The organism is Thermoflexus hugenholtzii JAD2 (assembly GCF_900187885.1).
Lineage (GTDB): Bacteria > Chloroflexota > Anaerolineae > Thermoflexales > Thermoflexaceae > Thermoflexus > Thermoflexus hugenholtzii.
In genome coordinates this window covers 111,618-226,960 of the sequence record NZ_FYEK01000003.1, presented here as the reverse complement: position 1 = coordinate 226,960, position 115,343 = coordinate 111,618, and the positions used below count along the sequence as shown (strand labels likewise).

Here is a 115,343-nt window from a genome sequence, read left to right as displayed (position 1 = left end):
TTCGTCGGGTGGATGACCACCCCGCAGGTCCCTCGAACCATCCCCCCGGCTGGGGCGCGCGAAGTGCCTCCGGATATCGTCATCGTGGTGGAGCTCGGTCCTCCGCGGGGCGGGCGGATCCGGGAGCTCCTCTTCGGATCCGGAGGCGGAGGTGGGATCTCCGTTCGATATGCGGATACCGGGGAAGCGATCCCGGGCATCACGCACTGGCAGGACATGGGGCTCTCTTTCGATCCGGAGTTTCCTCTGCGCCCTCAGGCCCCGGTGGAGGTGCGGATCTTCCGATGGGGCGAGCGCCCTTACCGGTTCCGCTTCACGACGGGAGGTCCGGGGTCTTCGCCTGCTCCTCCCTTGCCCTGACCCATCGGCTTTTCGGTTGCCGGTCCCCTCGGCATCCGCCGCTTCCCGGAGCGGTTCGGAAAGCGGGCTTCTTCCCCACTCACCGAGGGGAGAGGAGCTCCGACGCGGCCGCGGCGTCCACCAGCCACAGCACGCGGCCCGGCCCCGGGCGGACCCCCTGGGCGGGCCGGCGGAGGGGATCGGGGGGTTCCTGAAGCACCTCCCGCAGGATCCCGGCCTTGCGGGCCCCGGTCACCAGGAAGACCACTCGGCGGGCCTGGTTCAGGATCGGCAGCGTCAGGGTCACCCGCGGTGGATCCGCTTCTGGCACGGCTGCCACCCAGCGTCTCTGCTCCGTCACCGCCGGATGAAAAGGGAACAGGGAGGCCGTGTGGCCGTCCTCCCCCAGGCCCAGGAGGATCAGATCGAAGCGCGGGGGCGCTTCTACGAAGAACGAACGCAAAAGCGCCTCATAGCGGGCGGCGGCTGTCTCCGGGTCCCCCTCGCACCGAATCGGATGGATCTGATGGGCAGGGATGGGGACATAGCGCAAGAGGGCCTCGTGGGCCATCCGGGCGTTGCTCCGGGGATCCTCGAAGGGCACGCAGCGCTCATCCCCCCAGAAGATGTGCACGGCCTCCCAGGGGACCGCGTCGCGGCATTCCGGGCAGGCCAGCCGTTCGTAAGTCCGGCGTGGTGTCTGCCCGCCGGAGAGGGCGACGATGAACCGTCCGCTGTTTCGGACAGTGCGTCGCGCGGCGCGGGCGAAAAGGGCCGCCGCGGCCCGGCTCAGCGCTTCCGCATCGGGGAAGACGCGGATCATCCGGGCGTCGCTCCCACAGGATCCAGGATGGTGGGGAGATCCCAGGATCGACCGTCGCGGGCGATGAGGGCCTCCGCCGCCGACGGGCCCCACGTGCCGGCCGGATAGTTCGGGAAGTCCGTGGGGGGCTGGGCGGACCAGGCCTCCAGGATGGGCTGGATCACCTCCCACGCGGCCTCCACCCAGGCGGCGTCCAGGGATTGGGTGGTGTCTCCACGGATGAGATCCAGGAGCAGGGTCTCATAGGCCTCCGGTGGCCGGCTCCCGAACATCTCCTCGTAGAGAAAGTGCATGTCCACCGGCTGGAGGCGCATCACCGGGCCCGGGACTTTGGCCTGGAAGCGGAAGAGGACGCCTTCTGCGGGCTGCAGGCGCAGGATCAGGCGGTTGGGCTGCCAGGAGCGGACGGCGGACTCCGGGAACGCCCGGTGGGGCACCGGCCGGAAGGTGATGGAGACCTCGGAAGCCCGGACCGGGAGGCGCTTGCCGGTGCGCAGGTAGAAGGGCACTCCCTGCCAGCGCCAGTTGTCGATGAAGAGCTTCAAGGCCACGTAGGTTTCGGTGTTCGACTGCGGATCCACACCAGGCTCCTCCCGATAGGCGGGGATCTTCTCACCGGCCGGGCGGCCCTGACCATATTGGCCGCGCACGGCGTAAAGGTGGACCTGATCCGGAGGGATGGGGCGGATGGCCCGCAGCACCTCGAGCTTCTTGTGGTGGATCTCCTCCGGTGTGAGGGAGACGGGGGGCTCCATGGCGATCAGGCAGAGGATCTGCAGCAGGTGGCTCTGGACCATGTCGCGGAGGGCGCCGGTCTGGTCGTAGTAGCCGCCCCGGTGTTCGACCCCCACCGTCTCGGCGACGGTGATCTGCACATGGTCGATATACTGGCGGTTCCACACCGGCTCGAAGAAGGCGTTGGCGAAGCGCAGGGCCAGGATGTTCTGCACCGTGTCCTTGCCCAGGTAGTGGTCCAGGCGGTAGATCTGATCCTCTTCCAGGAACTGGCGCAGGCGGGCGTTGAGCCGGCGGGCGGAAGGCAGGTCGTGGCCGAAGGGCTTCTCGATCACCACGCGGTGGTGCGAGGGGTCCTTCACCAGGCCGGCCGCGCTGAGGTGGTCCACAATGGTCTCGGTGACGCCGGGGGGCACCGCCAGATAAAAGACGTGCTGGGCCGTCTCATCGCCCAGGGCCTCGAGCCGCTGGCGCAGCGATGCGTAGAGAGTGGGATCATCGTAATCCCCCTGGAGGTAGAAGAGCCGGCCGGCGAAGTCGCTCCAGAGGGACTCGTCGGGGCGGCGGCGGGCGAAGCGGCGGATGCCGTCCAGGAGGCGAGCGCGGAAGGACTCGTCGTTCAGCGGGCTCCGCCCGACCCCCAGCACCGTCCAGCCCTCCGGCAGCCAGCCGTCTCCGTAGAGATCGAAGAGGGCGGGGGCCAGCTTGCGCCAGACCAGATCGCCGCTGGCGCCGAAGAGAACGAGGGCGATGGGCGGGTAAGAAACCGGTCGTTCCATCCTGAGCCACCGGGATTCAGGCTTTGCGGGACATGATACCAGAGGGGAGCGGCTGGGGCGCATGGCGTTCCGACTGAGCGCCCTTTTGGAGAAGGGATCGTGGACGTAGGCGATGTGCTCTGGGTGTGCACCCCCGAAGTTGGAGAATGAGGCTTCCCCTCGACTTTCTGGTCCAGGCCTCCCCGCGGACCCTTTCTTCGGGTTTTCCCCTTTCGCAGCGCTTGGATCCCAAGGGGTGTGCGGCGCTCCAGAAGAGCAAGCCCCGGTGGTTTCCACAGGTGGGCCCCTAAGGAAAAACACAGGGGGGAGCCTGTGGAAAATACGGTTGTGAAACCGAGGTGCAAAGGCTAAGATGAGGGTGACTTTCACAACCTCTAGATGGGAGGAATCCGATGAAGGTCCGCGACGCTATAAAGGGAGTTGTGGGGTTGATTCTACTAGGGATTTGGGTCACCGATCTCACAGGTCCGTTTGCTCTGGCGGACAGCCCTCTGCCTCCTTCACCTGCTCCGGTTGCGGAGGATCCTGGCGGTGGAGGTGGATGGCTGTGGGCTCAGATGATCGAGAAAGCGGATGGAAGCATAAACAAAACTTATCCAAGTTATTATTATCAAGGACAATATTATTGCGATAATGATCCTGATATTGATTATACGTTAGTATATAACATGAATTATGGGCAAAATCCCGATAGCTTGAGGTATTATTCAACAGATCAATTTATCATATGGTTTGGACCATCAGCTCTTAAAGGATATTCGTATACTTGGGACAAGGTTCATGTTTGTGTTGGAACATTGATTGATTTATCTCCACTTTCTTCTTTGATGAATGCGGTCTACCTCCACCAATAAGGAGGAGCTTTACATGCTCGTTCTTTTATTTGGTATATTTTGGTGGTTATGGAGCGGTATTGTTTGGAATATTATATCTGTTTTGCAGCTTGATCGATCGTTGTTTGGAATAATCTACTGGGCTGGCATAGGTGGAGTGTGGACTTTGCTTAAAGGACGACATTGGTTTCGCTATCCTCTTCGGTGGGGATCGCTTTTGGGTATTGGAGCCGGGATATGTAGCGGGGCACTGTGGATGAGACTGGAGTGGCTCTTGCAGGATATTCTTAATACTGACTTATTAGCATTACTGCAATTTGTATTGTTTGGGTCGATTCTAGGCATTTTTCAAGGATCTCTATTTTCTTCAAAAATCCTTTCTTGGAAAACAATAGCATGGGCTGCAACTACCGCGTTGAGCTGGACCATCGGTGGCCTTATTTTGTGGATGATCGCTTCTCAGATTGGGCATCTGTGTCCAGGATTTGATTGTTTTTCAGGATTTCACGAATCTATTCGTAAGATCTTGTGGTGGATAATTGTGGCGATGACATTCATTGTAACAAGCAGTGTAATCTTTTGGGTTCAGGATATGATGATTATGATGATGCGGCGTTGGTCTGGATAGGGAAGCCATGTGTGAAAACTCCATGCCTCCATATCCGTGCTCGGATCTCCCTTGCTTACAAACAAATTGCCCTTAATCAATCTAATTTATTATAGTTTTTTCTGGGGGTCGCTTGTTCGCAGAATAGGGAAAAACAGGGTCTCAAGCAGTCTGAAGGATCCGCTCTTCTTCACGACCCGGTAGTGAGCAGAGCCTCGAACTCGGCGGCGGCGTCGCGCAGACGCCCTTTCCCCCGCCACAGGCTGAAGTCAGTCCACTGAGGATCCTCATCCAGGAACCAGCAGAAGGCCTGCACCTGCGGCTCGCTTGCGATAACAGACCAAGCCGCGGTCAACCAGCCTCGGGGGTAGTTGTGCGCCGGCGGGACCCCCTCGTCAGGTATGTAGGTGTTCGAGGAGGTGATGAAGACGGGGAGGCCCCGCGTGGTGGGATACGCGTTGATGATGTCCAGCCAGTCATACAGCGCGCGGAACCCCAGGCGCGCCCCGGCCGCATCCCGAAGGTCCAGGCGCGGTTCCTCCGCTTCGGGATACCCCGCCGCCCGGGCGGCTTCCGGCCATCCCGGCACGTGGAGCGCGAAGCCGTCCGGGCCAGGGTTCCACTGCCCCATCGCCGCCCTCGCCCGTGCGGCCTCATCGATGAAGGCCACCATGGTGTTGAAATAGTTCAGCCAGGGGACGTTCACCCGACTCGGTCGCTCGCCATCCTGATCCCGGACGAAGGGCCGCACCGGCCCTATGAGCAGGCGCGCTCGGGGATTTGCTGCCCGGAGGACCGCTACCGCGTTGTCGGTGCGGATCGGCGATTCGCCGTAGCCGTTGAAGATTCGGGCATACCAGGCCGGGGAGATCGGGCGCTCCGGGCTCAGGCGGTTGCTGGCCGCCTCGTTCGGACCACTCCCCAGGAAGTAGGCGTATACCCCTTGGAGCCGTTCGTCCCGCGCCAGGCGTTCCAGATAGCGCAGATAGCGCCTCAGCCCCTCCAGATCCCCGGGGGGTGGAAGGGTTTGTCCCCGGTCGTAATCCACGCGCACCAGAACCCGCAGGCCGCGCCCCTGATCCCGCGCCACCCGGGCGGCCAGGGCATCGATCCCCCAATCGGGATCCTCCGCTTGTCGCGCATAGGTCAGCTCCACGGCCCATCCGGCGCGCCCTTTCCAGTCTCGCTCGGGGTGGGGGAAGACCAGACCCAGTTTGGTGGGCAGGGGAGGAGGCTTCGGGATAGGCTCGGGATCGCCGAGCGCCAGACGCCCTCGCAGTCGGCATCCTTCGTGGCAGTCTCGATAAAAGGCGAGCTCCACCGCTTCCGCCGGCATCTGGAACCGCCAGCGCCAGCGCCAGATCCCGGATGCCGGCATGGCCTCGATCTGCTCCAGGGCCGCCGGCTCGCCGTTCACAGTGAGCAGGATGTAACCCCACGGGATGCGATCGATCACCTCCACCCGGACCACATCCCCGGGGCGCGGGGAGGGAGGGTGAACGGCGAAGCGAGGCCAGGGCGCGTCGGAAACGGGTCCCAGGCGGAGGATCACCTGGCCGGAAGGGGCCACGATCCCCAGGGCCAGCAGCAGGCCGAGCAGGAGCGCTGCTTCCCCCAAGCGGCGAAGAGGAAGTGCCCACTTCGTTCTCAGGCCTCTTTCGCCGCGGGCAGGACGAAGCGCACGCATGTCCCCGTCTCTCCCTCTGTCCGGCTCTCGAGCTCCAGATGGGCGTGATGGTGACGAAGGATCTCGGCCACGATGGCCAGCCCCAGCCCGGCCCCTGTAGCCTCCGGGGCTTCCCCGCGATAGAACGGCTCGGTGATGTAGGGAAGATGCTCCGGGGGGATCCCGGGGCCGGTGTCGATCACCTCGCACTGCACTCCTTCCGGGACGGGTCGGAGGATCACTGCGATGCGATCTCCGGGGCGGCTGTAACGGATGGCGTTGTCCAGCAAGTTCAGGAAAGCCTGCTTCAAGCGATCCGCGTCTCCCCATACTGGGGGTAGCTCTTTCTCGATCTCGAGGCTCAGAGATTGCTGGCGGGCCTGGGCCTCGGGGAGCTTCTCCGCCACGGCGGCTTCGGCCACCACAGCGATGGAGAGGGGGCGGAGGGCCAAAGGTTCCCCGCTGCTCAGCTGACCCAGGTCCAGCACGGCGTGGACCATGCGGATCATCCGGCGGGTCTCTTCCTCGAGAATGCGAAGGGATTGAGCGCGGATTTCCGGGGTGACGGTCGGGAGCTGGAGGACCTGCAGGTGGGTGAGCAAGGTGGCCAGAGGCGTGCGGAGCTCATGGGCCAGCCCGGCCACGAGCCGCCGCAGCGACTGAAATCCCGAATAAGCTGCTCGGTCTTCTATTACAAACAGCAACGCGCCGGACGGTTCCGGCACCACCCACCAGCGCAGGGCGCGCTCCCCGGTCAAGGGGACCAAACGAGATCGGCCAACCCCCGTGGTCCGCACGGCTTGGAGATCCTCCTCCAGCCAAGCATGCCAGCTGGCCTCGGGGAGCCTCCCCTGTGGAGCGTTCAGCCCCAGGATCTGCTGCGCGGCCGGATTGGCCTCCATATAGCGGAGATCCGGGCTCAACCGGAGGAAACCCAGAGGGGCAGGATCCATGGGGAAACGAAAGCCGGAGCGGCGAGCGTGCCATCGGCCGATGAGGAAGACTGCAGCGGTGTAGAGGACCAGGAGCACAACCACCCAGCGGAGCTCGATGGCCCACATCGTTCCTCCGGACTAATAGTTAAGGCCATCCGGTCAGGATTGCCGGGAGCGGGTTCATAACCAGCCGGAGCGGGGCGATGGCGTAGGTCTTGAACAGCATCGCCAGGGTGGGCAGTGTTATGGAAGCCTCGAAGTCCGCCCGCAGGGCGGCGGCGATCGGGGCCAGCCGCCAGGTCCAGGGCACTGTCAGGCTGTAGAAGATCATCGTCAGGACTGCCCCCACGAAGACCAGCCACCAGATGATCCCCAGCAGCCCTCCCAGGGCGGGGTCCAGGAATCCAAGGAAGAGGATCCGCGTCGCCCGGTAGGAGATGAAGCTCACGATCTCCAGGAGGATGTAGGAGACCAGGAAGAGGACAATGTAGAAGAAGATAGCGGTCTCGATGGTGATGACTCCCACTGCGCGCGTGAAGGCGCCCACCAGCGTGTCCTGAAGGCTCAGGGCGAATAGCAGTGAGAAATAGACGAAAACCAGGCTGAGGGCCTGTTTGATCAGCCCTCTACTTCCTCCGATATAACCGCTGGCCAATGCACCCAGCACCAGCACCGCATCGAACGTCATGGGCCGCCTCCTATCGAAAGCAGGGCAAGCATCATTCAGATTGCGTATCCCGTGGGTTCGTGATGTCAAACGATCGCCTCTATTATAGAACGTCGAAGGAGATCCTTCAGGAGGAGGGTGGCCATGGGACGGCGGGCGCTTGGGGGGCTTTCCCTCATCCTGATCCTGAGCCTGATGGGCTGGGGCAGCGTTCGGTTGGCGTTGTTTTCCTGGAACAGCGTGGTGGCGTATCGAAGCCCCTACCTCGCAGCGGATCTTCCCGCGCCGCCCTCCACGCCCCCCTTAACCGATCGGGTGGTCCTGGTGGTCATCGACGGCCTGCGCCGGGACACGGCGGCTGCGGCCATGCCGACCCTGAACCGGCTGGCCGCCCAGGGGGCTCGCTACATCGTCCGGGTCGGTGAGCCCTCTCTCTCATATCCGGGGTGGACGGTCATCGGCAGCGGCGCATGGCAAGGCCTCAGCGGGGTCACCACGAACTGGTTCCAGGGCCCCGTCCCGGTGGACTCGATCTTCCGGGAGGCGCGCGGGGCGGGCCTTCGGGTGGTGGGAACCGGCACAGGGGGGTGGAAGGAGCTCTTCGGTCCCTGGTTCGATCGTCCGGAGGTGCCTGATGTGCCCCTGGATCGCCCCGAGGAGGTCGATCGCCTGGATGAGGCGATCCTGGCCCGCGGGCTGGACCTGCTGAAGGACCCCCAGGCCCGTCTGGTCCTTATCTACTTCGCTGGGCCGGACGAATACGGCCACGCCTTCGGAGGCGCTTCCCCCGCCTATCGGGAGATCGTCCGGCGGACGGATGCGCGGCTGGCCCGGGTGGCGACGGCGATGGACCTGAGCCGCGAGACCCTGATCGTGACCACCGATCACGGCCACATCGACCCAGGCGGCCACGGCGGCTGGGAGCCCATCGTCAAGGAGGTGCCCCTGGTGATGGTCGGGAAAGGGATCCGGGCGGGCGTGGAAGGGCAGGGGGCCCAGGCGGACATCGCGCCCACCGTGGCGGCCCTGCTGGGCGTTCCGATCCCGACGCACGCGATGGGGCGCCCGCTGCTGGAAGCGCTGGAAGGGCCTTCAGAAGCCCTGGACGCCATCGCCCGGGCCTCGGCGGGGCAGCGGGCCGCCTTGATCCATCGGGTGGAGGCGGTCCTGGGACGGCCGCCGACGTCCTTCCCGGAGGTGGTCACAGCGGCGGATCTTTCCGCTTTCAATGAAGCGGCGGCTCGGGCGCTGGATCGGGCGTATGGGGAGCGGCTGGTGCGGGATCGCCTGAGGCGGACCCCTGTGGCCCTGCTCGGCCTGGCGCTGATCGCCATCGGGGCGGCCCTTCTGTTCCGACCGCCCCATCGCGCCGGGGTCCTGGCGGGGGCGCTGCTCTTCCTGGGGATCGTGTGGGGGCTTTACTTCGGGCGCGGATACCGATGGTCCCTCTCGGTGTTCAACACCGAGGCCCAAATCGAGGCCTTCTTTATGGCCCGGGTGCTGGATGCCCTGCTGGGTCTGATGGCCGTGGCGCTGCTTCTTGGGATCTGGAAGGGACGCCGCTGGGGGGAGGCTCTGGAAGGGATCCTGCGGGCGTATGGGGGGATCGCGCTGCTCTTCGCCTTCCAGGTGTTGCTCTTCTACTGGGCGTATGGGGTTTCCTTCCCCTGGGGCCTTCCGGACCTGGGGTGGGGGTTCAAGTATTACCTGGATCTGCTGACCCTGAGCGCCTTCTACCCGAGCCTGCCCGGCCTCCCGGATCCGGCGGGTGTGCCGATGGCCCTGGTGGGCCCGGCCCTGGGGGCCAGCATCGGCCGCGCCGGGCGCTGGATCCCTCAAGCCCTCACCCGGCGAGGATCCCGCGGAGCAGACCGCTGAGGATCCGAACCGGAATCGTCGCTGACGCGGGGCAGCCACTTGGCTGCCCCGCGGTTTTCTTCATCGGATCGAGGGGGTAGGTCGGCGCTGCAGGAGGGGAATCCATGAAGCATTCGCTGGTTAAAATAATCTTACAAAAATTCGGTTAAAATTTCTGATATTGATGATTATCCTAATTTTGGACTAAAATTAGAGTCGGAGCTCACCTTCCGGGATCGGAAAGGAGGGGATGATGGGGCGTATACGGTGGCTGGGGATCCTGATGCTCCTTGGGCTCCTGGGGATGGCTCCGGTTCCTTCCTCACGGGCGATGGCCTCTGGGGGACGGGAGGCTTTCCCGGGGAATTTCGTCGCCGTCCTCTCGGGGAGCGAGGAAGTCCCGCCGGTGCCGACCCGGGCGCGGGGCGTGGCCCTGTTTGAGGTCGCGCCGGATGGATCGGCGATTCACTACAAGCTGATCGTTGCCAACATCCACAACGTGTTCATGGCCCACATCCACCTGGGCGCGCGCGGGGTCAACGGCCCGGTGGTGGTCTTTCTCTTCGGGCCGGTGCCGCCGGGCGGGGGCCGTTTCGACGGCGTGCTGGCGGAAGGGACGATCACCGCAGCTCACCTGACGGGCCCGCTGGCCGGGAAATCCCTTCATGACTTGCTCGAGGCGATGGCCAGCGGCAACGCCTATGTGAACGTGCACACTAACGATGGAAAAGATCCCCCCAACACCGGCCCCTGCGACATGCTTTCCGGGGAGATCCGAGGGCAGATCGATCACCGAGCCTTTCCAGCGTTCAAATCTTAATCTTAATCCTCTCGGTCGGGCGGGCCCGCTGGATGGTCGCGCTCTCAACCTCTATCTCCGCGTGTGAAAGCACCTCCCCTAAGAGGATCCTCAACCGGGTGGGGCGGACCTTCGGGGTCCGCCCCACCTTTAACTCCCGAGCGATGCATCCCTTCGGTTTGCTTGAATCCCGCACAAAGTCTCGCCAGTAAGGTTAAAATAAATTAACCATTTTGACTATTTTCAAACCCATGAATTTCGAGATCGCGATATAATTGGGCTGTGAAGAGTGCGATGGCAGGATCCCCGAATCCTGTGAGGGAGGGGAGCATGATCCTCCGTCGCTGGGTGAGTGCGGGCCAGATGGTTTTGAGTTTCAGCCCTCGCTCAAGTGCTGTGCCCGTTGTGCCTCCCCGAAAACGACCGCCACTTTTGAGTCCCTTCTTCTTGAGGCGGTGAGCGATGGCCTTCTATGCCATTCTCACGCGGCTCTCGCCGGAAGCCCTGGCTCGCCCGGGGGCGATCCAGGAGCTGGGCGCGAAGGTGAGCGAGGCCCTCCAGGCCCAGGTCCCGGAGGCCCGCTGGGTGGCCAGCTACGCCGTCCTCGGGCCGTGCGATTACCTGGACATCATCGAGGCGCCCAACGAGGAGGTGGCGGCCCGGGCCAGCGCGGTGATCCGCACTCTGGGTCACGCCACCACGGAGACCTGGGTGCTGATCCCCTGGGAGCGCTTCAAGGCCATCGCCCCATAGACGGCCCGGGGAGGACTGCGGCGGAGCCTGCCGCGGAAGACCGTCCGGTTTTTCGGTCGATGCCTGCTGTTTCCAAACCCTGTAGGAGGAGGTTCCCATGCGGTTCCGGATCCTGTTGATCCTGGCGCTGGTCCTGGGGATGGTGGGGCTGCTCCGCGCGGCCCCCGCTGCGGCCGTGCAATACGGCCAGCCAGATGGATACGGTCACCCCTACGTGGGCCTCGTGGTCTTCTATGATGAGGTCAAAGTCCCCCTTTGGCGCTGCACCGGGGCCCTGGTCTCGCCCACGGTGCTGCTGACGGCCGGCCACTGCACCGGCTTCGACCCCGAGCTCGGCTTCGCCCCCGCCTATGCCCAGGTCTGGTTCGATCCGGGGCCAATCGAACGGGATCCTGCCTGGGATCCTGGGGAGTCCTGCGAGGGCTCTTTCACCGGCTATCCCTGCGCTGGGGGATACTGGGGGACGCCCTATGCGCACCCCGAGTGGACCGGTTACCTCATCATCCCGAACACCCATGACATCGGGGTGGTGAGGTTCGAGGAGCCCCTCCCGGCGGACGCGACGCAGGGACAATATGGCCACATCGCCCCGGAGGGCTACCTGGACCGCCTGGCCACCCGGCGGGGGCTGCAGGACGTGCAGTTCACCGTGGTGGGCTACGGCCTGCAGCTGGTGAGGCCGTGGCTCCTCGCCGAGCGCACCCGCTATGTGGGGACGGTGAGCCTGGTCAACCTCCGCAGCGCCCTCACCGACGGCTACAACCTGCATTACTCCAATAGCCCCGGGAAGGGCGTGGGGCCGGGCGGCACCTGCTTCGGGGACTCCGGCGGGCCGGTGCTCCACCGCACAGAGGATGGGACGGAGGTGATCGTCGGGGTCAACTCCTTCGTCCTCAACGCCAACTGCAAGGGCGCCGCCTTCGCCTACCGGACGGATATCTCGGATTCGCTCGAGTTTCTGCTCGAGTTTCTGGAGGGATTCGGGATCGCGCCGTGAAGGCGATCCCCTCGGAGGCCCTTGGGGTGGCGGCCGCACGGCCGCCACCCTGTCCCCTCTTCCGAAAGGGGGTTGAGATGTTTGCCCATTCCGCACGCTGGATGCGCCGGGCGATGGCGCTGGCGGCGGCCGCGATGATCTGGGTCGGGGCGGTCCCGGCAGGGCCGGCGGCCTCGACCCCGCCGACCAAGCCCACGGTGGACCGCATCATCATCTTCGCCGCGGACGGGATGCGACCGGACCTGATGGAGCGTTACGCTCGGGAAAGGTTCATGCCGACCTTCGCCGAGCTCCTGCACCGGGGCGCGGTGGGGGAGAACGGCCTGATCCAGGCCTTCCCGCCCAACACCGGCGTGGGCTGGTATACCCTGGCCACGGGCACCGGCCCCGGCGAGCACGGCTCCACCAACAACACCTTCCACCGCACCGGGGATGCGTTCACCAGCAGGACCTCCTTCGCGACCTTCGGGATCCTCCAGGCGGACACCTTGCTCCAGGCAGCGGAGCGGGCCGGCAAGAAGGTCGCCTCCGTGGAGTGGGTGGGTGCCCGCAACCTGAATCCGCCTCTCCAGGGGCCGGTGGTGGATTACCGCAGCTTCTTCTCCATGCGGGGAGTCCTGGTGAACTACGACCTTCCCGGGCAGCCTGCCGGGGCTCAGGCCTTCGGTCTGGCTTACGAGCGGGTGGACCTCCAGCCGGCGGCGGGCTGGACGAACCTTCCCCCGTCCTTCAGCCCGCCGATGGAGACGGTGCTGGTGATCACCTCCACGGTGACCGCTGTGAACCCCCATCGGACGTATCACGTGCTGATCTACGACAGCACCGATGATGGGCGGATCACTTACGATCGGGTGATCCTGGACACCGATAAGGATGCGAGCGTGGTGGCCGCGAACCTTCGGCAGGGGGAGTGGGCGGATATCAAAGTCTCCCTCACCGGCCCCCGCGCAGGCCAGACCGCCGGCTTCTACGTCAAGGTGATCGATCTGACGTCGGACCTCTCCCGCTTCCGCCTTTACTTCACCTCGGTGACCCGGATCAACGCCTCCTTCAATGCTCGGGGCGCGGAGGGCTCCCGGGCCTTCGAGGAGACCCTCGCGCGGGACTTCCCGACGGCCACAGCGGCGGACTATGCGCCGCTGGAAGCCGGTCTGGTGGATGAGGAAACTTATGTGGAGCAGGGGCTGCTCTGGGAGGAAGCCCATCACCGCATCCTGGAATACATCCTCACCGTCGCCCAGCCGGACACGGAGGTCCTCTTCCTGGGCTATCCTGTCACCGATGAGTTCTCCCATCAGTTCATGGCCCTGGTGACCCCCATGGCGCCTGACGGGACGCCGAACCCGGTCTACGATGATGCGGACCGGGATGGGGTGCCCGATGGCCGGGTGGCGGTCCGGGAGGGCTTCATCCGCCGGGCCTATCAGGGGGCTGACGCCACCCTGGCCCTGGCCCGACGCCGGATGCCCGGCGCCGCCGTCTTCGTCTCCTCCGACCACGGCTTCGCCCCCCAGTGGAAGGCGGTCAACGCCCGCCGCGTGCTGTATGAGGCCAGCGTGAAGGGCGTCTCCCTGCACGCCAGCGGCGCCATGGCCACCAGCAACTGCGGCGCGGCGACCACAGACCTGGCCAAGGCCTGCTGGGCCGGTGGGACGGTGCAGATCTACGTGAACCCCTCATTGCCGCCCGGGATCACCTACGAGGAAGTGCGCAACGCGGCCATCGAGGCCTTCATGAACCTCCGGGATCCAGAAAACCCCTCGGCGAAGGTGGTGGATCGCATCTTCAAGAAAGAGGAGCTCCGGAACCTCCCCGGCGGGGATTCCCTGCATCCGAACCGCAGCGGGGACGTGGTGGTGGTGCTCTTCCCGCCCTACCAGTTCGACGCCCCCACGCCGGGCGTGAAGATCGCCGACGCCCCCTTCTTCGGGCAACACGGTTACATGCCGGACCTGGTGGACCTGGAGCACAACATCAATATGCACGCTGTCTTCGTCGCCGCCGGTCCGGGCATCCGCCCCATGCGGATCTCCGGCGTGCGGGCCATCGACTTCGCGCCCACCATCGCCTTCTACCTGGGGATCCCCGGGCCGCGCAACGCCAGCGGGCGCATCCTGTATGAGCTCTTCGAGGGGCAGGGCCGCACCCATCACGATGTGAAATGGAAAGAGATCACCATCCTGACCGTCAACGACTTCCACGGCAACCTGCTGCCGCGGAGCGAGCGGGCGGACACGGTGGGGCCTTTCTTCCCCATCGGCGGCGCGGCCTTCCTGAAGGCGTGGTTCGACCGGTTCCGGGCGGAGGCGCGCGGGGAGACCCTCCTCCTGGCCGCAGGGGACTCGGTGGGGGCCACCCCGCCCATCTCCAATTTCTTCGGGGACCGGCCGACCATTGAGATCTGGAACATGATGGGGCTCCATGCGGACGTCCTGGGGAACCATGAGTTCGACCGTGGGGCCACCTATCTGCGCACGGTCCTGATCCCGCTGGCGCGGTATCCCTATCTCTCCGCGAACGTGGTGGATCAGAGCACGTTGCGCACCCCGGCGGAGTGGAAGCCGTCCTGGGTCTTTGAGGTCGATGGGGTGCCCATCGGCGTGATCGGCTTCACCACCCCGGATACTCCTCAGTTGGTCTTCCCCGGCCGGATGGAGAACTTCATCGTCACCGATCCCCTGCCAGCCATCCAGCGGGAGGCGGACCGGCTGCGCGCCCGTGGGGTCCGGGTGATCGTCGGGGTCGGGCATCTGGGCGCGATGGGCCCGCTGGATGCGCCGACCGGGCCGCTGATTGATCTGGCGGATCAGGTGCGGGGGTTCGACCTGCTGATCGGCGGCCACACCCATGCGCTGGTGAACACCTTGCGGCCCAACGGGGTCCTCGTTGTCGAGAGCCTGGAATACGGGCGCCGCTTCACCCGGGTCCGGCTGGTGGTGGATGCGGACACGCGGCGCGTGGTCTACAAGACCGCCGATTATCATCTCCCATGGAACATCGGCATGGCTCCTGATCCGGCCATCCAGGCCCGTCTGGACGAACTGCAGGCGGAGCTCGCGCCCATCCTCAACCAGGTCGTCGGCCTCTCAAGGGTCGCCATCCCGCGGGCGGACGCCTGTGGCAACCCGCTGGGTCGCACCTGCGAGTCGAGGATCGGGAACCTGGTGACGGACGCCATGCGGTTCACGTATGGGGTGGATTTCGCCGTCACCAACTCTGGGGGCCTGCGGGCGGATCTCACCCGGATGGGCGATGTGGATGCGGCGACCGGGTTCTTCAACATCCGACGGGGATACATCCTGGAGGTGCTGCCCTTCGGCAACGTGGTGGTGACCCTTCAGGTCAACGGTGCGGAGCTCAAGGCCATCCTGGAGAACGGCGTCTCCCGCATGCCCGCCGCGGACGGCCGGTTCCCTCAGGTCTCGGGTCTGTGCTTCACCTATAACATCGGCGCGCCGGCCGGCAGCCGAGTGGTGAGCGCCGTGCGCCAGGCGGCGGATGGCTCCTGCACCGGCCCCGCCGTGGACTTCTCCACCGCGGCGACCTACACCATCGCTATGAACGACTTCATGGCCTCAGGCGGGGATGGCTATCCGGTGCTGATCGGCCGGGCTTACACCCGCGAGCTGATGGACCAGGTCCTGGAGGCTTACGTTCAGGCCACCAGCCCAGTGGCCCCGGCCATCCAGGGTCGCATCGTCTGCACCGGGACCGGATGCCCGACCGTGACACCGTAGCGGATGCAAACAAGCTGGGGGGGAGTCGGCAGGCTCCCCCCCCAGCCCATTGACGAGGTCTGGATTAAGGAGCCTCCCGCACCCGAACCCAGGCCGTGCGGAGGATCCAGGCTAAGACGCCGAGCCCCAGAAGGAGGGTGACCAGGAAGAGGGCCACGCTTCCCCATTCCCCACGCACGGGAACTTGCCCCAAATCCACCCACTGACCGATCTCCGCAGCTTGGACAACTTGCCGAGCGATGGCGTTGCTCAGGAGCACGCCGAGCTGCGCGAGAATGAGCGCCCCCGCCGCCCCACGACCCGGACGGACCCCATAGAGCCCGGCGAGCAGGGTCGCGAGGGGCATGCTGAAGGCTGCCGCCCCCTGCAGCGCCGCCGGCAGCCGATCCGCCACCGTCGGCGCGTAAAGGCTCCCGGCCAGGCCGAAGAGCCCCAGGCCGATGACATATAGCAGAGGGACCAGCGGCCGGACCTGGGCAGCAAATTCCGAATCCCGGCGCCCGAAACCGGCGAGCCCGGCCAGGAAGGCCGCCACCGTGCCGAAGGCCATCCCCGCCATCAGCCCCAGCCGGAGGAGCGCCTCCCGATCCAGGGCGAGGGCGAATCCGTGGACGGCGCCCCCTGTCGCCGTGGCGCGGAAGATCCCCATCCATCCCTCGGGCTGGGCGGTCAGCGTCATGGCCGCGGCGAACTGGGCGCCGATCCACGTCAGCAGGAGCGCGGCGATCAGGCTGGCGAGGACCCGCCAGCGCCCGAAGGCCGCCAGGTAAACCGCGGTGTAGGCGATGAGGAGCAGCGGGATGATCAGGAACCAGAACCAGGCCTGCAGGATGGTGGCCGGGTAGAAGAACTGGGGATAGAGGGTCTGCAGGAAGAGCAGCGGGACGATGCCGGCGTTGATCCCGAAGGCCATGGCGAAGGGCATGGCGGCGATCAGGCGCTCGGCGACATGGGGACGGAACCGCCAGAGGACCACTGCGACCGGCAGCCCGGCGAGCCAGAGCTGCATGAAGGCCATGTGCAGGAAGAAGCCGAAGACCTTAAGGGCGAACAGGTAACCGGCCGGGATCGGCATCCCCAGGGGATCGGGCTTCGGGATGGGAGGCATCACGGCCCTCCTTTCTGCAACGTGACGAGATAGGCGATCAGGGCCTCCCGCTCCGCCTCGTTCCCCAGCCACGGCGGCATGGCCGGGTTGGTCCGATGCAGATGCCGGACGGCATCAGCGATGATCTCCGAGGTCCAGGGCTGGATCAGCGGGCGCATCCCGTTGTAGCCATCCAGGGCGTGACACGCGGCGCAATGATAGTTGTAAAGGGCTTCCCCGACCTGAACCTTCAGGGGCTCCGGCAGGCGGGCCGGATCCCGCAGGGCTTCCTCCGGCAACCCCAGATTCTCCTGCAGATATCGTTGCAACCAGGGGGAATGAGCGATGAGGCCGTCCCGTTGCAGCGTGGGGACCTCCGCGACGCGGACGCCTGGGGAGAAAATGTAGCCCTCAATGCGATACGGTTTGCGCGCTCCTTCCCGGAGGAACTCCCCGCTGGTGATGGCCACTGCGCCGATGAGGAGCATCAGCAGCGCCTCCGGCGGGTTGATCCAGCGGCCGCCCCGCAGGTGACCCAGGCCGAAGGCCGTCAAGGCGATCAGCGTGGCCCCGAAATTCAAAGCGGTCATGATCAGCAGCAGCGGCGCCCGGATCATGTTCAGCCGCGCGTGATCCGGCAGCACGGCGAAGTAGCCGAGCCCGCCCACCAGGATCAGCGCCATGCCCGCCATGGCCCAGCGGGAGAGGCGAGGGACCATCTCCTCGCGCAAGGGCTCCGGGGCCCGGAAGGAGAGGTGCACCCCGATCCACAAGGCGGCGATGGCCAGCGACCCGCTGGTCCGGATCAGCACCTGGGGCAGGAAGGAGGGGTTGAAGAAGGCGGTGAAGAAATCCCGCTCCGGGGTCCAGCGGCCTGTCGTGAGCATGAAGGAGGTGATCCCGGTGATGAGCACGAGGCTGAGCCAGGCCGAGGCGGCGTAGATCCAGCCCATCGCCATGTGCTCCCGGGGCCGCAGCCGATCCCAGAGGTAATAAAAGGCGAAGGCAGAGACGATCTCCAGGACGAAGACCACCCACTCGGTCGCCCAGCCGAAGACGAAGACGTGGATGAGGGCGCTGGTGCTCTCCGGCGCGGTGAGCCCGATGGTCCACCAGATGCCCACCCCGGTGACGGCCCCGAAGACAATCGTGAGCAGCACGAAGAAGCGGGCGAGATCCCGCAGGTAAGCCAGGATGTCTGCCCGACGATGCCGATAGGCCCACGTCACGCCGTCCGCCAGGAGGAAGCCGCCCCCGACGGCGAACTGGGCGACGATCACATGGGGAATTGCCACCAGGGGGATCAGCATGGGGGCCGTGAGGAAGGGAACCACCCAGACCGGATATTCCATCGAGAATCTGCCTCCGTGGCCATGGGATCCGCCGTCCCGCCCGATCCCTGGCGCGTTGCGATGGCCCCCCTGCTGGTTTCCACCGGTGAATTCCTCTTAAGGCATATCGCGAAATTGGGCGCGCGACCACCGAGCGACTACGGAGCCGAAGCGCTCATAGAGGGTGCACCGCTCCGGGATCATCCGGCCAGCTGCACTCGCTTCTGCATCTGGAACATGGAGAGGATCTCCTTCACCGTGGTCGCGTCCTCCGGGCCTTTGTCCTCCCGGATCCACCCCACCACCCGTGGGAAGCGCAGGGCGTAGCCGGGCTCCTCGTCGGTCCGGCCACAGGTGTGGACCGGCGAGCGGGTGATCTCGTCGGCCAGCACCGTCAGCACATAGCGAGGCTCCACCCACACATCGGCATCCAGGAGGGACTCCACCCGGGCCGGCCGGTGCTCCACGCGGATGGCATCCAGCATCTCCCGGAGCCGCACCCATTCCTCCTCGGTGAGGCCGCTGCCGATCTTGGCCACCGTCTTGAAGGTGTCCGAATCGGGATCGTAAACCGCACCCAGCAGGGCCCCGATGCCGAGCTTCGCTCGCATCCCCCGACCCCGGAAGTAACCTACCACCACGACGTCGATGGTATCCGTCAGCTCGCCTTTGTAGGAGCGCTTGAGCTTGATCCAGTGGAACCCGCGGGCCCCCGCCTGATAGGGGGCGTCCAGGCGCTTGGCCACGATCCCCTCCATGCCCCGGGCGATGGCCTCGTCGAAAAACCGCTGGATCGCCCGCGGGTCGTCCGTGACGATGCGATCCACCAGGCGGATGCGGCCGTCGGGACGGATCCGCCGGGAGAGGGCCTCGAAGCGCGCGGAGTAGGACTCCGGGGTGTAATCGTGGCCGTCGGCGTAGAGGAGATCGAAGGCGAACAGGACCAGCGGGTATTCCCGCATCATCTCCTCCACACCATGCTTGCGCTTGCGCTGGACGGTCACCTGGAAAGGATAGATCTCGCCGGTCTCCTCGTTGACGGCCACCGCCTCGCCCTCCAGGATGGCCTCCCGGGCGTCGATCTGCTGGCGGACCGCTTCGATGAGCTCGGGGAACATGGGGGTGGTGCGCTCCAGGTTTCGGGAGAAGATCTCCACCCGGTCCCCGTCCTTGTGGATCTGACAGCGGAACCCATCCAGCTTCACCTCGACGGCGCACCGGCCCAGCTTCCCGACGATTTCCTCGGCGCTGGGGAGCCGCTCGGCCAGGGCAGGGCGGATCGGATGCCCGACGCGGATGCGGAAGGCGCGGATCCCCTCGATGCCCTGCTCGAAGAGGGTGCGGGCCACCAGGCCCAGGTCGGAGCACAGGTTATACGCCCGCTCCAGCTCCGGGCGCAGGCTGCGGTCGCCGGCCACCGCCTTCGACAGAGCGTCCAGGATGGTAGGGTCGCCCACGCCCAGACGCAAGCGCCCCAGGACGAAGCGGGCGATGTAGCGGGCCTCCTTGGGGGAGGAGGCCTGGAGGAGCTCCGCCAGCATCCCCACCTTGCGCTCCACGCTGCCCTCCCCGGTGGTCTCCGCAATGCGCAGGAGGGTCTCATAGACCTCCGAGACACGGAGGCCGGCGGAGCGGGCGTTCCGCTGTCGGAGCAGCTCCTCGACCACCAGCCCCGGATCCCCGCGCTCCTTGTTCAGCCGGCTGACCTGCGCCTCCGTTGCCTCGGTGGCCCGGGCGATGGCCCGCAGGATCAGCTTCTCGGCCATGCCGATCTCAACCCCGCGGAAGGGCGGCAGCAGCTGCTCCTGGCAGAAGTAGACCACTTTGTCGATCTCCTCCCGGTCGCACGCCCGGAAGAGCTCGCTGAGGATATCGAACATCTCCAGGCGCTTGGTCGTGGCCTCCAATCGCTCGAAATACTCCACCAGCTCCGCGAACCGCATCGGCCGGTCTCCTGATGCTTGAGGGTGAGAGCTCGTCACTCTCATGATAATCCAAACGGGCGAGCGGGCACTCCGCCATCCTCTCGGGCCGGACAGCCCTATGTTCCCTTTCTTGGAGATGGAGGGAGCAAACGTGAAGCTGTGGACAGATCCGAAGATAAGCGCCTGGCTTGAGGGTTTGTCTATAATGTCTACAGTTGGAGGGCATGATCCTGCACTCATCATCTGGAACGGTGGGTCCCATGAGAGCGTTGAAGCAATCAGCCAAACGTTGGGTCCTTGCCTTGTCTCTGGTGGGCTTCGTGCGTTTCCCTTCCCTTTCGATCCCGACGAGTCCCCTTCAGGAGGGTTCGCCGGCGGCATGGGAGATCTCCCTCCGGGAGCTGGGGGTTTCGGAGCCTCTGGTGCTGAGCGCGCCTTCCGGGGAGCAGTGGGTGACGATCCCGGTGCCGCAGGGCCTGCGGCCGGTCGAGCTGATCGGTCGCCTGCGCAGCACGCCCGGCCTGAACGGCGGGCGGCTGGAGATCGGGGATGGCGTGCGCACGTTGACCTGGGTCCCGCTGGGGCTGGCCGAGCGGACGTTGACGGTCTCCTTGCGGGGGGCGCCGGTGACCCGGGGGCGGTTGACGCTGGTGTGGCGGCTGATCCCCCCGCCGCGGCTGGACATCTGCGCGGCGGGCTCCAGCGAGCGGGTGGAGCTGGAGGACCTGCGGGTGCGTCTGGAAGGATCCCCGGAGCCGCCCCGGACGATCGCCGGATTCTGGCCGCCGGATCTGCGCGTGCTGGAGATCAACCTTCCCGCGGATCCCGGGCCGGAAGAGGCGACGGCGGCCTTGCGCTTGGTCGCCCTCGGCGCGCGTTTGGCCGGCCGGCATCCCCTGACGGTCTCCATTCAGTTGGGGGAGGGGGCCTTTGCAGGCGCAGCGGATCCCTGGCGTCGTCGGATCGAGATCCGCCGGGGGGAGGCTCGCCTTCGTCTGCGTTTCGATGCGGAGGACGCGTTCCCGGCTCTGGAGATCCAGGCCCCACCGGAGCGGGTGGTGGAGCTGGCGGAGGGGGTGATCCGGTATGGGGAGGTGATGGCGTTTCCGGAGGTGATCCCGCAACGGATCGCTCCCGCTGAGGAGGGCATATCCGGGCCGGTGACCCTGGCCGAGCTCGGCTGGCCTCAGATTCAGATGCGGGGTTCGGGGCCGATGGAGGCCCGGCTGTTCCTCTCCCAGGCGGATCTCGGCGGCCCGGTTCGAGGAGTGCGCCTGCGCCTCGTCGGCCGCGCCACCCCGGTTCCGGAGGGTGGGACGGCGAGCCTGTTGGTCTTCCTGAACGGGGGGCTGGTGGCGGCGGAGCCGCTGCCGGTCGGCGCCTTCGATCGGCGGATCGCGTTTCCGGATGGGTTGTGGCGGCGGGACAACACAGTGAGCGTCCGGGTGGATTACACGCCGCCGGGAGGGGAGTGTCGGGTGGGGGCGCATCCGATCATGGTGTTCATCGATGGGCGCTCGAGCCTGGAGTTTCAGCGGGGGCAGAATCTGCCGCCGGGCTTCGAGCGCTTCCCCCAGAGCTTGATGCCGGGGTTTGGGGTGGGCCTGCGTCCGCTGAACGCGTCGACCCTTCAGGCGGCGGCGGATCTGGTGGTGATGTTGCAGCAGGCGACGCGTCGTCCCCTGCGTCCGGAGGTGCGTCCATGGGAGGAGGCGGTGCGGACCTCCGGGGGGCTGGCGCTGATCACGGAGGAGGCGGAGGGGCTGGCGGGCCTGGATCTGCCGCTGGATCCTCGTCCGTTTCGGTTGGTGGATGTGGACGGGCGGGAGGGGTTCCGGGTGGATCCGGGGCGTGCGTTTCTGGTTCTGGAGGCCTTCGAGGATCGGGGGAGGGAGGTGCTGGTGCTGACGCGATGGGGGCGGGAGGTGGATCTCGGCCGATGGGTGGAGGGGATGGACCGGGAGCTGGGGTGGTTTGGGTTACAGGGGGATGTGTGGCTGTGGCCGGTGGGGAGCGAGCCGGTGGCGTGGCGGGTGCGGGGGAGTGGGTGGCGAGTGGAGCCGTTGCCGCCGGTGGGGGGAGGGGTGTGGGAGCGACTCTGGCCGTGGGCACTGGGGGTGGTGCTGGTGGGGGTGCTGGGGTTTTTGATCTGGGCGTATCCGCGGGTCGTGCGGAGGCGGCCGGCGGGTTTAGAGGGGTCCGGGCGCCCCGCGGATTCGCATAGTCATAAACCGGGATCTGGATAAAGAGGGCCGAAGGGCCAGCCCAGAACGGGTTCGCATAGCCATACAGAATCCATCGATGGCCTTCGATTCCAGCATCCCAAACCCTCGCAATCCCGGGCCAACGATCTCCAGCCATGGAAGGCATTCTGGAACAGACTTCTCATCGTCCGCTTCGACTGGGGGAGGCGCTGGTCGCCCGCGGCCTGCTCCGCCCGGAAGATCTGGAATGGGCGCTGGAGATCCAGGCCCGCACCCGGGAGCCGCTCGGACAGATCCTCCTGTCCCGCGGCCTGGTGCGCCGCTACGACCTCTACCGCACGCTGGCCGAGCTCTGGGGAATCCCCTTTGTGGACCTCCTCCAGGAGCCTCCCGACATGGAACTGCTCCACCAGTTCCCACCGGAGCAGATGCTGGCCCACCAGTTGATCCCCCTCCGCCAGCTAGAAGAAGGCCTGGAGATCGCCACTGCTCGCCGGCCGGACCCCATCGTCCTGGAAGAAGCCCAACGCTTGTTCGGACAACCCATCGCCCGGATCCGAGCCACCACTGAATGGGATATCCGGCAGATCCTGCTTCGAGCCTTCCGAACGGAGATCCTCACCACCGCCACCTATGGCCTTTGCTACCGCCGGCCAGAGGAGTCCGCCCACACGGTTTTCACCCGCGGTCAGTTCTTAGTCATGACGCTGCTTCTCGTCGGAACTCTCCTCGCCCTGGGCATCGCCCCCCGAGCAACCCTGATCGCCATCAATGCTGCGATCAATATCTTTTTCCTCGCAAGCATTCTCTTCAAATTCGCCGTCTCAATGGTAGGCGCCCGCTACGAGCGGGAGATCGCAATCCGGGAAGAAGACATCCGGACCTTGAAAGATGACGAGCTTCCTCGCTACACGATCCTGGTTCCGGTATATCGGGAGGCCGAGATCATCCAGACGTTGCTGACCAATCTGGCCCGCCTGGATTACCCGAGGGAAAAGCTGGAGATCCTCCTCCTGCTGGAGGAAGATGACCAAGAAACCCTGGAGGCAGCCAAAGCCGCGCGCCCTCCCGGGAACGTCTACTTCATCCGGATCCCGAACGCAATTCCCCGGACGAAACCCAAAGCCTGCAACGTCGGCCTGTTCTTTGCCACGGGGGATTACCTAGTGATCTACGACGCAGAGGATCAGCCAGAACCTGACCAGCTGAAGAAAGCCGTGCTAGCCTTCCGGAAAGGCGGAGAACGGCTCGCATGCGTCCAGGCCGCCTTGAACTATTTCAACGCAAGAGAGAACTTCCTGACCCGCATGTTCACCCTGGAATACTCATACTGGTTCGACTACATGCTTCCCGGTCTACACCGACTGGGGCTACCGATTCCTCTTGGCGGGACCAGCAATCATTTCCCCACCGAACGGCTGCGCATGCTCGGCGGCTGGGATCCTTTCAACGTCACCGAGGACGCTGACCTGGGGATCCGGGCCGCCGTAGAGGGCTGGGAGGTTGGGGTCATCCCCAGCACCACCTACGAAGAGGCCAACACTCAGGTCAGAAACTGGATCCGCCAGCGCTCCCGCTGGATCAAAGGCTACATGCAAACCACCCTAGTTCACACGCGAAACCCATGGCAGCTGATCCGACGCGTGGGGCTCCGGAAAGCTGCCGGCTTCCTCCTGCTGGTGGGCGGAACCCCACTGACCTTTCTGTCCGCGCCCTGGATGTGGGCCATGTTCCTATGGTGGATCATCACACAAACCCGCACCCTGGATCCCTTCTTCCCACCCCCGGTTCTTTACATCAGTCTCTTGAATCTACTGTTTGGCAACGCCATCGCAATTTACCTGAACATGCTGGCCGGCTTCAAACGAGGGAATTATGACCTGATCCCATGGGCCTTGCTGACGCCTGTATACTGGGTTCTGCACAGTATCGCCGCCTACAAGGCGCTCTGGCAGCTCTTCACCCGGCCCTTCTACTGGGAGAAAACCCGCCATGGGATCAGCCACTGGCTACGGCGGTAGAACCCTGAGCATGAACAGCCGCGCACATCCCTGGATGGAGAGACTCCGAGAGGGGCTCACCATCGGGATCCTGAGCACGCCCTTTCTCATCACCGGGCTGGCAACACTCCAGGTCGGGTTCCTGAGCAACGAACACGCCCATCTCATCGAGAAGGCCCTGCTGATCCGGGATCGAGGACGGGTGGAATGGATCGGATTCGCCTACCCGCCATTACCCGCCCTGATGCTTCTCATCCATCCCTCCCCGACAACCGCCACCGCCCTGGCCAGCCTCCTCGGAGGCCTGCTGGCCTGGAGCGTGTGGAAACGCCTCGAAATCCTCTCCTTTCCCGCCTGGATCCGAGCCGGACTCCTGCTGAGCGCCATCGCCACCCCCACCAGCCTGTTCCTGGCCACCCAGCGTCTGGGGATGATCTGCGCCCTGCTTCTCTTCTTCTGGTCCTGGCGCTTGTATTTGGCATTCACCCGGCATGGGCGGACCGACGCCGCCTTCCTCTCCGCTTTACTGATCGGATTCAGCTTTTATGCCAGCTTCTATGCCCCCGCCTTCGCCATCGCCTTCGCCCTCTCCACCCCCCTCTTCACACGCCTGCACGGGATCCGACATGGGATCGCCATCCTGCTGGTCATGCTCTTCCCCTCCGCCTTATCCGTCGGCGCATGGATGTATCTGGCATGGCTGTTCACCGGCGCGCCACTGGGATTCCTCTATGAGCCAGGCTCCAGCCTGCTGGCCGCCCTGCGCCCGGAGGAAGCGTTCCTTTCTCCCGCTCCCATGGGTCGAGAGATCCTGGAAAGACTGATCAGCACCCCCCTATATATCGGGACCGGCCTGCTGATCGCGCGGCGACAGCCCCGACGCCTGCCCGCCTACCTGATCCCCCTGGCCCTGAACCTGATCGCCTGGAACCTGGGCTGGGCCTTCCCCCGCGAACTGAGCCTGAGCCTCTGGATCCTCTTTGCCCTCTCCGGGATCCCCGCCCGAACCCCTCGGCGCTGGGGACTCCCCCTGCTCCTCCTGGCATTGCTCCAGATCCCCGCCGGATGGTTCGCAACCCGCCAGGGGGAGATGGAACGCTGGTGGACCGTCGTGTTTGAGAAACACTCGCCTGAGATGGAAACCGTGGAGCGAGAGATCGCAACCTATCTACGATCGCAGACCTGCAGCAGCGTGCTCACAGATGATCGACATGCCTATCGGATCATCGCCATGGCCGGCACCGCATGCCCCTTCATCCTTCCCCCTGATCCGATCTTCGACCTGGCCGTGAGCCAGCCCGCCCGGTTCGCCGCTTACGTTCTCGTCCCGGACACGGAGGATGGATTCCCCACACCTCTGGAGACCCGCTACCGCCAGCGCCCTCCCACCGGATTCCGGCTGGAGATCACCTGGCCGGGGTGGAAGCTTTACCGCAGGGTGAGCCCTGACGAGTAAGGCCTACGGACGGATTGAAAGGCCCAGCTGGGTAAAAAGAGACCGAAGGCCCGGCTGCTCCACCGCGGGGGCACGGCGCCAGGCCTGATCCGCCGCCTCCTCTGCCTCCGCCTTCCGGCCCAGCATCGCCAGCGTCACTGCCAGCTCCCGATAGAACAGCCAGACATCCGGATGCTCCCCCGCGATCTGCAGCGCCTGGCGGAACACTCCCACCGCTCCCTCCAGATCCCCCGCTCCCCGCAACGCATACCCTCGCCGCAAGGCCGCTGTGAGGGCGCCGGGGTTGGCCGTTAGAGCCCGCCCGTAAGCCTCCGCCGCCTCCCGGTAAAGCGGCTGCGCCCGCGAGCGCTCCAGCGCACAATCCGCATGGCTCAGGAAAAAGTCTCCGATAGACTGCCATCCATCCGACCGGGTCTGGAGCAACGTCGCCAAACGGGCCCGCGCCGCCTGGGCCTCCGCTGCCCTCCCCAGCTGATCCCGCAGGTAAGCCAGAGCCGCCCAGCCCGTTGCATGGTCCGGCTGCAGCTCCACCAGACGACGATAGAAACCCTCCGCCCGCTCCATGGACATCCGCTGGACCTGGGGATCCGCCACCACCTCACTGCGCACCATCAGAAGATCCCCATAGAGCTGATAGGTCTGATCGAAACGATCGTCCAGCTGCAGAGAGCGCTGCAGCTTGCGCTCGGCGGAATCCAGATCATTTCGCTGATACAGGTCCACGCTGGCCCATTCGTTCCACAGAACCGCATTGTTCGGGCTGAGCCGGGTCGCCTCCTCGTAATACCGGCTGGCCTGCTCCACATGCCGGACGAACTCCGGCGGCATCTCCGGAAGATGGATGCGCGTCCGACAATAGCGGGGATCCAGCAGAAGATCGGCCCATCGCCGATGCATCCGCGCCAGGTTGGCGGTGTGATCCGTGTTCAGTGGATTCAGATCGCGCGCCCGCTCCAGGACCGCCCGGGTGATCTCCAGAAGATCCCCTCGGGACAAGCGCACCAGCTGATCCAGGGTGAGCGCTTGAAAAGCTCGCTCGAAAGAGACGCCCTCTGGAATCTGCCGGGAGGCCGATTCCGGCGCTCGGGAAGCCTTCTCCAGCAAAGCCCGTCCCAGCCAGAGGTGGTAAAAATCCTCCCGAGGCGCATACTCGATGGCCCGTCGATAAAGCAGGATGGCCACCTCCCACTGTCCCTGCTTATCCCAAGGATCGCCCTGCTTGTAGATCGCATCGGCCCGGATCGGGTTCAGGTTGACCGTCCAGACCAGGAGAGCCACCGCGATCCATGCCGGAGGGGCCATCAGCAACCCCAATCCGGTCGATGGCTCCCCCGCCTCCGGCTCCTCCCGGGAGATCAGGAAAACCAGCAGGACCAGCACCACGAAGAGAAAGAGAACCAGCCCGTCGAACAGGCCCGCCACGCCCTCCGCCAGGCGCAGGACATCCTCCACAGTCTGGGGCGCGCGGGCGATCAGGGCTGCCAACGCGCCGGCGTGGATGAGGGTGTATCCCAGCCAACCTCCCAAGGCCACCAGCCCATACAGCCCCAGGGCCACCGGCCACTTCGCTGCCGGAAGCCACTCGCGCCGGATCCCTTCGGCCAGCACCAGCGCTGCGCCCAGGCCGGCGGTCAACAGGAACATCACCAGAATGAACGGAGAGAATCGATTCCCTTGTAGAGGAAGACGAGTCAAGCTGGTGATGATCAGGGGGAGAACATCCAGCCGCTGGCCCTGGTTGGTGATGAACTCATAGGAAAGCAAACTCAGCATCAGGGCCATCAACAGGCCAAGGGCCGCCACCATCGGCCACCACGGACGGGACAGGGAGGGGAGAGGCTCCTCGCGGCGAGGCCGGCGCGCAGCACCCTTCCCTTTGCGCGCCGGGATTGCCGGTTGCGCGGAGGAAGCGCGCACCAGGGCAGGTTCCATCAGCCAGCTCTCCCCGAGGACGACGATCATCGCCGCGAAAGCCCAGAACCAGGTGCGGGTGGAGGCGATGGCGATGCCAAAGTTGATCTCGATGTAATGGGCCAGGACCGCCCCGAGCAGGGCGATCAGCATGAAGCGATGGGGATGCTGGATAGGAGGCTCCCCGGAAGCCCGCAGGGTGGCAAACACCAGGTAGACCAGAAGCCCCAGCACCGTCCCCGCGGGGATCGCCACCCCGATGAAGTGCCAGCCGAATCGAAAGGCGAAGAAAAGCCCTGTCACCGCAGCCCCGAGCACCCAGAGGCCCAGAAGCAGGATCCGATCCCGGCCCCCGTGGATCAGGTTCAGGCTGCGCAACCCATAGGCGAACAGCGAGAAGAACAGCCACTGATAAACCAGGAAGCCCAGAAGGCCCGTATGGACCAGCGCATCGAAGGTCTCATTGTGAGAACGATCCGGGGAGGCATTACGGGCCTCGTAATGCGCCAGCTCCGGCGGATAGAACCGGTTGTAGGCCACATACATGGACTCGGCCCCATAGCCGATAAGGGGACGGAGGAGGTTAAAGGGATCCGGGCGGCCTTGGGGATCCTGGATCGGCTCGTGGGGAAGCACCAGCCGGAGCGCGCCCTGCCAGATCAGCACACGGACCTTGCCCGTGCCGGTCTCGGTCTCAAAGATATGGCCCAGCCGGCCGATATAGGGGGATCCGCGGAGGGGCTCCAGCGGCCCGTTCGGGATATTAAGGAGAATGAGAAAAAGAAACCCGAGCGCGGAGAGGCCGAGGACGGCGAACAGCCCTTTCCGCTGGCGCCGGATCACCAGCCAGAGCACCAGGAAGAGGAACAAACCACCCATCAGCCCCAGCCAGGGGCCCCGGCTGAAGCTGAAGTAGATGGTAGCGGCCTGGGCCGTGGCGATGAAGACATAGATCGCTCCCCGAGCCACATCGCTGTTGCGAGGAGGCTCAGCGGTCAGAATGGAATGGAAAGTCTCGGCCAGCCGTCCCAGGGTGAACATGAAGGCCATGATGAGATACGCAGCCACAAAGATGGCGTTTCCCATATGGGAGGCCACCCGGCTGGTGACATCACCGCCCCAGGGCAGGGGATCCAGCCGGTAACGCTGGATCAGGCCGTAGACCGCCACGGGCAAGCTGACGAGCACCATCGTGAGGGCCAGCCGCTCGAACTGGGCCCGGGTGCGCAAGGCCCCCAGAAGGCTGAAGAAGATGACCAGGTAAGCGAGCCAGCTGTAAGCCCCCTGCAGCCGCTGGTAAGAACCGAAGAAGCTGGTGTAAGGGACCAGGGAGAAGAGGCTGGCCAGCAGGTAAACGACCGCTGAGGCCAGGGCCGGAAGAACCAGAGGGGTTCGCACGGAGAAGCCAAGGGCCCGGGTGAGCGGAATCCGCTGCCCCCAGGCCTCGACCAGCTTGACCAGCCAGGCAGCCGCCATCACCAGGGCGATGGAGCGCACCAGGGTGAGCTTGTCCGGCTCGAAGACCCGACTGGTGTAGATGTTGAAGAACAGGGGGGCGATGACCACCGCCATCAGCCACCCGGCTTCCAGAACCCGATCGCACCACCGGCTCAACCGCGTCGGCATACTCGCCACCATTCCCAGGTTCGTCGCAGACCTTCATCCAGGGTAACACGGGCCTCGAAGCCCAGCAAAGCCCGCGCCCGCGAGACCTCCGGAACGCGCCGAGGGGTCTCCTCAAAACCGGGACCGTAGGCTTCCGAGAACGACACAAACCGGACCGGCACCGAGCGCCCTGTGATGGCACGCACTTTCTCCGCCAGCTCCCGGATGGAGATCTCCTCCGCACGCCCGATGTTGAAAATCCACCCGAACGCCTCCGGAAGGAACCCCGCCCGCAGGGTCCCCTCCACCGCGTCCTCCACGTAAATGAAGGAGCGGGTCTGGCGTCCGTCCCCATAAACCGTGAGGGGCTCCCCTCGCAGGGCCTGATCCATGAAACGGGCGATCACATAGCCATAGCCATCCGGGTCCGCCCGCGGGCCGTAGACGTTGAAATAGCGGACCACGCTGACTCGCAGGCCCTGACGAGCCCAGGCCAGCGCCAGATGCTCGTCCAGCAGCTTGCTCGCAGCATACGCCCACCGGGCCACCGTCGGCGAGCCCAGCCGCAGGTCATCCTCCTCCGCTGCTGGCCAGCGGATGCCTTTCCCGTAGACCTCCGAGGAAGAAGCGAGACAGACCGGGAGATCTCGCTCAGCGCAAGCCTCGAGGACCATCTCCGTCCCCCGGACGTTCACCCGGATCGTTCGCAGGGGATCCGCCAGCACCCGCGGCACCCCCACCACCGCCGCCAGATGGAACACCCGCTCCACGCCTTCGAGGGCCCGCCGAAGGGTGACAGGGTCCGTGACGTCTCCGATGAGGATGCGAAGGCGGGGATGATCCCGAACCGCTCCCAGATTCTCCAGGCGCCCCCCGCTCAGATCGTCCAGGACGGTGACGGCATAACCCTCCTGAAGGAGACGCTCCACGAGATGGGAGCCGATGAAGCCCGCGCCGCCGGTCACCAGGATCCGCATATCATTCCACCCGGATGGGATTGGTCAGGATCCAGAGGCGGCCGCGGCGATAGACCTCCATCCGGTAGATCCCGGGCTCGGCGATGAGATGCTGAAAACGTCGCCCGCGCCCGCGGGCCACCACCCCGCTCCCGAAGCGGATCAGGCGGAACTCCCCCGGCAGCGGGGCGCTGGCCTCGAACCGGACCGCCCCCGCTCGCCGCAAGGCCTCCCCCATGGTGGCCTGGCGATGGCCGCTGCGGGCCTCGAAGCGAAAACCCCGGGAGGACCCCAGAAGATCGTTGGCCACCCAGGCCCGGCCGGCCTGCAGGGCCGCCCGGATCACCGCCCAGTCCGCCTCCGGCTCGCGCGGGAGGGGCTGATCCAGCAACAGATGGGTGTTGACCGCCCGGAACAGCCATTCGTAAGGGAAGAGCACGCGGCGCAGGGGACCCAACTTATAGGCATGGCCGTGGGCGTCCGCCCCGCCGATGGCCACCGCTGGGATCCCCTGGAGCCAGAGCTGCTCCCACCAGCGCAGGGCCTCGGGGAACGGCCCCCGCAGGAAACGGGCGGGGAAGAAGGCGTAGTAGAGCGCATGCAGGGGGGTGCGGAGACGCGCCTTGAATTCGCTCATGGTGTTCCATACTTCCAGGCCTGTGAACCCCGAGACCTCCCGATCCACCCATGGGAGAGGAGGCTCTCCCATCCGACGCTGGAGCCATCCAGGGGAATGCTCCACCGGGTGGGCGAGAAAGACCAGGGCGCCCTGCTCCCGGGCGGCGTCGATGAGGGCCTGAGGAGAAGCGGCCAAGGGAGCCAACTCTCGTCCAAGGCCCAGGATCAGGGCGTGATTGACCTGGGGCTGGCGGCAAGGATCGTGGACCTCCTCGCCGACCAGGAGCAGGACTTCCCCATAGTATCCCTGGAGCCCCTTCACCCAGACGTTGTGATCCGTCACCGCCACCCCGTCCAGGCCGGCTTGCGCCGCCGCCTCCGCGATCCGGAGATGGGTGGCCGTCCCATCGGAGAACCGCGTATGGCTATGGAAGTTGCCGACCCACTCGATCAACATCTTCCCCCATCCCCCGAGATCACCGGGGGGAAGCGTAACCCGGGTTGCTTCAGGCCGCAAAGTCGCCGGGCTGGAGGCCGGACCTCTGGGGATGAGCCTCCCAATGTGTTACAATGAGATTGGGATCCGCACGACAGGGGAATTCGAACATCAGCTCCTGCGGAAAGGAGGTCCTTCAATGGAATGGATCACCATCGGCGTCCCCATCCTGGTCGCCGCCCTGACCCTACTGGCCTCCGCCGTTCGCATCCTGCCTGAATGGGAACGGGGCGTGATCCTCCGGTTGGGGCGCTATCACGCGACCAAAGGTCCGGGCTTGTTCTTCATCATCCCGATCATCGATCGGGTGATCCGGGTGAACTTGCGTCTGATGACTTTCGACGTGCCGCCCCAGGAGGCCATTACCCGGGACAACGTCACGGTGAAGGTGAACGCAGTGGTCTTCTACCGGGTCATCGATCCGGCGAAGGCCATCACCCAGGTGGAGGACTTCAAGGCGGCCACCTGGAACCTGGCCCAGACCACGCTGCGCAGCGTCCTGGGCCAATCGGAGCTGGACGAACTGCTTGCCCATCGGGACAAGGTGAACGCGCACCTGCGACAGATCCTCGATGAGGCGACGGACTCGTGGGGGATCAAGGTGGTGATGGTGGAGGTGAAGGACGTGGAGCTCCCGCAGGGGATGCAGCGGGCGATGGCCCGCCAGGCGGAGGCGGAGCGGGAGAAGCGGGCAAAAATCATTCACGCGGAGGGGGAGTATCAGGCGGCCCAAACCCTCGTGGAGGCCGCCCGCATGATCGCCTCCGAACCCGCCGCCCTCCAGCTCCGCTACCTGCAAACCCTTATGGAGATCTCCGTGGAGAAGAACTCCACCATCATCTTCCCGGTCCCAGTGGACACGCTCCAGCTCTTCCTGGGCAACCTCCACCGGCCGGCATCGGGGTAGCCTCCACGAACGCCTCACCCCCGAGGGCTCAGGAAGGATCCGGGATGTATCAGCGGCAGGTGCAGCGGGTGCTGTGGATCGTCCTGGCCGCGAACTTGCTGGTGGCCGCGGCGAAGCTGTTCATCGGGCTGCGGGCGGGGGCGCTGAGCGCCCTGGCCGATGCCTTCCACAGCGGCCTGGACGCCTCGGCGAACATCATCGGGCTGGTGGGGATCGCCATCGCCTCCCGCCCGCCGGACCGTAATCATCCCTACGGCCATCGGAAATACGAGGCCATCGCGGCGATGATCCTGGGCCTCTTCCTGCTCCTCGCCTCGCTGGAGGTAATCCAGGGGGTGATCGAGCGGCTGTTGACCGGCGGACAGCCGGAGGTCAGCGGGCCGCTGTTCATGCTCATGCTGGCCACCCTGCCGGTGAACCTGGCCATCTCCCGCTATGAATCCCGCCAGGGGGAACGGCTGCGCAGCAGCATCCTGATGGCCGACGCGCTGCACACCCGCACCGACGTCTTCGTCACCCTCTCCGTCCTGGCCAGCCTGGCCGCCGCCCGCCTGGGGGTCCCATGGCTGGATCCGGTGGTGGCGTTGGGAGTGGTGGGGGTGATCCTGATCGCCGGGCTTCGGATCCTCCGGTCCACCGCCCTGGTGCTGACCGACAGCGCGGCCGTCGATCCCGAGGAGGTCGAGCGGATAGCCCGCTCCGTTCCGGGTGTGCGGGCGATCCATAAGGTGCGCAGCCGGGGGACCCCCGACGCGACGTATGTGGATCTGCACCTGAAGGTGGATCCGGCGATGAGCACGGAGCAGGCCCACGCCATTGCCACGGAGGTGGAGGAGCGCCTGAAAGCGGAGATCCCCGGCGTGGTTGACGCGGTCGTGCACGTCGAGCCGGGGCGCCTGCCTCCGGCCTCGGAGTGGGAGGCCCTGAGCGTGAGGATCCGGAGCCTGGCGGATGGGCTGGGCCTGGGCGTGCATGAGCTTCACGGCGTGGAAACACCCGAGGGCTATCACATCGGCCTCCACGTGGAGGTGGATGAGGACCTGTCCGTGGAGGAGGCGCACGCGCGGGTCACGGAGCTGGAGCGGCGGGCCCGGGAAGGGTTCCCCCGGCTGCTTTCGGTGACCACCCACATCGAACCGCGATCCCGTCCGCCGCGGCAGGCCGGCCGGGAGATCCCGGCGGAGCTGGAGGCGGCCGCCCGGGAGGCCATCGAACGGGTCTTCGGGGTCGGAGCGTGCCGGGAGGTGTATCTTTACGCCCATGAGGGCGGTTACGATCTGGCCCTCACCTGCCAGACCGGCGCAGAGATGTCCGTGGTGGAGGCCCATCGACGGGCCGAGGAGGTGGAAAGCCTCCTGCGCGGACGCTTCCCGGAGCTCCAGCACGTGATCATCCATGTGGAACCCGCCGGATCGCCTCCGGAGGGCGCCCGCGGAGAACCCTCAGGGGGAGAAGGATGATCTTCAGGGCCTCGATCCCGGAGATCCGCGAGCTCTTGCAGAAACCCTTCCAGGTCTACCCGGTCGCCCGGCTGGGTGGCGTCCAGGTTTACGTCTACCGCTCCCACGGGGAGGTCCAGAAGCATCGCCACCCGGAGTTCGACGAAGTCTTCATGGTCTATGAAGGGCTGGTGACCTTCGGGATCGGGGGGGAGGAGTTCACCCTGAGGCCCGATGAGCTGCTTTGGATCCCTCGGGGGATGGCGCACTGGTCCGGCTCCCGCCTGCCCTCCATGGTCCTCCTGTTCCGACGGGATGAGGAGCCGCTGCGCTGGAATGGGGACTTTCGGATCCGGGAGGGGCCCGGGGAGCGGCCCGTCATCGTGCGCATCCACGAAGCCCTCCAGGACGCCCCGCCCGGTTCCTCGCGGTTCCTGCTGGAGGCCAGCGGGGTGCGGTATCTGGCGGTTCGGACCCGGGAGGGCTCCACGGAGTGGGAGGCTCGGGGCCCGGCGCTCCTGCTGCTGTTGCGCGGCGAGCTGGCCCTGGAAGGCGAGGGGCCCGGCTTCCCGGAGCCGGCCCGGGGCATCCTGGCGCCCGGGGAACTCGCGGTCCTCCCTCCCGGCACGCGCGGGCGCTGGGAGAGCGAGCGCCCGGCGGTGTTGCTCTGGGTCGAGAACGTAGAGCACATATAGGCAAGGGGGGACGGGTTTCGCGCGATGGACTTTCGCCGATGGATTCGGGTGCTCGGACGGATCTCCGGGGCGCTGATCTTCACCGTCCTGATCGTGGCGCTGGTCGCCTGGCCGGTGGAGACCCAGGCGGCGCAGGCATGGCAGGTCGGGCAAGCAGCCCCCCAGACCCTCTTCGCCCCATATGAGCTGAGCTACCCCAGTGCCATCCTCACCGAGCGAGCCCGCGAGGAGGCGGCCGCGCGCATCGCCCCGATCTACACCGGCCCAGATCCGCGGATCGCCCGCCGGCAGGTGGAGGCCCTTCGGCAAACCCTGGAGGCCATCCGCCGGATCCGGGAGGAGGAACAGCCCCCGGAGGAGCGGGCCCGCCGGCTGGAGGAGGCCCTTCGGGGCCATGGGCTCTCGCCGACCCAGCGCCAGCGCCTGTTGACCCTGGAGGCCACCCGCTGGGAGATGATCGCCGGGGAGGCCCTGGCGCTGCTGGACCAGGTGATGCGGGAGCCCATTCGGGAGGACGAAGTGGCCGGAGTGATCCGGCAGCTGCCCCGTCGTATCAGCGCGCGCCTGAACGAGGAGGAGGCGGAACTGGTGGCCGCCCTGGTCGCTCCGCTCATCGTGCCCAACAGCACACTGGATGTCGAGGCCACGGAGGCCGCGCGCCGCCAGGCCCGGGAGGCCATCCCCCCTCAAATCCGGCGGATCCGCGCCGGGGAGGCCATCGTGCGGCAGGGGGATATCCTGGATGCGCTGACCATGGAGGCCCTCCGGCAGTACGGGCTGATCCCCAGCCCTGCGCCATGGCCGCTGCCCCTCGCCCGAGGGATCCTCGCGGCCCTGGGGGCCGGCGGGTTGTGGCTGACCCTGGGACGGGTCACGCCGGAGATCGCCGAGCGCCCCCGGCGCCTGCTGGGTCTGGCGGGGCTCTTCCTTCTGTTCCTCGGCGGGGCCCGGCTGCTGCGGGCCTCCGCCCCGGACTGGATCTGGGCCTTCCCCACCGCCACGCTGGGGATGCTGCTGGCCGCCGGCGTGGGGACGGTGCCGGCCATGATGTTCAGCGCCATCGGCTCGATATGGTTCGGCCTGATCGCCGACCGGACGCCGGCCTTCCTGATCGCCTCGCTGCTGGCCAACTGGACGACGATCCTGATCCTCCACCGCCTGGAGCGCTTCCAGACCCTGCTGGCCGCCGGGCTGAGCGCGGGGGTGATCACCGGGCTGATCGGGATCGCCGCCATGGCGGAGGACGGCATCGTCCCACCGCTCGACGCGTTGCGGGTAGGGGGGATGGGGTTGCTGGCGGGAGCGCTCTCCACCACCCTGGCCCTGCTGGGGTTCATCATCCTGGGGGTTCTCTTCGACGTCACCACCCCGCTCCATCTGCTGGAGCTGGCCCGCCCCACCCATCCGCTGCTCCACCAGCTGATGATCCGCGCCCCCGGCACCTATCATCACACCCTGATGGTTGCCAACCTGGCGGAGCAGGCCGCTTTGCGCATCGGGGCGGACCCGTTGCTGGCGCGCGTGGGCGCCCTGTATCACGACATCGGGAAGATGGTTCGCCCCTACCTCTTTGTCGAAAACCAGGTGGATGGGGACAACCCCCATGAGCGGATGGACCCCCACGAGAGCGCCCGGGCGATCATGCGTCACGTGGAGGACGGCCTGGCCCTGGCCCGACGACACCGGCTTCCCCGGCGGATCCGGGCCTTCATCCAGGAGCATCACGGCACCCTCTGCGTGACCATCCCGTATCACCGGGCGGTTCAAGAGGCGGGGGATCCGGAGAAGGTGGATCGAGCGGCCTTCTGCTACCGCGGACCGCGCCCGCAGAGCAAGGAGACCGCCATCGTGATGCTGGCCGACGGCTGCGAGGCCGCCGTCCGGGCCGCGCGGCCGAAGGATCCCCAGGAGCTGGCGCGCATCCTGGACCGGGTGTTCCAGGAGCGCATCCAGTCGGGCCAGCTGGATGACGCTCCCCTGACCATGCAGGAGCTGCAGGGGATCCGGGAGGCCTTCCTGCAGGTTTTCCAGGGGATGTTCCATCCTCGCCTGATCTATCCGGAGGTCCCGGGACGGCGTGAGGAGGGATCGGCATCGTGAAGCGCCTTCGATCCGCCGGGATGGGATCCACGCGCGCGGAGATCGTAGTCCGGGCTCCGCGGGCCTATCAGGCCCCGGGACGTCTGGCCGGGATCCGGCGGGCCGCCCGGGCGGTCCTTCAGGACCATGGCCTGGAGGGGAAGGCGACGCTGACCGTGGTCCTCACCGATGAGGAGAGCATCCGGGCGCTCAACCGGCGTTACCGGGGTGTGGATGCGCCCACGGATGTGCTGGCCTTCCCGATGGATTTGGAGCTCCGGCCCGGAGTCCGGCACCTGGGCGACATCGTGATCGCGTTCCCGTATGCGGCCCGCCAGGCAGAGCGGGAGGGGCATCCCCTGGAAGGGGAGCTGGCGCTGCTGGTGGTGCACGGCGCCCTGCATCTTCTGGGCTATGACCACGATACGCCCGCTGCTCAGCGCCGGATGTGGGCCCGCCAGCGGGCGATCCTGGAACGCCTGGGCTTCCCGGACGTTGCCCCTTGAAAGGCGGTTGCTGGGCCCGCCGGGCAAACCTATAATTCAGCCCGGCCGCCCGGAGCAGCCGGGGGTTCCGGGAAACATTCCAAACGAGGGAGCGAACGATCCGTGTGGAATCCGATCGATGCGCTGTTGGGGTTGTTCTCTCTGGACATCGGCATCGATCTGGGGACGGCGACAACCCTGGTATGCGTGCGGGGGAAGGGAATTGTCATCCATGAGCCGTCGTGGGTGGCGATCGATCGACGGACCCGTCGGGTGCTGGCGGTGGGGAAAGCAGCCAAGGAGATGGTGGGCCGCACCCCGGCGCACATCGTGGCCATCCGCCCCCTGCGGGATGGAGTGATCTCCGAATTCGAGGTCACCCGGGAGATGATCGGGGAGTTCATCCGCAAGGCCCACCAGCAGGTGCCCGTCCCGGTTCCCCGCCCCCGGGTGGTCGTCGGGATCCCCAGCGGGGTCACGGAGGTGGAGCGCCGGGCGGTCCACGACGCCTGTCTGGCCGCCGGAGCCCGGGCGGCCTTCCTGATCGAGGAGCCCCTGGCGGCGGCCATCGGGATCGGCCTTCCCGTCGCCGAGGCCCGGGGCAGCATGGTGGTGGACATCGGCGGGGGCACCACGGAGGTAGCCGTCTTCGCCCTGGGCGGGATCGTGGTCGGCCGGTCGATCCGGGTGGCTGGGGATGAGATGGACGAGGCGATCATCAACTATATGCGTCAGCGCTACAACCTGCTCATCGGGGAGCGGATGGCGGAGCGGGTGAAGATCGAGATCGGCTCCGCTTACCCGCTGCCTGAGGAGCGGACGATGGTGGTGCGCGGACGGAACCTGGTGACCGGCCTCCCCGATGCCTTCGAGGTCTCCAGCATCGAGATCCGGGAGGCCCTGCGGGATGTGGTTTCCATCATCGTGGACACGGTGAAGTCCGTCCTGGACGAGACCCCTCCGGAGTTGGTGGCGGACATCATGGAGACCGGCATCGCGGTGGTCGGCGGCGGCGCCCAGCTGAAGGGGCTCGCCCAACGGCTGACCGAGGAGACCCGCATCCGGTGCTGGGTGCCTCCGGATCCGGTCAGCGCGGTGGCCATGGGGGCCGCCCGCGTGCTGGAGGACCTGGATACCTGGCATCAGGTGCTGACCTCGCTGGATCGGGGCCGGCCGGCCCGATCGCCGGTGCGCATCGGCCAGCCGATCGCCCGATAAGCGAGCGGCGGCCTCGAGATGAGCGGCACACCGTTGCAGCGACCTTCATCCCACTCCCTTCTCGGCCACACGAGGTGAGGGCATGCGTCCCGGCAGCCGACGGCCATGGAACGCCGGGCTGGCGATCGGGCTCTCCCTCGTCCTTCTTTTCCTCCACGGCCTGGGATGGCTCCAGCCGGTGGAGGAGATCGTGATGATCCCCCTCACGCCGTTGCAGCAGCTCCTCTCCGGGATCGGGCGAGGGGCCGTGGAAGCCTTTGCCTTCCTGCGGGAGATCCGCGACCTCCGCCAGGAGGCCCAGCGCCTGAGGGATCTGGTGGAGGAGCTCCGGACGGAGAACCTGCGGCTGCAGGAACTGGCGACGGAGAACGCTGAGCTCCGGGCGCTGTTGGGGATCGTCCGGGAGAACCCACAGACCACCTTTGTGGCCGCGACGGTGATCGGATATGAGACCGATCCCTATCTGCGCTATCTGATCCTGGATGTGGGGACCCGTCAGGGAGTTCGAGAGGGGATGCCGGTGATCACCCGGGGATCCGCCCTGATCGGCCGGATCGCGGAGGCCGGGCTGAACCGCTCCCGGGTGCGCCTGCTGACCGACGCGGGCAGCCAGGTGAGCGCGCTGTTGCAAACCAGCCGGGCCACCGGCATCGTGATCGGCCAGCCGGATGGAAGCCTGTTGCTGGATTTCGTGAACCCCGATGAGGAGATTCCCCCGGGGGACACCGTGCTGACCTCCGGCATCGGAGGGCAGATCCCCCGGGCGCTGGTGATTGGCCAGGTGACGGAGCGGCTGAGCGCCGGAGGCGGCGAGCCCTTTCAGCGCGCCCGGGTCCGCCCGGCCGTCGATCCCCGACGCATCACCTATGTGTTGGTGATCACCAGCTTCCCGGGCATGGAACCGGCTCCGTGAGGATGAGGGACGGCAACCGATGCGGAACCGAATCGGATGGGCCGCGATGGTCCTGGGGCTGGCCGCGCTTCTTCAGGCCACGTGGATCCCTCTCGGGATCCCCGAGCCGGGGCGGCCGAACCTGGTCTTCCTGGTGGTGGCCACGGTGGCCTTCCTGGGCTCCCTGGAGGAGGGGCTCGCATGGGCGGTCGGCGGGGGTCTCTGGCTAGACCTGTTCTCGGGAGGGCCTCTGGGCGTGAGCGCCCTGGCGCTGCTCGCCGTGGTCCCGCTGGCCCACGGATTGAGCCGCCCGGTCTTCCGGGGCCGTCTGGTGATGCCGGCGGCGGTGGCCGCCGGAGGCACCTTGCTGATGGAAGGGGTTCGAGGGATCCTGCTTGCGGTTTTACAATATCCGGTGGATCCGGGCTACGCCCTCCGCCAGGTGATCGGCCCGGAGATCCTCTGGAACACCCTGGGGATGCTGGCGCTTTATCCGGCCCTGCGCCGGCTCCGGCCGCGCCCGGAGCGGCCGGAGCTGGGCGGATGAAGAGGGCTTTCGAATCCCGAAGGGTTTCGCCATGTCCGAGCCCTATCCATCCCGGCTGGAACCGGAAGCGCTGGACAGCGTGGCGGTGTTCCGACCGCCTCCGCCGCCTCGTCCATCCCCCACCCTCCGTCTTCTCCTGTGGGGCTTCTTCCTCTTTCTGGCCTTCCTGGGGCTGGGGTATCGCCTGTATCAGCTCCAGATCCGGGAGGCCCCTCGCTATCAGGCGTTGGGGGAGCGCAGTCGCCTGCGGGTGATCCCCCTGGAGGCCCCGCGGGGGATCCTGCGGGATCGCCAGGGCCGTCTGCTGGTGCGTAACGAGCCTGCCTTCCGGATCCTGGTGGTCCCCGGCGATCTCCCGGAGGAGCCGGAGGAGCGGGAGGCCATCCTCCGCCGGCTGAGCGCCTGGCTGGGCATGCCGCTGGAACGCGAGGAGGCCTCCGCCCGCGGACAGCGCCGCGAAGGGCTCCGGGAGCGGATCGAGGCCGCCGCCCGGGAGGCGCCCTTCCGCCCGTTGGTTCTGAAGGAGCCGGTGGACCGGGAGCTCGCCTTCCGGCTGATGGAGGAATCCGTCCGAATGCCCGGCGTCCGGGTGGAACCCTTCCTCGAGCGCCGCTATCCCAGCGGGGCGCTGACCGCCCATGTCGTGGGCTTCATCGGTCGGATCCCGGCGGAGCAAGCCGGGCGCTATCAGGCGGAAGGGTATGATCTGGCCACGGACCGGGTGGGCCTCAGCGGCCTGGAGTATGCGCTGGAGCGCTGGTTGCGGGGCGTGAAGGGCGCCCGCTATGTCGAGGAGGACGCCCGAGGGCGTCCGGTGCGAGTGCGGGCGGAGATCCCGCCGCAGCCGGGCGCTCAGGTCACGCTGACCCTGGATCTCGACCTGCAGGCGGCGGCCCGGGCTGCGTTGCAGGCCAAGCTGGACGAGCTGAACCGCATCGCCGGACGAGAGATCACGCGGCGGGGGGTGGCCCTGGTGATGCGGCCGGCCACCGGGGAGATCCTGGCCATGGTCAGCCTCCCGGACTACGACAACAACGTGTTCGTCAGCCCGGATCTGCCCCAGGCCTATCCTCGCTTGCTGGAGGATCCCTTCGGGCCGTTGCTCAACCACGCCGTCGCCTCCCAGTTCGCGCCGGGATCCTCCTTTAAGCCCATTGTGGCGGCCGCCGCCCTCCAGGAGGGGGTGATCACCCCGCGGACCCGCCTGTTCGATCCCGGGGAGATCCTCATCCCCAACCGGTATTACCCCAACGATCCCGGGATGGCCCAGCGCTTCTTCTGTTGGCTGCGCTCCGGACACGGCTGGCAGGATGTGGTGGATGCCCTGGCCGATTCCTGCAACGTCTTCTTCTACAAAGTGGCGGGGGGCTATGACGTGCCTGGGGAGCCGGTCTTCGAGGGGCTGGGGATCGAGCGCCTGGTGCGCTATATGCGGGCCTTCGGCCTGGGGAAACCCACCGGCGTGGAGCTGCCCGGGGAGGCGGCTGGGCAGGTGCCGGACCCGGAATGGAAACGCCGCACCTTCGGGGAGACCTGGTCCACCGGTGACACGTATAACCTGGGGATCGGGCAGGGGTATCTGCTGGTGACCCCGTTGCAGTTGCTGAACGCCATCAACGCCATCGCCAACGGGGGGACCCTCTACCGGCCCCTCCTGGTCCGGGAGATCGCCGACATCCAGGGGAACATCATCCGATCCTTCCAGCCGGAGGTCATCGGCCGCCTCCCCATCGCCCCGGAGCACCTCGCCGTGGTCCGGGAGGGCATGGTGGCGGCGGTGGAACGGGGGACCGCCGTTCGGGCCCAGATCCCCGGGATCCGTGTCGCCGGCAAGACCGGGACGGCGGAGTTCTGCGACGACCTGGCGCTCCGGATGGGGCTTTGCGCCGGGCGGCGGTTGCCCAGCCACGCCTGGTTCGTCGCCTTCGCGCCGGCCGAGGCGCCCGAGATATCGGTGCTGGTCTTCATCTGGAACGGAGGGGAAGGTTCCCAGAACGCAGCGCCGGTGGCCCGTCAGATCCTGGAGGCCTACTTCCGGCGGTGAGCGGCGATGGCCCCGTGATCCCTGAGGACAGAGGGACTTCCCATGTGGCGCGCGGTGTTTGTCTCCCTGTCTCGAAACCGGACCCTGAAGCATCGGGTCATGCGCTGGGGGTTTGTATGGCGGGCAGCCGCTCGCTTCGTGGCGGGCGAGACCCTCGAGGACGGCATTCGAGCCCTCCGGGAGCTGGAAGCCCAGGGGATCCGGGGCATCCTGGACCATCTGGGGGAGAACGTGGAGTCCCCGGCGGATGCCGAGCGGGCGACCGAGGATTACCTGCTGGCCCTGGACCGGCTGGCGGCGCTGGGGCTGCGTCCCCATCTGGCCGTCAAGCTGACCCATCTGGGGCTGGACATCGGGGAGGCGCTCTGCGAACGGAACCTCCGGCGCGTGGTGGAGCGGGCGGCCGAGGCCGGGACGGTGGTGGAGATCGATATGGAGAGCAGCGCGTATACCGAACGGACCCTCGCGCTGTATCGGCGGCTGGCCCCGGTTTATCCCAACACCCGGGTGGCCATCCAGGCCTATCTCTATCGCAGCGCCCAGGACGTGGAGCGTCTGATCGAGGAGGGGATCGCCCGGATCCGCCTGTGCAAGGGCGCCTATCAGGAGCCGCCCCACATCGCGTATCCGCGGAAGCGGGATGTGGACGCCAGCTACATCCGGCTGATGGAACGCCTGCTTTCGGCAGAAGCCCGGGCGCGGGGCGCCTTCATCGCCATCGCCACCCATGATGAGCGGATCATCCGGCATGCGCTCCGGCGGATCGAGGAGTGGACGGTGCCGCGGGAGGCCTTTGAGTTCCAGATGCTCTACGGGATCCGCCGAGACCTCCAGGTGATGCTGGCGCGCCAGGGGTTCGTCATCCGGGTATATGTGCCCTACGGGACCGAATGGTATCCCTACTTCATGCGCCGCCTGGGCGAGCGTCCGGCCAACCTCTGGTTTGTGGCGCGCCATCTCATCCGCCCATAGCCGCGCGTTGGGATCGCCGGATCGTCCGGGGCGGGGAGCGCGGCCGGCGATCCTTGCCCCTTCGCGGATCGATGGCTGTGACTCTTGCGTCATCGAAGACCAGGATTCTTCCGGAAGATCGATGAGGTTTCCAGGGCAAGGCATGATGCGGCCGGTCGTGCGGATGGGGATCGGATGGTTGTGCCTCAGCCTGGGGCTCCTCAGCCTGGGGCTGACAGGAGGGATCCTGCGCGCCCGCTGGCGGGGGACCATCGCCGGGTTCCCCCCGCCGATCCCCTGGTCGGGCGAACCCCGCGTGGGCCTCAACCTCTACCTCTTCGGACAGAACCCCGAAGATCGCCATCGGGATCTGCAGCAGGTCCGCGGGTTGGGCATCTCCCGCATCCGCGTCTTCTTCCCCTGGTCGGCGATCCAGCCGACGCGGGATCGCTGGGACTGGTCCGAGGCAGACCAGGTGATGGCCGACATTCGGGCCGCTGGCCTGGAGCCGGTGGTGGTGCTGGGGGGCAGCCCCGCATGGGCGGCGCGACGGATCGGGCCGATGGCCCCGCCGCTGGATCCGGAGGATTTCGCCCGGTTCGCCGGGGCCTTCGCCGCGCGCTATGGCTCGTGGGTGCGGTTCTATCAGATCTGGGACGAGCCCAACCTGACCATCGGATGGGGCGGGGGCGCTCCGGATCCCGCTGCCTATGCCACCTTGTTGCGAGCGGCAGCGGCCGCGATCCGCGCCGCGGACCCGGACGCGGTGATCCTCCTGGCGGGCCTGGCCCCCACAGTGGAGCAGGGCCCGTGGAACCTGGCGGACTGGCTGTTCCTGGAGCGGCTGTATCAGCTGGGCGCCCGGGAGTCCTTCGACATCGTCGCTGCCAAGCCCTACGGCTTCGACACCGGACCGGAGGACCGCCGGGTGGACCCGGAGGTACTGAATTTCTCCCGGGCGATCCTGCTGCGCGAGGTCATGGTGCGATACGGCGATGAGGGGAAACCCCTCTGGGCCAGCCACTGGGGCTGGAACGCCCTGCCGCCGGGCTGGAGCGGTCGCCCTTCCATCTGGGGGCAGGTGGACGAGGCCACCCAGGCCCGTTACATCCGGGAGGCCGTCGAGCGGGTCCGGCGGGAATGGCCCTGGATGGGGACGATGTTCTTAGAGAGCTGGCGCCCGAATGTGCCCCCCGACGATCCCTACTGGGGGTTTGCGATGGTCGATCCCCGCGGGCGGCTCCGGCCGGCGGCGGAGGCGCTGCGGGCCGTCGCAGACGAAGCGGTCTTCACCCCCGGATACTACCCGGCGGCCATCCTGCAAGCGGACGGATCCGGCTATGGGCCGCCGCCGGGCGCGCAGTATGAGGGCGCGTGGCGCTTCTCCGCCCTGGGAGCGGATATCGGCCGGGAGGAGGGGGATCGCCTGCGCTTCACCTTTGAGGGGACCGGGCTGGCCCTTCGCGTCCGGCGGGGAGGGTATCGCGCCCATCTTTACGTGTCGGTGGATGGGCAGCCGGCGAACCGGCTTCCCCGCGACGCCCGCGGCGCGTATTTGATCCTCACCTCCCCCGATTACGCGACCCCGGAGGTGGTCACGGTTCCGGTGGCCGAGGGTCTGCCCTACGGGCTTCACACCGTTCGGATCGAGGCCGAGCGGGGCTGGGGGCAGTGGGCATTGGTGGGCTGGAGCATCGCGGGGGTCGGGCCGGATCCACTCCGGTATCGCCTCGCCCTGGCCCTGAGCCTGCTCGGGGTGGGGATGGGGGGATGGCTGCTCGTCACCGGACTGGTTCGGGCCCGTCGGCCTCCCCTGCAGGAGATCCTGCAGGCCATCGCCCACCGGCTGGGCCTGTGGGGCGCGTGGGGGCTCTCCGGGCTGGTTTACGCCGGGATGTGGTGGATCTCGCTGGAGCCATGGGGGCTCCGGCGCGCGGGGGAGGTGGGGTGGCTGGGACTGGGGCTGGCCCTGAGCGGGCTTTTCTATCTGGCCCCCCGGGTGGCCCTCACCGCCCTGGCGGCGTGCCTGCTCCTGATGGTGCTGATCCGACGCCCGTCCCTCGGCCTGGCGCTCACCGCCTTCTGGGCCCCCTTCTATTTGTATCCGAAGCCCTTCTTCCAGAAGGCGTTCCCGATGAACGAGCTCATGCTACTGCTCACCGCGGCCGCCTGGATCCTGCATCGCGGGATCCGCTGGGGGAGGGGGGAAAGGGGGCGCTGGGCCTGGGAGCCGGCCGATCGCTGGATGCTGATCTTCTTCGGCGCGGCCACCCTGAGCACTGCCCTGGCGGCCTTCCAGCGGGTGGCCTGGCGGGAGTGGCGCCTGGTGATCCTGGAGCCGTTGCTCTTCTACTTCCTGGCCCGGGCGATGCGGCCTTCGCGGGCGGAATGGGAGGCCGTGCTTCAGGCCTTCCTGCTGGGAGGGATCGGGGTCGCCGGCGTGGGCCTGCTCCAGTGGATCACGGGGACGGGGCTGATCACCGGAGAGGCCGGGGCGCGCTGCATCCGAGGGCCCTACGGTTCTCCCAACAATCTGGCCCTCTATCTGGGGCGGGTCTTCCCGTTCCTGCTGGCCCTAACCCTGAATGGGAGCTCCCGGCGCGGGCGCCTTCTGGCCGGGCTGGGCCTGCTGATGGTGGGCGCCGCGCTGATCGGAACCTGTTCGGAGGGAGCCGGGTTCCTGGGGATCCCGGCGGCCTTGATGGCGATGGGCGGGCTGTGGCTGTGGGATCGCTGGGGAGGGCTGTCACGAGGGGTCCGCTGGGGGCTGATCCTCATGGCGGTGGGAGGGATCCTCCTCTTCGCCGGAGCGCTGGCGCCGCGCATCGGGGAGGCCCTGGCCCGGCGCGCCGCCACCCCAGGCAGCACCGTCTTCTTCCGCGCCCGCCTGTGGGCCAGCACCCTGGACCTGATCCGCGAGCATCCGCTCTTCGGGGTGGGGCCGGACAATTTCCTCTACTGGTATCGGAGCCGCTATATCCGTCCAGACGCCTGGCAGGAGCCCAACCTCTCTCACCCTCACAACGTCTTTCTCGACTTTTGGGCGCGCACGGGGCTGCTGGGGCTGATCGCCGGGCTGGCCTGGCAGGTCCTGTTCTGGCGTCGGGTCGTCCGGGCCGGGATCTCCGGGGATCCCTGGCGCTGGGGGGCCGCCGGGGCGATGGCCGATCTCCTGGGGCACGGTCTGGTGGATCACGGCTTTTTCCTCATCGATCTGGCTCTGGCGTTTATGATCATCTTCGGCACGGGCCTTGGGATCGCCGAGGGATCGCCCCGCTCCGAGCGCCCCCGGCCGGTGAGGATCCACAAGGCGATCGTTTACCCGGAGGGCCCGTAGAACGCCGAGAGCGAAAGGATCCCTCCCCGCAGCTCCATCCACGCCCAGGGAATGCCCTTCCAGCTTCGCTCGCGATAGGGGACGGAGGAGCCATCGATGCGCACTTCATGGAGGCGCCCGCCCGGGATCTCCAGGGGGAGGGCCAGGGTGAGACGAGCGGGGGCAACGGGGGAGCGGATCCGCAGATGGAGCGCCTGCCTCTCGGGATCCCAGTGCACCTCCTCCAGCTCCGTCTGATCGCGGGCCTCCACGAACTCCAGCCAGCGTTGCGCGGACCAGATCGGAATGCCCAACCCGACGGCTTCGTCCAGGATCCCCTCCAGCCAGCGGGCCTGGGTCTCGGCGGCCTCCCCGCCGATGGCAAACGGATCCACATGGGCCTGAAGGGCGAGGGCCTCGCCCTGCTCCACACCTCGGCGGATGAGGGACCTGGAGATCTCCAGGGCGATGGGAAGCGGAAACTGTGGCGCCTGCGGCCAGGTCCGCCCGATCAGCTGCTCATCGACCAGGGCGGTGAGCTGCTGGTAGATGTTCAGGACGCGGCCCTCTTCGTCAACGAAACGAATCGGAAGCCCGCTGCCGGTGAAGTAGCCGAAGACCCACTCCCCGTCTGGCTTTCGAAACATCGGTCCGACATGATAGAAATCCAGGTTCATCCGGATCCCACAGGCGGCCTGGAATCGTGCGGTCTCCACCCAGCCGCTCCACAGGACCCGATGGGTGCGCACGGTAGGGGGGACCGGACGGTAGCCCATCCCGGTGAACACTTCGTAGTAGCGCCGCCAGCCAGCCTCCAGGCCTTCTTCGACATAGGGGTGGAGCCCGAACTCGTGGCCACGGGCCCGCCAGCGCCACACGTGATCCGGCAGGACGACATGTGCAGCCGCTTGATCGACCCAATCCCGCAGACGATGCCATGCACGCTGAAGACGATTGCGGGGCTGCGGGGCGTAATACACGCTGAACGTCCCCCCACGCGCCTCCACCCGGCGGAGGACTTCTTCCACCGCCGACGGAGGCATGTTGTGGGCATCCCCGGTCGCCACCAGGATCCCCGGGGCACCGTCCGGAAAATACCAGATCCGTGGGAGCGGGAGGCGGTCCAAGAGCATCCCGGTGATCATCCGGCCCAGCAGCCGCATCAGCTCGTCCGCCTGGGGGATCCCGATGCGGTCCAAATCGATCCAGCCGTCGAAGAGCTCATGGGCCCGCAGGCCATGGAGCCCATCCCGCTCCTGATGGGCAAGATCGGGGTTGCCCTGACGGGTCAGGGCAATGCTCCAGGCCGGATCGAAGGCCCAACACCCGGCCTGGCCCTCTCCGAACGGATACAGGGTCACAGCCGGGAAGGGTAGATCCCCGGTCTTCCCGGCCAGGAAGGCGACGACCTCCGCGCCAGCCGGCCGGTAATGATCGGCCACGCCGTGGAATTGGATCGTCTCTCGAGAGAAACCCCGACCCAGGGGATGCTCCGGGCGGATCCGGATATACCCTTCGGCGGTCTGACCGGAGGTCGGCTCCAGCCCGAAGAGATCCGCCAGGTGAGAGGGCGGCCGCATGGCGAGCAGGCGGCCGCCCCGGGCGACGTAGCGCCGCAGCGTCTCCCCGTGGACAACCTCCAGAGGGCCCGCGCTGAGCACCACCATCAGGAAGCGCTCCAGGATCTCCATGCGTAGGGCCGAAAGGGAGGCCGCCCGGAACGCGTTCAGGCCCTCCGCCCGCAGGATCTCCGCGAGATAAGCCCCGGTGGGAGGATCCGCCTGTTCGTTCGTGATCAGCAGGATCGGAGCGGGACGACTGCTCAATGGCCACCGTCGATCCGGCGGCTCGGCAAAGGGAGCGCGCACAGGCAGAGGCTCTCCGTCCGTGTCCTCCCACAGGCGGTAGCCGCCGAGGGCTCCTACTGCCGCTACGGTGAGCCCCGCTGCGCTGCTCATCTTCAGGAACTGGCGTCGGGTGATGGAACCCATACACGACCTTTCATCTGGATGGGGGCCGGACAGCGCCGGGAGCGCGGCCGGCCCCCGATGTCTCTCATCCGCCGCGCATAACCAGCGGCAGGAACAGGCGGAGGCGAACCTGCGTCTGGATCTCCGCGGAGGCGGGTGTAGGGTCCACCGCCCGCGAAACGGCCTCAACCCGGACGCGGATCTCCGGGCTGGTCCACCGCTCGACCCGCACGCGCAGCCGGACCGTGGCGTTCTCTCCAACCGGGAGATCCCCGAGGGCGCAGGAAGCCTCTACACAAGAGCCCAAGGAAGGCGTCGCGTCCAGAACCTGCACACCGTCGGGCAGGGTGAGCGTGACCTGCACCCCTGGCGCCAGGGAAGGACCGGTGTTGGTCAGAGCCAGGGTATAAGTGACCACCTCGCCAACGAAGACGAGCTCCGGCTCCCCGGAGAGGAGGAGCTGCAGATCCGCCTCCCCTCGCACCTCGGTGGAAGCCAGCGCCTCGTTGTTCTCGCTGTTCGCATCCGGGGTCCCCGCCCGAACCTCTGCCTGGGCGATCAGCACCGTGCCTTCAGGGACCTCTGCTGGCACGGTCCCGGTGACGAGGAGCGTCTGAACAGCTTCTGCTGGCATGGTTCCCATAGCACAGATGATTCGGTTCCCGTCCTCGTCCAGACTGCAGCCGCTGATCGGGGTGAAACCATTCACCTGCCATGAGATAGGCAGGGTCAGCGTGAGGACCACCCCCTGCGCGTCGGATGGCCCGGCGTTGGTCAGGGTAAGGGTGTAGGTGAGGAGACGTCCCGCCACCACCGGATCCGGCTCATCCTGCAAGGTCAGGACGAGATCGGCCTGGGTTTCGACGGTGGTGGTTTCGCTGGCGGTGTTGTTGTCCAGGTTGGGGTCCGGGGTGGTAGCAGACGCCTGGGCGGAGAGGGTCAGGCTTCCCGCCGGGGTGCCGGCGTTGACCTGGGCGCGCAGGAGAAGAGTGGCAGTCCCATCCGCCGGCACGTCCCCCAGGGTGCAGGTGGTGCCGGCACAGGATCCCTGGGAGGGGAAGAGACTGAGGACGGTCAGGCCGCTCGGAAGGGTGAGGGTGATCTGCACCCCTCGGGCATCCGAGGGGCCGGCATTAGTCAGGGTCAGAGTGTAGGTGAGCAGATCCCCTGCCATCACCGGATCGGGCTCGTCCCGAATCGTCAGACTCAGATCCGCCTGGGTCTGGACGGTGGTGAAGGCGGTCGCCGTGTTGTTGGCCGTGTTCGGGTCGGAAGTAGGGGAGGTGGCCTGGGCGATGGCGGAGAGGATGGTGCCCGGCGGGATGTTGCTGCTGATCTGGGTGGTGACAGTAATGCGGGCGATGTTCCCGGCGAGGAGGGTGCCCAAGGTGCAAGTGGTGTCGGCGCAGGTCCCCTGAGAGGGGATCCAGGCGATGGGCGTCACGCCGTCGGGGAGGGCAAGATCGACCGCCACCGACTGGGCGTCGGAAGGCCCGGTGTTGGCCAGGGTGAGGGTGTAGGTGAGCCACGCTCCAGCCAGCACAGGGTCAGGGGCATCGTTCATCGTCAGGGCCAAATCGGCCTGAGTTTGGACGGTGGTGGTTTCGCTGGCGGTGTTGTTGGCCGGGTTGGGATCCGGGGTGGTGGCAGACGCCTGGGCGGAGAGGGTCAGGTTCCCCGCCGGGGTGCTGGAGTTGACCCGGGCGCGCAGGAGAAGAGTGGCAGTCCCATCCGCCGGCACGTCCCCCAGGGTGCAGGTGGTGCCGGCACAGGATCCCTGGGAGGGGAAGAGACTGAGGACGGTCAGGCCGCTCGGAAGGGTGAGGGTGATCTGCACCCCTCGGGCATCCGAGGGGCCGGCATTAGTCAGGGTCAGGGTGTAGGTGAGCAGATCCCCTGCCATCACCAGATCGGGCTCGTCCCGAAGCGTCAGGCTCAGATCCGCCTGGGTTTGGACGGCCGTGGAGACCGTCGCGGTGTTGTTGGCGGGATCGTCCGGGGTGTCGGTGCCGACGATCACCTGGTTCGCCAGGGTTCCCTCAAGGGTATTGCTGTTCACCCGGACCCGGATATTGACCGTGGCGACGCCGCCCGGGTTCAGGGTCCCCAGGTTGCATGTGAGGGTGGTGCATGTGCCCTGGGAAGGCGTGGACGTGATCCACGTCACCCCGCCGGGCAGCGTGTCCGTCACCCGCACGTTCTGAGCCGGGAGCGGCCCATTGTTCGTGATCCGGACAGTGTAGGTCAACTCGTTTCCTGCGAGGACGGTGTCCGAGGATGCGCTCTTGCTCACCACGAGATCCGCCAGCTCTGAATATCGCAGCGCCACCTCTTGCACCTCAGGGGACTGCATGGGATTGGTGGTGCTCATTTCCACGCGGTATTGCAGATATCGTGCGAAGGCCAGTGTGGAGGGGATGTTGTTTGGGCCCGCCGGCAAGGGATCCGACCAGTTCGACCAGGTCACACCGTCCGCAGAGGTGCGGACGCGGAAGAGGAGGGTTGTGCCTGGCGGCATGACTGCGTTCCATGCGAGGGTATCCCAGCGGACCTTCTGGCCGGCGTCCTGCGGGCACGAGGTGTAGGTCCCATTCCCCACATACTGGCCAGCGCGCACCCAGTCGATGTCGGTGGGGGTGGAGCCGTAAAAGGAGGGGGTCTGATGATACAGGAACACCCACGAGGTGACCACCAGAGTGGGGGATGGAATGGTGGTTTGCAGAACCCCGTTGATGTAATAGCGGGTGGCCTCGGGTTCCCACTCGATGCGGAAGACGTGGAACTGTGTCTCATCAGGATCCGGGATGTCCACATCCGCGATCGGCCCATCGCCATCCCGGGCTCGCACGATCAGGTTGTTGATGTCGCCATTTCCTAAGATGAACAATCGGATGGAGCTGGTGGGGGTGAATGGGTTGTATGCAGGGCCGACCTCTCGGTAGAAGCCCAGATCCGGTTCGCCAGAGGTGTTGGGCATCCGCATCAGCCGGGCCCGAGCCTCGAAGAAGCGGGGGAGCTGGGTCATTGTGAGGACCGAGCGCAGATACATGCCATCCAGGGAGACCAGGCCGTTGGCCAGTGTGATGGCTTGATAGGGGCCTGCCGCCGGGTTGGAGATGCTGATCACCCAGCGTGCCCCATCGATGGCGGTGCCGTCGAAATCGTCCTCCACACTCGCAGTGAGGTGTAACTCCCCTCCCTCCGCGTTGCCGACGGAGATGCCGGTGGAGATGGCGCACCCCACGGCGAAATCCGCCACACGGGTGTGGGTGATGACGCCGGTCCCCTGCGCCCGGGCGACCGGGACGGGCGTGCCGCTCAGGATCCCCAGCGCGCCGATCAAGAGGGCCAGGAGGATCCCGGCCAGGAGGAAGGTTAACCCGCCTTGGCGAAGCTGTCGCATTCCTCTCATTTTTTCCTCCTTTCAGGACCGTGAGGCTGAAAGCGGGACATTCTGGACAGGCATCCGGGCGTAAGGGCCGAGGGGTGGGAAGATGCGGTTGAAGGGCCAGCGGCCCAGCAGGCGATTCACCCCGGTCTCCATAACCGCTGAAAAGATTACGATGAACACAGTGGCTGCTCCGATGAGGCTCATGCGAATCGGCAACGGCATGTGGAATGGCCACAGCCAGATGATCAGCACCCAAAGGAGAGGCTGATGGAAGACCATCACCCCATAAGAGAAGACACCGACCTGTGAGAAAAGCCACGCCACGCGGGGCCAGCGGGGCAGAAGGTCCCGGGCTGCCAGGGCCAGGAAACCGCTCACCGCGGGGGTGACCAGGAGCGGCGCGATCACAGCCCCCGGCCGCGTGAAGGAGAGCCCTATCCCGCACCCATACAGGAGCAGGAGGGCCAGCCTGGAGCGCAGCGAGCACAGCCAGCCCTGGACCCGCGCCGGGTCCCCCGCCGCCCACCAGGCCAGGATCATCCCCAGGGCGAACTCCCCCAGACGCGAGGTGAAAAGCAGGCCCCGGGACCACATCTCGGGGTCCACGGGCAGAAGGAAGAAGCCGATGGCCCGGCTGAGCAGGGTAAGAGCCAGCGCGCCCAACCCGAAGCGGATAGCCCCCCATCGCTTCAGGGCCTCCCAAAGGAAGGGGAAGACCGCGTAGAGCTGCATGATCAGGACGATGAACCACCATGCGGGTGAGATGAAATGGAAAACCCCGGGCAGGAACCGGAGCCCGAGCAGGCTGAGGGCGAAGCGGGGATCCAGCGGAGAGAACGGCCGCCAGCCCGCCAGGTTGTTGAAGACCAGGAAGAACAGATGCCCGGCCCAGTAAAGGGGGAACAGGCGCAGGAAGCGCCGCAGGTAGAAAGCTCGGCGGTCCAGGAGGGCGGCCGGGGAGCGGCTGACCAGCGCCCAGGTGAGGCCGAACCCGCTGATCACCAGGAACACGCCAGTGCCCTGATATCCCAGCCAGCCCGCATAGCGGAACAGGTTGGCCAGCAGGAAAGCCACCGGGTTTTCCTGAGGGATGGGCTGGAGCTGCGCGATCCGGGCCGCCGGATCCGGCCAGTCGCTCCGAGGGTGGGCGAACCAGGGTGTCCCGTAGATGGCGATGGTGATGTGATAGAGCACGATCATCAGGATCGCTAGGCCCCGCATCGTGGGGAGCCAGGGCAGGCGGGGGGCTCCGGGCGTCGAAGTGGGAGCAAGCGACATTGCCGAAATCGCCTCCTGTGATCTACTCCATCCCCAGGAGCCAGCGCGCATGGCGAGTGGCCACCTCCAGAGCGGATCCCAGGACCGCGGGATCCATTGCGCCCTTTAGGAAGGTGAGGATCGGGCCGGGGCGCAGGGCCCACTCGCGGAAGGCCCGCTTCTGCCAGTATTCCAGCCGTTCCGCCGGCAGCCCGGGGTAATCCAGGACCGTCGAGCGGTCCATATCCACCTCCTCCCAGGCTGTGCCGGGGCGGAACCAGTTGTTCTCCACCACCTGGAAGAAGAACGGGGTCCCGGGGTAGGGCGCGGCGATGTGGAAGAGGGCGAGGTCCAGCGGCAGCGACTTGGCGAACTCGATGGTCTGCCGGATGGTCTCCTCGGTCTCCCCGGGCAGGCCGATGATGAAGTAGCCCCAATTCTTGATGCCCGCTTCCTTCGCCCAACGGAGAGCCTGCGGAGCCTGCTCCAGCCGATACCCCTTGCGCACGCCCTTCAGGATCTGTTCGTTGGCCGATTCGATCCCCCAGGAGATCAGCCAGCAACCAGCCTGGGCCATCTTGTGCAGCATCTCCCGATCCACGTAGTCCACCCGGCTGTTGCAGGTCCACCGGATCCGGATCCCTTCTCGGATCAGGAGATCGCATAGCCCGACCACCTGCTCCCGGCTGATGGTGAAAAGATCTGCATACATGTGGATGTTGCGGATCCCCAGGTCCACCAGCTGGCGGATCTCCTCCACGATGTTCTCCGGGGAGCGGAGGCGGATGGAGTATTGATAGCTCACGTGTTTGATGCAGTAGGTGCATCCCGCCGTGCAGCCCCGACTGGTGACGATGAAGGTGTAAGGCCCACGGATCAGCGGGGCCCGGTAGTGATAAAGCGGCAGCAGGTGGTGCAGGGGAAGCGGCATATCATCCAGGTTACGGATGAAGGGGCGATCGGCGTTCACGCGGATCTCTCCGTTGTGCCGCCAGACCAGCCCCTTAATGCGCGCCAGCTTCTCCGCCAGCGGCCACTCCCGGGCCTCTCCTTCGTTCAGAGGAAACCACTCCGGGTCGCTGTCCTCGAAGAGCCGCCGCATCCGGCCCTCGGGAACCTGTCCTTCGAGGGTGTCGATGAGCTCCCGCAGGGTGAGCTCCGGCTCCCCGCGCAGCACGAAATCGAGGGCCGGATAGGCCTCCATGGTAGGGATGGGCATGGGGGTCACATGGGTACCGAAGGCGATGGTCCTGGCCCCCAGGCTGCGGGCCAGGAAGGCGCCATACATGTCGTTGGTCAGCGTGGGGGCAGTGACCTGAGTGATGTAATACTTCGGCTGCTTGCGGCGGAGCAGATCTTCGAACTCCTTCCAGTCCATCCGCAGCGCGATAGCGTCCACGATTTCCACGCTGTAATCGGGGTGGAGCATCGCGGCCATCTGGGCCAGGCTCACCTGGGGCCAGATCATGTTCTCCCGGGAGCGACGCCCGACCCGATGCTGGCTGCGGATCCAGACCGCTCCATCCGGGGAGGGAGGGTTCACCAGCAGCACATCCACTGCCTCCGGCGATCGCGGCCGGCGCAGCCGCTGGATCACTGGGCTCGCATCCGGGAAGCGCGGCGCCGGCAACGGCGGGATCCGTCGCGTCCCCAGGTTGCGCCGCAGCTCCTCCTCGCCGACGACCGGAACCTGTGTTCGTGTCGCCACCCCTGACTCCTTTCCTTGACAGAAGGAATTCCATCCCTTATGGAGGCCCGGTGTGCAAGATCATTGGCATGAATACACGGTAGCGGAACCGAGTTAGGACCTGGAGGTCAAATTGTTTGGAATTCGTATGGGGATCGGTCTCCGTCGTGGCGGATCGGGCCTGGACGTTGAGGCGGGCGATCCCAGTGAAGTCTGGATCCACGCGGAGCCCGATTCGAAACACGGTCTGTCCTCCGGGGGAAAGAGCGTCCAGATCCCAGCGCGTCCCTGACATATTTGCGCATGGAGGGGCACAGGTCTCCAGCGTGAGACTTGGCGGCCATGAAGCTTCCAGCTGCACGGTCCGCGCGGTGCTGGGCCCTGTGTTTTCCAGGACCACGGTGAAGGTGATCGGCTGGCCGGCGATCACGGGGTTCGGCTCCACCTGGCCGGACAGGATCAGATCAACGAGCGCAGTGATCGAAGCGGTTATGGTGAAGCGGGTCTCCCCCTGCAGCACGGTTTCGGTTGAAGAAACCTCTGTGGGGACGGCGAACTCCCCTAATGCCTCCGGCTGTAGATCCAGAGCGCCGGTCAGGATCCGCGCCTGGCCAGGCAACAGCCGGTCTATCCACCAGCTCAACGCGGCCGCCTCAATCTGGCATGGGGATGGGCTACATGTGCGGGTAGTGGCGAAGGGCGGAAGCACGGAGCGGACATTCAACCCCCGCGCTTCTGTCGGCCCGGTGTTCGTCAGGATAAGGGTCAGGGTCACCGGCTCGCCGGCCACCGGGGACGCCGGGCTCCATCCCCCGCTCCCCTGAATCCAGGCCACCGGTGGGAGCGTCGGCGTGGGACTGGGCCTCGGACTCGGGGTCGCTGTTGGAGTCGGGCTCGGCTGGGGTGTGAAAGTTGGCGTGGGGCTTGGAGTCCCAGTGGGCGTCGGGCTGGAAGTGGGCGTGGACGTCGGGATAACGCTTGGGCTGGGGCTGGGTGTGGGCGTTTGCCCCCCGAAGGAAACCTCCAGCCCATAAGAGCCAGGGCTCAGAAGAAGGAAGACCCCCGGGATCCCCCGGAGCGTTTGAGGCATGAGCGGAACGAGCTGGCCATCCACACGGGCTTCGCGGACTTCCCATGTTCCAAAGCGCTGCGGAAGCCAGAGCGTATGAGAAAAGGAAAGCGTGGGCGTGCTGACAAAGGCGAACGAGAGGCGCCCTGAGGTCTCATCCCATTGCACATCCTGAATTCGCGCGGCATCCCGATTGAGCACATAATCCAGCCATTGGTCCGCGGTCCAGATCGGCATGCCGCGAGATCGTGCCGCCGCCATAATCGCCTCTGCCCACGGCCGGATCTCCCCCTAGTTGTAATAGTCCACGTGGAAGTTGGCCACAAAGGCGGAATAGTAAGCGTTGAGCCCTGCGTCCATCATGGCGATGACCTGATCCGCATCCCGACGCCAGTCCGGGTAAAAAGGCTGAGCCATGTATTGCTCGTCCACGATGTTGGTCAGCTGCTGATAGACCGGCAGGATCTCCCCATTGAGATCCACAAAGCGCATGGGGAGCCCGCTCCCGGTCAGATACCCATGGGCCTGGGTCCCATCCGGGCGTGCGGTCACGTCGCCGCGCATGTAGTAATCCAGGTTTAGGGGGAAACCGAACTCCGCGTGCACGCGTGCGTTGCCCACCCAGCCGGTCCCCATCCGGATCTGGTGGGTGCGGATGGTGGGGGAAAGCGGCGGGCCGTAGCACCGCAGGAAGCGATCGCGGGTGCGCATGGTGCTGGTCCGGAAATCCCTGAAGTCGTTCCCCCATTCATCCGTGCCGACATAAGGATGGATCCCAACGGTGTGTCCGGCTGCCCGCCATGCGTTCACCGAATCGGGCGCAGGCGCGCTTGGGCATGAATCGAAGTTCAGAGTGAGGAAGAACGTCACACGGGCGTTGAAGGACTCAATGCTGGCAAGCTCCCCTTCGTAATAGCTCTGAGGGTTCCCATGGGCATCCGCGGTGAGGATCAGGAGGCTGAGGACGCCGTTCGGGAAATACCAAAGCTGAGGCATGGGAGCGGCTGCAGCCAGGCCCTCCCGGATCAGCCGCGAGAGCAGCCGCATTTGCTCATCGGCTTGAGGGATGGCGATACGCTCCAAATCGATCCATCCGCTGAACACATCGGTGGTGCGAAGGATCCCATCCGGCTCCCGATCTTGTCCCACCCAGTCTGGATTCCCCTGGCGGGTCAGGGCCACGCTGCGGGCCAGATCGTAGCCCCAGAACACTGCCCATCCGTTCCCTCGGGTCACACGCCCGATGGCTGCGAACCCGCTGTTCGTATCCCGATCCTGATAAAACCAGGCGATCACTTCCACCTCATCCGCGACATAAAGATCTCCCACCCCATGAAACTGAAGGCTCTCCGTGACCAGCCCCTGAACAAGCGGATGCCCCGGCTCAAACCGGACGTAAGCCTCCGAGAGGGTCCCGCCGGTGTTCCAGCCCATAGCAGCTCGCAACTCCGGCGAGGGACGCATGGCGATGAGACGACCTCCGTTCCACACGTAATCCCGTAGGATCCCGGCCTGCGTCGTGTTGAGGGGGATCTCGGCCACCAGAAGGACCGGATACATTTGCAGGAGGGTGGGGGAGAGGGAGGAAGGGGAGACCACATCGTAAGCGACCCAGCCCTCCGCTCGGAGGATCTCAGCCAGATAGGGTCCGAAGGGGTTCGGAGCCCCTGGATCCGTCAGGAGCGCCAGCCGGACGCCGCCTCCGCCTTGCGCTCGTGTTCTGAAGGAGGGGGGCAGGAACAGCAGAATCCCCAGCATCAGAGCGCATCCCAGCCATCCGATCCCGATCCAGCGAGATCTGCGAATGGAAATCATGGCTCCCTCACCGAATAGCAGATGAGGTCCTCCCACGGACACAGCGGCTTGCGGGACATCCGCCCCAGGAGGTTCGGAGACGCAGGCCTGAGGTCAGGGCGAGGGCGGATGAGCTGGAATGCCACACGCCAGTGGCCCGCCGGCAGATCCAGTCGCAGGCGTCCCCCGATGGCCCTCACCTCCCGCCGGACGAGTTGCGCTCCTGTCTGCTCATCGAACACCTCCACCCGCACCCGTGAACCCACCGGATACCAGACCGGCGTGATCACCGTCAGCGTATCCTCGGTGCGAACGACGAAGCCCTGCGGCGTGACCTCCCGGACCTCCGACCACGCGTCCGCTCGGGTCCTAGCCATCGTCATCCCATAAACCGTGCGGCTCCGGGCCATCGCGAACCGGTAAGACCACGGATAGGGGATGGATCGGGCTCCCCGAAAGATCGGCACCAGATATTCGAAGATCCGTGCGATCTCCAGGGATGAGACCTCATGCCCCAGACCGGGGATCTCCTCCCAATGGTGGGGATACGCCAGGGCTTCCAGGGCCTCATGCATCCGCCGGCTGTGAGCCGGGTGGACCTCCGGGTCCGCCCCGCCGTGGAAGATGAGAAGGGTCAGCCCCTTCAGGTTCCCTGCCAGCTCTATCGGGTTATCCGCCCCAACCCGAAGGGGATCAGCTCCGGGTGGCCCGTAAACGGCCCGCAGTGCAGTGGAGTCATGGCGCGTGAGATCCAGAACCCCCGCGATGGAGACCGCCGCCGCGAACTGGTCTGGCCGATGGGCCGCCAGGGAGAACGCGCCCTTCCCCCCCATGGAGAACCCCACCAGCGCCCGCCCCCCCGGATCCCGCCGCACTGGGTAGCGGCGTTCCACCCAGGGAAGGACCCCCTGGAAGAACCAGTCGTAGAACGACACCTGCCAGGCGGATCCTCCGGGCCATGGGAGGCCTGCATAGATCGAGTAATACGAAGGAACTCCATCATCCTCCCCCTGCAATGCCACCAGCATTACATGGGCCGCGTCAGCAGCCTGCTCCAGGTCCGTCCGCTCCCACATCCCCAACCCCATCGCCCATCCGGAGAGCAGATAGATGACCGGGTAGGGCGCGTGAGCTGGGAACCCTGCTGGACGATAGATCCGCACCTCCTGGGCTTCCCCCCGCCAGGACACCGTCCAGCTCTCCCAGCTCCCGGCGGCCGGCGGGCTGGCCCATGCCACGATCTCCAACCTCCCGGGTGCCAGCCCGATGGCCATCCCCAGGATCCACCATCCGATCCTCCGGATCCCCTTCCTCGCTGTCCCCATCCATCACCTCAACTCCCTTCCGGCGATCCCGCGCTACCGATCCGATGCGCGCTGGATCAGCGGAAGATAGGTTCGGAACTCAACCGCCCGAGTGGTGAACCCCAGGCCATCCCCGGGGGTCCAGTCGCTGCTCCCCCCGGCGTTCGCCGATCGCACCTGCAGGCAGTAAAAGACCCCGGGGCTCAACGCGTCCAGAACCAGGGAATGCGTTCGCTTTAGCTCTGAATCGGACAGGGATCGGCTCCACGACCCGCAGGCGTTCCCCCATCGGACCTCGCTGGTGGCCTCCACATCCGTGGTCCAAGTCACCACGGCGCTCGTGGCCAGAGGGAAGACCACCGGTCCCGAGAGGATCACTGGTGGAGGAGGGGTCGAGAAGGGAGTGTCGGAGGAATAAACGGGTCCGGGTGAGCGATCGATGAATCCATAGCGGCACATCCCGGGGTTCATGCCTGTGGCATCCGTCACGGTGTCCCTGCATGGGCCCTCCGGCCCCTCATCGAAATGATAGAGGGCCACGGTGTCCTCGTCCGGTGTGAACGGGGCGCGGGGCGGGGTGAACTCCCCCTCATACCGGATGATCCGGGAGATCCGCACCTCGTCGATCCATCCGCTATAAGAGGGATAGGTGGTGCGATCCACGTCGTGCTTCTCCGCCCCGATCACCAGATAAGGATCGTTCGGATAGCTCGTGCTCCGGCCGTCCCGATACCGGATGTCGCCCGCGGGCCCCCAGCCGGTCGCATCCAGCCTTCCGTCCACAAAGATCTGCATCCGCCCGTCGCTCCCGCGCCGGGTGACGGCGATGTGATGCCAGTTTTCATCTGCCACAAAGATGGATCCGCACAGGGTGAATCCGTTTCCTCCCCGGTTCACTCCGAAAGCGATCTGTCCCCCGGCCAGGGAGATCCCGTAATCCCCGTAGTCGCCCGGCCCGAAGACATCACGGTCGAAGAGGATGTTGCCGAAGATCCAGAGGTCCCCCTCCGCCGACAAGCACGCCGAGCTGGGGTTCTCTTCCTGCAGCGCTTTCATCCACCATTCGATGGTGAGATCCCCGCCGAGGTTGATGGATCGCTCCTCCACCGGGATCTTCACCCGATCGATGTCCCCGCCCCCGTTCCCATAGAAACGAAGGGAGAAACCCCCTGCTCCCTGCGCCGGATGCTCGATTCTGATGAGAGGAAAAAGCCATGCCAGCAACAGAAGGATCTCCCATCCCCGGACACGCAGCCGGCGAGGCTCCTGGGATCTCGTTCCCTGGCCGATCTCGCGCGTGACCGCGCTGTTCCTGCGTCCCATCACGCTGGGTGGGAGATGGAGAGAGGTTGAGGGAGGGGCTCCGTGGGTGAGGTCACCGCACCGGCGGCCAGATCCTGGCGGATCCGCAGCTCCCGCTGGCTGAGCTCGGACAGCGCGCGCACCAGGATCCAAGCGGTGATCAGGTCCACGCCCATCAGCACAGTTAAGGCGCTGACCGCAGGGACGAACCAGGGGGCCGGGAACGGAGGTGCGGTCAGCCCAGCCATGGCCGCCCACCCGTAGAGGATAAGGCCGGCGGCGACGCTGAGGAGCCCCAGCGGCAGGAACCGACGCTCCAGAGGCTGGCGGAACAGCGGGCGCCCGAACAGCCCCTGGCGGATGGGCCGCTTGTGGAACAGCGAGACTAGGTAATTGAACAGCGTGCCCACCGCGAACAGATGGGCCCCCAGGGCGCCCAGGACCACCGCGGCGAACAGTCGGGGGAAGGGCCAGCCCCCAGGGCCGGGCCAGAGAAAGGCGCTGAGCCCCAGCCCGGCGCCGGCGACGATCAGCCCGAAACCGGCCATCCCGAACACCCGGACCGGGTTGTAGGTCATCACCGTCCAGACGATGGCGTGGAGGAAGCGCACTCCATCCTGCAGCGGGTGCAGCTTGGATTGCCCCAGGCGCTCCCGGTAGGGGATGGGCACCTCGATCATGCGCAGGCCCTCGTAGATGGCCCGGGCGCTCATCGCCGGGGTGAAGTTCAAGCCATCGGGCAGGGGATACAAGCGTTCCAGGGTCTCCCGGCGCAACAGGCGCATCCCGCTGGCGCTGTCGCTGATCGCGGCGCTCCCCAGCACCCGCAGCAGGAAGGCGAACCCCCAGTTGCCGATGCGCCGGACCAGGGGCATCTCCGACTCCGCACTGCCCATGCGGGATCCAACGACCATGTCCGCCCCGCTGGCCCGCGCAGCCCGGTAGAGATCCGGGAGCGATTCCGGGGGATAGGTAGCGTCGGCGTCCAGGAAGGCCAGCCATTCCCCCCGGGCGTGGGCGAAGCCGGTCTTGAGCGCGGCCCCATATCCCCGGTTGACCGGATGGCGGATCAATCGGACTTCTGGATAAGCGGCCGCGATCTCTGCCGTGCGGTCCCGCGAGCCATCATCCACCACGATCACTTCCCAGTCTGTGAAGCCGGCCTCCTGAAGCGCCAGGCCGACGGCCCGCACCCGCTCCAGCACAGCGCCGATGGCTCTCTCCTCGTTGTAGGCGGGGATCACGATCGATAACGTGCTCATGGAGATCCCTCCCGGGATAAAACCATGGATTGAACGGCTGGGAGACCGCCGTGGAAGATCGGACCCTCCACCGGCCGGGGGGTCTCCCGCCGGCTGCCCACCACCCGTGCCGGGACGCCCACCGCGATGGCGTAAGGAGGGATGTCCTGGGTGACCACCGCTCCCGCGCCCACTACGGCGCCCCGCCCGATGCGCACTCCGTCCAGGACCACCGCCCCGCCGCCCAGCCAGACGTCATCCTCGATGACGATGCCGCGGGCGGTGATGCCCTGCTCCGCGATCAGCCGATCTGGATCCGCGAACACATGGTTGACCGCCAGGATCTGGACCATCGGGCCGGTGTAGACGAAATCCCCGATGGTCACGCCCCCCTGCCCCCGGATGACGTTGTATTCGCCGATGAAGCAACGCCGCCCGATGGTGATGCCGGAGCCTGGCAGGCCCCGGAAGTTGTAGACGTGGAGCACCGAGCCGTGCATGATCACCGTCCCCTCGCCGATGACGATGCCGTTCGGGCAGGCGTGGAGGTAAACCCCCTCATCCAGATAGACCCCGCGCCCCAGGGTGATCCGCCGGGGCTGGGCGAGGCGCACGCCCCGGGCGATGTAGGGGAAACCCCAAGCGTTCAGAATCAGACGATAGGCCATGCCTCTCAGGGCGATCCCCAACAGCCCGGGGAGATCCCGGAGCACCGCCATCAGGGACTGCTCCAGAAGATAAGCGCCCCATCCGGTGGACTGGGCGCGGATGTAAAGATCCAGCGCTTCAACCCAGCGGGAGGGCCAACGGCGCATAAACGCCTCGCGATGAGGGGGTCAGGATCCACTGGCTTTCCCGGCTCAAGATCCAGGCCGCAGCCTCTGCCAGATCCTCGAAGATGGGGACTTCTGGATAGCGCCGGAGGACCTGTTCAGCCTGGGCGGCTCCCCGTCCGGTGCGCACCAGGAGGGGCTGGCATCCGGCCGCCCGGGCGGCTTCGATATCGGTGAGGGCGTCGCCGATCAGATACGAGCGGCCCAGCTCCAGCCCCAGATCCCACGCGGCCTGGAACAGCAGGCCCGGCTGCGGCTTGCGGCAGAAACAGCCCTCGTCCGGCCGGTGCGGGCAGTAGTAGACCGCGTCCAGTCGTCCTCCGGCCCGGCGCACATGCCAGGCCATCCGCTCGTGGATCTCCTCCACCACCGAAGCGGGGACGATGCCGCGGCGGATGATGGCTTGGTTCGTGACCACCACGATGGCCAGGGGGGCCTGGGCCAGGCGGTGCAGGGCCGACAACACCCCAGGCAGAAACTGAAACTCGGACCACGATTTGACGTGGTCCGGCCGGTTCTCGCAGATCACCCCGTCACGATCCAGAAAGATGGCGCGCATCCGGCAATGGCTCCTGGTTCAGGATCGGCACTGCCACCGCCGTGCTCTCCCACGTCCGGCGCAGGACGGTGGTGATGGTGTGTTGCAGGATGAGATGGAGGTCCTCGATCTGCTCCATGCACGCGCTGGGGACGATCAGGCACAGGTCGACCAGATCCCGCAGCCGCCCGCCCTCGAACCCGGTCAGGCCGATGGTGAAGGCCCTGGCCTCCCGGGCCACGAGCACCGCCTCCAGGACGTTGGGAGAGTTGCCGCTCCCACTGATGGCGATCAGCAGATCCCCCGGGCGGATCAGGGGGCGCAGTTGCTCCGCGAACACCCGGCGGTATTCCGTGTCGTTCGCCCAGGCGGTGAGCAACGGGACGTTGTCGGTCAGGGCGATCACCCGGACCATGGGCGCGCCGGGCCGACGGGTGCCTTTGGCCAGGTCACAGGCGAAATGAGAGGCCGTGGCCGCGCTGCCGCCGTTCCCGCACAGGAAGATCATCCCCCCGTCCCGCGCCGTCGCCTCGATCTGCGCGATGATCTGGAGCAGGACCTCCCGGGGCAGTGCTTCCAGCGCCCGATGGATGCCGTTGAAATACTCCTCAACCCACTCCCCCCACATGGCCTCACTCCACTCGAAAGACCTGGACGCCTTCGTCATCGAAGGCTACGTCCATCGGTTTCAGGCCCATCCGGGTCATCGTCTCGGTCACCCGCTCGATGGCGTCCTCTGGGCAATACAGCAGGAGGAAACCCCCTCCGCCCGCCCCGGTGATCTTTCCCCCCAGAGCCCCGGCTTCTCGGGAGGCGGCGTAACAGCGATCGATGAAGTCATTGGAAATCGGGGAGGCCAGCCCGCGCTTAAGGGTCCATGCCTCATGGAGCAGACGACCGAAGCCGTCCAGGTTCCCCATCGTCAGACATTCCTCCATGTCCTCCACCAAGACTTTCAGCAGATGAAGCCGCCGCAACACCTGGGGGTCCTCCTCCGCCGTGGCTTGCTGCTGGGCTTTCAGGATGCGGGAGGACGGACGGGCCTGGCCGGTGTAGAAGAGCCGCAGCCGTCGCTCCAGGGCCTGACGGATTTCCGGAGCCAGGTGGACACGCTCCACGGTGACCCCATGGGGATCGAACCGGATCCGGTTCAGGCCCCCGAAGGCCGCTGCGTATTGGTCCTGCTTCCCCACCGGCATCCCCAGCCGCTCGATCTCAATCTGACAGGCCAGCTCCGCGATCTCCGCCCGGGAGAGGGACCAACCGCTCCACGCCGCCAGGGCGGCGATCATCGAGACCGCGAGGCTGCCCGAGGAACCGAGGCCGGTGCCCGGAGGCACCTGTGCGGCGATGAACAGATCGATCCCCCCGGGGCTGCCAAAGGCCTCCAGGATCGCCCGTGGGAGAGAGAGGTTCCCATCCCACATCGCATCCCGATCCGGCGCATACTGGTGGAACAGGCTGTAATTGGCCGAGATCAGATGGGCTGCTCGGGGCGCCGGGGAGAGGATGGTGTAGACGTAACGGTTCAGGGTGACGCTCAGGACCTGCCCGCCATAGCGCATGAAATAAGCGGGGAGATCCGTCCCCCCGCCCGCAAAGCTGATCCGAACCGGTGCGCGGGCGATGAGCAGCATCAATATGGACTCCCGAAGGCAGGATCTTTCAATGCCGAGCGTATAGGAGGGGGGTTGGGCTGGGATAAACGAAGCGTTAGGAAAACGTGGAGGGGATCCACGCGGACGAGGCAGAGGAGTCTAACCAGCGGAGCCTGGGGTGACTTCGGGATCCTTCGCTTCCAGCTTGGCCCCGGCTGTCCTCTGAAAAGGCTGCAGAGAGGAAGTCAGCGCGCAGGGAGCACACACGAATCTGGATTATCATGACGGACAAGCGGTGCCCGGTCATCCAGAGGGCAAGGATGCGATGGGTCATCGAGCGGGGGACTGGCTGACGCCAGCGGCGCATGACCTCAGGCATGCGGAGCAAGCCCTGGAGGATGGGGACTATGATTGGGCGTGCTTTGCCGCACATCAGGCGGCGGAGAAAGCGGTCAAGGCCGTGTTTCTGGCCATGGGAGGGGAGGGGTGGGGATACTCCCTCACACGTTTGCTCCGCGATCTGAAGCAGCAGGTCCAGATCCCTGACGCTCTCCTCCGCGCGGCCCAGCGTCTGGATAAACACTACATCCCAACCCGCTATCCTAACGGTTTTGACACAGGCGCTCCGGTCGATTACTACACCTTCGGCGAGGCCCAGCAGGCGCTCGAGGATGCGCGACGGATTTACGTATTTTGCGAGCAGCAGGTTCGTGCGGCGGGAGGCGGTTCTGGAGGCGCTGCGCCGCTGCGCTGAGCGGCTGCGGGCGGAGTGCCCCGCGGTCGTCGCCATCTACCTGTTCGGCTCCTTCGCCACGGGGACGGCCACGCCGCGCAGCGATGCGGACATCGTGGTGGAGATCGCCGAGGAAGATCCCGCCCTCCGGGAGGCCGTCCGGGAGCAGGCCATTTGGATCTTCGCCGAGGCGCCAGTGCCGGTGGAGGTGTTCGTGAAATCGGCCCACAAGCTGGAGGAGGGACGTCGGACCGGGCGGGGGATCGCCGGGGCCGTGGCCCAGGAAGGCCTTCGCCTGGCATAGGGGCGAAAAATTTTCCGCCTCTACGCCAGGAGATCTACTTCAGGGAGCAGGATCTCCCCACTGCACCGTGAGGGTCGGGCGGCCTCCTGCGTTCCAATCCTCCGTATCCGAAGAGACGAAGTATTTCCCGGAATGGTAATCTCCATCGGCGGAATAAAGGGCCAGGCGGAGGGGCTGGCCGGCCGCGTAGGCCTCCGCCACCGCCCGGGTCACATCCCAGGTATAAGGAATGCCGGGCCAGCCGGGCCAGTTTCGCACCGGATCCACTCGCGTCCCCCCCATGTTCTCCCAGGCCAGCGGCGCGCGGTTCCAGGTCAGCGTCCGCTCTTCCCAGTCCTCCCGCGTCGTCAGGACCTGGATCCAGGAGGACGGCGGGTTCGATCCGGCGTTCCCCATCTGGTAGAGCGTGAGCGTGGCGGAGAGGATCACCTTGCCCGGAGGGATGGCGTCCAGCGGGAAGATCACATAATACTTCGAGAAGCACGGCCAGTCCGCGATGTCCACCTGGTTCTGGATGTTGAAGTCCGGCCGTCCCGGATCGGGGGTCTCACCCCATTGGGTCCAGTAATCCAGCCCATCCCCGCAGTTCGTGTATCCCCCGATGCCGGCATCCCGGACCACCATGCCGTTCAGGCCGTGGCGGATGGTCACGGTCCCCCCGGGTCGGGCGGAAGGTGGCGTGTAGACGGGCATCCCGAAATGAATCCGCCCCCACGTGGCGGGCACATTGGGGTTCATGGATTCCGGCCAGACGGTGACCGGAATCGGCGTGCCGGCCGCGTCATCCCGGTCGTGGACCATCACGGCGAGCCCCCAGACCGTTCCTTCCGGTGGCGGGCCGGATCGCCCCAGGCTGGCGAAGGGGATCCGGAAGGTCATCGCCCAGCCCCGGTCGTCTCCGTCATCGTTCAGGCGCTCCCCCCGCCAGCCAGCGAGGGCGGTGAACGAAATGGATCGGGCCGCCCATCCGGTGCCGGTGCCCTGCTCCGCCGTCTGATACCGGCCGGAGCGATCCCCGTTGCTCAGCCCGCCGATGAAGCGATACGAGGAAGGGGTTGGTGCGCTCCCGACGTTACCCTCCAGATGGAGGAACAGGGTGACCGCATCCCACGATGTCAGAGTAGAGGGGCTGGGGTCCGGGTTGAACCAGAGCCGCCGATCGAAGATCGCCACGTAGACCACCAGCTCGGAGGCCGTGTAGGCTGCGCGGACGTCCGCGTAGTTCGCGACGGGCGTGACCTTCCCGAACCAGAAGATGGCCATACGGGAGAATTCTGCGCCCAGGGGATCGACAAGCTGAGGCACATTGACTTGGCGGGCCGGCGCTGTCCCGGCTCCCCGCAGCACGAGCGGAAGGTAGATCGAGAAGGTGGGGCTGGCGGATGGAGAGGGAGAACCGTCCTCCATGGGCCGCATCCTCTCCCGGGCTCTCCCGCCCGGGATGTCGGAAAAGAGGCCTCCGCCCAGGAACAGAATCAGAATTGCCAGCCCCGCCACCGAACGGGACATCCCCTCCCTCCTCGTGGGGTTAGTCTCAAACCAAAATCAAACTAACTATATTCTAACAACAGTGGGGGGAATTGTCCAGGCGTGGACTTTTCAGGGGGGCCGATGGACGGATGGAGAGGGAACAGGTCCTGAGGCGTCCGGTCCCTCTCCATCCGGCTCGTGGATCATCGGGTGATCTCGAAGATCGTTCCTTCGCTCTGGCCGTAGATCTCGGGGAAGTAGAACGCATAGGCGCGCGCGGGCCGCACCTGGAACCGGCCGGCCCACCCGGCCCGGATGAGATACGTGTATTCGTAGGTTCCCGGCGGCAGGTAATTGGCGAACAGGGCGGCTCGATCATCGTAAAGGGCCGCATGGCCGAACCACCACCAGCCCCACCTCCCGTAGCCCCCGAAGGGATCCGAGGGATCCACCCGCTGGAGCTCCGGCGGACGCCCCGCCGTCGGGGAGGTCTTCAGGGAGGGATCGATGGCCTCCGCGCCGGCCGGATACGGATCCTCCAGCACGAGATGGTGCACCGCCCGGGGCGCGATCAGGGTCAGCCGCACGGTGAGCAGATCTCCCACCCGTGCCGAGGTCACCGGCGTGCACGGCTGCCGCCGATCCCGCAGGCATGGATCGTCCGCCCGCACATACTGCCGGCTGACCGTCAGGCCCCGGGCGCGCGGCGCGATCCGCTCCACCGGCTCCTCCAGAGCCAGATGGACGGTGTAGTAAAGCACACCCGGGCCGGCGCTCCGGGAAAGCTCCAGGGCGTTGCCGACCTCCCGCAGCAGACCGGCGATGTCCTGCTGCAGGGTGACGGTCTCTTGGATGTGCGCCGGGTCCACCGTTCCGGAGCCCAGGAACGCATCGTTCAAGCGGACCGTCCACGTGTAGTTCCCCTCCAGCTCGCCGGTCTGGACCATCCATTCCGTGAGGGCCATGAGCGCCCAGGCGGTCTCCTGGGTGGTCTCCCAGCGGTCCGCCCGCCGCGCGGCCATCAGCCCCCGCACCGCCTGGAAGGCGAGGGGGTGGTCCGGATCCAGGCGCAGGAGGCTCAGCAGGGCGATGGCGGTGGTGCGGGTGTCGGTGTTCCAGTTGAAGTCGTCCATCTTTTGCTCCTGCCAGAAGGCCCCTGTGGCGGTGACCTCCGCGCGTTCCAGCACCGCGCTCTGCAGGGTGGGGATGAGCGGATGGTCCGGCTGGACTCGGGCGAGGGCCATGGCCAGGAAGGCGCGGGCGTAGAGGGCCAGGCGATCCTTCTGCGCCTCCCACAGGGCGACGATCCGTCCGGCGTCGCCCGCGCCGGCCTCGGCCATGGCGAAGAGCATGAAGGCCTGCCGGTTCGCCTTCCACTCCGGCAGATCCGCCGGCGCCTCCAGCGATCGGCGCAGGAAGGAGACGCCGCGGGCGAGCACCTCGTCGGCGACGGCGAACCCCGCCGCCCGGGCCTGGGCCAGGGCGAAGACCGCGTAGGCCGTGGTCAGCGGATCGCTTCCCATCGAGGTGAACCAGCCCCACCCGCCATCGGCGTGCTGGCCGGCGTAGAGGCGCTGCAGGCCGATGGCGATCTGTTGCCGGAGCGGCTCCTCCAGCTCCGGCCGCATCCGGTTCAGGCGGATGAGGGCTTGATAGGTGGCGATGTTCGGCAGGAAACGGCTGATGGTCTGTTCGGTGCATTCGTATTCGAAGTGCTGAAGCCACGTGAGGCTGTCGAGGGTCGCCGCAGCGAGGGAGGGCGACAGACGAAGGATCATCCTCCCGCCGACGACCTCGGGCTCCGGTGGGATGGCGATGATCTCCAGACGGGGCTCCGCCGTCTCCAGCATCCCGGCGCTGGCCACCGTCTCCAGGCTCACGTAACGCAACACCGGAATGGTGCCGTCCGGCCGCGCGAGGGTGGGTTTGGTCGCGTCCCGAAAACCGCCTCCCTCCGCGAAGAACGTCAGATCCACAGCCTCCACCGGCTGCACGACGCCGGTCCACTCGAAGCGGGCCACGCCGCCGGCCGGGATGGTCCCCTCCTGGGCGGCCGGACTCTCCAGGGCCAGGCCCCGGGCCTCCAGTCGGACGGCGACGGACAAGGTCCGGGTGGTGGCGTTATGCACCACGGCGCCCAGGGTGACCCGATCCCCGGCGACGAAGAAGCGGGGCACGCTGGGTCGGATCAGGAGGTCTTTGGTGCTGAGCACATCCCGGGTCGCCTCGCCCACCCGGGTGTCCGCGGTGACGCCTTTGGCGAGGATGCGCCACGTGGTGAGGTTGTCCGGCAGCCGCACGGAGAAGGTCGCCGTCCCGCTGGCATCGGTCCGCAAACGGGCGTTCCAGTAGGCGGTGTCCGGGAACTCCCGGCGGATCTCCCCGAAGGCCTGTTCCATCCCGCCGCCGCCTCCCTTCCGCTCCCGGGCGATCCGCACGGTCACCCGGTTCAGGTTGTAAACCATCGCCACGCCGGTGAGCACGGAGAGCGGCCGCCGCGCATAGAAGCCCTCCAGGATGGGCGGGGCGTTGGGGTCCACCAGGGCCAGCACCGAGGCATCCACCACGGCCACTGCGACCTCCGCCGGGACCGGCCGGCCATCCGCGTCGGCCGTGCGCACCGTCACGGTCATCGTCTCCCGCGGCCCGTAGTGGGCGCCGGCCTCGACGTCGCGGTCGGGGATCAGCTCGATGCGAAGCTGCTGCCGGACCGGCTTCACCGGGAGGCTGACCATCCCCATCTTGAAGGATGGCGCTGGGTTCTCCCGGGTCACCCCCTGAACGAGCAGGACGGTGACGAAGACGTTGGGGGCTTCATCCTCTGTGAGGGGGATGGAAAGGGTGGGGGCGTTCCCCTCCAGGGTCCGGACCTCGTAGCGCCGGATCCGCCCGCGCTCCAGGGTGATGAGGGCGGTGACCGTCCCGCTGAACGGGGAGGGGATCAGGAGGGTGGCCGTGTCCCCGGGGGCATACTCCCGGCGGTCCGCGATCAGCTCGATGCGGTCATTGTTCTCCTGGCGCCAGGCCACGGTCCCTCGCCCGCTCACCCACACGAACTCCGCGCTTCGGATTCGATGGCCCTCCCCATCGATCCCCTCGGCCTTCACCACGTAGGTGCCGGGATCGGGAGGCGTGAAGGCGAAGCGTCCGCTTCCTTCCGCATCCGTCTGCAGGGTGCCGCTGAAGATGGCCGTGTCGCTGTAGGTCCACGTCCACATCGGGCCGCGGTCGGTCTCCTGCATCACGCTGAACCACTCCCGACGATAGGCGGTCCAGGTGAGCGGGATCCCCGCGACCGGTCGGCTCTCCCAATCCACCGTCCGCACCGTGAGTGTGAGGGGTTGGCCGGCCTCCCCGACGTAGCGCTCCGCCTGCAGCCCGATGTAAAAGCGTCCTGCGTGGACCACGGCCTCCGTCCGCCCGGCCACGACGTTGTCGTTGAGGTCGGTGACGCTCGCCTCCAGGATCACCACCTGGCTTCCGGTGCGCTTGCCCAGGTCCGCCGGCAATCGGATCCGGAACCGTCCCTGGGCGTCGGTGGTTCCGCTGCCGCTGGCGACCACCTCCTCGCCTTCCCCCTCATAAGCGCTGTAAGGATCGACGTCGGACCAGGAGAAATAGCCCGGCCCTGTGTATTCGAAGAAGAAGGGGCGCATGCGCGCGGTCCACTCCACCTTCGCGTCGGCGACCGGTCCTCCGAAGTAATAGGTGGCCTGGAGCAGGGCCTGGATGGTCTCGCCGGCCACGTAGGCGGGGCGATCGGGGGTCAGGGTGACCTGGAACTCCGGGCGTCGGTAGGCAGCCACTAGAAAGGAGATGGTGTGGGCGTAGGGGCCCGGCGGCAGATCCGCCATGAGGGTATAGGAACCCAATAGGGCTTCCTCCGCCAGGGCGAAGGCGCCCTCTGCGGTGCCGTAATCGCTCAGCGGGAGGGTGGCGGAATAAACCTCCCGACCCTCTGGATCCTGGATCCGGATCGGCAGGATCGGAGTGGTCGGCAAGGTGTAGCGGGCGTCGTCATCGACTCGGACGATGGCCTTGAAGCGAACGGTCTGGCCCGGCCGGTAGATGAGCTTATCGGTCTGCCAGTAGACCCGGAATCGCATGGGTTCGTAATCCGCGGGGATGTCGAAGCTCCACGGCTCGATCCCGTCCGACCACGTGCTGGCCCCGATCCCGAAGCGACCACCGGGGGTCCCGGCCACGGCCACCCGCATCCGCCAGAGGGGCGTCGGCTCCGCCCACGTGAACCGCACGATCCCGTCCGCGTCCGTGGTCCCGGACCCGCGGGCCTCCAGGCGTTCTTCGACAACCTCGAAGAGCTGGACCGGGATGCCCGGGACGGGACGCCCGGAGGCCAGGTCAGTGACCCAGACCAGGGCCTCCTGGGGCGCCACCTTGATCGCCACGTGGAGATCGGTCGCCGCGATCAGATAGCGAGCGGGTCGATCCTGCAGGGAAACCGGAGCGTCAAGGCGCAGGTGATACAACCCGGTTGGGAGCGTGGGCCAGCCCGGCCCGGCCAGAGGGATGCGATTCAGCATGATGACGTCCGTGATCACCTCGGGGACCGTGAAGGTCCATCGGGCGAACACCTGGGAGGGCGGTGCGATGTAGCGAGAGACCGCCTCCGGGTTCTGGGTCATGGTGACGAACGAAGCGAGGCTCAGGCGGGCGAGGGTGAGGTCCACACGATTCAGGTTGCGGGTGGAGAGGAACGCTGTGGTCCCGGTGTAAGTCCCCACCAGGGCGATGGGGGTATAGGGGCTGCCGATGTTCAGGTAGGCGAGGGGATCCAGATGGTCAACGGTGAATGTGAACACATGCTGGCGATCCAGCCGGTTGCCGTAGCGATCCTCGATCCCCGGGCCCACCGTAAGGGTATAAACCGCCCCCGGCTTCCAGTCCGCGTAAATGATGAACTCCCCACCCTCCGGGTTCCAGCTGGTCACCACCCGCGTGACGGAGATGGGCGGGTCGAAGCGCAGGTTCGGCCAGATGGTCTCCGGGCGGATCAATCCAGAGCTGAAGCGGAGCTCGATGGAGGAGTCCGTGTCGAGGCGGTTCGGCCCTTCCGGGCTCAGGCTGGCGCTCCGCAGCCGGGGGTAGGCCGGCGTGGTGAAGGCCCACGCCAGCGGGCCTTCGAGGGTGGCTCCGGAGGGGGCCGCGGCGCGGGCTTCCAGACGGACGAAGTAGCGGGTCTCCATCTTCAACGGCTGGGCGGGCCAGAACACCATCGTCCGGCTGATCCATTCGAAGCGCCCGGGGATCGCCGGCCCATCCTCCGCGCCCTCTCGCAAGGCGAAGGCGGCCTCGGTCGAGGATCGCTCCATCTCCATGTTGAACGTGATGGAGATCGGCGTGTTCAGATCCAGATCCATCGCCCGGCCCGGTCGGGGGGTATAATCCACCACCGCCGGACGGCGGATGGTGAACGTCCAGGTGTAATCCCGCTCCAGCGTGACCCCGGAAAGATCCTTTAACCCGGCGGCCACCCGCGCGATGTACGTCCGCCCGGCCTCCCAGCTTCCCTCCGGCTGGAAGGTGTAAATGCTGGTGTTAATCCATCGTCCCGTCCCTCGGATGGGTGGATCGAAGGTGAGGGGTTGCGGGAGATCGCCGGGGGCGAGGTCGCTGCGCAGCGGGACGATGGGGCGATTGAAGATCACCGTGACCGAGGCCCGGGGATCCACATCTCGGGCATCGGGGGAGGGGATGACCTCGACCACGGCGAGGGGGGAAGCGGTGCGGAAGCGGAAGGCCACCGGTCGGGCCAGGGCCTGACCGTTCCGGGCCCGGGCGTTCTCCAAGCGAACCTCATATTCGGCGTCGGGTTTCCACGGGGCCTGAGGGATGAACCGGAGGATGCGGTCCCCGGCCTCCCAGGCGAAGCGCCCGGCGATGGCAGGGATCACCCGGAAGTTGGCCTCCACCGAGGCACGATCCATCGGCTCGCTGAACACCAGCCGCAGGGGCATCTCCGGGGTTGCTTCCTGCCCGGGCTCCGGCGTGCGGGCGACCAGAACCGGCGGCAACCGCGAGATCACCGGGGTGGGCGTGGGGGTGGGAGCCGGGCGGCAGGCATCGAGGAGAAGCAACAATAGAATGAAAGCCCCCCCGATCCTTCGCCAGGGCCGGGATGTCGAACGCATGGGAATCTCCTTTCGGCACAAAGGCCGGAGAGGGGTCCGCCAAGCGCCTGAGGCGCCTGATCGGACCCCATCGTTTAGCGTTTAGTATCGACGCTTCCAGTCAAAGACGTATTGGCCGATCTGATTGCAGTCCTGGTGATCGATGACCACAGGCGGCGAGAGGGGCCGGGGATTGCTCGGGCTTTCTACAATCTCGATGATGAACCGGAATGGTTTGTGATAATCTGCTGGGTTCAGCGGGGCGAATCCCCACATGCCGGGAGCCCGACCGCCGCTCTGCTTGTAATCCTCGCAGTTCCCATCGCCGGGCGAAAGACAGACCTGCTCATATCCCCCGCCGGAAGGGAAGAACATCCGCAGACGATACCATACTCCGTTGATGGGGTTCCCCGCTGCATCCCGGATGTAACCTTCCATGTAAACCGTCCCACAGTTGGGAGCGGTGGCCATCGGTTGCGGGTAGAAATCGAAAGCCGGCGTGGGGGAGGGCGTGGGCGTCGCCGTCGGCCGCGGCGTGGGGGTGAAGGGCGGCCGGGTCCGCGTGGGCGTGCGGGTGGGAGTCGGGGTCTCGGTGGGGGTCGGCGTGAACGTAGGGGTCGGCGACGGCGTGATCGTGGGGGTGAAGGTGGCCGTCGCCGTCGGGCGCGGCGTGCGGGTCGGCGGGAAGGTCGCCGTGGGCGGCACCGGCGCCCCGAAGGGGACGCCTCCGCAGGCTCCTGTGAGCAGGCTGAGCAGCGCGATGAGCCCGACGATCCTCCATCGGGCATGGATCCCCCATGCTGCCGCTGTTCTGATCCGCATCGCAACCTCCCAGGTTTCCGCAGATCCCTATCCCGGCGCGGACAGTGAGCCTGACTCGGTCTGCAGCACCTGAAGCAGATGATATCGCAACCGGCGCGCAACTGTCCAGCGGTCCGCCGGCCGGGTCTTCGCCTCCACTCGAACGATGAAAGTGGTCTCCCCGATGGCCTCGATGCCAGCCACCGTCGGGGGCTCCAGCCATCCACCCTGAAGCTCCGGATCCTCCCGCAGCGCCCGTGTCGCCTGCTCCAGGGCCTCCTGCAGCGCCTCCAGCCGGGTCCCCCGGGGCACCGGCAGGTCGACGATCACCCGGGCCCATTCCCGGCTGAGGTTGCTGATCACCCCCAGCATGCTGTTCGGGATCATGTGCAGCGTGCCGTCGGCATCCCGCACGTAGGTGGCCCGCAAGGTGATGCGCTCCACCTTCCCGCTCACGCCCGCCGTGCGGATCACGTCCCCGATGCCGAAAGGGCCCTCCAAGACGATGGTCAGGCCGGCCAGGAGGTCCCGGATCAGGCTCTGGGCCCCCAGCCCCACCACAACCCCCAGGATGCCGGCTCCGGTGAGCAGAGGCCCCACGTTCAGCCCTATCAGGTCGAGGACCATCAGCAGGGCCACGGCGAGGATGACCGCCCGCAGCAGGCTGCGGCCCAGGGAGAGGACCGCCTGGATCCGCCGGACGCGCTCCGGATCGGAGAGGGGAAGCCGGACCTGGACCACGCGCCCGACCCCCCACCAGAGGGCGCCGGCGAAGATCATGAGGATCAGGATCCGCAACACCAGGATCAGCGTGCCGGCCTCCATCGGGAATCGTCCCATCGCTCACCAGACCGCGTCCGGGAAGGTGCAGATCCCCGCGTGGTGGCCCACCCGCTTATACATCCGGACCCCGTCGAAGGGCTCCCCCAGGATGCCGTCGTAAATGGCCCAGGAGCGGCCGCGCACCGTTCGCTCCATCCCGGGCTGCCGGAAGGGGGTGGAGCCATCCAGCCGACGGTGGAGCACGCCGCCCGGTTGGAACTCCCGATGGATCCACTCCATCTTGATGCGCCCCTCGATGTATCCGCAACCGTAGCGCTCGAAGAGGATCGCGGCATGGTAGGCCAGGGGCTCCACCAGGAACAGATCGTGGCCCAGGCGGCGGATGAACTGCTCGAACAGCGGGAGCATGTGTTTGGTCAGGCGCAGGCCTCGGCGCACCTGGCCCGGGGCCAGGCCAAACTGCATGGCGGCGATCTCCGCCTCGATGTTCCGGCTCACCGTCCCGTATTTCGTGGGCCGCCCCTCCCGGTCCCGATCCACGTCGAAGCGGGGGGATTCCGGGTCGTTGGTCATGAAGAGGAGCACGATGATGCGGTTATGCAGCGTCTCCGCGAAGTGCAGGTAAACCAGCGGATCCCGATCGTCGACCCGTCGCCAGACTTCGATCTCCACCTCCGCGTTCTCCCCATGGATGCGGACCAGCGGCCGCCCGGCCGGATCGCACAGCGTGACCGGGTCGATGCCGTAACGCTCCAGGAGGAAATCCGGGATGAGCGTGCGATAGATGGCCCGCTGCGCCTCCTCAGGCAGCCGGTGGATCTCCCGCAGGGAGGCCAGCGGGCGACCCGCCACCACGAAGCGGTCGGATTGGATCTCGATCTCCATCCCAGGTCCCCACCGCGGGAACGTAGCTTCGGATCCGAGAGGATCGCCCATGGCGTTCACCCGGTCTCCGCCTGCTCCGACAGCCAGGCGCGGATCTCCCGGGCGAAGCGCCGAAAGCGGTCCGGGGCGTCCCGCAACGCCTGAGCGACCCGCTCCGGATCGATCCGGATGTATTCGTGAACCAGAACGTTTCGAAGGCCTCCGGCACCTCGCAGCAGCCCATACAGCTCCTCTGAGATCACCTCATGCTGTCGAAGGTCCTTCAGCAGGTCTTCATAGGTAGGTGCCTCCCGATGGAACCGGGCGACTAGGATGTGATCGGCGATCTGGAATATGAGGTTGAGCCCGGCGATCAGCCCTCGCTCGGCAGCCCAACGTCGGTGTAGATCTCCCTCCAGATCACGGGCGGTCAGCGCGCGATAGGCCTCCATGGCCTCGGCGATCCGTTCGAGCTCCAGAAGCGCAGACCAGAGGAAATCCGTTCGCAGGGGCATAGGCACCATCCCCCATCGGGCCCGATGGGCCTGGATCCGGATGCGGAGCGCCTCGTCCCGAGCGACGGCGCGGGCGCTTCGTTCGAAAGCCTCGCGCTCCGCCTCCGACCGAGCGAACAGGCAACGGCCGCTTTGAAGGATCTCCGCCTTCAGATAAGGCGGCGCGAGCCGGAGATCCAGGAGGTCCAGGCGATCGGTCCCCAGGGTTTCTGAGAGCTCGGCATACAGGAGATGCCAGGAAAGGCCTTCGTCCGGCAGGACGGCCAGATCCACATCCGCCGCGCCCGGATCCCCGCGGGCCAGGGATCCGAACAGATAGGCCAGCCGCACCGGATGGCGACGGAAGAGGGCGGCCGAGCCTTCCAGCCGGTGCGCTACATCCGAAGGAAGCGGAGGCTGGCGCCCGTATCGCTCCCGCACGCCCATCTCACTCCACTCCCTTCAGGGCGCGCTCGATCTCCCGACGGGCCTCCCGCTCGGCGATGGCACGGCGCTTCTCGTATTGCTTTTTGCCTTTCGCCAGGGCGATCTCCACCTTGGCCAGGCCCCGGGCATTGAGGTAGACCTTCAGCGGCACGATGGTGTAGCCCTTCTCCTGGGCCTTGCCGATCAGCCGGTTGATCTCGTGCCGGTGGAGCAACAGCTTGCGCGGCCGCCGGGGGTCCGGGTTGTCCCGTGCGGCCGGCTCGTAGGGGGCGATGTGCACGTTCATCAACCACAGCTCCCCATCCCGCGGCAGCACATAGCCCTCCCGCAGGCTGATCTTCCCCGCGCGCACGGATTTGATCTCGCTGCCCGTGAGGACGACGCCGGCCTCATAGGTCTCCTCGATGTGATAATCGTGATAGGCCTTCGGGTTAGTCGCCACCACCCGGATGGATTCTGTTTTCTTCGCCATCTCAGGCTTCCTTCTCCCCACCGAACCTGGGGGAATCGCCGTATGGTTTAGAGGTCTTCGCGAAGTTTGCGACGCACCAGCTCGAGGACCCGATCAGCCATTTGCAGTGCTTCCACTGCAATCGCGCGATTATAAATACGGGCAGGGATGCTATCGGGCACACTGTTGGGATAACAAGCAGGAAGATAATGGCCATCCAGAGGGGCCACCTCCGGGCGCAAAGTTTCGAACTCCGGATCATACTCGGCGGCCCAACGACACAGCGCTTCCACAGAATGACCCGTGACGATCTCCTCGCCCTGGGCATAGAGGAAGGCCTTGAGGGCTTTCTCCGCGACCTGCTGGGCGATAAAGCAGGCCAGGTGATAGCTCCCGCCTTCCAGCAGGAGCTGTCCTCCTTTTCGATCAGCCTCCCCCTGCTCAAGCCAGCGGAGGCCCTCCGCCTTCGGATCCCGCCGCATAGACCGTCTCTCCCTCCGCCAGTGCCTGACGGATAAAAGGGTGATCCGCCAGCCGCCGGATTTCCTCTGGCGTGTAAACGAACAGGTCCACGGGGACCCGCGGGTTCAACCGGCGATAGAGGAAAGCGGTTCGTTCCAAGAATCCCATGGGCGTATCCCATATGACCAGAAGATCCAGGTCGCTGGTTAAACCGATCGTCCGGCGGACGACGGATCCAAACAGGATCACCCGCTCGACCCCGATGGCTTTTAATTCCTCCACCAGACGGGGGAGCTCCTCCTCCAGCTCCCTCTGGTGGACCCGGCGGCGTTCCTGCAGCCTGCGGTGAAGCCGCTCCTCATGGATGGCGCTCATGGCTTTGCAGAGGCTCCAGATGGGATGCCGGCAGAGGATATTATGCGGGCAATTTGATCCCGGGGGAAACCCGGCAGGGCGGAGGCCTTCAGGAACAAGACATCCCGCTGCGCATCCATCGCCTATCGAAACCCAGCCGCCTCCGTGCGGATGGGGAAGCCGGATTTATGAGGCCCCGGGGGGCTTGGGCGAGGGCGCCGCCGGGGAGGCGCCACTCATCTCCACAAAATAGGCTTCACATGCCCGATCGATGAGCTCCTTGCTCAGCGCGGGAGGCACGTTGAAATACGAGGCGATATCCTGGATGTGGGACAGGAGATCGCGAGCGTGGACCGCCCGCAGCGGCCGCCGGCGCTTGATATACCACTCCTGAAGGAGGTAGACCAGGGCCTGGTCGTCGTAAGGGATCCCTCGGGCCTGGCACTCCCGGCGGAAGATCTCCCGGAACTCCGCCGGGGTAGGGTCGGGGATCTCGATCTTGTGTCGGATGCGACGCAGGAAGGCCTCATCCACCAGATCCCGCGGGTTGAGGTTGGTGGAGAAGAGGATCAGGGTCTCGAAGGGGATCTCGAACTTCTGGCCGGTGTGGAGGGTGAGGTAATCCACCCCCTTCTCCAGGGGGACGATCCAGCGGTTGAGGAGATCCCGGGGGCGCACCTGCTGGCGCCCGAAGTCGTCGATCAAGAAGACCCCGCCGTTGGCCTTCATCTGGAGGGGTGCCTCATAGTAGCGGCTGACCTCGTTCCAGGCCAGATCCAGCATCTCCAGGGTGAGCTCCCCGCCGCTGACGATAAAGGGTCGCCGGATGGCGATCCACCGGGCATCCACCGGCGTTTTCAACACACCGGTCTGGCCCGGCCGCTGGTTCGGTAGCGGCTCGTGGTTTACCTCGTCGAACACCTTGATGACGAACCCGCCGACCTCCACGGCGTAGGGGATGTAGATCCCCCCTTGGAACACGCGATGGCCGATGGCCTCAGCGATGGAGGTCTTCCCGTTCCCGGGCGGGCCGTAGAGGAAGATAGAGGTCCCCGAGTTGATGGCGGGGCCGATCTTATGGAACACGCGGTCGTTGAGAACCAGATGCCCGAGGGCCTGGCGCATCAACCGCGGGGTCACCCGGGTGCCTTTATGGGATTGCCGGCGCATGGCCACAGCGTAGGCCGAGAGGGGCACCGGGGCGGGCCCGGCATACTGGCTGCGATCCAGCGCCTCGCGGGCCCGATCGCGCCCCCGGGCGGTGAGGGCATACTGATAGGCTTGCTCCCCCACTCCCTTCGCCCCCAGCACCTCCACCAGTTGCTCACGCTTGAGGAACTCCAGAACGACCTCTGTCACCCCGGTGTAGGGGAGACGCAGGCGCTCCGCCAGCTGTCCGCCGGTGAGATAACCGGCGTTGTAGAGGATCTTAAGGCTGAGGTCGGCCAGGAAGGCCAGGGAAAGCCCCGTCTCCTCAATGGAACGCGGCATCGGGGGGATGAACGCGAACTCCCCCGGAACCGTGGATCTTGCGGTGGTGGACGCCTCGGTCTGCGAGCTCGCCGTTGTGTTCGCCATGCGCTCTCCCCCTCCTCGCCGGATCGGAGTATCGCCGCACCGAACACCCCGGAAGGACCGGCACGCCGCTCGGAGCGCGACCCGGGCGTCTCTATTTTGGACTTCCCAGGGATTCCATGCAAGGGCTCCCCTTCTAATCCGGAAACCGTAACGCGAGCGGTGGATGATACTACGATCCCTCAGCGGGAACCTGGAGTATAATCCCCTCTGGGGGTCTCAGCTTGATGAGCCATTCCATGAAGAGCCCCTGGCTGCAAGATAACAGGAGGCAGATCGGAATGGAGGCGGTGGGGTTGTTAAGGAAGATCGCGCAGGAGCTGCAACTGACGGAGGAAGATTTGATCCGGCAGGGTCTGCGCGCGTTTCTGGAACAGCGGATTCGGGAGCTCCGAGCGGAGTGGATAGAGATCACGGGACGTTACGGGGTGGCCGGCGTCGAAGAGATGGAGGCTCGATACCGGGAGGGCACGCTGAAAGAGGCGGACACCTGGAGGGATCTCCAACGATTGGATCGTCTGGAGTATCAAATTGAACAACTTCAAAGGCTTCTTGAGACTCTGTCATGATGAGCCTCGAAAATCTACGCAAAGTTGCCGAAAATGAATTTGCAGACATGGAAGTTTTATAGATGTGTGGTTTTCCCTTAAACTCAAGGGCCGTTACAGCTATCACTGGGAGAGACGGGCCATCGATGGTCAGATCTATCGACATGATAACGCTCCTCATCGACGCTGGCAATCTGTATCTACCTTCCCTCGCCATTTCCATGATGGCAGTGAGGATCATGTGATTGAAAGTTACATATCCGAGGATCCCGTGCAAGCATTGCGGGAATTCCTGGGTTTCGCTCGGGAGAAGCTACGCGCGGCTCCTCTCAGCCCGCCGGGAGGCGAAGCGGGAGGATGAGGTTCAGAAGAAGCCCGGCCAGGAACAGAGCGCCGGCCCGCCGGTTGAAGACAAAGGCCCAGGAGACATACCACAGAGGCCACACTGGATAGCCGGGAGGCGGCTCAGCCGGACGGGGGCGGGCGTAGGTCCGCAGGACGTCGATCAGACGCGGCAGGCCGAGGGCGGTGAGCAGCACCCATGGCCCGAGCACCCTGGCGAGCGCCAGCCCTCCCACCACTAAATAAAAAGCCACCATCAGCCCCGCGTTCAGCGCCCGCGCCATCCGCTCTCCCAGCAAAACCGGAAGTGTGTAGATTCCCCGGGCGCGGTCCTGTTCCAGCTTGTCAATGTGCTTGCCGATCAGCACGGTAGACACCAGCATGGCGTAGGGGATCGAGGCCAGCCAGACCCATCCCGGCAGGGTCCCTGTAGTCGCGTAAAAGGTGCCACCGATCATCAAGGGCCCCCACACCAGGAAGACGCCGAGCTCCCCCAGGCCGATGCGCTTGAGGCGCAGGGGCGGGGCCACGTAGAACACGCTGATGAACAGCCCGGCCAGAGCAAAGGCCAGAATTGGCCATCCCCGCATCGCCGTGAGGGCCAGGGCGATCAGCCCATCCAGAGCGTTCACCAGCAGGATGGCGCGCCGCAGCTGCTCCCGTGTGACCATGCCCGAGAGGACCGGATGGGGCGCATACTGGGCCCGGGCGTATTCCGCGGTGTCCAGACCTGTCTCCAGATCGAAATAGTCATTGATCATGTTGTTCGCCGCGTGGGCCAGCAGCAGCCCCACGGCGGCCAGGGCGAAGGGGAGGGGTTCAAAGCGACCGGCGGCCGCCGCCAGCAATCCCCCGATGGCCGCGGAGATCAACGTCATCGGGAACACGCAGCAGCGGACGATGATCAGCCACTTCGAGATCGAATCCATCGGCCGATCCGCCCGCAGGTTGCATGTGCGATAGATCTCCAGCCAGTTCCGCCACATCTGTGACCCTCCCGCGCGGCTTTCGAGGGGAGGCGCTTTCCCATATCTCCCCAGCCCGGAGCGCCGGTTGCGCGCTCCCCCCTCCCCGGATAGATTGTATTCGAAATCCGCCTGATCCTCTCTGGAGCGGCGCGATGCGGATCTTCCTGTGCGGATGGATCCTGATCGGGTGGATGGTGGTGGGCTGCGTCAGGCGCCCCACGCCCTCCGGCGTTGCCCCTTCGACCGGGAGCCCGACCCCGGTCCCCATCCCGACCGGGCGATCGGTCTCAACCCCTACTGTCCCAACTCCCACCGCAACAGCCCTCCCGACCCCAACCCCCACCCCTGACCCTTATGCCGATCTCACGGTGGAAGCCCTGCGCCGGCGCGCCTACGGCGGCGGATCCATCCGGATCGAGCGCACCCTAGCGGTCACCCCGGCCTTCACCCGCACCCTCATCGCGTATCCCAGCGACGGCCTGACGGTTTACGGCTTCATGAACGTCCCCCGAGGGAAGGGCCCGTTCCCGGCCGTGATCGTGCTGCACGGCTACGTGGATCCGGCGCGCTATTCGACGCTGGCCTACACGACTCGCTACGCCGACGCCCTCGCCCGCGCCGGCTTTCTGGTGCTCCATCCCAACTACCGGAACCACCCGCCCTCCGATGAAGGGCCCAACCCCTTTCGCGTGGGCTATGCGGTGGACGTGCTGAACCTGATCGCCCTGTTGCCGACGCTCCCCCAGGCGCGGGCGGACGCCGTGGGCCTGTTCGGCCACTCCATGGGCGGCGGGATCGCCCTTCGCGTCCTGGTGGTGAACCCGAGGGTCCGGGCCGCGGTGCTCTACGGCTCCATGAGCGCCGACGAGCGCAAAAACTTCGAGCGCATCCTCCAGTGGTCAGGGGGGACGCGAGGGCGCGAGGAACTGAACACGCCGGAGGAGGCCCTGCGCCGCATCTCGCCCCTCTACTACCTCCAGGACATCGCCACGCCCATCCAGATCCATCACGGGGGAGCAGACTCTGTGGTGCCGCCCGAGTGGTCCCGGGAGCTTTACGAACGGCTGCGCGACCTGGGCAAGACGGCGGAGTGGTTCGAATACCCGGGTCAGCCCCACACGTTCCCCGCTGGGAGCGCGGCGGACCGCCTGCTCCTGGAGCGAGCCATCGCCTTCTTCCGCAAATATCTGGGTGAGAGCGTCCCCTGAGGGAAGAGCGCGATCTCCGGCGCATCCAAGGAGGAAACGATGGGGCGGGTGGATCAGGGCATCTCGGATGGGCGCTGGGCGGTGATCCCCCGGGTGCTGTGCTTCCTGTTCCGGGGCGACCAGGTGTTGCTGCTCCAGCGCTCCCCAGCGAAAAAAGTTTTCCCGGGGCGTTACAACGGCCTGGGCGGGCACGTGGAGCCCGGGGAGGATCTGCGCACAGCGGCCCGCCGTGAGCTGGCGGAGGAAGCGGGCATCCCGGCCGGGGAGCTCCGGCTGGCCGGCCTGATCACCGTAGACACCGGCGCCTCCCCCGGGGTTCTCCTCGCCGTCTTCGTCGGGGAGACGGACGCGCAGCCGGCAGGGCCCACCCCGGAGGGGACGCTGACCTGGGTGCCGATCTCCCGGGTGCTGGACCTGCCGGTGGTGGAGGATTTCCCGGCCCTCTGGCCCCGGGTGTTGCGCTTCCGGGAGACCGGGGAGCCCTTCTTTCTGAGTTACACCTACGATGTCCAGGACCGTCTGATCGTCCGGGAAGGATGAGCCGATGGGAGAGATCCGCACGGAACACCTGGTCGAGCTGGGGCGGGCCCTGAAAGCGTTGCGGGATCCGCAGGAGGTCCGCCGTGTCGCTCTGGACTGGGTGATGGCCCGAACCGGGGCGGTGGAAGGAGCCGCGCTCCTTCAGGAACCCGGCGCCTGGCGCTGCGCCATCGTCCGGGGCGACCCGGCCTTCTGGGAGCGCGAGTGGACGCTTCCGCCCTCCGCCCGATCCCCCTGGGAGCCGGTTGCGGACGCCGTGTGGTTCCTTCCCCTTACGGAAAAAGCGCCTTCGGAGTGGCTCGGGGTCCGGGATCTGGACCCGGAGGCCCTGGCCGATGAGGCGGGATGGGAGGTGGCGAGGCTGTGGATCGGGATGGCGCTGGAGGCCGCTCGGGAGCGGGAGGCCCACGGCGCCTTCTTCTCCACCGCCGTCCACGAGCTCCGCCTGCCGATGACCAGCATCAAGGGTTACGCGGACCTCCTGCTCAAAGAGCTGGCCGGTCCCCTCACCGAGAACCAGCGCCGGTTCCTCGGGGTCATCCGGGGGAACATCGATCGACTGGCGAATCTGGTGAACGACCTGCTCGAGCACGCGCGCCTCGAAACCGGACGTCTGCGCCTGCGCATCGAGCCGGTCTCCCTGTCAGAGGCGCTGGAGGAGGCCCTGCGCCGTGTCCGACATGAGATCGAGGCCCGGGGCCACCGGCTCTCCGTGGATCTGCCAGAGGGTCTCCCTCCGGTGGCTGCGGATCGGGAGCGATTGGAGGGGATCCTGGCGAAGGTCCTGGACAACGCCGCCAAATACACCCCGCCCAGCGGAGAGATCCGGGTCCGGGCAGGGCGTCAGGGACCCACCGTGATTTGTGAGGTCGAGGACACCGGGATCGGGATCGCCCCGTCGGATCAGGCGCAGCTGTTCACTCCCTTCTGGCGCTCGGAGGACCCACGGGTGCGGGAGGTCCCGGGCTTCGGGCTGAGCCTGGCGGTGGCGCGGGGTCTCCTCCGGGCCATGGACGGGGGGATCGAAGTAGAGAGCGCCCCGGATCAGGGCACCCGGGTACGAATTCGGCTGCCGGCGGCGGAGCCGCCACGCTGAGGATCAGCGGGCCCCCTGGGCGGCCTCCACCAGCCAACGGAACGGCCACAGGTGACGGGGATCATCCTCGAAGAGCAGCTCCGGGTGCCATTGTATGGCCAGGGCCCCGATCATCCCGGACGTCGAGCGCCAGAGGAACGCTTCCACCACGCCGTCCGGTGCCTCTGCGATGGCTTGAAGACCTAGCGGGAGGTCAGCCCGACGGGAGACCGCTTGGTGATGATAGGAGTTGACCTCCAGGACCTCGCCGACCCCGTGGGCATGCAGAAGCGCGAGGAGGTCCGGCGGAGGATCCAGGCGCACGGGATGGGCCCGGGCAGGCGGGGGCGCATCGCTGTCATGGGTCAGTTCGGTGATGTCCGGAAGATGCTGACAGAGGACCGCTCCGAAGGCCACCGCCAGCACCTGGGAGCCGCGGCAGATCCCCAGGATCGGCTTCCCCTGCGCCCGTGCGGCCTCCACCAGGGCGAACTCGAAAGCGTCCCGGAGTGGATCCACCGGTCCGGTTCGGGGATGCAGGGAGGCCCCATAGCGGGCTGGATCGATGTCACAGCCTCCAGTGAGCAGGATCCCATCCATCCGCTCGGCGAACTCCGGGGCGGCCTCCGGGAGGTTGGGGAGCATCACCGGCAGCCCGCCCGCCCGCCATACCGCATGTAGATAGGCGGTCTCGGTAGCGCTCTGGGCGCGCCCCAGCGAACTGGATTCCCGTGTGTTCTTCGTTGTGACTCCGATCCACGGTCGATGCATATATTCCCTCCTGGAGATCGCTTAGAGCGCATAAAGCGCCCGGGCATTGCGCCGTAGGATGGCCTCCGCTGCGTCCTCGGCTTCCGTGACAGTGAGATCGCCGGCGCGGACGGTTTCCTCCAGGATCTCCCCGAGGATGCGCCGCCCCCAGCGTGCTCCCAGATAAAACAGTTCAGGGATCAGATGGGCATCAGTGGAGAACAGGATCTTGCTGATCGGCGTTAGCTCCAGGAAGGCGCGGACGGCGAAGGCCATGCCAGTCTGGCTCAGGAAGGGGATGGCCAGGCCCAGGTCGACGTAAACATGAGGATAGACGGCGGCAAGATATCCCGCTTCGCGTGTGTAGGGGTAAGAGGCGTGCAGCAGCACGAAGGGCACGCGCCGGAAGCCTGGGTGCTCAAGCAGCGGCCGCAGGTGAAGGGGGTTGGCCCATCGCAGATCCAGGTCCGGATCCCCGAAGCCGGTGTGGAACTGAACTGGCAACCGAAGATGGGTGGCGGCCTCCAGGGTCTGCCAGACCACCCAGTCGTTCAGGGGCTTGTGGGCCAGCCGGATGCGTTCCCCCCGCTCCGCCTGCTGACGCATGGCCTGGAAGGCCGTCCGCACCGCCTCTGGATCCGGGGGCGCGATCGCCAGGCCTGTCCGGTAAGCAACAATGGTCTTGAAGCCCACCACCTCGGGATCCGGCGTGTGAAGGGCCGCCCGGAAAGCCTCCTCGAACGCTTCCCAGGAAGAAAGCGCCCCTATCAACTGCTCGGCCAGAAACTCCACCCGAAGCAGCCGGCGGACCTGCGCGAAGCGGTTATGCCATTCCGTCGGCATCACCCGATCGGGCATGAAGCCGTCGTCCAGTAGGATCACCTCGAAGCCTGCAGCCGCGAAGCAGCGCCGGGCTACCTCCTCGAACCCTAGACGCTCGCGCGCCTCGAGGATGGCCCCCAGCCTCGGCTCGCACCCCAGAAGCTCCGCGATCTCCCGCATGCTGCGGCGGAAAAAGATCGTCTCCTGGACGTGACGGGTCACCACCTCGGCGGCGTAGCCTTCTGTGAAGGCGGAAGGATAGGCGAAGTCTCGCGCAGATTCCGGCCGCAGCAGGTTGTGGGCATGCTGGTCAACGAGGGGGATGGCGGAGAGATCCACTAAGCCCTCCCGAATCAGTAGCGTTCCAGAAGAATTCGCACTTCCTCTTCGTGGGGCATGTCCTTCATCGCCTCCCACTCCGCCCGTCGCACCGCGAGGTAGGAGCGGGCGAGCTCCGGCCCCAGGGCCTGTAGGAGGACCTCATCCTGCTCCAGGGCGGCGATGGCCTCTCCCAGGGTCGAAGGCAGCGGCCGGATCCCTCGAGCCGCCCGCTCGGATTCCGGCAAATCGGCGGGATCCATCTGAACCGGCTCTCCGGGGTCGAGCCCTTTATCGAGGCCGTCCAGCCCCGCGGCGATCACCGCCCCAAGCGCCAGATAGGGATTGCAGGAGGGATCCACGGTCTTCAGCTCGATATGGGTGATCGGCCGGCCGGCGGGAGGCTGGGGAACGCGAACCGCGGCCTCCCGGTTGCCGTATCCCCAGGAGGTGAAAGCCCCGCTCCAGAAGCGCGGGCGGATCCGTTTGAAGGAATTGGGACTGGGGGTGGTGAGGGCCATCAGGGCGGGCAGGTGGTGGAGGATGCCGGCGATGAACGCCCGAGCCTCGGCCGAAAGGGTATCGGGACGGCGGGGATCCGCGATGCAGTTGCGATCGCCCCGCCACAGGCTGAAGTGGAGATGGGCGCCACTGCCCGCTTTGTCTGGGAAGATCTTGGGGACGAAGGAAGCGACCAGGCCGTGGCGACGGGCTACCGCGCGCACGGTCTCCCGGAAGATGATTTGGTTGTCGGCCGCCCGCAGGGCCTCCGCGTATCGGATCGGCATCTCAAACTGGCCCGGACCGGATTCCGCGTAGATCATCTCCGGGAGGACCCCCTGGGCCTCCAGGGCAGCGGTGAGCTCCTCCAGCACCGGGGCCATGGCATCCAGAGCGGCGGTTTGCGCGAACACCGTGGTATCTGCCGGGAGCCACTGATCCCCCTCCCGCCGGAGCAGGTAGAACTCGTTCTCGAAGGCCGCCATGATGCGCCATCCCCGCCGCCCGGCCTGTTCGATCATACGGCGGAGGAACGAGCGCGGACAGTGAGGCCATGGCGCATCCCCCTCGTAAATGTCCGTGAGAACCCGGGCGTGGCCTGGGGCGTAGGGCAAAGGGGTGAAGGTGGACCAGTCTGCCTGCATATGGACCTCGCCGGCGGGGGTCAGCCCGGAGCCCGGGGCCAGGGCGTCAATCATCACAGGGAGGGCCTGCTGGGCGGCGGCAATGCCCAACCCGGCTCCCTCCAGGTAATCCTCCAGGAAAGCAGCGTGGACCGCCTTGGCCCGGATGAGGCCGGCGTTGTCGCACCAGATGAAGCGGACATACCGGATTTGATGGGTGCGGATGGCGGCGAGAACCGCGCTCTTTCCAGGTGCCATTTCCCTGGCCTCCATAGAGTGAGGTGGAAGGCAACACGGCGGGCGACTTCCCGGTCCGGGACAGTTTTCGTCCTGCCCCGGACCGGGCGCTGTGGAGTCTTCTCTCAGGGCGCAGGGACCTTCTGCGGGACGCGCTCGGCGGCCAGGGTGAACTTCCCACCCTTGACCTCGATGACGGTCACCCCTTTCTGCGGGATGTGAGACTGCGGAGAGTAATTGATCACCCCAGTGACAGCTGGGAAGTCCCGAATGCTCTCCAGAGCCTTCTTGATCGCCTGGCCGTCCGTCGAACCGGCGCGCCGGATGGCCTCGGCCAACACGTAGACTGTGTCGTAGCCCAGGGCGGCGAAGACCGCCTCCGGCTCCGTCCCATACTTCTGCTTGTAGGCTGTGACGAACTTGCGCACCCGCTCGTTCGGCGAATCAGCCGTGAGCAAAGAGTGGGTTGTGAAGAACACGTTCTCGGCTGCCGGACCGGCCACCTGGATCAACAAAGGGGTGTCATAACCATCGCCGCCCACGATGGGGCCGGTGATGCCCGCGTTGCGGAACTGCTTTACGATGGTCCCCACATCATCCGGCAGGGCGGAGATGTAGTAGAAGTCCGGCTGTTGCGGGAGGGCCTTCACCTTAGCAATCTGGGCGGAGAAATCCTTATCTCCAGACTGATAGGTGTCCTCCAGGACGATGGATCCGCCCAGCTCGGTAAAGCGGTCCTTGAAGTATTTGGCCAGCACCGTTGTGTATTCGGCGCCCTTGTCCCACAACAGGTAGGCGGTCTTACCGAACTTCTCGAAGGCGAATTCCGCTCCCACGGCGGCCTGCACGTTGTCCCCGAAGGGGGTCAGGAAGAGCATGTCCCCCACCTGCCCAGGCAGGCGCGGCGAGGTTGCCCCTACGGTGATGAAGGGGATCCCGGCGCGCTGGCAAATCGGTCCGGCCGCCAGGACATAATCGGAGTCATTGAAGCCGATGACCACCACCACCTTGTCCTGCTCGATCAGCTGGGTGACGACCGTGGCCGCGGTGGCTGGGTCCGTTTTGGTGTCGCGGATGAGCAGCTCCAGCGGGCGCCCCAGCACTCCACCGGCGGCATTGATCTCTTCCGCGGCCAGGCGAGCGCCATTGGCGGCGGGGACGTCAATGGAGGCCATCCCACCGGTGAGGTTGAACGGAGCCCCGATTCGGATCGGTGGCCCGCCAGTGGGAGTCGCCGGGGCGGCGGTCGGGGTGGCTGCTGGCGCGCAGGCCGCAACCGCAAGGACGAAAGCCAGGAACAGAACTCCAGACGGACGCAGCAGGCGCATGGCTCTCACCTCCTCATTTATTTGAACTCGTCTCAAGGCTTCGTCTACCTTGCCTGCTTCCTCATCGCTTGGAGAGTTTTGAGATGAGCTCATTTATTAAAGGGTCTGCCTCACGAGCGGAGGGGGCTTTTATGGAAAACCGCGCTTTCCTTACCCAGTCCCCCAGCCGTTCGATCGTGGCCTCCAGTCGGAATTCGCGGTCTCCCAGCAATCCCTGACGACGGAATGCCGTCAGCAGGATAAGCAGCACCGCCAGGCCGATCTGGCTCAGCCCATAAAGAGGACCGAGGGTAAATGACCCAACGGCAACTCCGGGCTCCAAGTTGCGTAGCAGCTCGGTCACGCTCATCACCAGCAGCGTCCCCAAAACCGATCCGGTCACGCTGCCCATCCCTCCCACGATCATCATCACGATGATCTCGAATGTCTTTGAGAAATAGAATGCGTTGGGCGAGAAGGCGGTGAGGAAGTGCGCCCACAATCCGCCTGCAACCCCGGTGAAGAAGGCGCTGATCCCGAAGGCGATCAGCCGCACCCGGCCAATGGCTACTCCAACTCCCCGCGCACCCCATGGATCATCCCGTGCAGCCAGGAGCTGAAGGCCAAGGGTGGAATGCTTCAGACGCCAGGCGACGTAGACATTGAAGAGCGCCCACAGGGCTGTCCAACCCAGGGTGGTATAGGGAGGGACGCCGGTGAACGTGCGCGTGCCGCGGGTGAATCCCTCTGCGTTGATCAGGATCACCCGGGTGATGATCAGAAAGCCCAAGGTTGCCACAGCAACGAAGTGCCCGCTCAACCGCAGGATAGGGATGCCGATCAGGAGGGCGATGATCATCGTGGTGAGCCCACCGAGGAGGAGGGCAGGCAGGAAGGGCAAGGCAATGGAGGCCAGCGGCAGGGGGAGGTCCGGCAAGTTGACAGCCTTCATTGCCACCGGCATGGTGAGGATAGCGGACGCATAGGCTCCCAGCGCCATGAAACCGATATGGCCTAGAGAGAAGACCCCGGTGAACCCAGTGAAGAGATTCAGGCTGACCACCAACATGACGTTGATCAAGAACAGGATGGTCAGGCGCTGCAGGTAGGCGCTCCCGCCGCGCTCGATCAGCAGATAGAGACCGAGCAGCAGCAGGCCTCCCAGGCTACGCCCCAGCCAGATCTCAACCCGCCGTCCCGGCAAAATCTTCATCTCAGACCCGCTCTGCTTCCCCATAGCCCAGCACTCCGCCTGGACGCACCAGCAGCAACAAGATCAAAACAGCGTAGACGAGAGCATCCCGATAGCCTACCACCACGGAGGGAAGGATCCCCTGCAGAAGGATCTCCAGAGCTCCCAAGAGATATCCCCCCAGAACCGCCCCCGGGATCGTCCCGAACCCACCAATCACGCAAGCCACGAACGCTTTCAGCACGGGCTCGAATCCCATGCCGGGCTGGATGGTCCCAATGTGGGCCACCCAGAACAGGACGGCGAGCCCGGCCATCGCCGAGCCGATGACGAAGGCCAGAAGGGTAACCTTCCCCACCTCGATGCCCATCAGCTGGGCTGCTGTAGGGTTCTCCGCCGCCGCCCGCATTGCCAGCCCGACACGGGTGCGGGTGACAAAGAAAGCCAGCCCCCCCAGCGCCAGCAGTGCGCCGCCGAAGGCCCACAGATGGATAGAGGGGAGGAACAGATCGCCCCAGGGGTGGAGAACCTGAGTGAGCAGCGCGGGCATGGGGAAGGGACGGGATCGGGGGGAGAAAAGCAGGACCGCCAGGTTCTCCAGGAACACCGCTACGGCGAAGGAGTTCAGGAGAAGAGTCACATCCGGGGCGCCGCGGATCGGTCGATAAGCGATGCGCTCCATCAGCGCGCCCAGGGTCGCCGCTCCGAGAATAGCCCCTGCAGCGACCAGGGGGAAGGGCAGACCCCGCTGGAGAAGGAGAAGCCCGATGTAGGCACTCCACATCATCACGGTGCCGTGAGCGAAATTGATCAGTCGCATCACGGCGAACACCATGGCCAGGCCCACAGCCATTAGGGCGTACTGGCTGCCCAAGCCCAGGGCGTTGATCAGCTGTTGAATCCAGAATTCCGGGGAACCGATGGCGTGCATGGGGAAGGCCCCTCCCGTCTTCAGCGGCCTAAATAGATCCGCACTAATTGGGGGTCCTCGCGTAGGCGGGCGGTCTGATCCGCCAAGACTAGACGCCCAGCTTCCAGCACATAGGCGCGATCGGCGAGGCCCAGCGCCTTCTCGGCGTTCTGCTCAACGATGAGCATGGTCAGTCCCTGCGCCTTCAGTTGGGCCAGCGCCTCGAACACTTCCTCCACCACCCGGGGAGCCAGCCCCAGGGAGGGCTCATCCAGAAGTAGGATCTCGGGCTTGGCCATGAGCGCTCGGGCGATGGCCAGCATCTGCTGCTGGCCTCCGGAGAGCAGACCCGCCCGCTGGTTCAGACGCTCCTTCAGGATAGGGAAGAGGCCGAATACCCACTCCAGGCTCTGGCGTTCCTGCGCGCGATCCCTTAACCGGTATGCTCCCAGCAGGAGGTTCTCCCACACGGTGAGGTTCTTGAAAACGTGACGACCCTCCGGGCACTGGATGATCCCCATCCGGGCGATGGCCGCCGGTGATCGTCCGGTGATCTCCTGATCCTTGTAGAGAATCTGACCCCGGGTGGGGCGCAGCAATCCGGAGATCACGCGCAGAGTGGTCGTCTTGCCGGCCCCGTTTGGGCCCAGCAAGGCGACCACCTCGCCAGGCCGCACGCTCAGTGAGAGACCATGTAGGGCTCGGATCGCCCCATAGGCGGCTTCAACCTCACGCAGCTCCAGAATGGCTGGGCCGTCCAAGGAAAGCCTCCAACACCAGCGGATTGTTGCGGATCTCCTCCGGTGTCCCTTCGGCAAGAAGCGCCCCGGAGCTCAACACGTGGAGGCGCGGACAGAAACGCATCACTACAGGCATGTCGTGAGCCACCATCACAATGGCCATGCCCCACTCTCGATGAAGGCGGCGCAGCTGTTCCACGAGCGCCTCGCTTTCCTCCGGGTGCAGGCCGGCCGTGGGTTCGTCCAGCAGCAGCAGGGAGGGCTTCAAGGCCAGGGCGCGGGCGATCTCCACCCGCCGCTGATCTCCATACGGGAGGACACCAGCAGGCCGATCAGCCAAATGAGCGATCCCCAGCTGTTCCAGGAGATGCATTGCCTGCTCACGTAGCGCCTGGGCCCGCCGCTGTCCTGGCCCGAAGCCCAATAACGCCGACGCCAGATCAGGAGGATGATGAACAGTCATGGCCACCATGACGTTCTCTAATGCCGTCAGGGAGGGGAATAGCCGGATGTTCTGGAACGTCCGGGCGATCCCCAGCGCTGGAATTCGATGGGCAGGCAATCGGACGAGATCCTGGCCCTGAAAGCGGATGGACCCCTCATCCGGCCTCAGGAAGCCGCTCAGGAGGTTGATCAGAGTGGTCTTGCCCGCCCCGTTAGGCCCGATCACCCCCAGGATCTCGCCTTCGTGGAGGGTCAGGCGGTAGTCCTTTAAGGCCACCACGCCCTGGAAACGCTTGGTCAGCCCCTCCACCTTCAGCAAGGGGGTTAACCTCCTCTCCTCCGGGCCCATCTCTCCATGCCCGCCGTGTCGAATCCCCCGGGGTCCCCTGATAGAACTCGCAGATGCCATCTTCCTGCCCTGCTTCCGAGGGGTTCACAACTTGCAAATATTTATCATAGAAAATGGGATCGAAATTGTCAAGGATCACCGCGGAAAAGGGACGAGCCTCCGGGTCGGCGAACGCGGGAGACACCGGCCCGGGGGTTGGGGCAAGGCCTCCCGGAAGCCCAGGCCCTCAGGGTGAAGTCCTGGGGCAGTGAAGAGGAGAGCTTTCCCGCCGCTACTTCGTTCACTCCTCCGCTTCCGCCGCGACCTGGGCCAGCTCCTCCGCCGTCACCGCCTCGGCGTTATATCGGGAGAGCCCCTCACGGATGCGGGTCATGACTTCGTCGAACGACATCGTCACGATCCGCTTGCGGCGGATGGGGTTGACCTGAGAGAGCACCGCCTGCTTCAGGAACGGATAGCGGATGCCCCGCTCGTGCAGGGCTTCCAGGATGGGTTCCAGCATCGCGTCGATGGCTTCGATCACCTGGGCCCGGCGCTCCCGCTCCCCAAGCGCTTCCCGCAACGGCATGTCCAGGAAACCATCCACCTTGCGGAGGATGGGGACGTAGCCCGCGCCGGCGAACCGCTCCCTGCGGTCATACAGGATCCCCAGGGTGATGAGATGCGCTTCCTCAAACTGGAAAGCGAAGGACCGTTCTGGGTCCTCTGGATGCTCCTCCCGCAGGGTCCGATACATCCGGAGAACCTCCAGCGCCTTCTCCCGAAGGTTGTGGGCTTTCTCGGTGTTCAGACCGAGGATGTGATAAGCCACTGCGGGATCCGGGATCAGGATGGCTGTGATCCGGCGGGCGCCGAGCCGGAACATCGCCTCCCGCCGATGGTTGCCGTTAGGGGTCCAGTAGCGGCCGTCCGGGGTTCGGATCGCGACGATGGGGTCGATGAAACGACCGATCGCCCGGATCACCGCTTTCAAGCGCTCCACGTGATGGGGAGAGAGATCCCGCTGATAGGGGGTGGGCTCCACGCGGTCCAACGGCAGCTCCACCAGGAGCTGCCAGCGGCCGCCGTAGGGATCCGGATAAATGGCCCACACCACGCCCCCATCTGCTTCCACCTGCTGGGCCAGCTGCCGGATCTCCGCCGGGATCTCCTGGGACATAGGCGCTTCCTCCCCCATTTCGAATCCCACCGTTTCCACCCGACTCATCTCTCATTATAACCCCGCCTTCAAATCCCAGAGTCCCAACATTAGAATTATCAAATTTAGGAAAATTACGGTGTCTTACACAAGAAATTATTTCGATTACATCCATTATCAAAAATTTTGTTGTTGGTTTTGACAGCATGCCCAGGTTTGTGGATAATGAGATGTGGAACAAGTATCGTCTTTTGCCTTAGGCTCCTCGATGGCGTGTCGGGTAGGGGGTCTCCGCTGGAGGCCATCGCGGCGGTGAGGAGAAGAGGGAGCCCACGCCCTGCAGGGGAAGTTTCGACGGCCTGGGATCTGGCATTCCCCTTTTTCATATAAGGAGGTGCCCCATGGCGAAGTTGCTCCGGGTGAACATGACGGATCTCTCCGTCCGCTTCGAGGAGGTGCCGGAGAAATACGCATTGCTGGGCGGCCGCGGCCTGACCTCCAGCATCATCTACGATGAAGTCCCCCCGCTCTGCCACCCCCTGGGTCCGGATAACAAACTGATCATCGCACCGGGCATCGTCAGCGGGACCAAGGCCCCCACCTCCGGCCGGACCTCCTTCGGCGGCAAGTCCCCGCTCACCGGAGGCATCAAGGAGAGCAACGCCGGCGGCCTCTCCTCGCAGAAGATCGCCCGCCTGGGGATCAAGGCGATCATCGTGGAGGGACAGCCGCGGGAGAAGGATCGCTTCTACGTCCTCAAGGTGGACAAGGATGGCGCCCGCCTGCTGCCGGCGGATCACCTGAAGGGCAAGGGGATGTATGAGACCTGCGATCTCCTCTGGAAGGAACACGGGGAGGGCGTGGCCATCATCGGCATTGGCCCCGCCGGGGAGATGCGCATGGCGGCCGCTGGGATCTGCGTCAACGATATGGAGAACACCGCAGGCCGTTACGCCGGCCGCGGCGGCCTGGGTGCGGTGATGGGCTCCAAAGGGCTTAAGGCCATCGTCATCGACGATCGGGGTGGCCCGGGCGTCGAGATCAAGAACCCCGAGCTCTTCGAGCGGGGCATCAAGAAGCTCACCCAGGCCTCCCTGACCCATGACGTGACCAAGAAGGGCGGCGCCCTGAACACCTACGGCACCAACGTCCTGGTGAACATCATGAACGAGGCCGGCGGCTACCCCACCCGCAACTTCTCCTCCGGCCGCTTCGAGCTGGCCTCCCAGATCAGCGGCGAGACCAAGGCTGAGATCATCCATAAGCGCAACGGTGAGGGGATGACCGGCCATCCCTGCCATCCCGGTTGCATCATCCAGTGCTCCGACCGCTGGGCCAACCCAGACGGGACCTTCAAGGTCTCGGTGATGGAATATGAATCGGTCTGGGCGCTGGGCGCCAACTGCGGGATCGGGGACCTGGACAAGATCGCCGACCTGATCTGGCTCTGCAACGACATCGGGGTGGACACCATCGAGATGGGCGACACGCTGGCCGTGGCCATGGAGGCCGGACTGCTGGCCTTCGGCGATGCGGACACCGCCATCCGGCTCCTGAACGAGGAGGTCCGGCACGGCACCCCGCTGGGCCGCATCCTGGGCAACGGCTGTGTCTTCACCGGCCGCGCCTTCGGCGTCACGCGCGTCCCGGCGGTCAAAGGGCAGGGGATGCCCGCCTACGAGCCCCGGGCGGTCAAAGGGATCGGCGTGACCTATGCCACCTCCACGATGGGTGCCGATCACACCGCCGGCTACACCATTGCCCCAGAGATCCTGGGCGTGGGCGGCAAGGCGGATCCCTTCGCCGTCCAGAAGGCGGACCTCTCCCGAGCCTTCCAGGCCACCACCGCCTTCATCGACTCCACCGGTTATTGCCTCTTCGACGCCTTCTGCGTGCTGGACATCCCGGAGGGCTTCGAGGGGATGGTGGAGTCGTGCGCCGGCGTGTTGGGGGTGAACTGGACCACCCAGGACGCCATCCGCCTGGGATATGAGATCATCCGCAAGGAGCGGCTGTTCAACGAGGCCGCTGGCTTCACCAAGGCCCACGATCGTCTCCCCGACTTCATGACCAAGGAGCCGCTCCCGCCCCACAACACCGTCTTCGACGTCCCGCCGGAGGAGCTGGACGCGGTCTACGACTTCAGCAAGTGGCCCAAGGAGGTCGTAGGGGAGGTCGCGGCCTGAGCGGTGCTCTCCCGGAACGCGATGCCGAAATCGGGGGATGGATGGGTATTCCGGACACCTGTCCATCCCCTTGTTATCCCTCCAGGACCGGAAGGGTTGCGCTCCACAATCCGCGATGATCGAGATCCATCTATATGGCGATCTCCGTCGCTATATCGGCCAGGAGGATCCGCGGCAGGATGCGGTCGCCCTCCTGCCCTACCGCCCCGGCACGACGGTGGCCGAGGCCCTGCGGGATCTGGGAGTTCCCCTCGAGGAGGCCCGGCATATCTTCATCAATGGGCTCTACGACCCGGAAGGGATGCGGCGGGCCCTGCGGGAGGGCGATCGCATCGGCGTTTTCCCTCAAAACATGACCATGCCGCACATCCGCCTCTTCGCCCCCCGCGCGACCCGTGAAGGATGAACGTTCGCGCCGGGGCCGTCCCATCGTCCGGAACAGGAGGGCCAGGAGATGATCGAGGTGCATCTCTACGGGGAGCTGCGACGTTACGCCGGAAAGACGGATCCACGGGAGGAGGCAGTGCTCCGCATCCCCTATCGGGAGGGGCTGACGGTGGCGGATCTCCTACGGGAGATCGGCATCGATCCCGAGCGCGAGGTAAGCAACATCTTCATCAACGGGCGCTACGATTACCATGCCCGTTCCCGCCTGCTTCGAGACGGCGACCGCCTGGGAGTCTTCCCTCGTAATATGGGGATGTTGTATTGTTAGGCGGATGCAAGACCCATCGCGCCGGAGGCGTGAGGAAGGATGCAAGTTAAGGTTCAGGTCTATGCGATCCTCCGCCAATATATCCCGGGCGCTTACCAAGGGCCGCTGATCCTGGAAGTCCCGGAGGGGACGACGGTCGGGCAGCTGATCGAGCGCTTGCCTATCCCCCGGGAGCTGGCCCGGGTGGTCTTCGTCAACGGGATCCGCCAGGAGCCGGATTGGGTGCTCCGGGAGGGAGACGAGGTGGGGATCTTCCCGCCGATCGCGGGGGGGGCACCCGAACCCGGCGTGAAGGATGCCGCGGCTCCCACCCCAATCCTCGACAGGGCGAAGGGTCTTGTTTTAGAATAAGGGCGATGATCCAAAACTCGTGGAGGTGCACCATGGCGCATACCCTTCCCCCGTTGCCTTACCCGTATGACGCCCTCGAGCCTTACATCGACGCACAGACCATGGAGATCCACCACACCCGGCACCACCAGGCGTACGTCAATAACCTGAACGCCGCCCTGGAGAAATACCCGGAGCTCCAGGACGTGCCGGTGGAGACCCTCCTGCGCCACCTCCCCAGCGTCCCCGAGGACATCCGGGAGGCGGTGCGCAACAACGGCGGCGGCCATCTGAACCACAGCCTGTTCTGGACCTTGATGAAGCCGGGCGGGGGCGGGGAGCCAAGCGGCGCCCTGGCCGAGGCCATCGCCAAGGCCTTCGGGAGCTTCGCCAACTTCAAGGAGCTCTTCACCAAGGCGGCCATGGGCCGCTTCGGCAGCGGCTGGGCCTGGCTCAGCATGACCGCCTTCGGGAAGCTGGTGGTGCACTCCACCCCGAACCAGGACAACCCGGTGATGGAAGGCCTGTTCCCCCTGCTGGGCCTGGACGTCTGGGAGCACGCCTACTACCTGAAATACCAGAACCGGCGGGCGGATTACGTCCAGGCCTGGTGGAACGTGGTGAACTGGGATCAGGTGGCCGCCAACTACGCGAAGGCCCTCGAGGCCATCCGCACCGGCGTCCGCGCCTGAACCCCCGGCGAGGAAGAGACGCCGTCCGAAGATCCGCGAGCCCGGTCCGGGAAGGCCGGGCTCGCGCTGGTTTCCTCGGGTACTCGGTTGCCAGAAGGCCGAAGGCATGTCAGGATGAACGCCAGGACGTTCGAGAGGGATTTCCGATGGGCTACGCGCCGCTGACCCTCCAGGAGGTCGCACGGCGGATCCGGGAGGCCCTGACGGATCCGGAAGGGGGAGAAGCGGACGCCTGGCGGCCGATCCGGGAGTTCCTGGACGATTTCCGCGCCGCCGCCCCGGAGGTCCGACAGGCCATGATCGAGGCCCGCCCGGAGCCCACCGGGGACCCCCGCTTCGAGGCCTACCTGGCCGCCCTGGCCGAACACCTGGCCGTTCATCACGGCCTGAGGGTCCCCCGGTGGGTGGAGGAGCCCGGGCGCTTCCTGGACCGCTGGTGGTTTCCCACCCGTTTCCGCAGCCTGCACGCCATGGCCCTGGTGGAGAGCCCCGCGGCCTTCCGGCGGCGCGGGATCTTCGTGGATCATACGGAACTGGAACGGTGTTAAGGAGACGGAGGGAAGCATGATGGCGCCTTTGACGGAGCTGCGCGCTCGTGGTCAGTCGGTCTGGCTGGATGAGATCCGCCGGGAGTGGCTGGAGGATGGAACCCTGAAGGAGCTGATCCGACGAGGGGTGACCGGCCTCACCAGCAACCCCACGATCTTCGAGCGGGCCATCACGACCAGCATGGCATATGATGCCGCCATCCGCTCCCATCTGACCCAGGACCCCGAGATGGAGACCACTGCTCTCTACGAGGCTCTGGCGGTCGAGGACATCCGCATGGCGGCGGATCTGCTGCGGCCGGTCTATGAGGCAACGGAGGGCGGTGACGGCTATGTGAGCCTGGAGGTCTCGCCCCACCTGGCCCACGACACGGAGGGGACCATCGCCGAGGCCCGGCGGCTGTGGCGGGCGGTCAATCGGCCCAACCTGATGATCAAGGTCCCCGCCACCCCGGCGGGGATCCCGGCCATCGAGGCCCTGATCGCCGAGGGGGTGAACGTCAACGTCACGCTCATCTTCTCTCCCACCCACTACGAGGCTGCAGCGGAAGCCTACTGGCGAGGCCTGCGGCGGCGAGCGGAGAGGGGCGGGGATCCCCGATCCGTGGCCTCCGTGGCCTCGTTCTTCGTCAGTCGCATCGACACCGCGGTCGACCGCGCCCTGGAGGCCCTGGGGACGCCGGAGGCCCTTGCACTGCGGGGACGGATCGCCGTGGCGGTGGCGAAGCAAGTCTACCGGCGCTTTCGGGAGCGTTTCCTTCCGGAGGCCTTTCCAGAGCTTGCCGGGCGGGGGGCGCGGGCGCAGCGGGTCCTGTGGGCCAGCACCAGCACCAAGAACCCGGCTTATTCCGACGTGAAATACGTGGAGGAGCTGATCGGACCGGATACGGTCAACACGATGCCTATGGCCACGCTTCAGGCCTTTGAGGATCACGGCCGGGTGAGCGGGGACACGGCCCTGGAGGGCTGGGAGGCGGCGAAGGCGGATCTGGCAACCCTCGCCCGGCTGGGGATCGACCTGGAGGTGATCCTGGAGCAACTCCAGGTCGAGGGAGTGGCGGCCTTCGCCCGCTCCTACGACGCCCTCCTCGCTGCCTTGGAGGAGAAGCGTGCGCAGTTGCTCTCCATCCTAAAATAGGAGGCAAGCCATGCATCGCGCCCGCACCGACGCGCTGCCCGGTTTTCGCGCCGGGGATCTGATCCTGCGGCCGTTCACAGGAGAGCGAGCCATGGTGGTGCGCGTGGAGGCGCCGGCTGGCGCGGTGGTCCCGCCCCATGCCCATCCCCACGAACAGATCACTCTCGTCATCCAGGGGCGTCTGCGGCTGCGGATGGCGGGGGAGGAGACGGAGCTCGGGCCAGGGGAGATCGTGCACATCCCCTCAGGGGTGGAGCACGAGGTCACGTTCCTGGAGGACGCTCTGGTCTTCGATGTGTTCCAGCCCCCTCGGGAAGATTTCCTCGAGCGCCTGCAGATGACGGCGCTAAGCGAATAGAACCCGAGCTCGGGGCGCTCCCTCCGTCCGAGGCGGTCGAAATTCATTTCGACAGGAAAATCCATGCGGTAGGAGCGGCTTCAGCCGCGACCCTTGCGCCACCGAAGACGGAAGACTCGGGATTGTGGGAAGCGGCTTCATCCGCGACCCTCTGAGATCTTGAAGGCGGGTTCGGGGCTAAAAGCCCCTCCTACAAAAAGATCGATGTGTTCGTAGGAGCGGCTTCAGCCGCGACCCCGCGCTATCGAAGATGGGAAGTTCGGGGCGAAAGACCCTCCTGCAAAAATCAATCCTGTAGAGGTGGCTTCAACGCGACCGATCCGCCGAACACCTGGAGGGAACCCATGGTGGGATCCTGGACCTCCGCCTATCGGCGTCTGATCCTACAGGAGACCGAGCCGGGCATTTTGGAGGTCATCCTGCATCAACCGGAGACCCTCAACGCCCTGGACGCGGTGGCCCATCGGGAGCTGACGTATGTCTGGCGGGAGATCGACGCGGATCCCTCCGTGCGGGTGGTGCTGGTGCGAGGGGCGGGGCAGGCGTTCTCCGCCGGGGGCGATTTCTCCCTCATCGAGGAGATCATGACGGATCCCCGGGCGTGCCTTCGGGTCTGGAAGGAGGCGCGGGATCTGGTTTACAACGTGATCAACTGTGAGAAGCCCATCGTCTCCGCCATCGAAGGCCCGGCGGTGGGGGCAGGCCTGGCGGTGGCCCTGCTGGCGGACATCTCGGTGGCGGCCCGCGGGGCGCGCCTTCTGGACGGCCATGTGCGCCTGGGGGTGGCGGCGGGGGATCACGCCGTGCTGGTCTGGCCGTTGCTGATCGGCATGGCCAAGGCGAAATATTACCTGCTCCTCAACGAGCCTCTCACCGGAGAGGAAGCCGAGCGGCTGGGGCTGGTTTCGTTGTGCGTGGAAGATGGGAAGGCTTACGAGGTGGCCCTGGAGATCGCGCGGCGCCTGGCCCGGGGGAGCGCCTCTGCCATCCGCTGGACCAAATACGCCCTCAACAACTGGTTCCGGCTGGCAGGACCCCTCTTCGACGTCTCCACCGCCCTGGAGTTCCTGGGCTTCCGCCTCCCCGATGCCCGGGAGGGCCTTCAAGCCCTCCGGGAGAAACGACCACCCCGCTGGCCGCTGGAGGATCTCTCCCCAGAGTGAGCGGTAGGCCGAAATCCGTTTCGGCTTACATCCACATTGCAAATCCTTATTCAGGAGGTGGCCCATGCACTGGGAAATTGCCCCGGAGCGGACTTATCCGGTGTTGCGCGTCTCACTGGAGCGGGGGGAAGAAGTGGTGGCAGAGCCGGGCGCCCTTCTCCTCATGCAGGGACCCATTCGAGTGAACACAGGCATCCGAGGTGGGGTCCTTCAGGGGCTCATGCGCTCCCTGGTGGGAGGAGAATCTGTCTTCCTCAACACTTTCCGAGCAGAAGGCCCGGCCCAGGTATGGCTCGCGCCGGCAGGCATCGGCGACATTCACTACGTCCCTTTGAACGGGGAATCCTTTGTTCTGCAGGATTTCGCTTACCTGGCGCACCATGGTTCGGTGGAAGTTTCGGTGGCCTGGCGAGGTTTCCGGGGCTTCCTGACCGAGGGGGAGCTGGTGTGGCTGAAAGTCCGTGGCACCGGAGGCGTGTGGGTCAGCGCGTTCGGGGCCATCGAGGAGATCGAAGTGCCGGCCGGGGAGACCGTCACGGTGGACAATTTCCACTTCGTGGGGATGGCGGAGGGAGCTCGACATCGGATCCGCGCGGTTGGGGGTCTGAAGACCATCCTCTTCGGCGGCGAAGGCCTGGTGGTGGAGGTAGAAGGGCCTGCTCGCCTCCTGATCCAAAGCCGGCACATGGTCTCTCTGATCCAGATCCTTCTTCCCATCCTCCGCCGGCATATCGGTTCAGGCAGGAGGTAAAGGCTCAGACGGGTAGGGGTCTCCTCGGACTTCAGCGGGAGGTCCATTCCTTTCCAACTCCACCCGCTAACCCTGGAACAGTCAGGGAGGCGATGCGAATTGACATAATGGGTTAATCTGGTATAATCCAAAAAGAACCCCTCCTCTCCGGGGGTGGGGGATGGAACAGATCTTCGTGGCCTTCGCCTCAGAGCCCTCCCTGGAAGCCATTCGGGCCGCGATCCGGCGTGGCCTGGAGGCGCTGGGGATCTCCCTCCCGACCGGGCGGCGGATCTTCCTCCAGCCGGCTTGCCCCTGGGCTCATCCCCGCTTCGCTCCCCATGCGTTCACCCCGGTCGCGCTCCTGGAAGCGCTGCGCTCGCTGTTCATCGACTGTTCCATCATTGTGGGGGCAGGAAGTCTCCCGGGCTTCCCGGCCCGTTATGCGATGCAGCAAGCAGGTTATGGGGATTGGGCTCGGCGCCATCGCATCCCCCTGATCCCCCTCGACGAGGTTTTCGATGGGCAAGCCTCCCGATGGCCGGACCTTCTTCGGGGCATTGACCTTTGGATCGCCCTGCCTCGCCTGACCGGGAGCGGGTTCCTGGGGTTCGCCGGGGCGGCGCGGCATCATATGTTCCTGCTGAACCCCACCGAGCATCTTCACGCCTACCCCCGGTTGCCGGAGGTGATCCTCCAGACCCTGCAAGAACATCCGCCGCACCTGATCATCCTGGATGCCACCCAGGTGCTCCACCGCGGGGGGGAGCTGGCAGGCGAGCCCCTTACGTTCTCGGTCCTGGTGATGGGAACCCACCTGCTCACGATGGATCTGATCGCTGCCCGGCTCTACGGCCTGGATCCTTTGGAAGTCCCCTGGATCCGGGAGGCCGTTCGGCAGGGCCTGGGCCCTGCTGACCTTTCGGAGATCCGCATCCAAGGAGATCTGTCCCTGAGGGATCTGGGGCGATTGGGGGAGCAGGTGATCCGGCCTGATCCGCTCCCGGAGCGTTATCCCTGGCCGCCCCAGGTGCGGGTGTATCGCTCAGAAGCTGAACCTCTCTGGAACATCCCCGGGGCGTTGATGGAAACCCTCTGGGTGCTGGAGCACGGGGGGATCTCCCTGGCCAAAGCCCGCGAGGCAGCGATCGTGATCGGATCGGTGGGAGAGCTCCACCGGCCCCGAACGGACACAGCGGCAGCGATCCTCCTGGGAGACTCGGCACGGGCGGATTATCGCGGATACAGCCGGATCGTTCGGCTGCCGGGCCGCCATGTCCCCGTGGCCCGGCTCCTGCTGGATCTCCCCTACGTCCTGCAGGTGGCCTCGCTCCGAAGCGAGCTGGGCTGGGGGTTCCTGTGGGCATCCCTCCGGGCCTTCCTGCAGCGTCGGCTCCGGCCCCGAACGCTGCGTGAGGCCCGGATGTAGATGAATGTTTAAGAAAGGAGGTGAAATCGAGGAGAGCGAGGTGGTTCCCGTATCACTTCATCTCACCTTCAAGGAGGTCGCCATGTTTGCCACCCTGCAGCGGATCGGTCGTTCTTTGATGCTGCCGATCGCGGTGCTCCCGGCAGCGGGGATCCTGTTGCGGTTCGGGCAGCCGGACCTGCTGAACATCCCATGGCTGGCGGATGCGGGTGGGGTGATTTTCGGCAACCTGCCCCTGCTGTTCGCCATCGGTGTGGCCATTGGCTTCACCGCCGACGTTGGGACGGCTGGCCTGGCCGGGGCGGTCTGTTACTGGGTGCTGACGAAGGTCCTGGCCGACATCAGCACCAGCGTTTATCGCCTCGAGAAGCCTTCCGATATGGGGGTGCTTGCCGGCATCCTGAGCGGACTGCTGGCCGCTTATCTCTACGAGCGCTTCCACACCATCCAGCTTCCCGAGTGGCTGGCTTTCTTCGGCGGCAAACGGTTCGTCCCCATCGTCACCGCCTTCGCGGCGGTGATCCTGGGAATTGTGTTCGGGCTGATCTGGCACTGGCCGGAGCAATGGCTGGCCGCTGTGGGGAACTGGGCCACCCAGGCCGGGCCCCTGGGCGCGGCCGTCCACGCCTTCCTGAACCGTCTGCTGATCCCCTTCGGCCTTCATCACATCATCAACTCCATCGTCTGGTTCCAGTTCGGCGATCTTACCCGCTTCTTTGAGACCCGGGGCGCGGAGGGCGGGCTGTTCATGACCGGGTTCTTCCCCATCATGCTCTTCGGGCTGCCCGGCGCCGCCCTGGCCATGTATATGACCGCAGATCCGAAGCGCCGACCCATTGTGGGCGGCATCCTCTTCTCAGCAGCCCTGACCTCCTTCGTCACCGGGATCACCGAGCCGGTGGAGTTCGCCTTCATGTTCGTCGCTCCCGTCCTCTACGTGCTGCACGCCGTGCTGACCGGGATCTCCGCCTTTGTCACCATCTCCCTCGGGATCCGACATGGCTTCACCTTCTCGTCGGGGATCATCGACTACATCATCAACTTCGGAATCGCCAAGCAACCTCTGTTGCTCCTGGGAGTCGGGGTGATCTTCGGGGTGATTTACTACGTGCTCTTCAGCTGGCTGATCCAGACCCTGAACATCCCCACGCCCGGCCGGGAGCCGGAGGCCTGATCCGCATCCTTTTGTGCAACCCGGTCCCTGCGGGTGGGGGTCCGCCCGCCCGCAGGGACCTGTCGGTAAAGAGGGGGCGGTATGCGAGACAAAGCGTTGCGCTATATCGAAGCCCTCGGTGGTCGGGAGAACATCCGAGAGATCGACGGTTGCATCACCCGTCTGCGGGCCACGCTGGTGGACCCGAGCAAGGTGGACGAGGCGAAGCTGCGGGCGGCCGGGATGATCGGGCGTCCGGTCCGGATGGGAAACGGGATCCAGATTGTGGTGGGCACCCACGCGGAGCTGATCGCCACGGAGATCAACAAAATCCTCCGGGGAGGCTGAATGATCCCCATCCTTTCCCCCTTCACCGGTCGTGTGGTGCCTCTGGAGGAAGTTCCGGATCCCGTTTTCGCGGAGCGGATGTTAGGGGAGGGGATAGCAGTCGAGCCCGACGAGGGGATCGCCGTGGCTCCACTGAAAGGCCGTCTCGTTGTCTTCCATTCCGCCGGTCACGCCTTCGCGATCGAAGGGGAAGATGGCCTGAAGGTCCTGGTGCACATCGGCCTGGACACCGTTCATCTGCGCGGGGAAGGGTTTGTGCGGCTGGCTCAGGAGGGAGATTGGATGGAAGCCGGCCAGCCCATCGCGCGGTTTGACATGGAGCGGATCCGCGCGGCGGGTTTCTCGCTTCTCTCCCCGGTGATCATGCCCGAGCTTCCGGCGGGCTATCGGGTTTTCCCTACCAAAGCCCATGCTGTGAGGGCAGGGCAGGATCCCCTGCTTTACGTTGTGCGGGAGCAAGGATGAGCGTGAAACGCCTGCTGGACGCTTTTGCCAGCGACTTCCGCGCCATGGACGGCCGGGAGCTGCGGGAAAGCATCCGGCTCGCCGAGGGCCGGACGCTGTGCGCGGAGATCCTGGTCTTGGCCCCTCCGCTGGTGGATGGGATCAGCAACGTGGAACTGGCGGCGGCAATGGGCGCAGACCTCATTCTGCTGAATGGTTATGATGTCCTGCAGCCACAGGTGATGGGCTTCCCAGGGAGCGGGGATCTGGATTTGGGATGGGCTCATCTGCCAGCGGGTGTGGGCATCACGCCGGGGCAGATCAAGCAGTGGGTCGGGCGTCCGGTGGGTCTTAACCTGGAACCGATCCCGATTCCGGAGCTGGCAGCGCGGGCTCCAGGGCGGCTGGCCACGCCGGAGAACGCCCGGCGTGCGCATGAGCAGGGGGCGGATTTCCTGGTGATCACCGGCAATCCGAAGACCGGGGTCACCGGAAAGGGGATCGCGGAGGCCGTAAGGCGAATCCGAGAGGATCTGGGGGATGCCCTTCTTCTCCTGGCGGGGAAGATGCACCGGGCAGGGGTGAACCAGCCGGTGGTCACGGAAGCGGATGTGGAGGCCTTCCTCGCAGCCGGGGCGGATGGCGTGCTGATCCCGCTGCCCGGAACCGTGCCGGGGCTTCTGGAGCACGAGGCCGCCCGGCTGGTCGAGCGGATCCATCAAGCGGGACGACTGGTGATGGGCACCATCGGGACCTCCCAGGAGGGTGCCTCCTCCTCGGTCATCGAGCAACTGGCCCTGACCGGCAAGCGAATCGGGGTGGATCTTTTCCACATCGGCGACGCGGGGTTCACCGGGATCGCCTTCCCTGAAAACATCTACACCCTCTCCATTGCGATCCGCGGGCGCCGACACACCTGGCGCCGTATGGCTGCCTCTCCGTATCGCTGAAACCCCTTTGCGCCCCGGAGGGGGAGGTGCCAGCCGACCCTCTTGACAATTCCCTTCTTTCCCATTACACTCGAATTGAATCGTTTCAATACCGGGGGTGGGATGGCGACGATCCGGGATGTGGCGCAGCGGGCAGGGGTCTCTCCGGCCACGGTCTCGTATGTGTTGAACAACTCCGGGCCGGTGCGCCCGGAGACCCGGGAGCGGGTGATGCGGGCCATCGCCGAGCTGGGCTATCACCCCCACGCCGGCGCCCGCCAGCTGAAACGCCGCCGCACGGACACCATCGGCCTGATCCTCCCCACCGGCGAGCGCCGCCTTAGCGATCCCTTCTTCCTTGAACTGATCCACGCCCTCGGCGATGCCTGCGCCACCCATCAACTGGACCTCCTGATCGCCACCTGCCGGGACCCCGCCGCCGACCTGCGCCTGATCGATCGCCTCTTCAAGGGACGCCGGGTGGACGGCTTCATCCTGATCGACCTGCAGCGCCACGACCCCCGCATCCCCCACCTCCAGGCTGCGGACATCCCCTTCGTGGCCTTCGGGCGGATCGAGGGCGATGGGGAATTCCCCTGGGTGGATGTGGATGGGGCGGCCGGGATGCGGGAGGCCGTCGCCTACCTGGTTGGAAAGGGGCATCGCCGCATCGCCTACCTGAGCCCCCCGCTCTCCTTTACCTTCGCCCACCACCGCTTCCAGGGCTACCGGCAGGGCCTGCTCGAGGCGGACCTCCCCTTCGATGAGAACCTGGTCCGGATCACCCGCCTGACGATCGAAGGGGGCTACGAGGCCGCCCGAGCGCTCCTGGAGGCCGGGATCCCCTTCACGGCCCTGATCGCCGCCACCGACCTGATGGCCCTCGGGGCGATGCGCGCGCTGCATGAGGCCGGGCGGACCCCCGGACAGGATGTGGCCGTGATCGGCTTCGACGACATCCCGATGGCCGCCCAGGCCCACCCACCCCTCACCACCCTGCGCCAGCCCATGGACCAAATCGGCGAAGGCCTGGTCCGCACCTGGCTGGCCGCCGTCAACGGAGAATCCCCAACCCCGATCCTGATCTCACCGACCCTGATCCGCCGGGAGTCGGCCTGAGCCCACTCCGTCACCACGAACCCGGCTCTTTGAATTTCAATGTGGATTGAAACGTTTCGAACGGAGGATCGATGCAGTTGCCGCGGGATTATTACCATGTGTTTCTGGGGAACGGACACGACGCGGTGCTGATCGGCTACACCGGGGCGATGGTGCCGGACCGCCCGCCGAACGGCTGGCATCCCTATCTGGATCGCTGCCAGTGGTATAAGTCCGACCGCTACTACCCCGAGGACCGCCTGGTGGATGTGGTCCCTCCGCGCCGCCCGCCCTTCGCGGAGGCGCTGCCGAAAGCGGGAAAGCCATGGGCGGAGCTGGCCCCCCTGGGCTACACCGCCTATGAGGTGGAGGTCGAGGGACAGCCGGGCCATGTCCGGGGCTTCACCCAGACCTTCGTCCCCGAGGAAGGGACGGTCTATACCACGGTGGACTGGGGGGTGGCTCGGGCGGAGGTGACCACCTTCCTGTGCCCCGACCGCCCGCTTTTGGTGATCCGTTACCGCTTCAACCGACCGGTCCGCCTCCGGGCCCTCGCCGCCCCCGGAGTATGGCATGAAGAGGGCTATGAGACGGATCCCTTCGACGCCCTCACGTTCCTGGAGGACCGTCCGGCGGCCTTCTACCGGCTGGGGCCCTACCAGGGCTTCATCGAGATCGCCCTGCCTGAAGCCCGGCGGTGGGGGCGAGAGGGGAAGGTCTGGTGGCTGGAGGGGGAGGGGACCGTTTTCACCCACTACTTCGCCATCACTGACGACTATGCGGGCCCCCTGGACACCGCGGTCATCCCCCGGGCGATGGAAGAGGGGCCAGAGGCGCTGCACGCCCGCACCCGTTCGTTCTGGCAGGCTTACTTCTCCGTCTCCCGTTTCGAGATCCCTGCGCCCGACTTCCAGCGGGTCTACCGGACCAGTCAGTATCTCTTCAAGGCCATCCAGAACCCGGTCTCCGGAGGGCTGCCGGTAGGTAACCTGCGGCTGACCTGGTCCTCTCACCTCTTCTGGGACGCCTACTTCATCCACCGGGCGCTCTTGGAGGCCAATCACATCCCGGAAGGGGAAGCCGCCATCGGGTTCTTCCTGCGCACACGGGAAGCTGCCGCGCGCCATGCCCAGGAGGATTTCAATGCGCCCGGCCTGAAATGGGACTGGGAGCTGACCCACCGCGGGGAGCCCGCCTACGGCATCTGGGTGCACCAGAAGGAGCAGGTCCACAACAACGCGGCCTACGCCAACATGCTGCTCCAGCAATACATCTTCACCCGAGACCGCCGGATCCTGGAGGCGGTGTTCCCGCTGCTGGAGGGCCTGGCGACCTTCTTCCTCCATACGGTGGTTGAGGAGACCACGGAGGGCTTCGCGGTCCGCCCGATGGTAGGGGTGGATGAGCGGCCGGTGCGGGTGCGCAACGAGGGGATCACCCTGGCCGGGACCATCCGCCTGCTGGAGGGCTATGCCCAGGCGGCCCGCTGGCTGGGTCGGGAGAACGGCCTGGCCCGTCGCAGCGCCGAGGCCGCCGCCGGTCTGCGCTGGACGCTGGACGGCCTCTACAACGGCCGCTACTTTCAGGCCTCAGAGGACGAGGATCGCCTCAACGTGAGCAGCCTGGCCCCCATCTATCCGATGGAGGTGATCCCCCCGGAGGATCCCCGGGCCATCTGGACAGTGCATGCGTATCGGGCCCGATATGCGGGGCGAATGGTGGGCCACGGGAACAACGAGTGGGGCTTCCCCTGGGCTGCGGCGATGCTGGCCACCCTCCAGGCCTGGCAGGGCGACGGGGAAGGAGCCTGGCAAACGTTGCAGGAGCTCCGCCCCGCTTTCTCGCTGCATGGGGGGATCGCGGAGACGGTGGATGAAGAGGGCCGGTGGAACATGCAATATTTCGCCACCGCCCACGGGGCGCTGTGCACTGCCTTGCATCACCTAATGGTTCAGACGCGGGCGGACCGCCTGGTCATCGGGCGTTCGATCCCTCCGGAGTGGGAGTCCGGATCATGGGAGAACCTGCGGGCCCACGGCCTGCTCGTTTCCGGCCGCTGGGATCGCCGGCAAGGCTTCCTGGAAGCGGTCCTTCGCAACCCCACAGCGGAGCCGCTTTCCATCCGGCTTCAGATCGGAGAGATGGACAGGGTTGTCTCCGTTGCGCCGGGGACGGCGCAGCGGTTCCAGATCCCATTACCTGAAAGGAGGCTGCCATGAAAAGGTTCCTGCTCCTGCTCGCGGTCCTGGCCCTGGCCGTGACGGCCTGCGCGCCGGCGGCCACCCCCACCCCCGCCGTCACCCGGGAGGTGGTGATCACCCGGGTGGAGATCACCAAGGAGGTGGAGAAACCGAAGGTCACCGTGCGGCTCTCCGGTTGGGCGGCCAACCCTCAGGAAACGGCCCTGCTGGAGTCCCTGCTGTATCGCTGCTCCCTCAAGAACCCGGACGTCGTGGTGAAATATGAGCCGATCACTGGGGACTACTGGGCCAAGATCAAAACCCTGGTCGCCTCCGGGGAGGAACCGGACATCTACTATATGGACATCTTCCAGTTCCCCTTCTTCGCCGCCAAGGGCGTTCTGGTCCCCCTCGACGACTATATGGCGAAGTCCGGCGTGAAGAAGGAGGATTTCATCAAGACGCTGATCGATGCCTTCACCGGGCCGGACGGCAAGGTCTACGGCATCCCCAAGGACTTCAACACCCTGGCCCTGTTCTACAACAAGGACCTCTTCGCCAAGGCCGGGATCCCGGAGCCCAATGAGAACTGGACATGGGACGACCTCAAGGAGGCCGCTCGCAAGCTCTCGGATCCGGCCAAGGGCATCTACGGCCTGGGCGTCCCGCCCGATCCCGGCCGCTTCCCGATCTTCGTCTTCCAGAACGGGGGTCGCATCATGAAGGAGGACTTCAGCGACACCCTGCTGGACAGCCCGGAGGCCGTTGAGGCGGCGCGGTTCTATACCTCCTTCCGGGCGGAGAAGATCGGGGCCATCCCCTCGGACGTGGGGGTGGACTGGCAGGGGACGGCCTTCGGGCAGGGGAAGCTGGCGATGGTCTTCGAGGGCGGCTGGCTGATCCCCTACCTGCGGGAGCAGTTCCCCACCCTGAAGTGGGGCGCGACCTTCCCGCCGAAGGGTCCCAAGGGGCGGGGGAACCTGATCTTCACCGTGGCCTATGTGATCTCCAAGAACAGCAAGAACCCGGAGGCCGCCTGGAAGACCATCGAGTGCCTTACCAGCGAGGAGAGCCAGACCGTGGTGCTCTCCACCGGGTTCGCCCTGCCGTCCCGCGCCCAGCTCACCGAACACGAATACTTTAAGACCCATCCGGAGTCCCTGGTCATCTTCAAGGGTGCGGAGTTCGGGACGCCCTTCATGTGGGGCCTGCGGGGGGATGTGGTGAACGAGCAGATGGGCAAGGCCCTCGAGCGGATCTACCTGGAAGGCCAGGACGTGGCGGCCAGCCTCCAGCAGGCCGCTGAGGAGATCCGCAAGGCCCTCAAGGAGCAGCAATAACCACGGAGCGGGGGGGCGGGCCTCCTGGGCCCGCCCCCTAAGGGGGGAAGCGATGGCCCGGAAGTGGCGTCGGCGGCTGGGGGAGTGGGTCGCTGCTTATGTTCTGCTTTCGCCCTATCTCTTCGTCTTCCTGGTCTTCAACGTCTTCGCCATCGCCTACGCCCTCTATCTCTCCTTCACCTACTTCGATCTCTTCAGCCCACCCCGCTGGATCGGATTGGGAAACTACCTTTACCTGCTCCAGGACCGTCTCTTTCTGCAGAAGGCCGTCCCCAACACCCTCAAATATGTGGCCGTGGTGGTTCCCACCCAGACGATCATCAGCCTGCTGCTGGCCTTCGCTTTAGACCAGGAGATCAAGTTCCGCCGCTTCTTTCGCACGCTGTTTTATGTCCCCTCTGTGACTTCCTCGGTGGTGATCAGTTTGATCTTCCTCTGGTTGTTCAAGAAGACCGGGGTGATCAATCAGATCCTGGGTCTCTCCATCGACTGGCTCAACAGCCCCGTCTTCGCCCTGCCGACCATCATGATGGTCAACATCTGGTCCACCACCGGGACCATGATGGTGATCTTCCTGGCCGGCCTCCAGGACATCCCGGTCACCTACTATGAAGCCGCGATGATCGACGGGGCGAACCGCTGGCAGATGCTCCGCCACATCACCATCCCGCTGCTGCGCCCAGTGATCTTCTTCGTCGTGACCATGGGGGTTATCGGCTGCTTTCAGGTGTTCGATCAAATTTACGTGATGACCGCCGGGGGGCCGCTGGACTCCACCACCACCATCGCCTACCTGATCTACAAGTGGGCCTTCCAGAGCACCACGCCCTTCATGGGGCGGGCCTCGGCGGTGGCCTTCGTGCTGGCGGCGATGATTCTAATCGTGACTGTGATCCAGCGCCGCCTGATCGAGCGTCCGACGGAGGTGTGAGATGGCGGTCGAGGCGATGGCGCCGGCCAAGCCGGCGGCGCGCTACCGGGACGAGTTCGCATGGTGGGATCGCATCAAGAAGCCGCTTTTTTATGGGGTGCTCATCGGCTGGTCAATCATCGCCGTGACGCCTTTCTACCTCACGGTGGTCTTCTCCCTCAAGCCCCTTACCCATCTTTACGAGGCGCCCTTCTTCTGGCCGATCCCCTTCACCCTAGAGAACTATCTCAAGGTCGTCACTGAGTTCCGACACCTCTTCCCCCGCTGGATGCTCAACAGCGCCCTGGTCGCGGGGCTGCTCGCCGTGGTCCGCACCCTCTTCTGCGCCATGGGGGGTTACGCCTTCGCCCGGCTGCGCTTCCCGGGGCGGGATCTCCTCTTCTGGGCCATGCTGATCACGATGATGATCCCCGGCCAGGTCACCCTGATCCCCAACTTCCTGATCGTTCGCCAGATGAAGCTCTTAGACAGCCTGCTGGCCCTGATCGTGCCGGGGATCGCGGGGGCCTTCGGGGTCTTCATGATGACCCAGTTCTACAAGAACCTCCCCCGGGAGCTGGAGGAGGCGGCGATGATCGACGGGGCCGGGTGGTTCACCATCTTCTTCCGCATCGTCCTGCCCATCAGCCGGCCGGCCCTGCTCACCCTGGCCCTCTTCACCTTCCAGGGGGAATGGAACGCCTTCATGTGGCCCCTGATCGTGCTCAACTCGCCGGAGAAGTTCACCCTGCCCCTGGGCCTGAGCTGGTTCAAGGGGGAATACTACACGGTCTACTCCGTGGTCCTGGCCGGATCGATGTTCAACAGCATCCCCATCCTCCTGCTCTTCTTCCTGTTCCAGGGCTATTTCACGCGGGGCATCGCCCTCACGGGGCTGCGGGAGGGATAGGCCAGACTCGGTGGGATGCTGCGGAGCCAGCTGTTAGGGGGTTGATGCGGGATCCTCGCGTGCGGATCCCTCCCCGGTCGGGGCTTCGGCTTCGGAGCCGGCCATTCGATGCAGGAAGTCCGCGAACCGTTCCAGATCTTGTCGCAGACGCTTCAGACAGGGCTCCACACCCTCCGCCAGCTCCTGCAGCCGCTCCGGCTTCAGGCGGAAGGCGTAGATGTGTCGCACAAGATGATGGAACCCTCGATATTCATCCAGGCACTCTCGCGTTTCTCGGGAGAGAACCGGCGGACGAATTCCAGGGATCTCCGCCGACATCTGCACCAGCAGGTCCCGATGCCAGTCCGGTCCTCCGGGCCGATGTCCGTCGATCTCACGGGCGATCTCCTCGAAGATCCGCTCCACTCCTGTGTAGAACCCGTGGAGGTTCAGCGCCACACCATCCCAGTAGCCATCATCCCCGGTCCGCAGGGCCTTCTGGCAGAGATCCCGGGCCCGCTGGGCGGAGCGGGCGATCTCTGCGAGCTCCTCGCGTATCCATCCGATGAGCGCGAGAAAGCGAGCCCTCATAGCGGCACCCCCTCCTGTTCGATCCGCCGGCGAAGTGAGGGAGGGGCGTCCTCCAGGCGCACCACGTCGATGGGGAAGTCAGGATCCAGCGATTGAAGCCGGCCGACCGCCCGACACAGATCCCGCTCCGCGAGGCCGGCGACCGCCAGATCGATGTCGGAGCGCTCATCCAGCTGATTGCGGACCAGGGAGCCGAAGGCCCAGACCTGTCGGACGCCGAAGGATTCTTTGAGCAGCCGGGCCGCACGGGCCGCCACGCGCCAGGCCCGTTCCCGTCGCTTCGCCCCTTCGATCCGGCGATCCTGCTCCCGGCGCCGCCAGCCCTTCCGATAGGGTTCCAGATCATCCAGGCGCTCGCTCATCTCTCCCCCGTATAACCACAGCCCCTACAATCATGAGGTGCTTCGCGTGAATGCGCCAGTCCCCCGCTTGAAAGAACCCAGCGACAGTCGAACCTCCCGTCCGGTATCATGAGAGGGGTTTGAGCAGGAAATCCAAACGGAGCGTTCATCGATGGATCTTCGGAAAGCCCTCCTCGCAATCCGTTTGGTGGGTCTGCGCACGGCATTCCGGGCGGTCCGGGCTGCATGGGAGCGAGACCGCTGGGAACGTAGGGAGAAGCGACCGGCGCTTGCCGCGTGGCAGTCGGTGGAACCCTTAAGGACGATGATCCCTCTCCCCGATGGCGCCCGCTTCACCGGGCCGGGCGCCGAGCTGGAGATCCGCTTCCTGGCCCCGGATGTCGTCCGCCTCACCTGGACCCCGGGCGTTCTCCCGTTGCCTTACGCGATCGCTCGAGAGCGTCTGGAGGAGGTTCGCGTGGCGCACAGGGAGCAAGCTGACGGATGGACGCTGGAGAGCGAGGCCCTGGGCCTGGAGGTCCGAGCCGATGGGGGGATCCGCTTCCGCGATGGCGCGGGGAGGATCTGGCGGGCGGAGGACCCGCCGGAGCGCCGCGGGGAGGCGTGGCGGCATCGCGTTCGGCTCCGCCCGGAGGAGCGGCTCTACGGGCTGGGGGAGCGGGCGGCCCCGCTGAACCGCCGGGGACGCGTTTACCGGATGTGGAACCGGGATCCTGGCGGAAGCTACGGCCCCGGGGCCGATCCCCTCTACCTGGGCATTCCTCTCTGGCTCAGCCTTCACGCTGAGGGCGCGTATCTGGTCTTTTACGAAAACCCCTTCGAGGCCGTGTTCGACTTAGGAGCCTCCGAGCCCGAGGCGGCATGGGTGACCTTCACGGGGGGCGCGCTGCGCGAATACGTGTTCTACGGGCCGCCCCCGCGGCTGCTGGAGCGCTACACGGCCCTCACCGGCCGGCCCCCGCTGCCGCCCCGCTGGGCCCTGGGCTTCCACCAATCCCGCTGGAGCTATGAGAGCGCCGAAGAGGTCCGCGCCGTGGCTCAGGGGTTCCGGGACTATGACCTTCCGCTCCACGCCATCCACCTGGATATCGACTACATGGACGGCTATCGGGTGTTCACAGTGGACCGTCGACGGTTCCCGGATTTGGCAGGGCTGATCCGCGAGCTGGAAGGGCAGGGGGTCCAGACGGTGGTGATCGTGGACCCCGGGGTGAAGACCGATCCGGGCTACGCCGTGTATCGGGAAGGGGTGGCGCGGGGGATGTTCTGTCGGTTGCCGGACGGCCGGCTCTACCGCGGGCTGGTGTGGCCGGGCTGGTGCGTCTTCCCGGACTTCACCGATCCAGAGGTCCGGGCGTGGTGGGGGGAACATTACCGCGCCTTCCTGGAGGCCGGTGTGGCGGGCTTCTGGCACGATATGAACGAGCCCACGGCCTTCGTCGCCTGGGGCGAGCCGACCTTCCCGGACTGCGTGCGCCATGCGATGGAGGGGAGGGAAAGGGATCACCGGGAGGCGCATAACCTCTACGGCCTGTTGATGAACCGCGCGGCCTGGGAGGCGCTGCGGCGGCTGCAGCCGGATCATCGCCCTTTCTTGCTCACCCGCTCGGGATGGGCCGGGATCCAGCGTTACGCCTGGACCTGGACCGGGGACGTGGAGAGCTCGTGGGCAGCGTTGCGCCAGACCCTGGCCACCGTCCTGGGCCTGGGGCTCTCCGGGATCCCCTATAGCGGGCCGGACATCGGGGGGTTCAGCGGGGCGCCCTCGGCGGAGCTGTTCATCCGGTGGTTCCAAGCTGCAGCGTTCATGCCCTTTTTCCGGAACCATGCGGCGAAGGGCACGCCCCGGCGCGAGCCCTGGGTCTTCGGCGAGCCGATCCTCTCCATTGCCCGCGCCTTCCTGCGCCTGCGGGTCCGCCTGTTGCCGTATCTTTACACCCTGGCTTGGGAGGCCGCTCAGACCGGGGCGCCGCTGGTCCGCCCGCTGTTCTGGCTGAACGAGCAAGACCCCGCGCTGTGGGAGATCGAAGATGCGTTTCTCCTGGGATCCGCCCTCCTGGTGGCCCCGGTGCTTGAGGCGGGGGCGCGGGCCCGGGAGGTCCTCCTCCCCACGGGAGAGTGGTATGACTTCTGGAGCGATGCGCAGCGGGCGGGTCCCGCCCGGGTCCTCGCGGAGGCCCCGCTGGATCGGCTCCCGCTCTTCGTCCGGGCGGGGAGCCTCCTGCCGCTAGCGGAGCTGGAGGGAGTGACGCTTCATCTTTACGTGTCGTCGGAGGGAGGAGGGGAGGGGGTGTTCTACGAGGACGCCGGCGACGGCTTCGGACCCTATCGGGTGGATCGATTTGAATGGTGGTGGGAAGGGGAGAGCCTGCGCATCCATCGGATTCGCGAGGGGGAGCTCTCCGAGCCGGAAGGCGGATTCCGGCTTGAGTTTCACGGATTCGCGCCGGCCCGGGCATGGGCGGACGGCCGTCCCGTGCCGGTGGAAGGGTCAACCCTTGTTACCCCTCCGTTTACGGAGCTGATCCTGGAAGGACGTCCGGTTCGATCGCCGGCGTGACGAGGTTTCGAGAGATCTCCCCGATGAGGGGCGCATCAGGAGTTTCCCCCAGCGCTTCGCAGGCCCTCTGGTAACCCTGGAGCATGACGGAGGCCGGCTCCCGGAAGGCGGCGGGCTCCGCGCGGAGGAAAGGGAGCAGGATCCGCAACCCCTCCGCGAAGGCCTCACGAGCTTCCCGCGCGCGCCCCAGGTCCAGAAGGACGCTTCCGTAGGCCCCCAGGCTCATCGCCAGGTCGGGGAGGAAGGTCTGGGGGCGTTGTGGGGCCAGCCGGCGGTAGATCTCCACGGCTTCCCGGGTGGCCTGCAGGGCCTCCTCCCGCCGGCCCAGTTCGGAGAGCCACATGCCCAGATCGTTCAGGCTCCTCGCCAGATGGGGCAAGAAAACCTCCGGGTTCTGTTGGGCCAGCTCCCGATAAGCGTTTTGCCCCTCGCGTTGATGCATCAGGGCCAAGAGGAGGTCCCCAACAATCCCCCCGAGGCTTCCACCAGGGCCTCCATCGCCTCAGGATCGAGAAGGGTCTCCGCGACGCGGCGGCGGATGACTTCCCGCTCCGTCCTCATTTTACCCTACGGACTATGGAGGCGGAGCGATGATGTTCCTGGGTTATCATTGGTGGCGGAACGCGCTCGGCGGGAGCGCGCCGATCCGTATCCCGAGCGAGGAGGCAGCGGAATGCGGTGGGGAGTGCGGGAACA

Annotated in this window: 98 protein-coding genes (2 of these 98 cut by a window edge); 51 read left to right on the top strand and 47 right to left on the bottom strand. The window is 66.1% G+C overall.

Annotated features, from left to right (window positions below):
- Positions 1-360 carry the 3' end of a hypothetical protein gene (locus tag CFB18_RS01525; RefSeq protein ID WP_143597472.1) on the top strand. 576 nt of this gene lie to the left of the window's left edge, so 360 of the gene's 936 nt are visible here — the last part of the coding sequence; its start codon lies off the left edge, out of view; it ends in the stop codon at positions 358-360.
- Between the two features lie 79 nt (positions 361-439).
- On the opposite strand, the gene pgl is transcribed toward CFB18_RS01525, so the two are convergent.
- Positions 440-1,162 (bottom strand): 6-phosphogluconolactonase, encoded by a 723-nt coding sequence (pgl, locus tag CFB18_RS01520; RefSeq protein ID WP_088570040.1) that lies wholly within the window; start codon positions 1,160-1,162, stop codon positions 440-442.
- Positions 1,159-2,676, bottom strand: a complete 1,518-nt coding sequence (gene zwf, locus CFB18_RS01515; RefSeq protein ID WP_088570039.1) for a glucose-6-phosphate dehydrogenase — start codon at positions 2,674-2,676, stop codon at positions 1,159-1,161. Before zwf ends, pgl begins: the two co-directional genes overlap by 4 nt.
- Positions 2,677-3,068: 392 nt before the next feature.
- Between zwf and CFB18_RS14830 the strand changes: the two genes are divergently transcribed.
- Together CFB18_RS14830 and CFB18_RS14825 are read left to right on the top strand one after the other, a co-directional pair.
- Complete coding sequence (locus tag CFB18_RS14830) at positions 3,069-3,530, top strand: hypothetical protein (RefSeq protein ID WP_143597471.1); 462 nt, start codon at positions 3,069-3,071, stop codon at positions 3,528-3,530.
- A gap of 13 nt (positions 3,531-3,543) precedes the next feature.
- Positions 3,544-4,137, top strand: coding sequence for a hypothetical protein (locus CFB18_RS14825; RefSeq protein WP_143597470.1), 594 nt, complete (start codon positions 3,544-3,546; stop codon positions 4,135-4,137).
- Positions 4,138-4,306: 169 nt separating this feature from the next.
- Here the strand turns inward: CFB18_RS14825 and CFB18_RS01510 are convergent, their stop codons facing one another.
- The 3 genes from CFB18_RS01510 to CFB18_RS01500 are packed head-to-tail and all read right to left on the bottom strand — an operon-like array spanning position 4,307 to position 7,405.
- Positions 4,307-5,803: a hypothetical protein gene (locus CFB18_RS01510; RefSeq protein WP_143597469.1), complete on the bottom strand. Its 1,497-nt coding sequence runs from the start codon at positions 5,801-5,803 to the stop codon at positions 4,307-4,309.
- Complete coding sequence (locus tag CFB18_RS01505; protein ID WP_088570037.1) at positions 5,764-6,843, bottom strand: sensor histidine kinase; 1,080 nt, start codon at positions 6,841-6,843, stop codon at positions 5,764-5,766. The genes CFB18_RS01510 and CFB18_RS01505 overlap by 40 nt, the downstream gene beginning before the upstream one ends.
- 19 nt (positions 6,844-6,862) lie before the next feature.
- Positions 6,863-7,405 carry a CvpA family protein gene (locus CFB18_RS01500; protein WP_088570036.1) on the bottom strand — a complete coding sequence of 181 codons (543 nt, stop codon included), beginning with the start codon at positions 7,403-7,405 and terminating at the stop codon, positions 6,863-6,865.
- 123 nt (positions 7,406-7,528) lie between these two features.
- Here CFB18_RS01500 and CFB18_RS01495 point away from each other — a divergent pair, with 123 nt between their 5' ends.
- The 5 genes from CFB18_RS01495 to CFB18_RS01475 all read left to right on the top strand — a co-directional run bounded on the left by CFB18_RS01495 (position 7,529) and on the right by CFB18_RS01475 (position 15,527).
- A complete protein-coding gene (locus CFB18_RS01495; protein WP_088570035.1) occupies positions 7,529-9,262 on the top strand; it encodes an alkaline phosphatase family protein in 1,734 nt (577 codons plus the stop codon).
- Positions 9,263-9,494: 232 nt separating this feature from the next.
- A complete protein-coding gene (locus CFB18_RS01490; RefSeq protein ID WP_200808023.1) occupies positions 9,495-10,061 on the top strand; it encodes a CHRD domain-containing protein in 567 nt (188 codons plus the stop codon).
- A 441-nt stretch (positions 10,062-10,502) separates the two neighbouring features.
- Positions 10,503-10,793 (top strand): GYD domain-containing protein, encoded by a 291-nt coding sequence (locus CFB18_RS01485; protein WP_088570034.1) that lies wholly within the window; start codon positions 10,503-10,505, stop codon positions 10,791-10,793.
- A 97-nt stretch (positions 10,794-10,890) separates the two neighbouring features.
- Positions 10,891-11,790, top strand: coding sequence for a trypsin-like serine protease (locus CFB18_RS01480; protein WP_200808022.1), 900 nt, complete (start codon positions 10,891-10,893; stop codon positions 11,788-11,790).
- Positions 11,791-11,867: 77 nt separating this feature from the next.
- On the top strand, positions 11,868-15,527 hold the full coding sequence (locus CFB18_RS01475; protein WP_143597468.1) for a 5'-nucleotidase C-terminal domain-containing protein: 3,660 nt from the start codon (positions 11,868-11,870) through the stop codon (positions 15,525-15,527).
- A gap of 64 nt (positions 15,528-15,591) precedes the next feature.
- Here CFB18_RS01475 and CFB18_RS01470 read toward each other — a convergent pair whose 3' ends face one another.
- From CFB18_RS01470 to CFB18_RS01460, 3 genes are all read right to left on the bottom strand, one after another.
- A complete protein-coding gene (locus CFB18_RS01470; RefSeq protein ID WP_088570032.1) occupies positions 15,592-16,635 on the bottom strand; it encodes a hypothetical protein in 1,044 nt (347 codons plus the stop codon).
- Positions 16,635-17,966, bottom strand: coding sequence for a cytochrome ubiquinol oxidase subunit I (locus CFB18_RS01465; RefSeq protein ID WP_088570031.1), 1,332 nt, complete (start codon positions 17,964-17,966; stop codon positions 16,635-16,637). The genes CFB18_RS01470 and CFB18_RS01465 overlap by 1 nt, the downstream gene beginning before the upstream one ends.
- A 179-nt stretch (positions 17,967-18,145) precedes the next feature.
- A complete protein-coding gene (locus CFB18_RS01460) occupies positions 18,146-19,888 on the bottom strand; it encodes an ATP-dependent DNA ligase (RefSeq protein ID WP_088570030.1) in 1,743 nt (580 codons plus the stop codon).
- A gap of 302 nt (positions 19,889-20,190) precedes the next feature.
- On the opposite strand from CFB18_RS01460, the gene CFB18_RS16150 reads away from it, so the two are divergent.
- The 3 genes from CFB18_RS16150 (at position 20,191) to CFB18_RS01445 (ending at position 25,530) form a co-directional block, all read left to right on the top strand.
- On the top strand, positions 20,191-22,116 hold the full coding sequence (locus tag CFB18_RS16150; protein ID WP_088570029.1) for a cellulose biosynthesis cyclic di-GMP-binding regulatory protein BcsB: 1,926 nt from the start codon (positions 20,191-20,193) through the stop codon (positions 22,114-22,116).
- Positions 22,117-22,229: 113 nt separating this feature from the next.
- The gene (locus CFB18_RS01450; protein ID WP_088570028.1) at positions 22,230-24,095 is read left to right on the top strand and encodes a glycosyltransferase; all 1,866 of its coding nucleotides are present in this window, start codon (positions 22,230-22,232) and stop codon (positions 24,093-24,095) included.
- Positions 24,067-25,530 carry a hypothetical protein gene (locus CFB18_RS01445; RefSeq protein ID WP_143597466.1) on the top strand — a complete coding sequence of 488 codons (1,464 nt, stop codon included), beginning with the start codon at positions 24,067-24,069 and terminating at the stop codon, positions 25,528-25,530. Before CFB18_RS01450 ends, CFB18_RS01445 begins: the two co-directional genes overlap by 29 nt.
- 3 nt (positions 25,531-25,533) lie before the next feature.
- Here CFB18_RS01445 and CFB18_RS01440 read toward each other — a convergent pair whose 3' ends face one another.
- Genes CFB18_RS01440 through CFB18_RS01430 form a run of 3 tightly spaced genes read right to left on the bottom strand, consistent with a single transcriptional unit; the run spans position 25,534 to position 31,077 of the window.
- The gene (locus tag CFB18_RS01440) at positions 25,534-29,067 is read right to left on the bottom strand and encodes a tetratricopeptide repeat protein (protein ID WP_159461515.1); all 3,534 of its coding nucleotides are present in this window, start codon (positions 29,065-29,067) and stop codon (positions 25,534-25,536) included.
- On the bottom strand, positions 29,052-30,023 hold the full coding sequence (locus CFB18_RS01435) for an NAD-dependent epimerase/dehydratase family protein (protein ID WP_088570025.1): 972 nt from the start codon (positions 30,021-30,023) through the stop codon (positions 29,052-29,054). The genes CFB18_RS01440 and CFB18_RS01435 overlap by 16 nt, the downstream gene beginning before the upstream one ends.
- 1 nt (position 30,024) lies before the next feature.
- Positions 30,025-31,077: a CehA/McbA family metallohydrolase gene (locus CFB18_RS01430; protein WP_088570024.1), complete on the bottom strand. Its 1,053-nt coding sequence runs from the start codon at positions 31,075-31,077 to the stop codon at positions 30,025-30,027.
- 178 nt (positions 31,078-31,255) lie between these two features.
- Between CFB18_RS01430 and CFB18_RS01425 the strand changes: the two genes are divergently transcribed.
- The 11 genes from CFB18_RS01425 (at position 31,256) to CFB18_RS01375 (ending at position 45,710) form a co-directional block, all read left to right on the top strand.
- The gene (locus tag CFB18_RS01425; protein ID WP_088570023.1) at positions 31,256-32,023 is read left to right on the top strand and encodes a slipin family protein; all 768 of its coding nucleotides are present in this window, start codon (positions 31,256-31,258) and stop codon (positions 32,021-32,023) included.
- A gap of 44 nt (positions 32,024-32,067) precedes the next feature.
- Complete coding sequence (locus CFB18_RS01420; RefSeq protein WP_088570022.1) at positions 32,068-33,483, top strand: cation diffusion facilitator family transporter; 1,416 nt, start codon at positions 32,068-32,070, stop codon at positions 33,481-33,483.
- A complete protein-coding gene (locus CFB18_RS01415) occupies positions 33,480-34,157 on the top strand; it encodes a cupin domain-containing protein (protein WP_088570021.1) in 678 nt (225 codons plus the stop codon). Before CFB18_RS01420 ends, CFB18_RS01415 begins: the two co-directional genes overlap by 4 nt.
- A gap of 24 nt (positions 34,158-34,181) precedes the next feature.
- Entirely contained in the window at positions 34,182-36,257 is a 2,076-nt protein-coding gene (locus tag CFB18_RS01410) for an HD family phosphohydrolase (protein WP_088570020.1), read from the top strand.
- Positions 36,254-36,742, top strand: a complete 489-nt coding sequence (gene ybeY, locus CFB18_RS01405) for an rRNA maturation RNase YbeY (RefSeq protein WP_088570019.1) — start codon at positions 36,254-36,256, stop codon at positions 36,740-36,742. The genes CFB18_RS01410 and ybeY overlap by 4 nt, the downstream gene beginning before the upstream one ends.
- Positions 36,743-36,844: 102 nt before the next feature.
- Positions 36,845-37,939: a rod shape-determining protein gene (mreB, locus tag CFB18_RS01400; RefSeq protein WP_088570018.1), complete on the top strand. Its 1,095-nt coding sequence runs from the start codon at positions 36,845-36,847 to the stop codon at positions 37,937-37,939.
- Between the two features lie 82 nt (positions 37,940-38,021).
- Entirely contained in the window at positions 38,022-38,852 is an 831-nt protein-coding gene (gene mreC, locus CFB18_RS01395; RefSeq protein ID WP_088570017.1) for a rod shape-determining protein MreC, read from the top strand.
- Between the two features lie 19 nt (positions 38,853-38,871).
- Positions 38,872-39,378: a rod shape-determining protein MreD gene (mreD, locus tag CFB18_RS01390; RefSeq protein WP_088570016.1), complete on the top strand. Its 507-nt coding sequence runs from the start codon at positions 38,872-38,874 to the stop codon at positions 39,376-39,378.
- Positions 39,379-39,409: 31 nt separating this feature from the next.
- Positions 39,410-41,422: a penicillin-binding protein 2 gene (gene mrdA, locus CFB18_RS01385; protein WP_088570015.1), complete on the top strand. Its 2,013-nt coding sequence runs from the start codon at positions 39,410-39,412 to the stop codon at positions 41,420-41,422.
- A gap of 42 nt (positions 41,423-41,464) precedes the next feature.
- Entirely contained in the window at positions 41,465-42,394 is a 930-nt protein-coding gene (locus tag CFB18_RS01380) for a proline dehydrogenase family protein (protein WP_088570014.1), read from the top strand.
- A 121-nt stretch (positions 42,395-42,515) separates the two neighbouring features.
- Positions 42,516-45,710 carry an O-antigen ligase family protein gene (locus CFB18_RS01375; RefSeq protein ID WP_159461514.1) on the top strand — a complete coding sequence of 1,065 codons (3,195 nt, stop codon included), beginning with the start codon at positions 42,516-42,518 and terminating at the stop codon, positions 45,708-45,710.
- On the opposite strand, the gene CFB18_RS01370 is transcribed toward CFB18_RS01375, so the two are convergent.
- The 13 genes from CFB18_RS01370 to CFB18_RS01305 all read right to left on the bottom strand — a co-directional run bounded on the left by CFB18_RS01370 (position 45,692) and on the right by CFB18_RS01305 (position 63,712).
- The gene (locus CFB18_RS01370; RefSeq protein ID WP_088570012.1) at positions 45,692-47,680 is read right to left on the bottom strand and encodes a twin-arginine translocation signal domain-containing protein; all 1,989 of its coding nucleotides are present in this window, start codon (positions 47,678-47,680) and stop codon (positions 45,692-45,694) included. The two genes, CFB18_RS01375 and CFB18_RS01370, sit on opposite strands and share 19 nt — an antisense overlap.
- A 64-nt stretch (positions 47,681-47,744) precedes the next feature.
- Positions 47,745-51,062 carry a DUF11 domain-containing protein gene (locus CFB18_RS01365; RefSeq protein ID WP_159461513.1) on the bottom strand — a complete coding sequence of 1,106 codons (3,318 nt, stop codon included), beginning with the start codon at positions 51,060-51,062 and terminating at the stop codon, positions 47,745-47,747.
- 21 nt (positions 51,063-51,083) lie between these two features.
- Positions 51,084-52,328 carry an acyltransferase family protein gene (locus CFB18_RS01360; protein WP_159461512.1) on the bottom strand — a complete coding sequence of 415 codons (1,245 nt, stop codon included), beginning with the start codon at positions 52,326-52,328 and terminating at the stop codon, positions 51,084-51,086.
- A gap of 22 nt (positions 52,329-52,350) precedes the next feature.
- Positions 52,351-54,015, bottom strand: a complete 1,665-nt coding sequence (locus tag CFB18_RS01355; protein WP_088570009.1) for a B12-binding domain-containing radical SAM protein — start codon at positions 54,013-54,015, stop codon at positions 52,351-52,353.
- A 37-nt stretch (positions 54,016-54,052) separates the two neighbouring features.
- Entirely contained in the window at positions 54,053-54,829 is a 777-nt protein-coding gene (locus tag CFB18_RS01350) for a COG1361 family protein (protein WP_088570008.1), read from the bottom strand.
- Between the two features lie 525 nt (positions 54,830-55,354).
- The gene (locus CFB18_RS01340; RefSeq protein WP_143597464.1) at positions 55,355-56,821 is read right to left on the bottom strand and encodes a hypothetical protein; all 1,467 of its coding nucleotides are present in this window, start codon (positions 56,819-56,821) and stop codon (positions 55,355-55,357) included.
- A 53-nt stretch (positions 56,822-56,874) separates the two neighbouring features.
- Complete coding sequence (locus CFB18_RS01335; protein WP_088570005.1) at positions 56,875-58,182, bottom strand: alpha/beta hydrolase; 1,308 nt, start codon at positions 58,180-58,182, stop codon at positions 56,875-56,877.
- Positions 58,183-58,215: 33 nt separating this feature from the next.
- On the bottom strand, positions 58,216-59,385 hold the full coding sequence (locus CFB18_RS01330; RefSeq protein WP_200808021.1) for a LamG-like jellyroll fold domain-containing protein: 1,170 nt from the start codon (positions 59,383-59,385) through the stop codon (positions 58,216-58,218).
- 98 nt (positions 59,386-59,483) lie between these two features.
- Positions 59,484-60,725, bottom strand: a complete 1,242-nt coding sequence (locus CFB18_RS01325) for a glycosyltransferase family 2 protein (RefSeq protein ID WP_088570004.1) — start codon at positions 60,723-60,725, stop codon at positions 59,484-59,486.
- Positions 60,722-61,519 (bottom strand): acyltransferase, encoded by a 798-nt coding sequence (locus CFB18_RS01320; RefSeq protein WP_088570003.1) that lies wholly within the window; start codon positions 61,517-61,519, stop codon positions 60,722-60,724. The genes CFB18_RS01325 and CFB18_RS01320 overlap by 4 nt, the downstream gene beginning before the upstream one ends.
- Complete coding sequence (gmhB, locus tag CFB18_RS01315) at positions 61,491-62,096, bottom strand: D-glycero-beta-D-manno-heptose 1,7-bisphosphate 7-phosphatase (protein WP_088570002.1); 606 nt, start codon at positions 62,094-62,096, stop codon at positions 61,491-61,493. The genes CFB18_RS01320 and gmhB overlap by 29 nt, the downstream gene beginning before the upstream one ends.
- Entirely contained in the window at positions 62,071-62,703 is a 633-nt protein-coding gene (locus CFB18_RS01310) for a D-sedoheptulose-7-phosphate isomerase (RefSeq protein ID WP_088570001.1), read from the bottom strand. The genes gmhB and CFB18_RS01310 overlap by 26 nt, the downstream gene beginning before the upstream one ends.
- A gap of 4 nt (positions 62,704-62,707) precedes the next feature.
- Positions 62,708-63,712 (bottom strand): GHMP family kinase ATP-binding protein, encoded by a 1,005-nt coding sequence (locus CFB18_RS01305; RefSeq protein WP_088570000.1) that lies wholly within the window; start codon positions 63,710-63,712, stop codon positions 62,708-62,710.
- A gap of 286 nt (positions 63,713-63,998) precedes the next feature.
- Here CFB18_RS01305 and CFB18_RS01300 point away from each other — a divergent pair, with 286 nt between their 5' ends.
- Positions 63,999-64,427 (top strand): HEPN domain-containing protein, encoded by a 429-nt coding sequence (locus tag CFB18_RS01300; protein WP_088569999.1) that lies wholly within the window; start codon positions 63,999-64,001, stop codon positions 64,425-64,427.
- Positions 64,384-64,710: a nucleotidyltransferase family protein gene (locus CFB18_RS01295; RefSeq protein ID WP_200808020.1), complete on the top strand. Its 327-nt coding sequence runs from the start codon at positions 64,384-64,386 to the stop codon at positions 64,708-64,710. Before CFB18_RS01300 ends, CFB18_RS01295 begins: the two co-directional genes overlap by 44 nt.
- Positions 64,711-64,749: 39 nt before the next feature.
- On the opposite strand, the gene CFB18_RS01290 is transcribed toward CFB18_RS01295, so the two are convergent.
- The 10 genes from CFB18_RS01290 to CFB18_RS01245 all read right to left on the bottom strand — a co-directional run bounded on the left by CFB18_RS01290 (position 64,750) and on the right by CFB18_RS01245 (position 78,545).
- Complete coding sequence (locus CFB18_RS01290) at positions 64,750-66,219, bottom strand: DNRLRE domain-containing protein (RefSeq protein ID WP_088569997.1); 1,470 nt, start codon at positions 66,217-66,219, stop codon at positions 64,750-64,752.
- Positions 66,220-66,383: 164 nt separating this feature from the next.
- The gene (locus CFB18_RS01285) at positions 66,384-72,332 is read right to left on the bottom strand and encodes an Ig-like domain-containing alpha-2-macroglobulin family protein (protein ID WP_088569996.1); all 5,949 of its coding nucleotides are present in this window, start codon (positions 72,330-72,332) and stop codon (positions 66,384-66,386) included.
- A gap of 81 nt (positions 72,333-72,413) precedes the next feature.
- Positions 72,414-73,133, bottom strand: coding sequence for a hypothetical protein (locus CFB18_RS15515; protein WP_200808019.1), 720 nt, complete (start codon positions 73,131-73,133; stop codon positions 72,414-72,416).
- Between the two features lie 27 nt (positions 73,134-73,160).
- Positions 73,161-73,937, bottom strand: coding sequence for a mechanosensitive ion channel family protein (locus CFB18_RS01275; RefSeq protein WP_159461510.1), 777 nt, complete (start codon positions 73,935-73,937; stop codon positions 73,161-73,163).
- A gap of 18 nt (positions 73,938-73,955) precedes the next feature.
- Complete coding sequence (locus CFB18_RS01270) at positions 73,956-74,780, bottom strand: hypothetical protein (RefSeq protein ID WP_088570193.1); 825 nt, start codon at positions 74,778-74,780, stop codon at positions 73,956-73,958.
- 56 nt (positions 74,781-74,836) lie between these two features.
- A complete protein-coding gene (gene hepT / locus CFB18_RS01265; protein ID WP_088569994.1) occupies positions 74,837-75,700 on the bottom strand; it encodes a type VII toxin-antitoxin system HepT family RNase toxin in 864 nt (287 codons plus the stop codon).
- A gap of 1 nt (position 75,701) precedes the next feature.
- On the bottom strand, positions 75,702-76,172 hold the full coding sequence (smpB, locus tag CFB18_RS01260; protein WP_088569993.1) for an SsrA-binding protein SmpB: 471 nt from the start codon (positions 76,170-76,172) through the stop codon (positions 75,702-75,704).
- A gap of 47 nt (positions 76,173-76,219) precedes the next feature.
- Positions 76,220-76,633, bottom strand: a complete 414-nt coding sequence (locus CFB18_RS01255) for a HEPN domain-containing protein (RefSeq protein WP_088569992.1) — start codon at positions 76,631-76,633, stop codon at positions 76,220-76,222.
- Positions 76,593-76,988, bottom strand: a complete 396-nt coding sequence (locus CFB18_RS01250) for a nucleotidyltransferase domain-containing protein (RefSeq protein ID WP_088569991.1) — start codon at positions 76,986-76,988, stop codon at positions 76,593-76,595. The genes CFB18_RS01255 and CFB18_RS01250 overlap by 41 nt, the downstream gene beginning before the upstream one ends.
- Positions 76,989-77,153: 165 nt before the next feature.
- Entirely contained in the window at positions 77,154-78,545 is a 1,392-nt protein-coding gene (locus tag CFB18_RS01245) for a DUF8689 domain-containing protein (protein WP_143597463.1), read from the bottom strand.
- Positions 78,546-78,823: 278 nt separating this feature from the next.
- Here CFB18_RS01245 and CFB18_RS01240 point away from each other — a divergent pair, with 278 nt between their 5' ends.
- Complete coding sequence (locus tag CFB18_RS01240) at positions 78,824-79,111, top strand: MJ0235 family protein (RefSeq protein ID WP_088569990.1); 288 nt, start codon at positions 78,824-78,826, stop codon at positions 79,109-79,111.
- 37 nt (positions 79,112-79,148) lie between these two features.
- Positions 79,149-79,451, top strand: coding sequence for a toxin-antitoxin system TumE family protein (locus tag CFB18_RS16430; RefSeq protein ID WP_407083996.1), 303 nt, complete (start codon positions 79,149-79,151; stop codon positions 79,449-79,451).
- On the opposite strand, the gene CFB18_RS01235 is transcribed toward CFB18_RS16430, so the two are convergent.
- Complete coding sequence (locus CFB18_RS01235; RefSeq protein ID WP_088569989.1) at positions 79,420-80,418, bottom strand: prenyltransferase; 999 nt, start codon at positions 80,416-80,418, stop codon at positions 79,420-79,422. The genes CFB18_RS16430 and CFB18_RS01235 overlap by 32 nt on opposite strands.
- 134 nt (positions 80,419-80,552) lie before the next feature.
- Here CFB18_RS01235 and CFB18_RS01230 point away from each other — a divergent pair, with 134 nt between their 5' ends.
- From CFB18_RS01230 to CFB18_RS01220, 3 genes are read left to right on the top strand one after another with little or no spacing between them, the layout of a single operon-like run.
- Positions 80,553-81,608, top strand: coding sequence for an alpha/beta hydrolase family protein (locus tag CFB18_RS01230; protein WP_200808018.1), 1,056 nt, complete (start codon positions 80,553-80,555; stop codon positions 81,606-81,608).
- 39 nt (positions 81,609-81,647) lie between these two features.
- Positions 81,648-82,148, top strand: a complete 501-nt coding sequence (locus tag CFB18_RS01225) for an NUDIX hydrolase (protein WP_088569988.1) — start codon at positions 81,648-81,650, stop codon at positions 82,146-82,148.
- 4 nt (positions 82,149-82,152) lie between these two features.
- Complete coding sequence (locus CFB18_RS01220; protein ID WP_088569987.1) at positions 82,153-83,244, top strand: sensor histidine kinase; 1,092 nt, start codon at positions 82,153-82,155, stop codon at positions 83,242-83,244.
- Between the two features lie 3 nt (positions 83,245-83,247).
- On the opposite strand, the gene CFB18_RS01215 is transcribed toward CFB18_RS01220, so the two are convergent.
- The 9 genes from CFB18_RS01215 to CFB18_RS01175 all read right to left on the bottom strand — a co-directional run bounded on the left by CFB18_RS01215 (position 83,248) and on the right by CFB18_RS01175 (position 92,575).
- Positions 83,248-83,994, bottom strand: coding sequence for a gamma-glutamyl-gamma-aminobutyrate hydrolase family protein (locus CFB18_RS01215; protein WP_088569986.1), 747 nt, complete (start codon positions 83,992-83,994; stop codon positions 83,248-83,250).
- A 21-nt stretch (positions 83,995-84,015) separates the two neighbouring features.
- Positions 84,016-85,134: an amidohydrolase family protein gene (locus CFB18_RS01210; RefSeq protein WP_088569985.1), complete on the bottom strand. Its 1,119-nt coding sequence runs from the start codon at positions 85,132-85,134 to the stop codon at positions 84,016-84,018.
- Between the two features lie 14 nt (positions 85,135-85,148).
- Positions 85,149-86,495 carry a glutamine synthetase family protein gene (locus tag CFB18_RS01205; RefSeq protein WP_088569984.1) on the bottom strand — a complete coding sequence of 449 codons (1,347 nt, stop codon included), beginning with the start codon at positions 86,493-86,495 and terminating at the stop codon, positions 85,149-85,151.
- 104 nt (positions 86,496-86,599) lie between these two features.
- On the bottom strand, positions 86,600-87,802 hold the full coding sequence (locus tag CFB18_RS01200) for an ABC transporter substrate-binding protein (protein ID WP_088569983.1): 1,203 nt from the start codon (positions 87,800-87,802) through the stop codon (positions 86,600-86,602).
- Positions 87,803-87,863: 61 nt separating this feature from the next.
- Complete coding sequence (locus CFB18_RS01195) at positions 87,864-88,994, bottom strand: branched-chain amino acid ABC transporter permease (RefSeq protein ID WP_200808017.1); 1,131 nt, start codon at positions 88,992-88,994, stop codon at positions 87,864-87,866.
- A 1-nt stretch (position 88,995) separates the two neighbouring features.
- Entirely contained in the window at positions 88,996-89,904 is a 909-nt protein-coding gene (locus CFB18_RS01190) for a branched-chain amino acid ABC transporter permease (RefSeq protein WP_200808016.1), read from the bottom strand.
- Positions 89,905-89,924: 20 nt separating this feature from the next.
- On the bottom strand, positions 89,925-90,644 hold the full coding sequence (locus CFB18_RS01185; protein ID WP_088569982.1) for an ABC transporter ATP-binding protein: 720 nt from the start codon (positions 90,642-90,644) through the stop codon (positions 89,925-89,927).
- Positions 90,613-91,377: an ABC transporter ATP-binding protein gene (locus tag CFB18_RS01180; protein WP_234976992.1), complete on the bottom strand. Its 765-nt coding sequence runs from the start codon at positions 91,375-91,377 to the stop codon at positions 90,613-90,615. Before CFB18_RS01180 ends, CFB18_RS01185 begins: the two co-directional genes overlap by 32 nt.
- A gap of 319 nt (positions 91,378-91,696) precedes the next feature.
- Positions 91,697-92,575 carry a ParB/RepB/Spo0J family partition protein gene (locus tag CFB18_RS01175; RefSeq protein WP_159461509.1) on the bottom strand — a complete coding sequence of 293 codons (879 nt, stop codon included), beginning with the start codon at positions 92,573-92,575 and terminating at the stop codon, positions 91,697-91,699.
- Positions 92,576-92,955: 380 nt separating this feature from the next.
- Here CFB18_RS01175 and CFB18_RS01170 point away from each other — a divergent pair, with 380 nt between their 5' ends.
- The 20 genes from CFB18_RS01170 to CFB18_RS01080 all read left to right on the top strand — a co-directional run bounded on the left by CFB18_RS01170 (position 92,956) and on the right by CFB18_RS01080 (position 111,155).
- Positions 92,956-94,740 (top strand): aldehyde ferredoxin oxidoreductase family protein, encoded by a 1,785-nt coding sequence (locus CFB18_RS01170; RefSeq protein WP_088569979.1) that lies wholly within the window; start codon positions 92,956-92,958, stop codon positions 94,738-94,740.
- 115 nt (positions 94,741-94,855) lie between these two features.
- The gene (locus CFB18_RS01165) at positions 94,856-95,146 is read left to right on the top strand and encodes a ubiquitin family protein (protein WP_159461508.1); all 291 of its coding nucleotides are present in this window, start codon (positions 94,856-94,858) and stop codon (positions 95,144-95,146) included.
- A gap of 48 nt (positions 95,147-95,194) precedes the next feature.
- Entirely contained in the window at positions 95,195-95,455 is a 261-nt protein-coding gene (locus CFB18_RS01160) for a MoaD/ThiS family protein (RefSeq protein ID WP_088569977.1), read from the top strand.
- Positions 95,456-95,494: 39 nt separating this feature from the next.
- Positions 95,495-95,806, top strand: coding sequence for a MoaD/ThiS family protein (locus CFB18_RS01155; RefSeq protein ID WP_088569976.1), 312 nt, complete (start codon positions 95,495-95,497; stop codon positions 95,804-95,806).
- A gap of 32 nt (positions 95,807-95,838) precedes the next feature.
- On the top strand, positions 95,839-96,477 hold the full coding sequence (locus tag CFB18_RS01150; protein WP_088569975.1) for a superoxide dismutase: 639 nt from the start codon (positions 95,839-95,841) through the stop codon (positions 96,475-96,477).
- Positions 96,478-96,623: 146 nt separating this feature from the next.
- A complete protein-coding gene (locus CFB18_RS01145) occupies positions 96,624-97,025 on the top strand; it encodes a hypothetical protein (RefSeq protein ID WP_088569974.1) in 402 nt (133 codons plus the stop codon).
- Between the two features lie 19 nt (positions 97,026-97,044).
- A complete protein-coding gene (tal, locus tag CFB18_RS01140) occupies positions 97,045-98,163 on the top strand; it encodes a transaldolase (protein ID WP_088570188.1) in 1,119 nt (372 codons plus the stop codon).
- Positions 98,164-98,173: 10 nt separating this feature from the next.
- Positions 98,174-98,521 carry a cupin domain-containing protein gene (locus CFB18_RS01135; protein WP_088569973.1) on the top strand — a complete coding sequence of 116 codons (348 nt, stop codon included), beginning with the start codon at positions 98,174-98,176 and terminating at the stop codon, positions 98,519-98,521.
- 344 nt (positions 98,522-98,865) lie between these two features.
- A complete protein-coding gene (locus CFB18_RS01130) occupies positions 98,866-99,684 on the top strand; it encodes an enoyl-CoA hydratase/isomerase family protein (RefSeq protein ID WP_088569972.1) in 819 nt (272 codons plus the stop codon).
- Positions 99,685-99,748: 64 nt separating this feature from the next.
- Entirely contained in the window at positions 99,749-100,435 is a 687-nt protein-coding gene (locus tag CFB18_RS01125) for a TIGR00266 family protein (protein WP_088569971.1), read from the top strand.
- A 160-nt stretch (positions 100,436-100,595) separates the two neighbouring features.
- A complete protein-coding gene (locus CFB18_RS16145; RefSeq protein ID WP_088569970.1) occupies positions 100,596-101,843 on the top strand; it encodes a DUF362 domain-containing protein in 1,248 nt (415 codons plus the stop codon).
- 82 nt (positions 101,844-101,925) lie between these two features.
- Positions 101,926-103,017: a PTS transporter subunit EIIC gene (locus CFB18_RS01115; RefSeq protein ID WP_200808014.1), complete on the top strand. Its 1,092-nt coding sequence runs from the start codon at positions 101,926-101,928 to the stop codon at positions 103,015-103,017.
- An 81-nt stretch (positions 103,018-103,098) separates the two neighbouring features.
- Complete coding sequence (locus CFB18_RS15510; protein ID WP_200808013.1) at positions 103,099-103,344, top strand: PTS sugar transporter subunit IIB; 246 nt, start codon at positions 103,099-103,101, stop codon at positions 103,342-103,344.
- On the top strand, positions 103,345-103,809 hold the full coding sequence (locus tag CFB18_RS01110; RefSeq protein ID WP_088569969.1) for a PTS sugar transporter subunit IIA: 465 nt from the start codon (positions 103,345-103,347) through the stop codon (positions 103,807-103,809).
- 2 nt (positions 103,810-103,811) lie between these two features.
- Positions 103,812-104,738, top strand: coding sequence for a DUF7916 family protein (locus CFB18_RS01105; RefSeq protein WP_088570187.1), 927 nt, complete (start codon positions 103,812-103,814; stop codon positions 104,736-104,738).
- A gap of 102 nt (positions 104,739-104,840) precedes the next feature.
- Entirely contained in the window at positions 104,841-105,836 is a 996-nt protein-coding gene (locus CFB18_RS01100) for a LacI family DNA-binding transcriptional regulator (protein WP_088569968.1), read from the top strand.
- Between the two features lie 71 nt (positions 105,837-105,907).
- Complete coding sequence (locus CFB18_RS01095) at positions 105,908-108,034, top strand: glycosyl hydrolase family 95 catalytic domain-containing protein (RefSeq protein WP_088569967.1); 2,127 nt, start codon at positions 105,908-105,910, stop codon at positions 108,032-108,034.
- A complete protein-coding gene (locus CFB18_RS01090; RefSeq protein WP_088569966.1) occupies positions 108,031-109,335 on the top strand; it encodes an ABC transporter substrate-binding protein in 1,305 nt (434 codons plus the stop codon). The genes CFB18_RS01095 and CFB18_RS01090 overlap by 4 nt, the downstream gene beginning before the upstream one ends.
- A gap of 52 nt (positions 109,336-109,387) precedes the next feature.
- Positions 109,388-110,266, top strand: coding sequence for a carbohydrate ABC transporter permease (locus CFB18_RS01085; RefSeq protein ID WP_088569965.1), 879 nt, complete (start codon positions 109,388-109,390; stop codon positions 110,264-110,266).
- A 1-nt stretch (position 110,267) separates the two neighbouring features.
- Positions 110,268-111,155 carry a carbohydrate ABC transporter permease gene (locus CFB18_RS01080; RefSeq protein WP_088569964.1) on the top strand — a complete coding sequence of 296 codons (888 nt, stop codon included), beginning with the start codon at positions 110,268-110,270 and terminating at the stop codon, positions 111,153-111,155.
- Positions 111,156-111,188: 33 nt separating this feature from the next.
- Here the strand turns inward: CFB18_RS01080 and CFB18_RS01075 are convergent, their stop codons facing one another.
- Both CFB18_RS01075 and CFB18_RS01070 read right to left on the bottom strand, forming a co-directional pair.
- On the bottom strand, positions 111,189-111,725 hold the full coding sequence (locus tag CFB18_RS01075; RefSeq protein WP_200808011.1) for a ribonuclease toxin HepT-like protein: 537 nt from the start codon (positions 111,723-111,725) through the stop codon (positions 111,189-111,191).
- Positions 111,722-112,087 carry a nucleotidyltransferase family protein gene (locus CFB18_RS01070; RefSeq protein ID WP_088569963.1) on the bottom strand — a complete coding sequence of 122 codons (366 nt, stop codon included), beginning with the start codon at positions 112,085-112,087 and terminating at the stop codon, positions 111,722-111,724. Before CFB18_RS01070 ends, CFB18_RS01075 begins: the two co-directional genes overlap by 4 nt.
- 151 nt (positions 112,088-112,238) lie before the next feature.
- Here CFB18_RS01070 and CFB18_RS01065 point away from each other — a divergent pair, with 151 nt between their 5' ends.
- Complete coding sequence (locus CFB18_RS01065) at positions 112,239-114,647, top strand: glycoside hydrolase family 31 protein (protein ID WP_088569962.1); 2,409 nt, start codon at positions 112,239-112,241, stop codon at positions 114,645-114,647.
- Here the strand turns inward: CFB18_RS01065 and CFB18_RS01060 are convergent.
- Entirely contained in the window at positions 114,601-115,026 is a 426-nt protein-coding gene (locus CFB18_RS01060) for a tetratricopeptide repeat protein (RefSeq protein WP_200808010.1), read from the bottom strand. The two genes, CFB18_RS01065 and CFB18_RS01060, sit on opposite strands and share 47 nt — an antisense overlap.
- A 294-nt stretch (positions 115,027-115,320) precedes the next feature.
- Here CFB18_RS01060 and CFB18_RS01055 point away from each other — a divergent pair, with 294 nt between their 5' ends.
- Positions 115,321-115,343 carry the 5' portion of a class II aldolase/adducin family protein gene (locus CFB18_RS01055; protein ID WP_159461507.1) on the top strand. Its footprint extends 622 nt past the window's final position, so the window shows 23 of its 645 coding nt (coding positions 1-23); its start codon is at positions 115,321-115,323; the stop codon falls past the right edge of the window.

Bases quoted from the DNA above. Each gene is read 5' to 3' on its own strand.
- CFB18_RS01240 (WP_088569990.1), top strand. From the start codon at position 78,824: ATGGAGGCGGTGGGGTTGTTAAGGAAGATCGCGCAGGAGCTGCAACTG.
- CFB18_RS01430 (WP_088570024.1), bottom strand. From the start codon at position 31,077: ATGTTGATCGAGTGGGTCGGCAACTTCCATAGCCATACGCGGTTCTCC.
- gmhB (WP_088570002.1), bottom strand. From the start codon at position 62,096: ATGCGCGCCATCTTTCTGGATCGTGACGGGGTGATCTGCGAGAACCGG.
- CFB18_RS01190 (WP_200808016.1), bottom strand. From the start codon at position 89,904: ATGCACGCCATCGGTTCCCCGGAATTCTGGATTCAACAGCTGATCAAC.
- CFB18_RS01490 (WP_200808023.1), top strand. From the start codon at position 9,495: ATGGGGCGTATACGGTGGCTGGGGATCCTGATGCTCCTTGGGCTCCTG.
- CFB18_RS01380 (WP_088570014.1), top strand. From the start codon at position 41,465: ATGTGGCGCGCGGTGTTTGTCTCCCTGTCTCGAAACCGGACCCTGAAG.
- CFB18_RS01075 (WP_200808011.1), bottom strand. From the start codon at position 111,725: ATGAGGGCTCGCTTTCTCGCGCTCATCGGATGGATACGCGAGGAGCTC.
- CFB18_RS01320 (WP_088570003.1), bottom strand. From the start codon at position 61,519: ATGCGCCGTTGGCCCTCCCGCTGGGTTGAAGCGCTGGATCTTTACATC.
- CFB18_RS01145 (WP_088569974.1), top strand. From the start codon at position 96,624: ATGGGCTACGCGCCGCTGACCCTCCAGGAGGTCGCACGGCGGATCCGG.
- CFB18_RS01135 (WP_088569973.1), top strand. From the start codon at position 98,174: ATGCATCGCGCCCGCACCGACGCGCTGCCCGGTTTTCGCGCCGGGGAT.
- CFB18_RS01450 (WP_088570028.1), top strand. From the start codon at position 22,230: ATGGAAGGCATTCTGGAACAGACTTCTCATCGTCCGCTTCGACTGGGG.
- CFB18_RS15510 (WP_200808013.1), top strand. From the start codon at position 103,099: ATGCGAGACAAAGCGTTGCGCTATATCGAAGCCCTCGGTGGTCGGGAG.
- CFB18_RS14830 (WP_143597471.1), top strand. From the start codon at position 3,069: ATGAAGGTCCGCGACGCTATAAAGGGAGTTGTGGGGTTGATTCTACTA.
- CFB18_RS16145 (WP_088569970.1), top strand. From the start codon at position 100,596: ATGGAACAGATCTTCGTGGCCTTCGCCTCAGAGCCCTCCCTGGAAGCC.
- CFB18_RS01415 (WP_088570021.1), top strand. From the start codon at position 33,480: ATGATCTTCAGGGCCTCGATCCCGGAGATCCGCGAGCTCTTGCAGAAA.
- CFB18_RS01170 (WP_088569979.1), top strand. From the start codon at position 92,956: ATGGCGAAGTTGCTCCGGGTGAACATGACGGATCTCTCCGTCCGCTTC.
- CFB18_RS01310 (WP_088570001.1), bottom strand. From the start codon at position 62,703: ATGTGGGGGGAGTGGGTTGAGGAGTATTTCAACGGCATCCATCGGGCG.
- CFB18_RS01090 (WP_088569966.1), top strand. From the start codon at position 108,031: ATGAAAAGGTTCCTGCTCCTGCTCGCGGTCCTGGCCCTGGCCGTGACG.
- mreC (WP_088570017.1), top strand. From the start codon at position 38,022: ATGCGTCCCGGCAGCCGACGGCCATGGAACGCCGGGCTGGCGATCGGG.
- CFB18_RS01305 (WP_088570000.1), bottom strand. From the start codon at position 63,712: ATGCTGCTCATCGCCCGCGCACCGGTTCGGATCAGCTTTGCGGGCGGG.
- CFB18_RS01125 (WP_088569971.1), top strand. From the start codon at position 99,749: ATGCACTGGGAAATTGCCCCGGAGCGGACTTATCCGGTGTTGCGCGTC.
- CFB18_RS01110 (WP_088569969.1), top strand. From the start codon at position 103,345: ATGATCCCCATCCTTTCCCCCTTCACCGGTCGTGTGGTGCCTCTGGAG.
- CFB18_RS01115 (WP_200808014.1), top strand. From the start codon at position 101,926: ATGTTTGCCACCCTGCAGCGGATCGGTCGTTCTTTGATGCTGCCGATC.
- CFB18_RS01425 (WP_088570023.1), top strand. From the start codon at position 31,256: ATGGAATGGATCACCATCGGCGTCCCCATCCTGGTCGCCGCCCTGACC.
- tal (WP_088570188.1), top strand. From the start codon at position 97,045: ATGGCGCCTTTGACGGAGCTGCGCGCTCGTGGTCAGTCGGTCTGGCTG.
- CFB18_RS01080 (WP_088569964.1), top strand. From the start codon at position 110,268: ATGGCGGTCGAGGCGATGGCGCCGGCCAAGCCGGCGGCGCGCTACCGG.
- CFB18_RS01230 (WP_200808018.1), top strand. From the start codon at position 80,553: ATGCGGATCTTCCTGTGCGGATGGATCCTGATCGGGTGGATGGTGGTG.
- CFB18_RS01130 (WP_088569972.1), top strand. From the start codon at position 98,866: ATGGTGGGATCCTGGACCTCCGCCTATCGGCGTCTGATCCTACAGGAG.
- CFB18_RS01495 (WP_088570035.1), top strand. From the start codon at position 7,529: ATGGGACGGCGGGCGCTTGGGGGGCTTTCCCTCATCCTGATCCTGAGC.
- CFB18_RS01225 (WP_088569988.1), top strand. From the start codon at position 81,648: ATGGGGCGGGTGGATCAGGGCATCTCGGATGGGCGCTGGGCGGTGATC.
- CFB18_RS01480 (WP_200808022.1), top strand. From the start codon at position 10,891: ATGCGGTTCCGGATCCTGTTGATCCTGGCGCTGGTCCTGGGGATGGTG.
- CFB18_RS01470 (WP_088570032.1), bottom strand. From the start codon at position 16,635: ATGCCTCCCATCCCGAAGCCCGATCCCCTGGGGATGCCGATCCCGGCC.
- CFB18_RS01445 (WP_143597466.1), top strand. From the start codon at position 24,067: ATGGGATCAGCCACTGGCTACGGCGGTAGAACCCTGAGCATGAACAGC.
- CFB18_RS01220 (WP_088569987.1), top strand. From the start codon at position 82,153: ATGGGAGAGATCCGCACGGAACACCTGGTCGAGCTGGGGCGGGCCCTG.
- CFB18_RS01440 (WP_159461515.1), bottom strand. From the start codon at position 29,067: ATGCCGACGCGGTTGAGCCGGTGGTGCGATCGGGTTCTGGAAGCCGGG.
- CFB18_RS01335 (WP_088570005.1), bottom strand. From the start codon at position 58,182: ATGGGGACAGCGAGGAAGGGGATCCGGAGGATCGGATGGTGGATCCTG.
- hepT (WP_088569994.1), bottom strand. From the start codon at position 75,700: ATGGGCGTGCGGGAGCGATACGGGCGCCAGCCTCCGCTTCCTTCGGAT.
- CFB18_RS01365 (WP_159461513.1), bottom strand. From the start codon at position 51,062: ATGCGACAGCTTCGCCAAGGCGGGTTAACCTTCCTCCTGGCCGGGATC.
- zwf (WP_088570039.1), bottom strand. From the start codon at position 2,676: ATGGAACGACCGGTTTCTTACCCGCCCATCGCCCTCGTTCTCTTCGGC.
- CFB18_RS01245 (WP_143597463.1), bottom strand. From the start codon at position 78,545: ATGGCGAACACAACGGCGAGCTCGCAGACCGAGGCGTCCACCACCGCA.
- smpB (WP_088569993.1), bottom strand. From the start codon at position 76,172: ATGGCGAAGAAAACAGAATCCATCCGGGTGGTGGCGACTAACCCGAAG.
- pgl (WP_088570040.1), bottom strand. From the start codon at position 1,162: ATGATCCGCGTCTTCCCCGATGCGGAAGCGCTGAGCCGGGCCGCGGCG.
- CFB18_RS01510 (WP_143597469.1), bottom strand. From the start codon at position 5,803: ATGCGTGCGCTTCGTCCTGCCCGCGGCGAAAGAGGCCTGAGAACGAAG.
- CFB18_RS01070 (WP_088569963.1), bottom strand. From the start codon at position 112,087: ATGAGCGAGCGCCTGGATGATCTGGAACCCTATCGGAAGGGCTGGCGG.
- CFB18_RS01435 (WP_088570025.1), bottom strand. From the start codon at position 30,023: ATGCGGATCCTGGTGACCGGCGGCGCGGGCTTCATCGGCTCCCATCTC.
- CFB18_RS01370 (WP_088570012.1), bottom strand. From the start codon at position 47,680: ATGGGTTCCATCACCCGACGCCAGTTCCTGAAGATGAGCAGCGCAGCG.
- CFB18_RS01205 (WP_088569984.1), bottom strand. From the start codon at position 86,495: ATGGCACCTGGAAAGAGCGCGGTTCTCGCCGCCATCCGCACCCATCAA.
- mreD (WP_088570016.1), top strand. From the start codon at position 38,872: ATGCGGAACCGAATCGGATGGGCCGCGATGGTCCTGGGGCTGGCCGCG.
- CFB18_RS01085 (WP_088569965.1), top strand. From the start codon at position 109,388: ATGGCCCGGAAGTGGCGTCGGCGGCTGGGGGAGTGGGTCGCTGCTTAT.
- CFB18_RS01200 (WP_088569983.1), bottom strand. From the start codon at position 87,802: ATGCGCCTGCTGCGTCCGTCTGGAGTTCTGTTCCTGGCTTTCGTCCTT.
- CFB18_RS01175 (WP_159461509.1), bottom strand. From the start codon at position 92,575: ATGTCCCAGGAGATCCCGGCGGAGATCCGGCAGCTGGCCCAGCAGGTG.
- CFB18_RS01300 (WP_088569999.1), top strand. From the start codon at position 63,999: ATGGGTCATCGAGCGGGGGACTGGCTGACGCCAGCGGCGCATGACCTC.
- CFB18_RS01150 (WP_088569975.1), top strand. From the start codon at position 95,839: ATGGCGCATACCCTTCCCCCGTTGCCTTACCCGTATGACGCCCTCGAG.
- CFB18_RS01100 (WP_088569968.1), top strand. From the start codon at position 104,841: ATGGCGACGATCCGGGATGTGGCGCAGCGGGCAGGGGTCTCTCCGGCC.
- CFB18_RS01215 (WP_088569986.1), bottom strand. From the start codon at position 83,994: ATGCATCGACCGTGGATCGGAGTCACAACGAAGAACACACGGGAATCC.
- mrdA (WP_088570015.1), top strand. From the start codon at position 39,410: ATGTCCGAGCCCTATCCATCCCGGCTGGAACCGGAAGCGCTGGACAGC.
- CFB18_RS01255 (WP_088569992.1), bottom strand. From the start codon at position 76,633: ATGCGGCGGGATCCGAAGGCGGAGGGCCTCCGCTGGCTTGAGCAGGGG.
- CFB18_RS01325 (WP_088570004.1), bottom strand. From the start codon at position 60,725: ATGAGCACGTTATCGATCGTGATCCCCGCCTACAACGAGGAGAGAGCC.
- CFB18_RS01065 (WP_088569962.1), top strand. From the start codon at position 112,239: ATGGATCTTCGGAAAGCCCTCCTCGCAATCCGTTTGGTGGGTCTGCGC.
- CFB18_RS01290 (WP_088569997.1), bottom strand. From the start codon at position 66,219: ATGTCCCGTTCGGTGGCGGGGCTGGCAATTCTGATTCTGTTCCTGGGC.
- CFB18_RS01160 (WP_088569977.1), top strand. From the start codon at position 95,195: ATGATCGAGGTGCATCTCTACGGGGAGCTGCGACGTTACGCCGGAAAG.
- CFB18_RS01485 (WP_088570034.1), top strand. From the start codon at position 10,503: ATGGCCTTCTATGCCATTCTCACGCGGCTCTCGCCGGAAGCCCTGGCT.
- CFB18_RS01165 (WP_159461508.1), top strand. From the start codon at position 94,856: ATGATCGAGATCCATCTATATGGCGATCTCCGTCGCTATATCGGCCAG.
- CFB18_RS01420 (WP_088570022.1), top strand. From the start codon at position 32,068: ATGTATCAGCGGCAGGTGCAGCGGGTGCTGTGGATCGTCCTGGCCGCG.
- CFB18_RS01340 (WP_143597464.1), bottom strand. From the start codon at position 56,821: ATGCTGGGGATTCTGCTGTTCCTGCCCCCCTCCTTCAGAACACGAGCG.
- CFB18_RS15515 (WP_200808019.1), bottom strand. From the start codon at position 73,133: ATGCGGATCAGAACAGCGGCAGCATGGGGGATCCATGCCCGATGGAGG.
- CFB18_RS01410 (WP_088570020.1), top strand. From the start codon at position 34,182: ATGGACTTTCGCCGATGGATTCGGGTGCTCGGACGGATCTCCGGGGCG.
- CFB18_RS01285 (WP_088569996.1), bottom strand. From the start codon at position 72,332: ATGCGTTCGACATCCCGGCCCTGGCGAAGGATCGGGGGGGCTTTCATT.
- CFB18_RS01375 (WP_159461514.1), top strand. From the start codon at position 42,516: ATGAGGTTTCCAGGGCAAGGCATGATGCGGCCGGTCGTGCGGATGGGG.
- CFB18_RS14825 (WP_143597470.1), top strand. From the start codon at position 3,544: ATGCTCGTTCTTTTATTTGGTATATTTTGGTGGTTATGGAGCGGTATT.
- CFB18_RS01460 (WP_088570030.1), bottom strand. From the start codon at position 19,888: ATGCGGTTCGCGGAGCTGGTGGAGTATTTCGAGCGATTGGAGGCCACG.
- CFB18_RS01500 (WP_088570036.1), bottom strand. From the start codon at position 7,405: ATGACGTTCGATGCGGTGCTGGTGCTGGGTGCATTGGCCAGCGGTTAT.
- CFB18_RS01195 (WP_200808017.1), bottom strand. From the start codon at position 88,994: ATGAAGATTTTGCCGGGACGGCGGGTTGAGATCTGGCTGGGGCGTAGC.
- CFB18_RS01465 (WP_088570031.1), bottom strand. From the start codon at position 17,966: ATGGAATATCCGGTCTGGGTGGTTCCCTTCCTCACGGCCCCCATGCTG.
- CFB18_RS01235 (WP_088569989.1), bottom strand. From the start codon at position 80,418: ATGTGGCGGAACTGGCTGGAGATCTATCGCACATGCAACCTGCGGGCG.
- CFB18_RS01155 (WP_088569976.1), top strand. From the start codon at position 95,495: ATGCAAGTTAAGGTTCAGGTCTATGCGATCCTCCGCCAATATATCCCG.
- CFB18_RS01250 (WP_088569991.1), bottom strand. From the start codon at position 76,988: ATGAGCGCCATCCATGAGGAGCGGCTTCACCGCAGGCTGCAGGAACGC.
- CFB18_RS01095 (WP_088569967.1), top strand. From the start codon at position 105,908: ATGCAGTTGCCGCGGGATTATTACCATGTGTTTCTGGGGAACGGACAC.
- CFB18_RS01275 (WP_159461510.1), bottom strand. From the start codon at position 73,937: ATGGAGGCCGGCACGCTGATCCTGGTGTTGCGGATCCTGATCCTCATG.
- CFB18_RS01360 (WP_159461512.1), bottom strand. From the start codon at position 52,328: ATGTCGCTTGCTCCCACTTCGACGCCCGGAGCCCCCCGCCTGCCCTGG.
- CFB18_RS01475 (WP_143597468.1), top strand. From the start codon at position 11,868: ATGTTTGCCCATTCCGCACGCTGGATGCGCCGGGCGATGGCGCTGGCG.
- CFB18_RS01270 (WP_088570193.1), bottom strand. From the start codon at position 74,780: ATGGAGATCGAGATCCAATCCGACCGCTTCGTGGTGGCGGGTCGCCCG.
- CFB18_RS01505 (WP_088570037.1), bottom strand. From the start codon at position 6,843: ATGTGGGCCATCGAGCTCCGCTGGGTGGTTGTGCTCCTGGTCCTCTAC.